The sequence below is a fragment of the Aneurinibacillus sp. REN35 genome (genome assembly GCF_041379945.2).
Lineage (GTDB): Bacteria > Bacillota > Bacilli > Aneurinibacillales > Aneurinibacillaceae > Aneurinibacillus.
In genome coordinates, this window is record NZ_JBFTXJ020000005.1 from 57,672 (window position 1) to 171,316 (window position 113,645).

The following is a 113,645-nucleotide window of genomic DNA, read 5'->3' on the forward strand; positions in this document are numbered from 1 at the left end:
ACGTCCGCCCTGCGGCTTGGCCGCCGGCTTTTTCTCCGCGCTTCGTTCATCTGCCTGCCGCTCCTGTTCCGTAACCTCAGCAGCAGTTTCGACTCTCCGGCGCACTTTGCGTTCCTCGCGTTTTTTACCGCCTAAGAACTTCTGCTCAACACCGCCGCTAATGGAGCGGGAAAAGCGATCGAACCACTGCTTCTGACGCGGAGAGATGAGCGAGATGGCTTCCCCCTCTTGTCCTGCACGTCCTGTTCGACCTACACGATGAATATAGCTTTCTACATCTGAAGGCATGTCATAGTTGAATACGTGGGTAATCCCCTCTACATCCAATCCCCGGGCAGCAATATCCGTTGCCACAAGATATTGAAATTTCGCCTCACGAAAAAGATCCATTACCTGTTCACGCTTTTTCTGGCTAAGATCACCGTGCAGCGCTTCGGCTTCGATACCGTTCTCCTGTAGACGGCGAACCAGCTCATTAACCCGCTGCTTCGTATTGGCAAAGATGACTGCCAGATAAGGCCTAGCCTCTCCTACAAGCTTCATCAGCACGTCCAGTTTCTCGCTCTGATTGACTACATAATAGGATTCTTTCGTATTCTCTGCTGTCATCTGCTTTTTCTCAACGCGCACAATTTGCGGCTCCCGCATAAAACGATGCGCCAGACGGCGAACACCATCCGGAACAGTTGCCGAGAATAGAAGGACCTGCTTCTGGTGGGTGGTCTGGATAAAGATTTCTTCTACCTCTTCTACAAAGCCCATCTCCAACATCTTATCGGCTTCGTCAAGGACCAGCGTATGAATCCGTCCAAAATGAAGCGTCTCTCGGCGCAGATGGTCAAGAATCCGACCTGGGGTTCCTACAACAATGTCCACATGCTTGGAGAGCTTGCTGATCTGGCGCATAATATCCTGTCCACCGTGCAGCGACAATACGCTAATTCCCATATGCTTGCCTAAATCAGCAATGTCTTCGGCAATTTGAATAGCCAGCTCGCGCGTTGGTGTCATCACAAGCGCCTGTACATCTTTTTTATCTGGGTCAAGCTTCTGAAGCATAGGGATAACGAATGCAGCCGTCTTCCCTGTACCTGTCTGCGCTTGTCCGAGAACATCTTTGCCTTCAAGGGCCAGCGGAATCGCCTGTGCTTGAATTGGAGTTGGCTCTTTATAATATAAATCTGCAATACCTTGCAGAATCTCCGGCTTCAGCTGAAAAGCTATGAATGAATTCATGATTTCCTTCCTTTCTCTGCAAAAACAAACTATTTCTTATTCTACCCGAAGTCTCTCTATAATTTCTACCCAAAAAAGGAAAACAGGCACAAACGGTCATTCCGTTTTGTGCCTGCGCTTTGTTACATGAATTTGCTCATGAATACTTCATCTACATGCTTATCATCTAGGATAAACTGGGCCTTGCGGCGACCTTCAATAACAAAGCCGTACTTCTTGTACATCTCAATGGCTCGTTCGTTATCCGCAAATACATCAAGGCACACCTTCTCTAGCTTCTGATGCTCGGCCCATTGCAGTGCATAATCCATCAGCTTCGACCCGATGCCATAGCCCTGAAATTCCGGTCCAAGCCAAATACGAAATGTACCTATATGGCGATTCATCTCTAAAGTGCCGCGCTTAATTTGTGCCACACCAGCAATGACTTCTCCAAATTCAGCCACAGCGTACAGACTCCCCTCCTGCTTCATGCGGCCAATTAAAGCGGCCTCCTCTTCTGCGCTGTTCATCGTCTCTTTTTCTTCTTCTAGGTAGATACCGTCATCAAGCACACGATGCAGACGATGAATAATATGTCGCGCATCTTCTTCCATCGCCTGTCTGAGTATCATGGTTTTATTATTTTTTAAACGATATAGCCAGATTTTCCGAAACGTATCCTGTTGTTTTCTTTTGATCTTCATGCTAATCTCCTCCGCTCCTGAGTGAATAACCTAGCAAACAAGTTAGTAGTATATTACCTCAGGAAGAGAAGGGTTATTACATCGAAGCAAACTTGTTGCGGCCATTTTATAAAAGCACACACATCATATGTACAGAAGTTTTTTAAAATTTTCTTCTCCATTCTTATTCAGATTTGTTATAATGAAAAAAATTCAATAGCAAAGAAAGTACTACTAGGGGAACCCGATGAGCCGGGCTGAGAATGAAACGCGATGAAGTTTCTAAACTCTTGGGACCTGATCTGGTTTGTACCAGCGTAGGAAAGTAGGCGGCAGACAAGCATTTTATACAATGCAGGCAAGCCGGGTCCCATATAGGGTCCCGGCTTTTTTATTTTACGCTTGGAGGTACAAAAATGCGGCATGCTTTTCACGTACTCAGCAGCGGCACGCAGCCGCTTACAGTCGTCTGCCGAATTGCGGCACAAATTCATCCGTATGTTGATCTTTTTCACCTGCGTGAGAAAGAGAAGACAGCCAAAGAACTGTGGGAATGGGTGCAACAAATAACAGCGTCTGGTATCCCCTCCGCTAAGCTCGCAATTAATGACCGTGCAGATATCGCACAAGCAAGCGGAGCGGCAGCCATCCAGGCCACCTACCATAGCATGCCAGCCGCCGTACTTCGCCAACTGGCTCCTACTCAATTACTTGGTGTATCTGTTCATAGTCTATCTGAAGCAAAAGCTGCTGAGGCGGCAGGGGCCGATTATGTACTATACGGACATATTTTCCCCTCCGCTTCAAAGCTTGGCCAGCCGGGTCGTGGACTTGAACTACTTCAAGAGATGGCCGAAAGCATCGACTTGCCTGTCATTGCGCTTGGAGGTATTACACCAGATCGTGCGGCGGATGTGCTTGCAACTGGATGTACGGGTATTGCAGCATTATCCGCCGTTATGCAGTCGATCGATCCGGTACTTTCTGTGAAGGAATTTCATCAGGCTATCCAGGATGCGCGCGTACCCCCCAGGTATGCGTGGCCTCCTAACAGGGAGGAAAAAAGAAAATGAATACGTATGATGTGATTATTGTCGGGGGCGGAGTCATCGGCGTCTCTATCGCCTATCAGCTCTCTAAGCGTGGAAAAAAGGTCGCTGTCTTGGAACGGGACACGATCGGTGCGCACGCTTCAAGTGCGGCAGGAGGCATGCTCGGTGCTCAAGTAGAATTTACCGAACCAGGACCGCTCGTTGATCTGTCGCTCAGAAGCCGGGCGATGTTCAAGGAATTGGCAGAAGAGCTTAGGGCGGCGTCCGATATTGATATCGGCTTAAATGAATCCGGGATGCTTCGTATTGCTTGGACCACCGAGGAGGCCGCAGCTCTTAAGCAGCGCGGTTGCTGGCAGCAAACACACGGCCTTCGTGCTGACTGGCTGGACCAGCCGGATGTGATTAAGATGGAACCTAAAGTAAGCCGTGAGATTGCCGGAGCTCTGTATCTGCCAGATGATACCCAGGTTTCTGCACCTGATTTAACGAGAGCCTTTGCAGTTGCCGCCGCCCGCCATGGAGCGGAGCTTGTGGAACATTGTGAAGTGCTTCATATCGAACAGGAGGGCGAGCATGTTACTGGCATCGTGACTTCGCGCGGTAAATGGACGGCAAAACAATATGTTCTAGCCGCCGGAGCCTGGAGCGGACGCATCGCACATATGCTTGGTCTGACTCTTGCCGTCTTTCCGATTAAAGGCGAGGCTTTCTCTGTCCTATCAATGCGGCAGCCCGTACAAAAAACAATGTATGCCGACGGCTGCTATATCGTACCCAAAGATGGCAATCGTCTACTGATTGGAGCCTCGTCTGCTGATTGCGGATTTGACAGCCGTCTGACTATCGATGGGCTGCAGGCGCTCATGGCAAAAGCCATTCGACTCCTGCCTGAACTTAAGAACTGCCCGTTAGAAAAAGCATGGGCCAGTCTACGTCCACAAACAGAGGACGGTATGCCATATTGCGGCCCGATCGCTTCCTATGCGAATGTATTGGCCGCTACCGGACATTATCGCAATGGAATTCTTCTCAGTCCGCTTACCGGAAAGATCATCGCTGATATGGTAACAGGAGATGCACACGCAACCTTATAAAGTTAGGAGGCATCACTCTCATGACACTCACGATTAATGGCGAAGTGCAAAATGTACCAAGCACCATAGTAAATGTCCAACAACTGCTTGAATACCTGCATCTAGCCGATCGTATCGTCGTGGTGGAAATCAACCGCGACATCCTGCAAAAACAACAGCACACAAGTACAGCACTTACAGACGGTGACATAATTGAGCTTGTACATTTCGTTGGTGGAGGTTGATCGATAATGCTCACAATTGGACCTTATACTTTCTCATCCCGACTCCTGCTTGGCACAGGCAAATTTGCGGATTTTGATATCCAGCGCCGTGCCGTGGATGTCTCGGAAACAGAGATTCTTACTTTCGCGGTACGCCGGATGAATATTTATGACCCGGCACAACCGAATTTTTTAGAACAGCTTGATCTGAAGAAATACAAGCTCCTGCCTAATACAGCCGGAGCAAGCACTGCGGAAGAAGCGGTACGCATTGCACGTCTTGCTCGTGCTTCAGGCTTGTGCGATATGATTAAAGTCGAAGTCATCGCAGATATGAAAACCCTCCTGCCTGATCCGCTTGCAACTTTAGAGGCAACAAAAGTTCTTGTCGAAGATGGATTTATCGTTCTTCCCTATACGAATGATGATCCTGTGCTAGCGCGTCATCTACAGGAAGCAGGCGCTCATGCAGTCATGCCTGGCGCCTCCCCGATCGGCAGCGGCCAAGGTATTCTCAATCCGCTTCATTTAAGCATCATCATTGAGGAAGCACGCGTTCCGATTATTATCGATGCAGGGATTGGAACTCCATCCGATGTAGCGATTGCCATGGAGCTTGGGGCTGATGGCGTTCTGCTTAATACAGCCGTAGCCGGTGCCGCCGATCCAGTTAAAATGGCAGAAGCGATGATGCTTGCGGCCAAAGCAGGGCGGCTAGGCTATGAAGGAGGGCGAATTCCAAGAAAACGGTATGCGCAGGCAAGCAGTCCAATGGAAGGCATGAGCATGTAATGAGCATACCCGCTCAGCTTCTTAGAAAACTTGCAGCATATGAGGTAACGATTGAGGAACCTGTAAGCGGAGGAGATATATGTGAAGCGGCAGCCGTACGCATCAATGGAGAGCGCTGCTTTCTCAAGTGGAGATTGAATGCTCCGCCAGGCTTTTTTGCCTGGGAGAGCCGTGGACTGGCGTTATTGCGCAATGCACATGAGAAACACCGTACCGGTGTATATGTACCGGTTGTTAGAGAAGCGGACGACGATTTCCTGCTGCTCGAATGGATCGAGCCTGGTCATAAATCAGGCAGCGCAGCTAAGGCGCTTGGACACGGGCTTGCTTGGCAGCATCGCTGTACGGGCGAAAGTTATGGACAGGAGCAGGGTGGCTTTATCGGTCGTCTGCCACAGCCGAAGGGACAGAGCGATAATTGGGCGAAGCTGTATGCTGAGAAGCGGTTGGGCATGTTCTTACATCTCGGAAAACAGGATTGGCCAAGCAAGCGGCTTCATAGGCTTGAGACTCTCTGTGCACAAATCAATCGCTGGCTTAACCACAATCCTCTTCCCTCCCTTCTGCACGGCGACCTATGGAGCGGCAACTGGATGAGCACAGAGGATGAGACCGGCTCTACGCCTGTATTGATCGATCCCGCGTCTTCCTATGGAGATCGCGAACAGGACATGGCAATGACCGAACTATTTGGAGGCTTTCCATCCGCATTTTATGATGCATATAATGAAGTGAATCCGCTTGACCATGCTGGCTACAAAGAGCGGAAGCCGTTCTATCAGCTCTATTATCTACTCGTTCATCTTATGCTTTTTGGCGAATCCTATGGTGCTTCTGTCGATCGTATTCTACAGCGTTATACCAAATAGTAAATCTCGCCATAATAAAGGCGGAGCCCCATCTATGCAGTGGCTCCGCCTTTCATTATTTTAATGATTCAAAATTCCGTATCTCTCTGTCTCATCAAGCCGGATGTCGGCCGCTTCTTCGAGACGTCCCATCAGCGCATAACGCATACTATCGAGCAGCGCTTCCCAGCTTGCTTCAATCACATTGGCCGAGACACCTACTGTGCTCCAACTACTCTCGCCTTCTTTGGTCGATTCTATTAATACCCGCACTTTGGAAGCTGTTGCATCCTGTTCGCTCAATACCCGTACTTTGTAATCAGTCAGGTACATTTCATTAATATCAGGGAAGAACGATTCGACAGCTTTGCGCAATGCGTTGTCAAGCGCATTGACCGGACCGTTCCCTTCCGCTACCATATGGACAATTTTGTCATTCACCTTAACCTTTACAGTAGCTTCCGTGACGGCATCCTGTTCGCCAACCTTTTCCATTAATACTTTGAACGACTCAACAGTAAACACTTCTTCATACTCACCAAGTCCCTTGCGCACGAGCAGCTCAAACGACGCTTCCGCTCCTTCATACTGATATCCTTGGTGCTCAAGTTCCTTTACCCGCTGAATAATTGCACGGCCCTCGGGTGTGTTTTTATCCAAATCGATATTAAGCTCCTGCGCCTTGAACAATAGGTTGCTCTGACCAGCCAGCTCTGATACGAGTACGCGTCTTGTATTGCCTACAACTTCAGGTTTAATATGCTCATACGTCTCAGCCGCCTTCAAAATTGCGCTTACGTGCATACCGCCTTTATGTGCAAATGCACTCTGACCTACAAATGGCTGCGTATTCGGCGGCATGATATTGGCGATCTCATATACGTAACGCGACGTATTGGTCAACTGTTTCAATTGAGCTTCCGGCACGCAGCAATAGCCAAGCTTTACCTGCAAGTTCGGGATAATGGAGATAAGGTTGGCGTTGCCACAGCGCTCACCAAAGCCGTTAATCGTACCTTGTACCTGTGTAGCACCGGCTGCAACAGCCGCAAGCGAATTCGCAACGGCTAGCTCGCCATCATTATGACAGTGGATGCCTACCGGTGTATTGATCGTCTTGCGTACGCATGCGACAATCTCACTGATCTCATGAGGCAGCGATCCTCCGTTCGTATCGCATAGGGTTAGCCAATCTGCTCCGGCATCCGCCGCTCGCTGTATTGTTGCGAGTGCATAATCTTGATTTTGCTTATAGCCATCAAAGAAATGCTCCGCATCATAAATAACTTCGAGCCCCTTTTCTTTTAAAAACCGAACCGATTCATAGATCATATTCAGGTTTTCTTCAAGCGTCGTCCCTAATGCTTCTGTAACATGGAAGTCCCAGCTTTTGCCGAATATTGCGACAGCTTCGACTCCGCTCTCGATAATCATATTTAAATTCGCATCCGCCTCTGCCGCCACACCAAATCGTCGCGTGCTGCCAAATGCGGTAATTTTTGCGTGTGTTAGCCGTAGCTCTTTTGCTTTATGAAAAAATTCCATATCCTTTGGATTGCTGCCGGGCCAGCCGCCTTCAATATAATGCACGCCAAGCTGGTCCAGCTTTTTGGCGATCTTCAGCTTATCATCCACCGAAAGACTTACACCTTCGCCCTGAGTGCCATCCCGTAAAGTTGTATCATAAATAAAAACCTGCGTGTTCAACCTTCCGTCATCCTCCCCTGTTTCAATCTCTCCATGTTCCATTTAATTATTCTGAATTCATTATTTTTTTCTGTAAAGTATATCATATCATACACAGGGTAGCTATACATTACTTTTTTCGCTATGATAAAGAAGCCAACAAGGAAAACGAAAAGCAGGGGGATAGTATGCGCAGCCGCTATTATGGAACACCGGAATCTCTACCCTTTACCGAAGCGCTTGCTGTGTACGAATATATCGTGCCGCGTCTGGGTAAATCAATTCACCGTCACGGACAATACTTGATCGATCGGGATGCATTGCTTACGCCAGCTAATCTGGACTGCTTTCACTGCCATCTTGTGCACGGACATAACTGCTGTGAGAGTGGACAGCCATATTCCATGCATGGTGAGAACCTGACTTTATTCAATGAACATGCATTTGTTATCCTGGATATGTACGCACATGACGGGCGAGCTGAAGCAGTTAGAAAAACCGGGATATATGAGCAGAACGCGCAGACGAATCATTATCCATCCATCCGCAAGCATAAAGGCGATTGCCTCTATCTTATTGAAGAGGATGGCAAGCGTCTGTGCGCCATTCATCGGTATGCGCTTGCAAAAGGCATGGACCCAGCTAAGCTGAAACCTTTTAGCTGCTCCCTTTTCCCACTTGAAATCATTGAATCGGATATGGGCCTTCTCATCACCTCTCTTACACCTGAGACGGAAACGTTCAGCCGTTGGGGTGATTATTATCGCCGCCGGTATTCGTGCGTAAATCCAAAGCGTCGCCCTAACGATGTACCAAACGAATATTTTGGAAGTACCGGCTATATTCCAGCCTGGGAATGGGCCAAGGATTTGCTTATTTCCTACTGGGGGGAAAGTACCGTGCAAGAAATCGAACAATTTCTCACATAAAATAAGTAAAGCCCGTGATCTCGTTCTTCTATTTTTTTACTGTGAAAGGTATAATAATATTAAAGATAGTACATATCCAGAAAGGATGTTCAGACAAAATGAAATGGCAAGATGAATCAGCGCAACTTCTTGATGAACTTATGAAGCCGCTGCCGGTATTTGTTCGACCGATGGCGAAGAAATCCATTAAAAGTAAGGTAGAACAGGTAGCACAAGAGGCGGGGGCTGAAGAAGTCAGCACAGACCATGTTGTGCGTGGATATATTATTGCAGCCCCGGATAAAGATCGTGCGGTAACTGCACTTGAGACGAATCATATTAACCTTGATCCCTATCAGGATCTATTGAAATAGCGAGATAAGAGCCCTATGAATTCGTTCGTGGCGGCTCTTTTTTATATCCAAATCCTGAGTGAAATGGATCGAGAGTGGGTAAGAAAAGTTTTGTTGAGTGATTGTACTGAATATTCATATCACTCTGCCATCTATTTAGGAAACGGGAGGTTTTTATATGAAAGCCGCGATTGTCAATGACTTCAAAGAAAGTCTAGAGGTTAAAGATGTATCCAAACCCGTCCCAGGTCCCGGTCAAGTTCTTGTCCATATTCAGGCATGCGGCGTATGCCACACCGATCTGCATGCCGCTCATGGAGATTGGCCAGTAAAACCAAAACTTCCTCTTATCCCTGGTCATGAAGGCGTCGGCGTCGTTGAAGAGATCGGTGCGAATGTTACACATCTTCAGATTGGCGATCGCGTAGGAATTCCATGGCTTCATTCTGCATGTGGACACTGCGACTACTGCCTTACCGGAAGAGAAACGTTATGCCTGCAACAGCAGAATACAGGCTATTCCGTAGACGGGGGATATGCGGAATATTGTTTGGCCGCTGCCGATTATGTTGTCAAAATCCCTGATAATCTAGGCTTTATCGAAGCCGCACCACTTTTCTGTGCCGGTGTAACGACATACAAAGCGTTAAAAGTATCGGAAGCAAAGCCCGGTGATTGGGTCGCCATCTTCGGTATCGGTGGATTAGGACATCTTGCCGTACAATATGCCAAAGCTATGGGATTACATGTTGTTGCCGTAGATACATTCCCTGAAAAATTAGAGCTTGCCAAGGAACTTGGAGCAGACATGACCATCAATGCGGCTGCAGAAAACGCCGCAGAACGCATGATGGATGAAATCGGCGGCGTACATGCTTGTGTCTGCACAGCCGTATCAAAAAAAGCATTTGATCAAGCCTATCACTGTGTTCGAAGAGGTGGAGCGTGCGTCATCGTAGGGCTTCCTCCTGAAACGATGGAGATACCGATTTTTGACACTGTGCTAAACGGCATCAAGGTCATCGGATCAATTGTCGGCACACGCAAAGATCTACAGGAAACACTGCAATTTGCGGCTGAAGGAAAAATAACATGCATTATCGAGACACGTAAACTCGATCAGATTAATGATATATTTACGGAGATGGAAGATGGAAAAATCAACGGGCGAATCGTGCTTGATATGCAGAAATAAAACAAAAAGAGCGGGGGACTTATCCTCCGCTCTTTTTTCGTATCACTATTATAATCTAGAATGCAGCAGGTGGGAGAGCAGTGCGCGCGGTGTTTGCGCGCGGTGCAGCGTATACTTTACCCATAGCGTATTCAGTAAAAATAATGTAGCGGCCATAAAGAATAAACCATGCAGACCAATCATTCCGCTCAACGCACCGCCTACAATCGGACCGAGCAGATTGCCCAGATTCATCGCACTCGTGCTGTACGCGAAAGTCTGACTCTCCATTCCTTCGGGCGCATGTGTGCGAATTAAGTTATTGACGGAAGGAATCAAACCGCCAATGCACATGCCAAGCAGAAAACGCAGGATAATCAACGGCCATACCGACTGCACAAGCCCCTGCGGAACGAAGAAGACGACCGTACCTATCAAACAAATTAATAATACGTACTGCGAACCGACTTTATCGCCCCATTTGCCAAGCAGCGGCGCAAACAATATCGATGTTATCCCCGAAGCGGAAATGACGACACCGACCATCAGTGACATGAACGCGCCACCTGACCATAGTTCTTGTACATAAGAGGACATGAACGGATTGGTACTCATCATCGCAAACTGAATAAGAAATCCTGTCAGAAACAGCCCCGGCAGCGGGGAGGTATGCAGAAGCTTGCGAAGCCCTGTCTCTTCTTGCGGCAGGATCTCTACCTGTGGTTTTGGCTGCGGCTTGTTAATCTCACGGACGAGAATAAGTACAAGCATCGCCGCTATAAACAGCATCAAGCCGGTAACACGGAATATATTCCGAAACGAAACCCACTCTGCCAAAAGCCCGCCAAGAAGCGGTCCAAGAATCGTTCCAGCGACAGCACCCGATTGCAAAAGCCCAAGCGCATAGCCGGTCTTCTCTTTCGGCGTATTAGTCGATACAAGCGCCACCGCTGCCGGTACAAATCCGGAGATTAAGCCGTTTAATAGACGAAGGCCTAATAATTGCAGCGGCGAAGATACAAATCCCATACATAACGTAACGATGGACATACCGATTCCTGAACGAAGCAGCATGACTTTGCGTCCTGTTTTGTCAGCAAGTTTTCCCCACAGCGGTGCAACAAGAAATGCTGTCAAAAAGTTCGCGGCAAAAATCCAGCCGGTCCAGCGCTGAGCCATGACTGGGTCGGTTATACCCAGATCATGCTGCAAAAACAGCGGCAAAAAGGGAATGACTAAATTCATTGCCGCTAATACCATAAACTGTGCAAACCATAATATATATAAGTTTCGCTTCCATATTTCCATGGGCGCTCAACTTCCTTTCTTTAACTTTCACAGACACAAAAGAAAAAACCCCAACACAACCGAATGCGCAAGGGACCTTTAAAAAGCTGGATACAACGACTTTTTTCTATATAACCGTTCATTATATTGCAATAACCACATTATACGCTTCCTACTATAAAAAGTAAAGGGACTAGAAAAAAGAAAAAGCGTTCTAAAAAGTTCGTAAACGGGTAAAAGTATAGAGGAAACGTGGACTCTATTACATATAAGGAGGGATTTGTCATGCCAAAGATTACGGTGGAAGGGTTCCAAAGCTTTGAAGCTACAAAAGGACAAAAGCTCGTGCTTGCTCTTGAAGACAATGGCGTTCCCATCATGCACCGCTGCGGTGGTAATGCCCGGTGTACAACGTGCCGGGTGGAAGTGCTCGCAGGTGATGCCGGACCGCTGACGGAAGGAGAGAAGAACATTATCGAAGCGAGAAATTTCGAAGGAAATGTCCGTCTCTCCTGTCAGGTTCGCTGTCACGATGACCTGGCTGTAAAACCAGCTATGCTGTCAACCGAGTCCGATGCGGACGCAGGCCCCCGTCCTAAAGACGATTAATCATCTACAAACCAAAAGAGGATGCAGACGCATCCTCTTTTGTATAAATCGCTTCGTTTATTTTATTTCTTTTAGCGCCGGTTTCTTATCATCGTCGTCATCAGAAGTAAGTTCACGTGTGGAGTTCTTGAATTCTTTTAAGGTTTGTCCCATAGCACGGCCGATCTCAGGAAGCTTCTTCGGTCCAAATACGATAAGCGCAATCACAAGAATCAGAATAAGACCAGGAAATCCGATGTTTGAAAACATAATATGTCTCTCCTTTACAGGAATTCATAAGGTTATTATAAACGAATTCTGGAAAAAAACCACAAAATACTTGATTTAATTGTCACAAATTCTTGAACCGGTTTTTATTATCATGACTTGTTCAACGTTAGGATATACCATTCCGGCACACATAGGAATCGAATCGGCAAAATCGTTGTCCCAATTCCCCGCGACGTATGAACGAGCATTCTCCCGTTTTCCGTATACTGCAGGCCATCTGGATATTTCCGTGCATACGGAGGATATAGAAGTCCACCTATGAATGGAAGACGTACCTGTCCGCCGTGACTATGACCCGATAACTGCAGGGCTACACCATACTGTTCGGCTCTATCGGCCAGATCCGGTTCATGGACCAGTGCGATGGTGCATGCCTCTATATCTATTCCACCGCATGCCGCCTCCCAATCCGGCGCGCGCCAATGATCATCCAGCCCAACTACTGTTAAAACGTCTTCCGATGCCTTATGTTGTATCCGCACGCGCTCATTGACAAGTGGAGTAAAGCCCGCTTCTACATACGCTTTAATGATTCGATCTGTGTCAGCCCTCCCCCTTACATCGTGGTTGCCAAGTACGGCATACTTTCCGTATGGTGCATAAAGACGCTTCAATTGTTGGATGGTCTGCTCCACTTCTTCCATCCCATTATCAAACAAATCTCCAGTAAATGCGATCAAATCCGGACCCGCTTTGTTTATCTCTTTAATAAGAGGTTCCAAATCCGCCGCTACAAAACCGTGTCCGATGTGGGTATCAGAAAAATGTGCAATCCGAAACCCCGCGAACACATCCGGCAAACGGGCAAGCGGAACAGCAATTTCTTTTTTGCGCAGCATATGCCGTTCCACAAAAAAGGCATCAATCCCGGCACATAGCATTACACCTCCAATTCCGGCAGCCAAACGCTTCATAAAGCTGCGGCGATTCATCTTTTTTTCTCCCACACATTCACTTCCTTTTTCGGTCGCATATTTCTGCAAAATACGCTACTATAGGTAAAAGTTCTTTGCAAGAGATAATTAGAAAATAATGGAGGTTTTCCATGGATACCAAACAAATTCGACACCTGCTTAATAAAGCAAGGCATGCCGTATTTCTCGGAGAGCCGCTTCAGACCGAAAGCCAGCCTATGACACAAGAAGAATACTTTGAAGCATACGAAGCAAGAGTAGAGCGCGATCCGCTTGCGGAAACAGCGCTGCTCCGTGAAGCGATCCTCCCTCTTCTCGCAATGTATCAAAGGAAATGGCGTAATGATAACCGGGCCGCTCAGATGATGACGGGTAACTCTCTCGCCGAGCCTCGTGATGAGGATGGATGGCTCATGGAAGTATATGATGAGATTATGAATACAGATACTGACGAAGAATGGGAACAATTCGTCACACGATTTACCAATTAATTCTTTTATAATAAAGAGGAAGCTTTTATACTTCGGAGTTATTTCCATACTAAACGGAGGTCTCATATACTCATGAAGATTCGCACAAAAAAATGGTTTTTCGCTGCCGCTGCCTCGCTTCTGGTGCTAGGAGCAGGGCTTAGCGGATGTTCTTCAAAGGAAGAGGCGGCACATGGCGGAACACAGGCGCATCAGGAGCAGCTCGCAGGCGGTGATATACTTGAAACAACTGCTGGGCGTGACCAGCTTCCATCCTTCCTTAAAAACTTTGATCCGCAGGTCGCTAAAGTATACCAGGCTGTCGGATACAATCATACGGTGATTGAGCATATGGCCTGCTATTGCGGCTGCGGTGACAGTGTAGGACATAAAAGCAACCTTGACTGTTTCATTAATGAAGTCAAGCCGGACGGCAAAATCGTCTGGAATTCACATGGGACTACCTGCGCCAACTGTATGAATATCGCAGCCGAGTCCATCGTAATGAAGCAGGAGGGCAAGAGCCTGCTCGATATTCGTAAGTATATCGACAATAAATATAAAGAAGGCTTTGCAAAGCCAACACCTACTCCGATGCCAACAGCATAAACACAAAGCCTCCGGATATAATGCCGGAGGCTTTTCTTCAAATACACGATTCTTTTTACAGTTGACGAAGTGCTTCTTCAATCGGCGTCTCTCCGCTTAACAGCTCAAATGTACGGCGAGACGTATGATCGGTATCCAAGGCAGCCACTATTGTCCGCGCGACATCTTCACGGGAAATCGTCCGGACAGCGGAGTTCTTAATTTTTTCCTCGGCCTGCACACGGCCGCTACCATGGTCATCAAGCAAGCCGCCAGGCCGTACAATCGTATAATTTAGCGTGCTGCTCTGTAATCGTTCATCAGACTTTTGTTTGGCAACCAAATAGTGATGAATCGCATTCGGACCGCTTTCTGGATCATCTGCAAACATGGAACTGAGCTGAATATAACGTTGGATCGCCTGCTTTTCACCCTCTTCGATCATTTTAATCGCTCCAAGGTGGTCCACAAGCTCGGTCTTATCCGGTCCGGTTTGCGAGCCGGAACCCGCCGCAAAAATAATGGCATCGCAGCCATCTACCGCATAGGAGATGTCCTTTTCAAGATCAGCAAAAACGATCTCTTCTGCGCCCAGCTTCTCAAGCGCGTCAGTCTGCTTCTCCTCTCGGATCATAGCTCGCACCTTATGCTGTTCGCTTTTTGCAAGCAGCTTCACAATATGACGCCCGGTCTTTCCATGTGCGCCTACAACCAATACTTTCACTTTATCAAGCCCCTTTCTCGCAACGTACTCCTCTCTCTTCCCTCTTTTCCTTACAGGTGAAACGTGCTCATCTTCTGCATAAAACAAAAAAGTCCGGCTTGTGCAGACTATGGCAGCAAGCGGACTCCTTTTAATTAATTACGCATATATTTCTTTCCCTGCCACGTATCCCGCCGTTTTAATTCGGCATCAATCGCATTTAACACTTCCCACTTCTTCCTGCTCCACATAGGACCGATCAACAAATCAGGCGGGCCATCACCAGTTAAGCGGTGTACAACCATCTCCGGCGGCAGACTCTCCAATGCGTCTGCGATTAATCGAATGTACTGATCCTGCTCCATAAATTCCAGAAGACCGGCTTCATACTGCTTGACCATCGGCGTCTTGCGCAGCAAATGCAGCAGATGAATCTTGATGCCCTGTACGTCCATTTTAGCTACCGCACGCGCCGTATCCATCATCATCTCTTCTGTTTCACCAGGCAAGCCAAAAATAATATGGGAACATACTCGAATACCATGCTTACGCAGCTTCTCGACCGCTTCGTAATAACAGGCCGTATCATGCGCTCGGTTAATCAATTCCGAGGTCGATTCATGGATCGTCTGCAAGCCAAGTTCTACCCAAAGATACGTTCTCTGATTCAGCTCAGCAAGCAGCTCTATGACGTCATCCGGCAGACAATCCGGCCTTGTGGCGATGGACAGCCCGACGACTCCCTCTTGTTCGAGAATGACTTCATAATAATCCCGCAACACATCCACCGGTGCATACGTATTGCTATAAGCTTGAAAGTAGCCAATGTATTTGGCATTCGGCCACTTTTTGTGCTGACGTTCCTTCACTTCATTGAATTGTGTGATCAGATCATCACGGCGCCAGCCTGCAAAATCGCCGGAACCCCTCGCGCTGCAGAATGTACAGCCTCCTGTTGCGATCGTACCATCCCGATTCGGGCAGGTAAATCCCGCATCAAGCATTACTTTAAATATTTTCTCTCCGAACTGCTGACGCAGATGATAGTTCCATGTATGATATCGTTTATCGCCCCATAATAATGAAGCGCTCGCTTGCTTTACTTGATTCATTACGTGTCAACCTCCATGCGTTCAGTATAGCTTACTTTAGCGCATCCGCAAACAAAGCCAATATACCCGCGGCGATAAGCGGTCCGACCGGTACCCCTCGAAAGAGTGCCACTCCAAGAATCGTGCCGATTAACAACCCCGTAACGATATGAGGCTGTGCCGTAAGCAGTCCTGTGCCGCGACCACCAAGATACGCAACGCCAAGTCCTACAAGAATCGCGGCAATTCCAAGACCGCTCCGCAGCGTATCAAGCAGATTAATAGTTGTAATCTTACCAAGAGCAATCGGAGCCAGCACACCCATAGTCAGGACGGCAATACCGATCTTAAGTCCATACTGATTCGTCCACTGCAGCGGTGCATCCCACGGCAAAAGCTTAAGCAGCATCAAGCCGGCCGCCGCAACCCACACAGCGACATTTTTTGAGATGAGACCCAGTACGATAATGACAGCAAGAATAATAATCGTATCCATATATCTTTACACCCCTCCAAACCAAAAAGGACAGCATCCATCTCTCTTGTGTTAGACGCGCCCTTCACAATTTTTTTCTTTATCCGTGTCAGCTTCACAATTATTTCATTAGTATACTCCTTTTATAAATAAAGGCATAGAAAAAATTATGTTTACTTATGTGAAAACAGTTGAAACCTTTCTGCATCTTCTCCCGTATGCTATGTAGTGAACCCCCCAGGTTATACACTCTAACCTCCTTGCCTTCCGGTTGCGACCGGAAGGTCTTTTTTTTCTATCGATTAACTCTTGCCGAAGACAGGCAAAAAGCATTATGATTGTATCGTTGCGCAGTTTTATAATTCAAAAGGTGCATGATATAATGAACCTTGCACGCAACGCCCCGCAGATACGGGGAATTTGAAAGGAGCTTTTATTCTTTATGAATTTACGCAGCGATTTGCGCAACATTGCGATTATTGCCCACGTTGACCACGGTAAAACAACTCTGGTTGATAAAATGTTGATCCAAGCCGGTACATTCCGCGCCAATGAACAAGTGCAGGAACGGATGATGGATTCAAACGATTTAGAAAGAGAACGCGGTATTACTATTCTCGCGAAAAATACGGCGGTAAACTATAAAGACTTTACCATCAACATCATGGATACGCCTGGACACGCCGACTTTGGCGGTGAAGTGGAGCGTATTATGAAGATGGTCGATGGCGTGCTACTCGTGGTAGACGCTTTTGAAGGTTGTATGCCGCAGACACGTTTCGTTTTGAAAAAAGCGCTTGAACAAAAAGTAACGCCAATTCTTGTCATTAACAAAATCGACCGCGAAAACGCCCGCCCGGCGGAAGTGGTAGACGAAGTATATGATCTGTTCATTGATCTTGATGCGACCGAAGAACAGCTCGAATTCCCCGTGATTTACGCTTCCGGTATCAATGGTACAGCAAGCACCGAACCGGACAAGCAGGATAATGACCTCCAAGCCCTATTCGATACCATTATTGAACACATCCCAGGACCGGGTGGCGATTTCGAAGCGCCGCTACAGCTTCAAGTAACCATGCTTGATTATAATGAATACATGGGCCGTATCGGTATCGGCCGCATTCACAGAGGTACACTGCGCCGTGGTGATACGGTTGCACAAATCAAGCGCGATGGCTCAATCAAGCAAGTTCGTATTAATAAACTATTCGGCTTCAGCGGCTTAAAGCGCATTGAAATCGACGAAGCAAAATCTGGCGATATTGTAGCCATTGCAGGTGTAGAAGACATCAATGTCAGCGATACAATCGCCGATACGGAAACACCGGACGCACTTCCGCTTCTTACAATTGATGAGCCGACACTGCAGATGTCCTTCCTGGTCAACAACAGTCCGTTCGCTGGACGTGAAGGTAAGCATATCACTTCCCGCAAATTACGCGATCGTCTAATGGCCGAGCTTGAGACAGATGTCAGCCTGCGCGTTGAAGAAGTAACACCGGAACAATATACGGTATCCGGACGCGGAGAGCTTCATTTATCTATTCTGATTGAAAATATGCGCCGAGAAGGGTATGAACTTCAAGTATCCAAACCAGAGGTTATCGTACGGGAAATTGACGGCGTGAAGTCAGAACCGACTGAACGCTTGATTATCGACATTCCTGAAGAATACACTGGGGCTATCATGGAATCACTCGGCGCACGTAAAGCAGAGATGGTTAACATGGTCAATAACGGGTTCGGCTCTGTCCGCCTTGAATTCTTGATTCCATCACGCGGCCTGATTGGCTACCGTACCGAATTCTTGACGCAGACACGCGGATACGGCATCCTGAACCATTCCTTTGACAGCTACAAACCGGTTGTTCCAGGCTCAGTCGGAGGCCGTCGCGCCGGCGTACTCGTCTCAATGATCGACGGTACCGCTACGATGTATGGCATGCTAAGCGTAGAAGACCGTGGTATTCTCTTTGTTAACACAGGCACAGAGATTTATGAGGGTATGATCGTTGGCGAGCATAACCGTGATAATGATCTGGTCGTTAATATTTGTAAAGAAAAACACGCAACCAACGTACGTTCAGCAACAAAGGATGAAACAGTAAAATTAAAAACACCTCGTATCATGTCGCTTGAAGAGGCCCTTGAGTACCTAGACGACGACGAATATTGCGAGATCACACCGGAATCAATTCGTCTGCGCAAAAAACACCTCAAGAAATCAGATCGTGAACGCGCAGCTAAGCAAGCGAAATTCGGTGCAAATGTATAACACCCTTCTATAATGAACGAAAACACCCCTCTTCCTATATAGGAAAGGGGTGTTCTTATACATATAATAAAGAGTTGTTCCATGAAGACATTATCTCCGCTTGAGCTGGTATGCGAACACATAAAGCACTTCGATGAAAAACAGCGACGAGGCGGCACCCCCATCAATGCCCCCCTGCCGGAATAAAAAGGAGCGGCATAGAAGATCCTGTTCTATGCCGCTCCTTGCTTATACGTGTATTACTTGCTTGTTTCTACCTGCGTATCCGGTGATTTTGGCGCATCCGGCACTTTTGGCGCTGTTGGAGGCGTCGGTGCGGCTGGCTTGCTACCGCTGGAATCTTCCGTAGATACACTCTCACTTACCGATTTATCAGGGTCAAGCAGCTCGTTGTCCTTTTTATCTTTCGTACCGCTATCTGTAGATGGTTTACGTTCTTTGGTCTGAGTTGATTTTTCTTTATCGTTCTGCTCATCAGATTTTTTCTTGCTTGAATGTGTAGACGTTTTTTTCGAAGTGTCTTCATCATCCTGCTCTTCTTTCTTTGATCGCGTACTACTGCTCTTCTCTGACTTGCTTTTCTCCTTCTTATCCTTAACATCAGATGTATCAAGCGTCTTCTCCGAACGACTGCGTCCACCGGAAGGAGAATCATTGTAGCGCGTCACTGTCGTCGGATCAATCCCCATTGATTGCTGCAGAGCCAGACGGTTCTTATCCATCGTCTCCTGTGGAATAATCGTGCGACTTGTTTTTGCATCCCAATAAGCATCGGTGTTATCTAACTTGACTACATTGGCGCCGTCTAGTTTACCGAAAGTAGAAGCCAAGCCTTTCATCTGGTCGATAGATAAGTCCGTTTTTACATTCTCTCCGACCGCATCCATTACTTTAAAGAAATTCGTCAGACCTGAGAATGACTTCATCTTTTCCATAGAGGCCTGAATGACTGCCACTTGCCGATCATTGCGTTCATAGTCCGTAGAGTAGTATTTCAGTCCACGGTCATCGTGGCGATGGCGCACGAAGTCAAGCGCTTGCTTCCCATTCAATACCTGCAGACCCGGTTTAAGGTTAATGCTTGTGCCGTCTGTCGGATCATTGTACACAAGCTTACGGTCTACATTGACCTCGACGCCTCCTAAGGCATCGACGCCTTTACGGAATCCTTCAAAGTCAATCGTCACGTAATTGTCAATGGGAATACCATATATACTCTCTAATGTCTTTTTAACAAGCGAGACCCCTGTTTCTTCCGGTTCCTGCCCTTTTTGTTCGGCTTCCTCACGTATTAATTCACCGCTCTTGTATACGGCATTAATTTTCTGATCGTGGGATTCTCCCGGAATGACAGCCCTGGTATCGCGCGGGATGGATAGCATGGTTACTTTCTTCGTATCCGGATTTAATGTCATGATAATCATAACATCCGTCAGACCTCCGCCATACTCGCCTCTTGTATCCTTACCAAGCAGCACAAGCGATAAGGGCTTCTCGGCCGCATAGGCGGTCTCCGCTTTGGCTACACCGGAATCTTTGCGCGGCTCTGCTTCTTCTTGAATACTACTTAAGAAGCTTTGCGTCTTTAAATAGGCGGCTGTTGCTGAACCGCCAATAATAAACAACATAACTGCAAGAATAATGATCCACTTTCGCTTCTTATTCGCTTTGCGAGCTTTTTTACGGGCACGGCTCGCTTGGCGAGATAACTCCTCTGACATATAGGAATCTCGCACCTCCAGATTTTCCTAAACTAGCAATCTCTTATTTGACGTTGAAGAACGTAAAAAGTTCCCCTATTTTTTGCCTATAACTAAAACAACGATAATCGAGTTTTCTGGTTTATGCAAGTGTTTTCTTTGTAACTTTATTCATCGAATTTGACCGTTTGCATCCATTGCAAAAGGGTGTTTATTACCTCGTTCTTCTCCGGTTCGTTGAAAATCTCATGATAGCAATCCGGCCATTCTACATACCGTTTACAAGAAATTGGAAGCGAATCCATCCATAATTTTGTTGTCGTAGGACTTACAATGCGATCGGCTCCAGCCTGCATAACAAGCGTAGGCACATCTGGATAATCCTCTATCTCTTCCTTTGCCAAACGCATCGCTTTCTGTAATTCTTTATACCAACGCACGCTGACTTTGGTTGTAATGTGCGGATCTTCTGTATAACGAAGCGTAACAGTCTGATCCCGACTTACATCCCCTGCCTTAATGCCAGCAGAGAGACGAAAGGCGGGGGTGATCCTATTTAATATGGAGGCGATCCCTTCTAATGCCGGTGAGATGTTTCGAGAAAGGCCAAAACACGGGGAAGAAAGAATAATTCCATCTACATCAGGATGTACAGCTTCCGCATAACGGGCCACAATCAATCCGCCCATGCTGTGTCCCAACAGAAAAAGCGGACGCTTGCGCTTGCTTGCCCGCTCTATCCATGTATCAACCGCAGCATAATACGCTTCAAAGCGCTCAATATGCCCTTTGCGGCCTTTTGTGCGACCCAAGCCAGGAAGGTCTCCGCCAAATACAGAATATCCCGCTTCATTCAACTGCTGCACCAACCAATGATAGCGGACAAAATACTCGCCAGCACCATGCACAATTACTATGCTCCCTCTCTCTTCATCTACTGGCCATATTTCATGATATATTTCCATTGTCAGTCCCTCCGAAATCGACAATAAAAAAACCTCTCCACCTAGGAGAGGTTTCCCTTCATTATACATAAAAGCTGCTGAGCTGCGAGCTTCACAGATAACCGGCGCGATACGATGTATCTAAGTAATCGGCCACCTCCGCCACTTTACTCTCTGCTGCCCAGGAAATAGAGCGCGGAACAAAGTCATCGGTCCCTCCATTGCGTATAGTAGAAGATGAACTTACAGCAACATACGGTTCTCCAAAACGGGCAAAGCGCCCAGATCCATTTCTTTCTTCTCTAAATGGAATTTCCAACGCATACGTTTGACTGGTGGAAGTATCATGCATGTTCATGCGAAATACCGGCTCTTCTTGGCTGCCTTTACGTTGAAAACCCTGTTGTCCAAAAATCTCTTCTACCAGACTCATCGGTTTCGAAACACCTGACAATTTTTTATTCCTTTGCACTCTTCGTTCCTCCTTCTTGTTATACGCTTACAAGAACTGGGGGCGACAATTTGCAAGTATCCAACTACAAATTCAGGCTACGACTCCTATTAAATTGTAAGACCATCCTATCATAAAAAAAATGGGGAGAAAAATGAAAAACAAGCTCATTTTTTGTAATATTCTATCGAAATTAGATTTTTTCTCCCCTTTTGCCCTTTTATCTTAACATTTCATTGATATAATACTTTTTGGGCATACTATTTCTATTCTCTTCATTATATGCAATACTTAATATGCTTCTTCCACCCATTTGGTTTTGCGCCTTAATTTTAAGGAAATTTGCAAGGAAAGGTTGCAGAACATAGCAAAGCATACTATTATTAAGTCATACTAATCACTGTATAAGTGACATACTAATCTTTCGGTGTGAGGAAAGAACTCAGGAAAGGATAGGGAACATGGAGACACAAACGAACAAAGAATTGAAGGATATTCTCAAAGGAGAGAATGTACACTTTAATTTATCGGTGGCACAACTTGTAGAAATGGCGGTTCTCCGTAAACGCAGCGAGCTGACTTCGACAGGTGCAGTCACAGCAAAAACAGGCAAATACACGGGACGTTCTCCAAAAGATAAATTTATTGTAGATGAACCTTCCGTACACGATAAAGTTGATTGGGGTACGGTAAATCAACCTATTTCTGAAGAAAAATTTGATCGGCTGTACCAAGATGTAATTAACTACCTGGATGAAAAAGAACTGCTTGTATTTGACGGATTTGCTGGTGCTGACACACGCTACCGCCTGCCGATTCGTGTCGTAAATGAATTTGCGTGGCATAACCTGTTTGCTCATCAGCTCTTCATTCGTCCAACGGAAGAAGAATTAAAGACACATGATGCGCAGTTTACCATTATCAGCGCTCCAACATTCGAAGCCAATCCTGAAATTCACGGAACAAATTCTGAGACATTCATCCTTGTGAACTTCGCCAAAAAGGTCGTTCTTATTGGTGGTACTCGCTATGCGGGTGAGATGAAGAAATCCATCTTCTCCGTGATGAACTATTTACTGCCTGAACAGAACGTATTATCAATGCATTGCTCTGCCAATATGGGCAAAGACGGCGATGTCGCTCTCTTCTTCGGTTTATCCGGTACAGGTAAAACTACCCTATCGGCCGACCCGGATCGAAAGCTGATCGGTGACGATGAGCATGGCTGGTCTGATGACGGTGTATTTAATATTGAAGGCGGCTGCTATGCAAAATGTATTAATTTATCCGCTGAAAAAGAACCTGAAATTTTTAATGCCATTAAATTCGGTTCTGTGCTTGAGAACGTAGTGATTGATGAGAAAACGCATGTAGCTGATTATGATGATAACAGCTTAACAGAAAATACACGTGCGGCGTATCCGCTTGATTTCATTCCGAATGCGCTCATTCCAAGCGTAGCCGGTCATCCAAACGTGGTGATTTTCCTGACTGCAGATGCATTCGGTGTACTGCCTCCGATCGCTAAATTAACAAAAGAACAGGCAATGTTTCACTTCCTCTCTGGATATACAAGTAAGCTTGCCGGTACAGAACGCGGTGTAACCGAGCCAGAAGCAACATTCTCTACTTGCTTCGGAGCACCATTCTTGCCACTTGCTCCACGTGTATATGCAGAGATGCTTGGTGAGAAAATTGATAAGCACAATGCGCAAGTGTACCTTGTTAATACAGGATGGTCAGGCGGCCCATACGGCGTCGGTAAGCGTATGAACCTACCATATACTCGTGCTATGATTACAGCTGCCCTAAATCATGAGTTGGATAAAGAAGAATTCACCGCGCATCCTGTCTTCGGTGTTCTCATGCCAAAAAGCTGCCCGGGTGTTCCATCTGATATTCTTGATCCACGCAATACGTGGGCAGACAAGGAAGCATATGATGTACAGGCGAAAAAACTTGCTTCCCTGTTTGTGAAAAACTTTGAGACATTCTCTGATATGCCGGAGAATATTAAAAGCGCAGCACCAAAAGCATAATAGTCTAAAGCTCAGGGATATTCCCCTGAGCTTTTCTTTTATTGCTGTTTATTTTCTTACATGCACATTCAAGTCTAGTACATGAGAATAAATTCGTAACATTGTGGTATAATATAAATATGTTTACTACCTGTCCGGTCATCTCGGACACATAGCGTTACCCGGCAGCATCTGGATACAAGAAGTCCGTTGTTCTAAAGTATGACCAATACTGATTGAACGAGGTGATGTCCGTGGAAACTGTAACATTGGAAGAAATCATTACAACAGTTATGCCCGAAGTACAACTTGCACTAACAGAAGAAGAATTGAATGTATCCATTGTGCTACGGGATGGTTTGCACGCTCTTAACCGGCACGATGTTCTTGAGATTGTCGCTGCCACGATTCACAATAACGGAAAAGGCGCCTTGCTTCACTAAGGCGTCTTTTCTTATTTCTCTCTAACAATTTAAGTATAGATTTATTCTTTTTACGGTGTGTCTATCCTAAAACAGCCGCCTCCTGCATATCTTGTTTTAGGATTGAAGCTTCACGCTAAAAAACCTCTCCAAAAGATCTGGAGAGGAATGAACTTATAAGGGCGTTTCCTTATAACCATAGAAGTGTTCCCATGCTTCATGAATACCTCCGGCACATGCTTTTTGTGCTCGAAAGATCAGCGGATGCTCATCAAGCCTGTACAATTCTTCCTGGGCATTGCCGACAATAACCGAAGGATAGCCAAGCGTAAGCATCTCATGGTCGTTACCGGAATCACCGGCAATCAATATGTTAGCCTCGTGCAGCCCGCGTGATTCAATCACATAACGGAGCGCTTCTCCTTTTCCACAGACAGGTGGCAGTACATCCACATCACGACCGCTGCTTATGATTAGTTTATGCGGGACTTCCCGCTCCTTTAAACGACGTGCCAGCACTTTTGTGGGATCCAGCTCCTCTACAGTATAAGATAGACGGTGGGTTACAGGGAGCTGCTGCGGGATAAGCCCCGGTATCTCGGCTGCGATTTGGACAATTTCTTCAGGTTTCCAATGCGCTTCAACCCGCTTCCGCCATTCTTCATCACGGAGCAAGCCTGCCCCAGCATAGATTTCCGTACCAACATCCGTAATCAACAGATCAGGCTGGGGAAGCCTTTCATCTTCAATGAGCGAAAGTGCCGAATGCAGATGTCGCCCTGTGCTATAAATAAGCATTACATCATATGGCTTCGCCTCGTAATAATGAAGCAGCTCTCTTAACGCCTGCTCATCACCAACCAGCGTCCCGTCCAAGTCGGTAGCCAAAAGATGCGTCACGCTCTGTTGCATTCGCCAATACCTCCTCATACATGCTGTCCACTCGCTCCGAAATTGACTGCCATTGATAATCACGTTTCGCTAACCGTGTCGCCTGCTTCCCAAGACGCTGTGTCAAGAGATCGTTCGTAACAAGTGCTTCCATTGCGAGCGATACATCCTGCGGGCTTTTCGGTTCTACAAGAAGCCCTGTCTCTCCGTCATTCACGACATTTTGCAAGCCGCCCACACGGGAAGCGATAACCGGACTGCCGCATGCCTGTGCTTCAGCGGCAACCATACCGAACGATTCATAGAAAGAAGGAACAATTGTAGCAGTCGCTGCATTAAAAAGGAGCGCCAGTTCTTCCTGTGATTTCGGACCGACAAATTCAACATGCTCTTCAATTCCTCTTACTGCTTGCAACAGCTTTTTATCAAGCGGCAGACGCCTGCTGGCATCAATTGCTTCCTCCTGCCCGCCAGCAAGTACAAGCTTCGTTTCTTTCGGCGTACTATCACGGCTCATCAGCATCCGAAATGCTTCAAGCAAAGTATAGATCCCCTTCGTTTCCTCTAGACGGCCGGCAAAAACAAGCAGCGGCCCTCTATATCCCAACTGTCTGCGCAACTGAGGACGATTGTAGCGGGTTTGGAACGAGGGTGCCACGCCAATCGGAATAACAGAAATGGGTGCGGGCGAAGGAACGAATTCTTGAATTACATTCCGCTCGTTATTGGTTGTGGCGATTACACCGTTCGCAATACTTAGTATCTCCTGTTCGGCTTCTAAGCGAATCTCATCCCGGACTCCGGTTGCCTTCTCTTTGGCAATACCAAGCGAGTGCGAAGTATGGACAAACGGCAGCCCATATTCCTCTTCTAGCTTTTTCCCTAATAGACCCGATAGCCAGTAATGTGTATGAACAATATCGTAGGTATGAAGTGGAAGCAGCTTTTTCATCTCTGTATAAAATGACGGCAGCATATCGTGCATTTCATTTTTAGAGACAAACCCTTTATACCCTGCCGCTATACGAATCACCCGGCAGCGCTCCCCGAATGTTTCTGTACGCGGTGCCTCTGTATCACACCAGTGAGTAACCACATCTACTCTAGACCCCTGCTTCTCTAGAGCTAAAGCCAACTGACGCACATAATTGTTCTGCCCACCAGCCTGCACTCCTCCTAGTTTTGCTAAAGGATCTCCATGATCAGAAATGAATAGGATTTTCTTTTTCATTACTTATTCCTCTCCTTTCCTCGGTGTAGATGGTACGTACGTAAACACACTAATAGTATCTTTACCCTTAGGAAAAAAAAGTTAAACATAATATAGGATCAGCAGTACACCCCTATGTCTTTTTGACCATGCCTGCGCCAAAAAATCCACCGATTGCATGCCTGGAATCAAAAATGGAGACATATGCCTTGGGGTCCACTTCCCCTATACGAGTGAGAATTCGATCCAACCACTTTCGCTTTGCATGGATGTTAATAATCTTCCGTTCTCCATCCCTGCCCTCGCCACGAACAATGGTTACACCAAGCCCTTTTGCTCTTGCTTCTTCAACCAATCGATCTGAATGGTTTTTAGAAATAACTTGGATCAATACATTACCAAATGCCATTTTCCCTTCCAGCCATGCCCCTACATAGTTCCCTGTCGCGAATCCGAGACAGTATGCAAGAATATTGACCGGCGAATCAAGACTCTGCATTACTTTGCTCAACACGATAACAAAGATCAGAACCTCGAAGAAGCCAATAAGTGCTGCAGGAAGTTTTTTTCCTCTTACAAGTAGAATGGTGCGGATCGCCGCCATCGACATATCCAGAACTCGGGAAAAAAAGATGGCGACAACCCAGATCACTTCACCAAACATCCGCATCCCTCCCTTTCATACAGTTCCCGAAAGAGAAGAAACGAAAACAGCAGGCAGATATGCGAATAGATGTCTCAATGCAAATTACTTCTAAGGTCATATCCTTTTATATATATGCTGTGGTGTATCTCGGCAGACTACAATCTTTTTCTGCTGCTCCAAATAATTAAGATGGGCGATCGTTTCACCGATGGCAAATCGCTGTTCATGAACCGTAAGCGCTCGGGAGAACAGCTTTTGAGAGATCGCATAGGCACTCATCTCCCCTTTCATCACATCCAGAATGTGTGTCAATCGTTCCTCATGGTGCTGAAGCAACTCTTCTATACGCTCTTGCGCATCTGTGAAGACAGGTCCATGACCCGGGATGACCAAAGCGATATCAAGCTTCCTTATTTTCTCAAGAGAGGTGAGGTACGTCTGAAGCGGATTAGCGTCTCCATGCCCATGATGGGAAATATTAGGAGATATTTTTTTCAGCAGATGGTCACCAGCCAGCAGAACCTTCTCTTCTTTGTTGTAGAAGCATATGTGTCCTTCCGCATGTCCCGGTGTTTTGATCGCTTCATAAACAAGCTCACCGATACGATATGTATTCGCCTCTTCAATGCGCTTCATATCTCGCGGAAATGGGCGCACCAATCCATAGAACAGATCATCATTGTCTCCAAGCTGTCTCACCACTTGTTCTGGCATGCCTGCCGCTATATAAAATGACTGATTGCGCATAAAGTTCTCTTTGGTCCAGCTAAAAAGCGCACGTTCTTCTGCCTCTTCACTCATATATACATCCGCCGCACTCCACTCTTGCATCCCTCCGGCAAAGCCGAAATGGTCCGGGTGATGATGGGTTAGAATAATGCGCTCAATGCTCTGAGGAGAAATCCCATGCTCCTGAAATGCCGTCTCCCATGCTTGACGCGTTTCCGGTCGGTTGAGTCCGGTATCGATAATACTCCATTTCCCTTCATTATGGGCAGCATAACAATGTACGTGATTTAAGCGAAACGGAAGTGGAATGGTTACTTGATAAAGTCCATATTGGTTCATATAATCTCCCTTTCCCATTGTTTATATTTTCTTTATCTTATCAAATTTACCTGATATAGAGTTCTCTGTAACATGCAAATATCTAAGATGATATATTGCGTAAATTTTTTAATAATTTTTTATATACTGTTTTTATTCCAGGAAATTGAGGTAAAGTTAAATACTACCTCGATGATTGGAGGGAAAAATGATGAATCTCTTTGAAACAAGACGCCGCATGGCAGACTTTTCAACAGATGATGCAATCATTCACGAAGAATTCGGCGAAGGAATCATTCGCTGTATAAACAATAAAGCAATCGAAATTGATTTTCTTGGCGATATAAAGCACTTCAACTTTGAAACCGTCGTGCAATCGGATCTCATTCGACATAAAGAAAACAATGAAGCATAGGGCATAAAGAAAGGCAAGCAGGTATGGATAGTACCTGCTTGTTTTCTTTGAGGACTGTGATAGGGTAATCAAAACATAAAGGCTGTACAGAGCGTGTTTCTGTACAGCCTTAAAATATTTACTGCATGTATCTGCTATTAGTTACACAATTAAGGAGTCATTGTGCCGTCTGGACTTTTATCCTTTTTCATATGCTGATCACGACGGTCTGTAGGAGCTGAATCCGTAGACTTCATGTCTTTCATTTCCGCTGATGCTTGCTGTGCCGCAGAGGTAGCTACATTCTTCATATCACCTACTGCCTCGCTGGCTACATTAACAGCTTCCATCGAATATTCCTTCGCTTCCATCGCCTTGTCCGCAATCTGCTGAATCGAACGGGACGCTTCCTGTGCAATGGAGGAGACAACCTGTGATTTCTCCTGAATTTTATTTACGAATCCCTGCGGATCACTTTTTAAATCACGCGCCATGTCCATCGTCATATCCTTTACTGTGACTGCTCCGCTTGCCACGTTGGATCGGGTTCCTCGGTCCATCAGCATAACGGCTGCCGCTCCGGCCAGTGCACCGGCGAACATACCGAATACAAGCTTTCCATAATCGGATGTAGCAGAGCCATTCTGGTTATACTCGGCTGCATAGCCAGAGTTATAATCAGAGTAAGAAGGCGTTGATGTCGTCGTATTAGGAGTTGTGTAATTCATTTCATTCTGCATATTCCGTCTTCCTTTCTTCCTCATAGTCTTTTACTAAATTTCGATTTATTTAGTACATACCCGGCAGATTTACGGGCCAAACATACACGGAAGAAATAGGAACCTCTATGCAAATTTAATATTTTAATCTGTATACAACCAACCGTGCCCATTCGCTGAGAATGGTCTGCGTACTCTCATGATCCTGCCACCACTGCTCCAGTTCGATCTTTTTGAGTGAACGAGAGCCTACGCTCGTTATCTCTACATCACTTGCTTTAAATACGTGCTTAAATACGAAAACAGCGCGGCGCGTATGCCAGTGATCTGTCACCAGCGTAATCCGTCTCGCCGCAAGCTGCTTCTTCTCTAACAACTCTTTTGTATATCGTGCATTTTCATAGGTGCTGAGCGATTTTGTTTCCAAAATAATATCCCGGTCAGGGACCTGCAATTCCCGGAGAAGTGCCACCATTTCCTTACTTTCTGTTGTGCGCCACGAAATCTGAGCACCCGATGAAACGATGATTTTCGGTGCCACTCCAGCACGGTATAATTCTACAGCTTTACGCGTCCGCTGCCCATCCGTCTCCCCGCCAAGCAGCACAATAAAATCGCTTGACACCTCCCGATCCGGATATACAAGATAATGTGCAAAACTATTCAGCATCGACTTATATAAAAAAATAATCAATAACACGACGCCAAGTGCGACAGCCAATCCGATCCTTATCTTTTTACTCACAAAAACAACCGGCCTCCATAAAACATGATAAGAGCAATCTGAATCGCCAAAATAAGCGGCATTCCCCATACAAATCTCGCATGCCGTGTCTTATGGCGGAACATATACATGCCGATCAAACAGCCCAGCGCCCCTCCAAGCAGCGCAATCAAAAATAATGTTTGTTCTTTGATACGCCACGCCTGACGGCGCGCTCTTCGCTTATCCATCCTCATAAACAGCCAACCGCATAAATTTACGGCAAGCAGGTATCCACCTATCCATTCCACCGCATTCCCTCCGCTTCTGTGCGCAATATCCCAAACAAAAGAGCGGCAGGATAGCCGCTCTTTTATTTCTCTATTTATTATCCTTGTTTCACCTTAACTAGTTCAATGAATTTTTTGTCCCGTTCTTTAATCTTATCGGCAACAGAAACTTCTTCATATGTATAGATGCCTCGGCCCGTCTTTGCACCTAGTTCTCCGGCTGTGACACGTTCATTAATCAGGTCGGAAGCCTGTTTGCTCTGTCCGAGTTCAGGTGCTAGATTATCAATTACACGCTTCCATGTATCCAATCCACCAAAATCCGCTGTCTCAATCGGACCAATAAAAGCCCAACGAAAACCAGGCCCTGCTGTCACTGCCAAGTCAATATCCCGCGCTTCCGCTACGCCTTCCTCAAGCAGATGAAATGCTTCGCGCACCACTGCAGCCTGCAGGCGATTTGCTATGAATCCTGGTACCTCCTTCTTCAATAGTACCGGCTGCTTGCCAATCGCTTGCATTACTTCCATTGTAAATGTTACGACTTCTTCGGCTGTACGCGCATGCCGTACCACTTCAACAAGCGGGATGAGCTGTGCGGGATTAAAAAAGTGAGTAATAATCATGCGCTCCGGCGTACGCATCTTTTCCGCTAACTTTGAGATCGGCAGCGTCGATGTGTTGGATGCAATAACAGCCTCCGGCTTGGCCATGCATTCTAGCTTTTCGTACAATTCCCATTTCAACTCAATCACTTCGGGAATAGCTTCGGTAATCATATCCGCATGCTGAACCGCCTCTTTTAACTCTGTTGTATAGACAATGCGGGCAAGCGCACTTTTGCCTGCCTCTTCGCTAAGCATTTCTTGCTGCATTTGCAGCGTAAGGTTAGCCTCAATCGCTTGCTTGGCTTTGGCGAGATAGGTTTCTTCTAGGTCATATAGCACGACAGGAATATTTGCCTGTGCATAAGCCTGTGCAATTCCATGCCCCATCACACCGGCACCTACTACGGCCGCTTGTTGAATCATTATTTCCACTCCTTGTACGTATAGTATGTTTCTCTACTGCTTCTCCTCTTTTATCAAAATGATATGGACCTTGCCTGGGCCATGTACACCAAAAGCCAAGTCCATTTCGATATCTCCCGTGCGACTCGGCCCGGTAATAAAGTTCACGCACGCCGGAAGCCCGTCTGGCATCCGTTCTTTTATATAGGCAACCCCCTCCGTCATACGCGGAACGATCGCTGTCTCAGATAAAATCGCCACAAATATGGGCGGAAGAAGACTCACCAATCGTCCTCTTCCGCCGCCATTCCATAACAACACCGTCCCTGTCTCCGATAGCCCGATCTCCGCATAGACAATCCCCATCTCCACGCCGGATGCATAATGACGCAATTCCTGCTCATTCGAAGACACATCCCATGCTCGGTGTACAATCCCATGCGTATCCAACAGATTCGCCAATCCTAAAGCATGCAAGCGTTCGTCATCCCAGTAGACAGCAGAACGAACGGGTGATGCTTCTATAATCCGGGCGAATGCTTCGTCTATCTCCTGTGGTAAGACACGCTGCACCTCTGTCCGTAGTGTGCGCAAATTCTCAATAAATTGCTGTATAAGTCCTTCATGATCCAGTCCCTGATGCAGGTGAGCATAAGGCTTCGCATCTCGGACCGGTGATATGACTCCACTGCGACGCGGACGTCCCAACTTATCTGCGATTCGATTCAGGAAGGCTTCTTGTCCGTTATTTGCCATGTGTACTCCCCTCCTGCTTCCACCATTCGCGGAATGATTGTTTAGCCGGCTGTGGTAAATCGCGGACACTTGTCCACCCTGTAAGCGGACCCGGACCTTTTTCAATGATACCGTCTTTAGCCAACCATCCGGTAGCTGTATGACTGGTACGGACAGCCTTATCATATAGAGAAGCATGAGTCGTTATGTAACCGAATCCTTTGAAGGCTAACTTCTCCTTCCATCCGGTATGTCCTTGTTCGACCTCGTCTTTTCGATGCTCAATAAGCAAGTCATGAAGCGGAATTTTGACCGGACACACTTCAGTACATGCCCCGCATAAACTTGAGGCATACGGAAGATCGCTCCATTCTTCATATCCTTGAAGCAGCGGGGTAAGCACAGCTCCTATCGGGCCGCTGTATACTCCGCCATATGCATGTCCACCGATATGCCGATAGACCGGACATACATTCAGACATGCGCCGCAGCGAATACATTTCAACACTTCCTGATAAGCTGTCCCGAGAATATCAGAGCGTCCGTTATCAAGGACAATCAAATGAAATTCCTCTGGACCATCTATATCTCCTAGGTGACGCGGACCGCTCAGCGCAGTCATATAAACACTGATTTTTTGCCCGGTGGCGCTGCGCGTCAGCATAGATACAACAATGTCCAGATCCTCCCACGTCGGAACCAGACGCTCCATTCCCATAATAGCGATATGGACCTTAGGCAGCGTAGTCGTAAGCCGGGCATTGCCCTCGTTGCTAATTAATACGACAGATCCCGACTCCGCAACCGCAAAATTACATCCGGAGATGCCGATGTCCGCCTCTAAAAACTCACGTCGCAATTCTTCACGGGCGAATTGGCATAATTCCTCCGTTTCGTCAGATAACGTACGCCCGGCTACATCAGAAAAAAGCTCTGCTACTTGCGATCGTGTCTTATGAATGGCCGGTGCGATTAAATGGGACGGTGTCTCCCCTGCAAGCTGAATAATATATTCCCCAAGGTCAGATTCGATGACCCGAATATTCTGCGCCTCAAGATGCTTGTTAAGATGAATTTCCTCTGTGACCATTGATTTTGATTTGATAACGGAACATGCACTCTTATCCTGTGCAATCTCCAGGACACGTGCTACAGCATCTTCAGCAGTTGCTGCAAAATGGATATGTCCCCCGTTCCTCTCAACTTGCGCCGCTAATTGCTCAAGATAGCTATCTAGATTCTCAATCGTATGCATTCGGATCTGTGCAGCCAACTCGCGCCATTCCTCTATATTGCCCAATTCATCTGCTGCCTGAAAACGCCCGTCACGCAGCCTGTCCTGAGTGAACGGTACCGCTTTTCGCAGCTGTTGATCCCACAGCGCTTTATCTACCCTTCCAAAAAACTCTAGTGGTTGCACACTCATTTGGCTCCTCCTTTCGCCAATACTTCCGCTACGTGCATGACCTGTATATCCTTTCCTGTACGCCGTAAACGGCCTCCAATATTCATCAGACAGCCCATGTCTGATCCAATCAAAAGTTCAGCTCCTGTTGCTTCAATATTCTTTATTTTCTCATCTACCATCGCTTCAGAAATCGCGCTCATTTTGGCGGCAAAAGTACCGCCAAATCCACAGCAATCCTGGCAATAGGGAAGTTCTGTTATTTCCAACTCTTTTACATTAGAGAGAAGAGATGCCGGCTCGGCATGAATGCCCAGCCCCCGACTCATATGGCAGGAATGATGATACGTAGCACGAGCGCACAGGGCAGCATCGACCGCTTCCACTTCCAGTACTTTTACAAGAAATTCAGAGAATTCATATGTTTTCTTAGCAAGCATCTGCGCCTTCTCTCTCCACTCCTCTTCTTCTTTCATCAGCTCTGGATAGTAATGGCGAATCATCGCCACGCAAGACCCGGAAGGCGCTACGACGTAATCAGATGCCGAGAATACGTTGATCATATGTTTGGCTGTCTCTTTTGCCTCTTTTTGATAACCACTATTGTAAGCGGGTTGTCCGCAGCACGTCTGTGCTTCAGGAAAATGAACGTCAACGCCGTATCTTTGCAGCACTTCCACTGCACTCTTACCAACATCGGGAAAAAATACATCAGATAAACATGTGATGAACAAAGCAACTCTCATGGTTGTTTCCTACTCCCTGTTAAATTATTTGTATTTTTTAATTTTACAGAACAATAAGCGTCCTGCCAATCATCCCACATGCATATCCTGTTATACAGTAATAAAACATTTATATGAAGACCCAGGCATAAAGTAAGAAGAAGAGCAATATAAAATTATCATCCTTAATAAAATCTTTACATAAAATTAACAAAGTGTTACGATAAAGATTACAAAAATAATCCATATAAGGAGGTACATGTCATGAAAATGGTATGGGTACGGACGAATAAGGGATATGATCGAATTCTTCCTCAGCATGGAATGGTGTTAAAGGAAACTGAACATGATGTTTACCTTCTGTTTTCAGATGGACGCTGCAAAATATCCCGTGAAGAGTTCAATGAATTTTATACTGCCGTATAATATAAAAAAACGAGGCTCCCTCTCACACCGAGAGATCGCCTCGTTTTTTATTTATTCTTCCTGCCTGCGCGACGACGTAGAAACGGAAGCTGAATCCCAAAGGTTATGCCTATAATAAATAAAAGCAGCAGGGCAAAAAGCACAACGGCCCCATAGAAGAAAATAGCATTCAACATTTCTTTTTCTTCCTTTCTCTCTATATTATTACTATCTTAACACCCGAAAGCTTCCTGTGGCTGTAGCCAACAGCGTTCCATCTTCACTCTGTACCCGCGCCTCTGTCGTAATGGTACGCTTTGTACGATGTACAATACGGCCGTGAGCATAGATTTTTCCTTCGCTACTAGCGGCAAGAAAATGAATATTCATATTGGTGGTCGCCTGCTTCATCTCCCCCTGTGAACGGGCAGCAAGACCCATCGCATTGTCCATAAGCGTTGCATACATCCCGCCGTGCAGCGTCATGTTTCCATTCATATGTTCATGCGCAATAGTAAGCGAAAGCACTGCCTTTCCATCTTCAATATGCTCGATCACGCAGCCTGTATGCTTCCAGAACGGTACCTTTGCGAAAGTTTCTTCTAGTTCCTGTAAATAGCGTGCATCAGTCATCTATTTTCCTCCGTCATATGTAGTATCCGCCTTTATCTTACCACTAACACAAAAAAATGACGAAGGCGGACCATCCACCGCCTTCGCCAGCTCACTTATTATTCTATTCTTTTTATATGATGGCTGCTGTATAGTAGTGCTTTTCCCCAATTGGTACGGTAGAACGCACGCTCTAACAGCCCAAACAACGATCCGGCAATCCAATATAAACACAGAGCGACAGGAGCCTTCCATAGAATCAGAAGAAAAAATGCACCCATAAAAAGCGTCATACTCACTCGCTTGTAACTTCATCAATTATTTTTTTATATGCTAATGCCTGCTCTTTTGTCCAAACCGGCGTAGCAGCTAATATCTGAATCGGCTCTGGAAGGGGCGGGCGCACTTTCTTACCGTCGCGCTGCCGGGAATATTTTGTACTGAGCCTCGCCTTATCCCATCCAATGATTTCAGCGAACTCTTTTAATCCAACTAATTGAGGTAGCACATTCACTACATCGCCCCCTTCATCATTTCGTTAAAAATTCCCTCTGTGGAATGAAAAAGTTTATCCTAAAAATCTTACTTGTTATTTAATAACTCTTCTATTTTCTTTTCTAATTTCTCAATTCTAAACTCCTGTTTCAGAAAAACGGTAATAAAGATTGACAATATGAACGCAATAAAAGAAATAAGAGCCCAAATATTATTTAGAATAAGATCAGCAAAGAAAAATGTAGCCATATAACAAATTACTAGGCAAACAAAAAATGTACCTAAAAATTCTTTCATTTCGATTCGCCCCTCTTTTAAAATGATAACTTTATTATCTTTAATGCACTCTAAACAGATAACTTTGTAAACACTTCTCACATAAAAAGGCGAAAACCCGACTTATTTTTTTGCAAAGAAAAAGACCAAGCTTTTACACTTGGTTTATAATCCTCAGCAGCACCCACGGGATCGTCATCGCAGCGCCATCGACTTAACCCCATATGTTTCATATAACTCTCTAGCCACCTCTAGTAAATCAATAGGCTTGTTCTGATATTTTGTACGGAGCCGAAAAAGTTCAAACTGCATCTTCATCTGCAGCACTTGTTGACAGGCTAACCGGAATAAAAGGGTAAGCAGCGGAACCAAAAGCATCGTAATTGGTTGCATAATCGTATCCATTCAACGATCTTCTTTCCTGAGTCAGCAAATGTAGCAGCTTCCGCCGGACTATAATACGAGAGAACATTTTATATTTTATCGAAATTGGTAAACACATTCCCAGGCAGGATTTTTTTATCTTCCGCCGAAACACACTATTCATATACCTGAATAAGGAGGAATACAGATGAGCAGCAATCTGAAAAATAAATTCGGTGCAGGAGAGGCACCTAAACAATTTATGGAAGAAATGACGAAGAATAAAGAAGCCTTTCACGATTGGTACCATCGCTTCTCCTGGTCAGAAGAAGAACAGACTTTCTTCGCCTCACTACAACAGCGTGATGACCTGCGCTGCCTTATTCTTGCTGCAGACTGGTGCGGTGATGTTGTACGCAATGTCCCTGTCGTCTTTCGCGCCATGGAAGAAGCTCGCATTCCGACAGAAGTACTCATTATGGAGAAGCATCTCGATGTGATGGATCAGTTTCTTACGATGGGAGGCCGCGCCATTCCTATCGTAATCTTCACCGATTCAGAAGGCAATGTACTTGGTAAGTGGGGACCGCGTCCCGCTCATGTGCAGGCAATTATGAACGCATTCAAAAAGGAACATCCTGACCGCAACGCAGCGGATTATGAGGAGAAAATCAAGGAAGCACGTGCCAAAATGCTGCAGGAATACGGAGAAGATACAAGCTATCAATCCATTATAATTAAAGAGCTGCACGCCATACTCACCGCGCTATAAATCATAAACGGAGCCGATCTGCTATAATGGAGCAAAAGCAAAAGAAAGGTGCACATCTATGAAACCCAATCCTATTTCCTTAGAAACGGCGAAGATGCTGTCCGAAAAGCTGAACGTACCAATTGAGCAAATTATGCATATGCCGCAGCACATTCTGTTGCAGAAGCTTACTGAAGTCACAAAGCAGGAAGATTCAAAGAAAGCCGACGAATAATAAGAAGCATGCATGCAAAAAAGCAACGGAGCGGGTCTATCCCGTCCGTTGCTTTTTTATTGTATTACTTGCCATTCAGCCTTTCTCGCTCCTCTTCTGTAAATACACGGGAGCGAGTTAAAAAACGCATCCCTTCCGGCCCTTCAAGCGAGAACATGCCGCCTCGCCCTTTCACAACATCGATAATAAGCTGTGTATGCTTCCAATATTCATATTGAGGTTTGCTCATATAGAATGGACTTTCACCGATTTCTCCAAGCAGGACATCCTGATCGCCTACCATGAATTCACCTTTTGCATAGCACATCGGTGAACTTCCATCGCAGCAGCCTCCAGATTGGTGAAACATCAACGGCCCATGCCTCTCCTTCAGCTTCTCAATTAAATCGAGCGCCTTCTCTGTCACCAACACCCGCTCGACTTCTGCCATGGTTTTCATCTCCTTCAGGTATGATGATTAAAAGAAGCCCTGTGCATCTGGTGAATAACTAATTAATAGATTCTTTGTCTGCTGATAGTGGTTCAGCATCATTTTGTGTGTCTCGCGTCCAATACCGGACTGTTTGTATCCGCCAAATGCCGCATGAGCCGGATAGGAATGATAGCAGTTCGTCCATACACGCCCCGCTTTAATCCTGCGCCCCATACGATACGCCGTGTTCATATCACGGGTCCATACGCCTGCACCCAGTCCATACAACGTATCATTGGCTAGATGCAACGCTTCCGCTTCATCTGCAAACGTCGTCACAGATACAACCGGGCCGAAGATCTCTTCCTGGAAAATACGCATGTTATTATGCCCTTTAAAAATCGTAGGCTTCACATAATATCCGCCGCTCAAATCCCCTTCTAGCTGATTGCGCTCACCGCCAATCAAGCATTCCGCTCCCTCCTGAAGACCAATATCGATATAGGACATAATCTTCTCCATCTGTTCCGCCGATGCCTGCGCACCAATCATCGTCTCGGTGTCTAGCGGATTGCCCTGTCTGATGCTTTGAACACGTCCAAGCGCCCGCTCCATAAATTCATCATAGATGGACTCATGGATCAGTGCACGGGATGGACAGGTGCACACTTCCCCCTGATTTAGGGCAAACATAACGAATCCCTCAATCGCTTTATCAAAAAATGCATCATCCTTCGCCGCAACATCCGGGAAGAAGATATTCGGTGATTTCCCGCCTAACTCCAACGTAACTGGAATAATATTTTGGGAAGCGTACTGCATGATCAGGCGACCCGTCGTTGTCTCGCCTGTGAAAGCGATTTTTGCGATACGCGGATTTGATGCGAGCGGCTTACCGGCCTCAACACCAAAGCCATTGACCACATTGAGAACTCCTGGCGGCAATAGGTCTTCAATAACCTCAAGCAGCACCATGATTGATGCCGGTGTCTGCTCGGCCGGTTTCAATACGACGCAGTTCCCTGCCGCAAGCGCCGGAGCCAGCTTCCAGCATGCCATCAGAATCGGGAAGTTCCATGGAATAATTTGTCCCACAACTCCAAGCGGTTCATAGAAGTGATAGGCAATTGTATTCTCATCAATCTCACTGATACTTCCCTCTTCTGCACGCAGAATTCCGGCAAAATAGCGGAAATGATCAATCGCAAGCGGAATATCAGCCGCCATCGTCTCACGAATCGGCTTACCGTTGTCCCATGTCTCCACAACAGCCAGTTTTTCTAAGTTCTCTTCCATCCGATCAGCAATTTTATTGAGGATACGCGCACGGTCTGCCGCTGGAGTATGTCCCCAGGAGTCTTTGGCCGCATGAGCCGCATCTAATGCAAGCTCAATATCCTCAGCAGAAGAGCGTGCAACTCGGCAGAATGTTTGTCCTGTGACCGGAGTGATATTCTCAAAATACTCGCCTCTTACCGGCTCTATCCATTTGCCGCCAATGAAATTTTCATACTGCGCCTTAAAGTTTACCTTCGCCTGCTCCTGTCCTGGTTGTGCACTAATCATAATCGTTATCCTCCTTTGATTTTGTATTGGATTTATACGTTGGCTGCCATCTTCTCAAACGCTTTGACCGCGGCTTCTGCTACCTGCACATCCTGCTCCACAGATCCCCCGCTAACACCGACCGCTCCTATAATGCGATCCTCTACATGCAGCGGAATGCCGCCGCCAAAAAGTACAATCCGTCCGCTGTTTGTCGTATTGATCCCATACAATTCAGCGCCAGGTGTTCCCGCTGCTGCTAAATTAGCACTCGGCATCTTCAATGCTACTGATGTCCATGCCTTATTCTGGGCGATGTCTATGCTTACTAGAAGCGCATCATCCATTCTGTGGCAGGCAATAAAGTTACCTCCCTCGTCAACAACGGAGATGACCATCGGAACACCGAGTTGACGCGCCTCATGCTCTGCATGCTCGATCATTTCCTTCGCCATATCTAACGTTAATACACCCATATGTCTGCCTCCCTTTACTTTTTAGCGAACTTCCACTTTTAACGGCATGCCTTTTACAAGTCGAGCGGCGTTATGTCCTACCAAGCGGCTATTAGCAACAGCCCCACTGTAATATGGAGAGCTGCATTCAAGCATTTCATGACAGATTGCACATCTACCACCTGCCGTCACTCCAATACCGACACCAAGTGATGAAAGCGCTGCTGCTTGATAACCAAGCATCGCCGCCTCCTGTCCGCTATCTTCTACTTTTATGCAAGAAAATGGCACCCCCTCTTCTTCAAGACCTGCGCTAATCTCTTGCAGCACAGAAGCATCCACCCCTTCTAGATAGAGAATCGGGAGGTATGTAGGCTGCATTACCTAACCACCTCCTTTTTTACAGCAGACAGAACCAATCCTGTCGCCACTGCATTGCGCGGGCCTTCCGTACCCCGCACATTGGCAAATCCGGCTACAATTCCATACCTGCCAAGCTCCTCTGTCACCATCTGGGGAATCTCAAAATCAAGCGCCGATCCGCCTACCATCACCACAAAGGAGAGATGACGAACGTTACGTGTGGGTATAATCGATCTAAGAGAGCGCAATGCATTCGCAACAAATACTTTCTGCTTCGCGCTTCGTCGGACAGCCCTCACCTTTTCCATAGAGAGCTTTGGAGGGAGCGGGGTAAGAGCCTCCTCCTCCCGAATGACGACACGACCATATACATGCGGCGGAAACGGTGTTTTGGAGAACAGCATCGTCCCATCTTCAAGCTGCATATGAAACAGGCTGATAACTTTACCAAGCGGATGCTTCTTAACCCTCTCCGCCAATTCCCTATCCTTAAGCGCTAGTTCGGCATCGATCAGCATTGTCACCATATCACCCGCTCCGGCAAGATGAATGGAGCGGATCTCTCCATCTTCATTGACCGCTGCGGCATCTGTTGATCCTCCGCCCATATCAAGAATGACAAGCGGCTTCTCTGTTCCCGGTGTAGTCAGCGCGCCTCGGATGGCCATCTCTGCTTCTACCCCGCCCACCTCGACCGGTATGCCTAACTCCGCTTCGAGGGCCTGTGCGACTTTGGCTACAGGCATGCGCTCTGTCTTTACCATAGATGCGATCGCAACTCCGCTCTCCATAGAAAGCTCTCCGGCCATTGCTCCAACAACCGAGACAGGGATAACGGCATCTGTCGCCAACAGATCACGGATCGCAATATCTGTAAACGGCTGCCCTGTGCTATCTGATAGATGCTGGCGTAGCCCGTTGAGCATACCGCCAACATTTGTACCGGTTTTTCCTTTTACATCAAGCAATCCACCTGTCTTCTTTACCCCGGCCATAATTGCTTCTGCCCCATCATTAACCGATACGCGTACCGTACTTTTTTTTCCCTTTAACTCTAATTCTCCTGCCTCAATACGGCGTTCTACAATCTCCCCCTGCGGTGTGCGAATAACCACAGCAGACCGATTCCCGACAAGAGCACGCGCAATCGGAGCGATCTGCTTTGTCTCATCCGGCGTAAGTCCAAATACTGTGGCCAATCCATATGGGTTGCTGAGCGTGCGGATCACATGGCCGGGCAGCGCTACTTCTATCGCCGCCTGCCTGCCTAATGGAACTTTGTCAATATAAGCCACTTCATCGACAATCGGAATCTTTTGCTGCAGCCGATTATAGATCAGTACACCGTCATCCTTTTGCACGATGGCTCCCTTAATTTCAATCCCTCTCTCACATGCTTGATTCATCATATGAGCCGCCCATTCATAATCGGCTTCCTTTGGGATGATGACGATGTACGCCTTTCTATCTTCTGCTCTTCTCTCATTGAGAACAGAGAGATGCACGGTCGTTCCAATTCCCATACCGACGCCGCCCGGCGTGTCTGGGTTATGACCAATCATAGAGGATTCTGTAATTAATGTTTCACTGATGACATCCATCGCCAAATCACCGATAACGGGAACTGCATCATTGACCCGGATCTTTGCGATACAAGAGAGATCAATCCCTGCCTTCTCCGCCGCTTTTCTCAGAGCGAGGCGGATGCCGGAGATATTCTCCACTGTCCCTTTCACACCCGTCGTCTTGACTAGATGCTGGGCAAGAAATTCTGCTTCTCCGCCGCAAATACGCGCGATCGCCACCTCCGTTGAAGAATTGCCAATGTCAATTCCTGCGATCCACTGCGACACTTCCGTTACTCCTCATCTCTGCGCAGCAGGTTTCTTCCTTCATACACATCTGCCGCTTCCCTTATCAACGCGGCATTCTCACGCGCATCATATTGTGACTCCAGCTCGTCGGCGATGGCAAGCAGTTCTTCCTTCGTTGAACGGCGAGGACGCAGTGCATTATAGATTTCAAGAATGCGCGCATCGGCAATGGCAATCAGCTCGGCCGCCCGACGAAAATTCTTCGCCTGCTGTTCCTTACCGAGACTATCACAGACCTGCGCATGCATCTTAAGAGTATCTGGTGCGATGCGCAGATCACCGGCCTCTATCTCACCTTTCAGCGCGGCATCCAGCGTCAACTCATCATATGACTTTCCTGTCGGCGTCCGCAGCAAGTCCGGACGTTTAGATCCAAGCGGGTAGTGTTCCCTGCTAAGCGTCTCCATCACAGCACCTCCTCCTCATGCATCAAAAATTGAACATCCAACTCCACCGACTTTGCATCCGGTATGACTTGCTCGCACTCTTTTAGATGCAGAATCGCAGCAATTGCTTGATATTTTGGGCGAGCCATCTGATCATTGACCACCGGAACTGGGTTCGGACTCTCACCAAGCGCATACATAGCAGCATTACGTCCAATCGCCCGATACGTCTCCAAGGTAATTAACGGCGATTGCGGAAATAGCTCTAGATTGCTCAACGGATCGAGATCACGCTGATGAATAACGGTAGTACCTCTTGATTGGACACCAATACCGATACCGGAGCCGCTCAGTCTGGCGGCCTGATGAGCCATAAAAGCCAGATCTGCCATCGAACGACTGCGAATAACCCTCGGCTTTACTCCCTGTTCCTCTATTCCTGCCAGCATCTCCCGCAGTACGCGGGCATGTTCAAGATGAACAATCGTTTTATTCATCGTCGTACCAAACGCCGGGCCTACGGCAATGACGACCTCATGCGGATCGCTTCCTTTGAGCGCGATATCTTTTTCAGCCAGCTTCATCTCGAAGGTAAATGTTGTAGACGACATACCTCTCCTCCTTTTAATCAAAGTCCTGGGGGCTAATAGCCTGCCGAATGTTCTTGATCTCTTCCCATCGCTCAGGACTGAGACGGTATCCGGTACCCGGCCCTCTGTAATCGTTTTCATCATTTACCGCACTCTGTACCACGTTCTCTTTATTAATGATGGCTGATGTATGCAGATAATCGCCCGCCACCCGCTGCTTAAGCATATTGAATACGCGTTCGGCCACTTCTATATATCCACGCTTCTGCAGAGCGATCGCCACATCAAGCCCTGTAATACCCTCATCTAGAATGCTCTGGGCTGCCTTCAGATCTTCAACAACATTGCGCGGCGGCATATCCTCACTACTGTTGGCATAGGTAGCACTTTCCACTTCTTCATCCGTAATTGCCGGAAAACCCAATTCATCGAATACGGCTTGCAAAGCTTTAGCAGCTTCATAACGAATATGAATTACGCTTTCTTCATCAACAGGACGCAGTCCGCCATCCACCATCATATCTCGCTGCAGCACAAGGTAGTCGTCCATATCGCTCGTATCCATATTCGATCCGGCAAACATATTATCGCTGTTTGGTACTGCACTATAGCCGGAGAAAATAAAATCGGTTCCCGGCAGCATCTGGCAAAGCATCTTGGCGCTGCGGCGAATCGGCGAGTGTGAGAACGTCTGATCATTTCCGGAAGCCACTTCTAGATCAAACATTGTAGTAGTGAGATTCTCCGCAAGCACAGCTCGTAGTCCACTTGGAACCGCTGCAGGTACACCAATACAGCTAATCGAGCCGTTCTGTAACCCCTGTACTCCAGCACCTCTCGCCATCATGACACAGCGAACCTCGAGATAGAGCATGGACTTACCCTCGGCGCCGGCCATTTGCACTTCTGAGCCTGTACCTGATGTGAAACGCATTTTTGCTCCGCGCGAAGCATAAGCCGAGGCAAGAAACGACTTCGACCAAGGCGTGTCATCTCCATCGATAAATACTGACTCGGTTCCATAAATGGAAATCGTCTCAGCATACGACGTCAAGCCAAGCATCGCAAGGCGAAGTTCTGTTGCCTCTTCGAGCGCATCCTGTGTGAGTATGCCGCCTCTTGCTGTCTGCGACCCAACAAGCAGAGCCAGCGCATTGAACGGTGCGTAACGAACAATTCCGACTGTCGTCTCTTGTTCATCAAATCCGCGTAACCCTGCTTCGGCGGCATCGGCAGCCATCAACACCGGATTATCCCGTACATTCGTCACATGACATTGATTAGACGGTGTCTTACGCGCCCGCATCTTCTGCAATGCCATCATCATCTCTACCACGTTCATATGATTCAGCACTTCAACAACTTTGGCAGGTGACATTCCTCTAGCCAGCTTAATAATCTCGGCGCGTGGAACATGGATATCAACCAGTTTACGAGCAATCTCCAGACTGTCTATCGCCATGACACGTTCGGCTATTCCTGCATCCATCGTATAATCGGCAATAAATCGGTCCAGCATATCGAATTGTTCACGCGGCTTCCCGTCCAGTTCTATAATCCTGCCATTCTCTACACTAACAGAGGGGTTGGGGTCATTTGGACTTGCCATGGCAACGAAGCCCATCTCCGGCCATTCTGTAACAAATCCATCCTGATTGATCGGTTGCTGTTCAAGCACTGCGAATCTTCCAGACCGTTTGGTTACTTGTGATGCCTGCATACTTTCACCCTTTCTGTTATTCTCACCTGTCTTCCTTTAATAATTATAATTTTCAATCATTTGTTTGTATCTGTAATCATGTAACTTTCCCTAGCATTCTTTTTACTTTTGTACATTCAGACTAGAAAAGTGAATTCTGGAATTGATAAGCCGGGAGGGTACGTGTGGCTTTCTGCTTCTTGCGGTATTGGGTTGGTGTAATACCTTCTTGTTTACGAAATAAGCGTGAGAAATAGTTTGGATCAAGCCAGCCGCACCGAGCTCCTACCTGCGCAATGGACAGATGCGTGTCTGAGAGCAGGCGCCGTGCTCTCTCTAATCGAACATGAACAATATAATCGGTTAATGTCATGCCCGCTCTTTGCTTAAATAGGCGGCTTACATATTGGGGGTGTAAATGGACAGATTCTGCGAGGGACTCTAACGTTAACTCTTCTTCGATATGGCGTTTAATATATTCTTTTATGCGATCAATCGGATGCATCTCTTGCGCATGGTGATGCGCCGATTCTAGCGGAGCCGGAAAAAACTCATGAAGCATCCGTTCAATATCCTTCGGGTGAACAGGCTTGAGAAGATACGCTTCAGCGGCAAGTTCATACAGCCCCCTATCCGTATAACGTTCTTCTTCATAAGCGGAAAGGAAAACAAGGCGACAATCCGGACGTTCCGTGCGAATGCGCGCAGCAGCAGCCATCCCATCCATAATGGGCATTTTGATATCAAGAATGGCTACGTCAATTGCATGGCGCACAGCCACCTCTACGGCATCTGCGCCATTTTGCGCTTCAAAACAACGTACATCCGTAAATCTTCCCTGCGAGATAATTCTGGCCAATACTTCCCTTTCTAGCGGTTCGTCATCCACAATCAACAGATTCATGCGGCTTCCCTCCCGGTAGTGTAATTGTAATCGCCATTCCTTTTCCCGATGCACTTTTCATATTTGTAATTCCGTATTCCATCCCGAACTGGTATTGCAGTCTGCGATGAATATTATAAAGCCCGATCCCTGTTGTGTGACCCGTTCCGCGTCTACGTACATTCGATAGCATGTCTGCAAGCTTAGAGGCGGGCATACCGCGACCGTTATCTTCAACAGTAAAACAGCATACCTTTCCGTCCGTCTCTCCGCTAAGACGAATGTTGATAGGTTTTCCTTCCGGCTCAAAACCGTGTACAATCGCATTCTCTATTAACGGCTGAAGCGTTAGCAGTGGAATGGAGATATGCTCGGCTTCCGGTGTGATGCGGCTCTCAAAAGCGATTCGATCGCGGTAACGTGTTTGCTGAATAAACAAATAATGCCGAATATAAGCCATCTCTTCTTCGAGCGGGACAAGCTTATCGATCTTTCTCAGATTATAGCGAAGAATGCGTGAGAGACTATATGTAATCTCCTGTGTCTTCTCCGCCCCCTCTAAATAGGCGAGACGCGAAATTGTATTTAGCGTATTAAATAAAAAGTGTGGATTCATCTGCGAATGCAGCATTCTAAGCTCAATATCCTGCAATGTCTTTTCAAGTTCCGTCCGCATGCGCAGCTCTTCCATCAGCTTTTGCGTCTTCTCCGTAAGCTCTTGTTGGGCAATTTGTTCCGCAATCGTTTTAACGATATAGTTCGCTGTCATAAACAAGAGTTCGGCAGCGGCACTGACCTTCTTTTCATCCTGCCTTGAGACTTGCTGCAAATATCCAAACAGCTTATCTTTATCTAATGGAAGCTCACTCACCTTTGATGATACCGCTTCCAATTGTTCGGCTTCATGGTCTGTCATAATTACCTGCCCACATAGCACGGCACCGAGATATTTGTCTTCATAAACCAACGGCGCGGCCAAATCTACCAATCCGGAGTGGCAGCGGTGAATGACCGGCCTCTTCTCCTTCGCCGCAAGAATACCTACCCTCTCATCGGAAAGAATACAGCGGCTGAGCCCTTCTGGACAGGAGCGAATATATGAGCAAAAAGAGGTAAAATTACTAGGTGCGGTAATCGGGCGGCCGGATTCATCGCCAATGATCATAGCAAGTCCGGTTGCATCAGAAAAACGGTCCTGTACTTCCTGCAGCATTCTCACATCGATCATGTTACGAAGTGTTAGCGCAGCCATCGACTTCTCCCTTTCCTATCAAGTTTCGTTCTGTATCCTCTTCTTCACAACGTCGTTAGGCGTCCAACAATCGAACCGGTATACAGGCTCTGTCGCATATCCTAACCTGCTGCACATATACCCCGTTTTTTCTCCCGGCTGCTTGCGAACCCGAAAGTGGCGGCATGTCGCACAGCAATGATAATTCCGCTTCATCAGTTGCCTCCGTCCTTTTTTTCCACTCTATCATGCACAAAAAAATGTCACAAGAGCAGGAAGTATCGTATTTTGTATTGATTCTGGAAAAAGACTGAAAAATCTATCAATAATATGCTATTTTGCATCAAAATCGTATAGACGTTTCGTCCGCTTGCCCACGTACAATAAAAGCGGATGCATATCCTAATCATGCACGTTATCAAAAGGAGGACCTTATATGCCGCAAATTTTTGTATCTCCGGGCAAATATGTACAAGGTGCAGGCGTAACAAATGACATCGGCCGCTATATTGCTCCACTCGGTCAAAGAGCGCTGATCCTCGGCGGACAGAGAGGGCTCGATTCTGTGAGTGGCAACATCACCCAAAGTCTCGATATGTACGATGTACTCTATCATATTGAGCGGTTCCAAGGCGAGAGTTCCGACAATGAAATCAGGCGCATGTGTGATGTAGGACGTGCTAAAAATATTGATGTCGCAATTGGTGTAGGCGGGGGAAAAGCAATCGATACAGCAAAGGCGGTTGGATTTGAGCTTACTATTCCGGTCGCCATCATCCCCACTATCGCTTCTACAGATGCGCCCTGCAGTGCCTTGTCTGTGATTTATAACGATGCGGGCGTGTTCGAGAAATATTTGCTCCTCCCAAAAAATCCAGATATCGTGCTGATTGATACCGAGGTTATCGCCCATTCTCCGGTGCGCCAATTGGTAGCAGGTATGGGTGATGCGCTCTCGACGTATTTTGAAGCAGCAGCCTGCGCCCGAGCCCGAGCACAGAATATCGCCGGGGGGACGATGACACAAGCGGCGCTTGCCATTGCTAGGCTGTGTTATGATACGCTGCTGAGCGATGGCTACAAAGCAAAGATCGCCTGCGAACGTAATGTCGTCACCGAGGCATTGACCAATATCGTTGAGGCGAACACACTGCTCAGCGGACTGGGCTTTGAAAGCGCCGGTCTGGCTGCGTGCCATGCAATACACAATGGATTAACCGTACTTGACGAGACACATCCATATAGCCACGGGGAAAAAGTAGCGTTCGGCACGCTTACTCAGCTTGTCTTAGAGAATCGAAGCCTACACGAGATAGAAGAAGTCCTTGGTTTCTGCCACTTGGTCGGTCTGCCGACAACATTTGCCGACATCGGACTTAACGACGCCCACCCAGAACAAATCCGTCAGGCAGCTGAAGCAGCATGCAACGAGGGAGAAACCATCTATAACATGGACATTGAGATTACACCCAAAAAAGTTTATGCGGCCATGGTCACAGCCGATGCACTGGGTCATGCCTATAAACAAAAGGAAGAGAAGACTCTATCCACTCCGTCTCCGCTGCCATTATAATTACGCTCTTCTTTTCATCAAGATAAAAAAAACGGGGAAGCGCTCGCTTCCCCGTTCACATGCTTCTTCATTTCGGCAGCCTATTACTCAAACACTTTCACAGTAACGCTTTTACGTCCCCACTGCAGGGCTTTATCACGGTCAGAGAAAAAGACATCAATCTTATTCCCTTTAATAGCGCCTCCTGTATCACCGGCAATTGCCATACCATACCCTTCTACATATACTTTGGAGCCCATAGGAATTACGGATGGATCGACAGAGATGACTTTGGCGTCAGGATTTTCCTTTAGATTGATGCCCTGAGAGGTAATACCCGAACAGCCTGCACAATTCGCTGTATACGCTGTACTCTCCATCGTCATTACTTTACCGGGTTTCGTATTTTCACCGGCAGCATTCAACGCCTGGAATGTTTTCGGTCCGGCAATTCCGTCAGCCTCTAAGCCCTTGGCCCGCTGAAAGGATTTGACAGCATCCACAGTAATCGTGCCGTAATAGCCGGTTGCCGTACGGAAATCAAAGTGTCCCCGGTTCTTAAGAACCGTTTGCAACTCCTGTACATCCTCACTCTCCATCCCATAGCGCAGTGTCTGATCCCCCATAGAGGCTTCTGCCATAAGCGGAGCACTCACCATCATTCCTGCAGCAGCAGTTGAGACCACCATTTTCTTCAGCGATGTAAGCATATTAATCAATTCCTCCTCTTTTCCTGATCAATAAGCTTCCACCTCTTCTTCCTATTTCGTTCAACAATTAGGGCCATTATATAAGGAAATATCTGCAGTGAAAAGAGCATTCTCCTATTTTGCGAACATATAACCAAATTTCAGTTTTACCTCCTTTCACTACTTTTGTACCGGACAAAAATAGCCAAAAACTCGAATATGTTATCTATTTATCACTCTATCTACAAAGTAACGTATCGAAATAGTGTGAAAATAAGTATAATGTGCATAAAGAGAACAGGAGAGTGAGAGGAACGTATGAAGGATGATACTGTTGTAGTCCTTATGCCGTTGAGCGGAAGTATTCTGTGGGAGATGTACGGAGAGTCATTCGGGTATTTACAAAAGCCCTTATCACTTCAAGTACCAGTGAATGAAGTAGAAGTACGCCGGGAATGGATTGCTGAAATCGAGCGAGGCGTGCTCTATCTGCAGCGTGAATCTATTAAGTAAATAAACAACGAAGCAAAAGGCGGTTTCTCATAGGGAAGCTGCTTTTTGCTTATTGTCAAACATTTTGATTCCTTTATAATTTTTATATCCGACAGGTTGGATCTATTCTTGCAAGGTAAATGAGATGAAGACAGGTAGGAATGGGGATGGAGGAGCCTGCGTGATGTTACGAATTCGTATTGTATTGCTATTTATTCTACTAACTTTATGGCTCGCAGCAGTACAGCTTACCTATGCTTCGCCTGCAGCTTTGCAGCCACAGGCAAAAAAAACATATAAAATTGCAGCTGAATGGGCGCTTCCTCCGTTTTCCTACGTAACAGAAAACGGATCATTTACAGGTGCCAGCATTGCTATTATGGATAAAATTGCAGCGTACCATAATCTTTCTTTCGAATATATTCCTATGGATCTTGAACGCGCGGAGAAAGAGCTGCAGGCCGGTCGGATCGACGCAATTGCCGGACTTACCTACAGCACTGAAAAAAGCGGCCTATTTGATTTTTCGGAGCCGTATTTTACAATGTCAGACGCACTTATTATTCCTAAAGAAAAAAAGCAAACCGTTAAAAGCATCAGCGATGTACGGGGGCTGCACGTTATTCTACAGAATCGAAAACCTGTACTTGACTCACTGTTGAATCTTCGTCATCCAACTCTTACGGTTACCCGAAACCAATTATCAGGCTTGCTTCCCCTTCTAAAAGGGCGCGCTGATGTATTTATCGGTAACAAATGGACTGCTGGCGTATATTTGCAGCATTTCAAGCAGGAGGACAACTTCATTATACTTGATGAGGTAATTGAACCCGCCGATTTTGCTATTGCGGTACGAAAAGGCGATGATGCTTTTCTCAGCATCATCAATAAAGCATTGACAACAATGAAAGCAAAAGGCGAAATTAATCTGCTTATGGATGATTGGCTCCTATCCAATTCCGATGTTCAAATTATCCGGCTGCAGCGGTTTATTCAGCTATTAGCCATTGTGCTTATTGCGACTGCATGTGTATTATTGTTTATTTACCTATGGAATCAGCGCCTCAAAAAAGCGGTACAGGCCCGGACGGAAGAGCTATGGCAGCTTACCCACCATCTACAAAAACAGCGACAGGATATCGCTGACCAGGATGCATTTAAAGAACAAATTTTAAATAACATTCATACCGGAATCGTTACATTCGATACGGACTATACGGTGACCAGCTACAACTTACGTGCAAAGGAGATGCTCGGACTTACGGGAGAATCCATATACAAAGAGGAGTATCCACCGCTAATCGCTCGTATTCTTACGCATTATAAAAACAATGCCAAGCAGCGCGTAGATAATTCAAATGCGCTCATCAAATTGGAGATCGACGAAGCGGATCAATGGAAAGTAATTTATTATCGGCTGCTAATGCTGCATGATGCCCGCAAAAACCAAACAGGTTACCTGTTATCGATGACCGATCGCACAGAAGAAAAAAGGCTTGAGCAAAAGCTGGTCATGCAGGAGAAGTTGCATGCCCTTGGTCAGCTTGTAGCAGGCGTTGCTCATGAAATCCGCAATCCGCTCACATCAATTAAAACATTTGTGGATCTGCTGCCGACCAAATATAATCGGCCTGCCTTTCGGGAAGCTATCGTCGAACATCTGCCTGCCGAGATCAATCGGCTCAATATGATTGTGACCGATTTGCTCGATTACGCCCGCCCGCGTTCGCCCAGCAAAGAAAACTACGCGGCAAGCGCTCTCCTTGCCTCGCTGCTCACGCTCCTGCGAGTAACTGTAGAGAAAAAGCATATTCTATTAGAGCAATCCTGCCCAGATGATATCGCTTTTTATATTGATCCGCAGCAGATGCGGCAGGTGTTCTTAAATCTTCTGCTTAATGCGATCGATGCGGTAGAAGAAACCGCAAATAAAAAAATCACCATCACGGTGGAAAAAAAAGAGGATACACTCGGACAAATTACGATTACCGACACAGGAGTAGGCATTCAACATGAGCAGATTAAGCGAATTTTCGAACCGTTCTACTCAAGTAAACACAATGGCGTAGGGCTGGGCCTTCCCCTCTCGTATAAATTAATCAAAGAGAACGACGGGGATATTCGCATCACCAGTCATCCCGGCCAGGGAACGAGCGTCATTGTTACTTTACCATTGCACAAACCGGAGGAGAAATCTTAATGAAACCGCACGTACTCATTCTTGATGATGAACGCGCCATCTGTACCTCACTCAGCTTCGCGCTTGAGGATCTCTATACCATTGCGACTTCTACCGATCCAGTTGACGGGCTGCGCATGCTAGATAATCAGCCCTTCGATCTTGTGTTGCTTGATTTACGTTTAGGCTCAAGCAGCGGGATTGATATATTGCGCCAAATAAAACAGGCTCATCCGTCCATGACAGTGATCATGATGACAGCGTATGCCTCCATCGAATCTTCTATTGAAGCCATTAAACTTGGTGCGTATTACTACATCGAAAAGCCAATCAACACCGAAGAATTACAGCTATTAATGATGAAGGCACTTGAACATAAACAACTGGCTTCTCAGGTCGAATCCCTGCATGCACAGCTTCAGCAAACAAAGGGAAAAAAAGACTTTATAGGCAAAAGCAAAGCAATAAAACAGGTGTTCTCTATGATTGAACGGGTAAAGGATATTGATTCTAACGTATTAATCACCGGAGAAAGCGGAACCGGTAAGGAATTGGTCGCCTCTGCCATTCACCATACAGGAAGACGGCAGGACGGTCCGCTAGAAACAGTAAATTGTGCTGCGATTCCTGAGACGCTTCTGGAAAGTGAGTTGTTCGGTTATGAAAAAGGGGCTTTTACCGGAGCAACACAGCGCAAGGAAGGAAAATGGGAAGCTGCAAACGGTGGAACGCTTTTTCTTGATGAAATCAGTGAGATGCCATTGTCTCTACAGGCAAAAATTCTGCGCGTGCTTCAAGAACGCGAGGTTACGCCGCTTGGCTCCAATCGAAAAATCCCCCTTGATGTGCGAATCGTCAGCGCTACAAACAAACAACTCGAGCAGATGGTAGCTGAGGGAACGTTTCGTGAAGACTTATATTTTAGGCTAAATGTCATTCCGATCTTGATTCCTCCACTGCGGGAAAGGGAGGAAGATTTAGCGCTATTGCTTGAATATTTCCTGCACAAATACTGTAAGGAAATGGACAAGGAACCTAAATCCTTATCCACTGCCGCGCGTCGTCTTTTGCTCACATATAGTTATCCGGGCAATGTTCGCCAGCTTGGCAATATCGTGGAGTATGCCGTTGCGCTCTCTCCTACCTCTATTATTACAAAGGATGACCTTCCGGAGTATGTACAGCAGCATAGCCCTGTTCACTCCATCACGCCTGCAAATGATGACGAGCTTGTTTCTGATCTCTATATCGATATTCCCATCGGCACCCCTATGAAGGAAATCGAAAAAAGAGTGATTGCTGCTACGCTCCATCACTACAATTGGCATCGACAGGAAACAGCGCGCATTCTGCAAATCTCGGAACGGAGCCTGCGTGATAAAATCAAACTCTATGATATTCAACAAATGTAACACCGGCAACTTTTGCCGAATCGGCACTTTTTGCCGGTTTATCTGGCGAATTTTGCCGATTTTTTTTGTGAGAAAATATAACGGAGCTGAAACCGCTAACATTTAGACTAGTAAGAAAATTGGAACGATATTTGCAATTGTTCTAGTACAGGAAAGGAGGATACACATGAAGCAGCAGTCTCTTTTTGCCATCACAGCCACCTTGCTTCTTCTAGCTACCGTTGGCTGCTCGCTTACGGAAACCAAGCAGGAAATCTCTTCTCCTGTTTCACACTACCCAGCACATTCAACAGATTCTAGGACACCCGTTCTGCAGGATAGGATCATAACTATCGCGACAGGCGATATATCAGGTGTATACTTTCCGCTCGGACAAGCTCTTGCCGGTATTTATGAACGATCCAGCAGCGCCATTACAGGAACACGTATCACAAAGGCATCCATCGAGAACACCCAACTTGTGGCACAAAAAAAAGCGGAGCTAGGTTTCTCTACCACGGATGCTCTTCTCTTGGTTAATCAGCAGAGCAGCGCCGAAGCAAAACAAGAACACTCAAACCTACGGACGATTACTGGCCTTTATTCTAATTATATCCATATTGTGGCTACTCGTCAGAGCGGCATTCGTTCATTCAAGGATCTAAACGGAAAACGGATTGGTGTTGGTCCTATCGGCAGCGGCACAGAATTAACTACAGAGCGCATCCTACAGGCAGCAAACCTAACGCGTTATGATCTAAAAAAGCATTATTTTTCTTTTTCTCAATCTTCTCAGGCACTTCGAGACGGGATCATTGATGCAGCATTCTTCTCCTCAGGTTTACCGAATCCGGATATTACATCACTAGCTAAGGATATACCTCTTATCCTAATTCCCATTCCGGAGTCAGTGATGAAGACGCTTGAGCAGCAGTCTCCTTATTATTCTAGAAAGATCATTCCTGGGAAAACATATGCCGGCCTTACTGACAACATTCAAACCGTAGCAGTAAAAAACGTACTCTTAACTTATAGCGACCTGCCAAAAGAAACAGTATACAATTTAACCCGTGATTTTTACGAGCATCTCCCTGAGATGTATGATGCTCATCCGGCGGCAAGAGAAATCAAAATGGAAGATGCAGAACAAGGTGTCTATCTTCCGCTACATCCGGGCGCAGCCCAATATTTCGATGAACAGAGAAAGAAGAAATAACGTTTCCATAACTAAGGAGGTCAATGACAATGAAACAACTGCAAAAATTCATCAGTCTCTTCGCGGTTCTCCTGCTCGCGGTTCTAGCAGGTTGTGGGGTTCCTACCGCACAAAAAGCCGGGGAGGCTCCTGCCGCAGGCGGTGCGTCCGAACAAGGAGGCACAAAACAATTAACCGTCGCTGGAAACGGCGGCAAGATTGAAAAGGCCATCCGCGATGAAATCGCTCCGAAATTCAAAGAAAAGACTGGAATTCAAATCAACTATATCGCCGGGCTCTCCGGTGAGATTCTCTCAAAAGTAGAATTACAGAAGAATGCACCACAAATTGATATTGCACTTTATGTACCAGTGGACGTGCAGCGCGCTAAGGAAAAAGACCTTACCGACCCGGTTGATGAAACAAACGTTCCAAACCTCAAAAATGTTGACCCGCGCTTTATTGTTGCCGAAAAAGCAGCTGCACCTGCTTTCGGTCTTGTCATTGCACCAGCTTTTAATACGGAATCTTTCGAAAAAAACAAACTTAAACCGATTGAATCCTGGAATGACCTTGCAAAACCGGATTATAAAGGCCGCACCGCATTCGCGGATATCTCCAATGACTGGGGCTTCAATACTCTCTATGCTCTAGCATTAGCAAACGGAGGCAGTATTGATAACATGGAACCCGGCTTGAATAAAGCGAAGGAACTGGCAGGGTATTCTACTACCTTCTATAAAAATTCAACACAAATGATGCCTGCAATGCAGCAGGGTGCCGCTGATGTAACGGTCATGGGAAGCTACTCTATCGGTGATTTGGCAGCAAATTCCGGTGTTCCGCTTAAAATGGTCGTTCCAAAAGAAGGCGTACCTTTACAGGCATTCAGCGCCACGCTGGTCAAGAATACGCCTCACAAAAAAGAAGCGCTTCAATTCATTGACTATCTGGTTAGCGAAGAATCACAAAAAGCTACGGCAGATTCTGGATTCTATCCCGTTGTAAAAGGAATGCAGCTTCCTGAAAAATACCAAGCATCTATCGGCTTAAAAGATACGGACAAAACGTTTACACCTGATTTTGCGAAATTCGCAAAAATAAGAGCGGAGTGGTCGGACCGCTGGTCAAAAGAAGTAACACCTCAACTTGGAAAACTATTGAATAAATAAGCGAGAAAGGGGTTTTACCATGACGAGCGTGGCAACAAGAAACGACGTAGAAATCAAGAATGTTATCAAACGCTTTGGTTCTAATACAGTGCTAAATGATATTAACCTTGAAATCAAGCAGGGCGAGCTTCTTACCCTGCTTGGCCCTTCAGGCTGCGGCAAAACCACAACATTAAATCTCATCGCGGGTTTTCTTGAAGCTGATGAAGGTGCTGTCTATATTAAAGGCAAGAATGTAACACATGTACCGCCTTATAAGCGGGATTTAGGGATGGTCTTTCAGACGTATTCTCTTTTTCCGCACATGACTGTCTATGAAAATCTTGATTTTGGCCTCAAGCTCCGCAAGATCGATAAATCTGAGAAGCATAAACGAATTACCCGTGCGCTTGAACTCGTTAAAATGATCGGGCTTGAGCATCGCTATCCACGTGAATTATCAGGCGGGCAGCGGCAGCGTGTCGCTATCGCTCGCGCACTTGTTGTTGAGCCTGAACTGCTTCTGCTTGATGAGCCTCTCTCTAACCTTGACGCCAAACTGCGGCATGAGCTGCGGACAGAGATTAAAAGGCTCCAAAAAGAAATCGGGGTTACGACCATCTTCGTTACACACGACCAGGAGGAGGCTCTTTCGCTGTCTGATCGGGTTGTTGTCATGAACGGAGGTAAAATCGAACAAATTAGTTCACCGACTACGATCTATAATCATCCGGAGACGGAATTTGTTTTTCAATTTATCGGCAAGTCAAATTGTTTTCACGGCACAATAAAGGATATCAACGACCGAAAAATTGCTGTGCAGCTTGAAGACGGCTGGGTAACACTCGTAGATGCAGATAACATCATGGGCAGCGAACGTACATGCCGTACCGGCGATGAAGTAAAGCTGTATATCCGCCCTGAAAAACTAACTCTCAACACAATCGGGCAATCGGAGCAGCCAGAACAGTTCCATAAAGCAACCATTACCCAGATGAATTATCTCGGAGCTTCCTGGGAAATTGACATGACATTGCTTGGAAAACCTGTACAGATCCTGACACCTATGTATGATGCATCGTGGCAAACAGGAAAAGAGGTGATGATTGGATGGAACCCATCAGACATCATGCTCATCAAGAAGTAGCCTCACAGTCTGTGCAACTGCCGGACCCTGAATACAAAAAACCACGCAGAAAGAAAAAGACGTACCTTGCCGGCCTTCTTCTGCTGCTTCCGATTCTTCTGTTTCTCTTTGGATTTTTCATCGTACCGATGCTCTACATTTTGTATTTAAGTTTTATTTACACAGACAGCCCATCCGCGTCCAATGCAGTGTACAGCCTGGAGAACTATCTGTTATTCTTTACCGATTCCTATTACTTGTCATCACTCTGGCTTACGGTAAAGGTCAGCTTTTATACGGTTCTCGTATCGTTACTATTAGGGTATCCGGTTGCTTTGACTATGGCCAAAAGCTCACCGCGTGTGCGCGGATACATCGCTCTGCTTATCGCTTCTCCTCTGCTTGTCAGCATTGTCGTGCGCAACTTTGGTTGGTACCTCCTGCTGCTGCCAAACGGAACGATTAACAGCATTTTAACATCACTCGGCATCGTAAGCGCGCCGCTCAAGCTGCTTTTCTCAGAGGTCGGAGTCATCATCGGTCTCTCTAATGCCTATCTGCCGTTTATGATTCTCGCGATTGCTACAAGCCTCTATAATATTGATCCGTCACTGGAGCGGGCAGGCGCGATTCTTGGAGCAAGTCCGCTGCGTACATTTTTCTCGGTGACGCTGCCGCTTAGCCTACCGGGCATCGTCTCGGGATGCGTACTGGTATTTAGTATGTCGATGAGCGCGTATGTAACACCTGCGCTTATGGGTGGCGCCAATGTTCCAATGATGCCTGTCGTCGCCTATGATCAGATTAATAATCTGCTGCGCTGGACATTCGGCTCCGCCATATCTTATGTCCTGCTGGCTACGACGATGCTTGTTGTAACCGTCTTTACACGCGGATTTGAAAAAAGCAAATTCAGGGAGGTATTCCGATGATGAAAACACTGGGGAGACTGCGCCTGACTGTAGCTGTCATTACCATTATCTATATTCTCATTCCACTGCTCGTTGTCATTCCGGCCTCCTTTACAAGTGCCAGCTATCCAAGCTTCCCACCGCAAGGATTTTCCTTTCAGTGGTATACGAAGCTGCTAGAGAGACCTGAGTTCATGACAGCGCTTGCCAACAGTGCCAAATTTGCGTTGATAGCTGCGTTCTTTTCCGTTCTGTTCGGCACACTTGGTGCACTAGCAATCGCTAAATATGATATTCCCGGCAAATCATACATTACGTCTTTGTTGACTTCGCCGCTCAGCGTACCGCAGCTTGTATTAGGCGTAGCCCTGCTTATTTATTTCACACCGCTGATGCTGGCCGGTACAGGAACCGGATTTTTAATTGCGCATGTGATTATTTGTATTCCGTATGTTATTCGTCTCGTGCTTACAGGGTTAAGCGGGTTTGATTACAATCTGGAACGGGCCGCTGCCATTCTAGGTGCAAGCCCCTTCACGGTATTCTGGAAAGTAACCTTACCGTTAATTCGACCAGCCATTATTTCAGGAGGACTGTTCGCATTTTTGACTTCATTTGATAATGTGACGGTATCACTTTTTATGGTATCACCTGATATGCGCACATTACCGATTGAAATCTTCTCGCACATGCAGGATGCATATGACCCCTTAGTTGCTTCGGTTTCTAGTGTCGTTATTTTTATCTCAGTGATCCTTATTATTATTCTAGAAAAGCTTCAGGGGGTAGGCCAGATGTTTGGCGGCTCTCATTAAGAAGATTGTATTCAAAAAAACACCGTCTCGGACTTTATCCAGACGGTGTTTTGCTTTATTTACTCACCTAAACGAATGACGCATGTTCCCCATGTGTCATCACCCCAGCGCAATTCAAGCTTATCGCCGTCGGCTACAGGTCCGACACCTGCGGGCGTACCTGTATAAATAACGTCGCCTTCACCCAACCCAAAATTCTCAGCCGTAAACTCGATGATCGTCTGCATGTCAAACAGCATGTCACGTATATTGCCGCGTTGCACCTGCTCTCCGTTTTTAAGAAGCGAGAAATCAATTTCTCTGCATGCGGCTACACCCGGAAATGCGTGAAACGCCGTCAAAACGGCTGCATTCGGAAAACCTTTGGCTCGAAGCCACGGATGGCTTTTTTTCTTCAATTCACTCTGCACGTCACGCAGCGTAAAATCGATACCAAGTGCCATCTGATCTACCACATCTTCAACCTTCATGCCAGATTCATACGAGCGGGCAGCATGAAGCACGACCTCTGCTTCATAATGTACCTCCCCTTTACTTCCTGGAAGTAGGATTGCCTCTCCATTTGCTTCCACCAAGGAATGCGTTGGTTTTGAAAATAGAAACGGAGACGTCGGCACCGCATTTCCTAACTCTTCTGCATGAAGACGATAATTTCTTCCCACACAATAAATATTACGTATCTGTTTCATTAGAATCCTTCTTTCTTCTATCGTTGTAGTCTTTCTTGTTGTTTATACGGAAGTAATCATTCCGCCATCAACCACTAGGGTGCTCCCTGTAATGTATGTACTGGCTCCGGATACGAGGAAGGTTACGACTTTAGCGAACTCCTCCGGCTCTCCATATCGCTTCAATGGGATCGTTTGCCTTGATTTCTCCTCCATCTCCTCTTTCGTAATCCCCTGCTTCGCACCGTTCATCTCGTCGAGGTGTGCCACCCGATCCGTTGCAATACGGCCTGGCGCTACCGTATTTACAAGAATATTATACTGTGCCAATTCCATCGAAAGGGTTTTTGATAGCCCGACTATACCAAGCCGAAATGCATTAGACAAAATCAGCCCTGGGATCGGCTGCTTCACAGAGGAAGAAGCGATATTAATAATACGCCCGTCATTTTTTTGCTTCATATCCGGCAGCACTTCACGGGTCAACCGAATGTAGCTTAACAGATTCAATTCAAATGCCTTCTGCCATTGCTCATCATCAAGCTGCTCAAATCCGCCCCCCGGCGGCCCGCCTGCATTATTAATAAGAATATCAATGCTGCCAAACGCATCCCGTGTCGCCTGGACAAGCGCTTTGATTTGATCATAATCCGTAATATCCGTACGGTGATATGCGACCTTCCCTGTACCAATCTGCGTGAGCTCCTCTTTTACCTGGCGCAGCTTCTCTTCATCACGGCTTGTAATCATGACATGTGCGCCTTCCCTAACAAGCTGCTCCGCAATGGCGCGGCCCAACCCCTGGCTGGAGGCAATGACCAATGCTACCTTTCCATTTAGCTTCATTTCCATATGCTTATCTCCTTCTCCCACAATACATAGATTGCAGGTCTTTTTATAATCTCACAATCGCGCGGCCACGCATTTGACCTTTTAGAATGTGCTGCAGGGTCCCGGATAGTTCATCAAGCGTGATTTCATGTGCAATCGTCTCTTCCAACCGCGCAGGCTTTAAGTCCTCCGCCATGCGCTTCCATAGCGGCAGCCTGACATTCATTGGGCAATAGACGGAATCAATCCCAAGCAGATTTACACCGCGTAGAATGAAGGGAAAGACATTCGTATCAACACCGGTACCGCCGGTAAGACCGCTCACCGCTACAGCTCCCCCGTACTGTGTCGCACTGAGAATATGCGCGAGTGTCCTGCCTCCTACCGGATCTATCGCAGCGGCCCAGCGGGGCTTGCCAAGCGGTCTTATCTTCTCCGGTGATACCTCTTCTCGTGATATGACTTCAGCAGCACCAAGTTCTTTTAAAAAACCATGCTCAGACTCCTTGCCTGTGCTCGCAACGACACGATATCCCTTTTTAGCAAGCATAGCAGTCGCCAGGCTGCCGACACCACCGGTTGCTCCTGTAACAAGTACATCTCCTTTATCCGGTGTAATGCCGCTCTCTTCTAAACGCTGTATCGAGAGTGCGGCTGTAAAGCCCGCCGTACCGTATGCCATCGCTTCCTTCAGCGTCAGCCCTTTCGGCAGCGGCACCACCCATTTCGCCGGTACACGCACATATTCACTGAAGCCGCCATAATGAGAGACACCCAATTCAAATCCGGTAACAACTACCTGATCTCCTTCTTTGAAGCGCTGATCCGACGACTGGACAACTGTCCCGGATACATCAATTCCCGGTACAAAAGGATAGCTTTGTACAATATTCCCATTCGAAATACTCGCCAGCCCATCCTTATAGTTCACGCTGGAATAAGCGGCACGAATCGTTATGTCGCCTGCTGGAAGCTGATGTAACGATAACTCTTGAATACCTAAGGAGACATCACCGGATTCCGTTTTATCAACCACTGCTGCACGAAACTTCTCTTGCATCCATCTCGCTCCTTTCTCTGAATATAAAGAATGGAAATTAGCAGAACGTCGTCTTCATCGCAAGTTCAGTCATTACAATCATAGCCTTATATGCTTCTAGAATATCTTTGGCCTGATATCGTACAATCGGATTTTCAGCTTCGATTTCCGTCCCTGGCATAAGAGCGGCCCACTCCGCCTGACCGTAGTTGGCAAACTCAATGGTCAATACCGGATTTTCCGGTGGTGTAAGCGGTTTGACCCGATTGCGATTCTCAATGGCCTGCTTCGTCTTCTCACGCAGCAGCCATCCGGCTTTCTCCGGTGTTAGGCAGAGTGCGGAGGTGCGGGAGATCTGTCGCTTAACAATCGCAGTTGTAACACCCGGTATAAGCGCCTCCGCCTCAGCTGCCGCTTCGTCATCTCCTGCCACCAATAAGAGCGGCACACCATAATAACCCGCCACATATGCATTCAAGCCAAGCTCTCCTACTGCTTGGTCGTTAATATACATATTTCTTGCGCCAAAAATCATCGTATGACTGAGCACACCCGGTCGACCGGCACGGGAATGATAGCCAAGAAACATCGCTCCTGCATATGTATCATCAAGCCCTTGTACCATAGAGAATGGCTTGACATCTCCAGAAATCAATTGTGCTTCCGGGTGAAGACGCTCAATTAATAAGTTGTTCATTTTGGAGTGGCTATCATTCACAATAATCTCTTTGAACCCTTGCTGGAAAGCCGCTTCGATAACATGATTCGCTTCATCCGTCATCAGCTTCTGTCCACGTGTATAATTACGCTCCCTTGCATCGACGAAAGTCTGGTCTACCAGTCCTGTGATGCCCTCCATATCTACAGAAAGATATAATTTCATCTTTTCACTTCCTTTTGTTTTCCTTCGTATAAATATTCGATATTCTCTTTCGTTTTTCCTCTAGTGAAAAGCTTGGCGATGTTCTAGACCGAATAAACGCAAGAAAATCCACAGACAAAAAAGGAGCGAATGCTTACCGCTCCTTTTCTTTATTCGCTTATACCTCGACCGTTTGCTCTTCAAGAATAAACTTCTGGATTTTACCGCTGGCCGTTTTCGGCAATTCATCCACAAAGCAGTATGCGCGCGGACGCTTATATTTAGCAAGACGGTCACCTGTAAGAAGAAACTCATCAAGATCCTGTTCACTAATCAGACTGCCTTTGCTGCGAACCACATAAGCAAGAACGATCTGCCCCCATTTCGGATCGGGTTTTCCAACCACGGCAGCTTCCCGTACTTCAGGATGCTCAATCAGTTGATCCTCCACTTCACGCGGATAAATATTCTCTGCACCAGATATGATCATATGATCAATCCGATCACGAATCCACACATAGCCGTCTTCATCGTATTCACCCATGTCACCTGTATGATACCAACCATATGCCAATGCTTTTTCCGTTGCTTCCGGACGATTGTAGTAACCGCCCATCATGCACGGACCTTGTACAAGAATTTCTCCGATTTCACCCGGTGGACAGATATCATCCGGATGCGTAGGGGCGCCGTCAGGTTGAACGCGGCAGATTCGCAGTTGATGAGTAAGGCTGGGCTTGCCAGCCGAACCGGCCCTCTCTAGCTGCTCATCCGCATACAACACCGACATGCATGGCCCCATCTCTGTCGTGCCATAGATCTGGATCAAATCTGCGCCGATCTTCTCTTCAAATTCACGAATCAGCACCGGCGCCATCGACGCGCCGCCATATTCTAGCAGACGGAGTGAAGATAGATCATACGAATCGAAATTATCAGCATGAAGCATCATATTTACCATCGTTGGAGCCGCGAACATATGCGTGACCCTCTCCTCCTGAATCGTATGAAGCACTTGCGCTGCATCAAATTGATGCAGGAGCACTTGAGTCGCGCCTACCTGGACGCGCGGCAAAAACGATGTATGCAGCTCAGCCGTATGATTTAGCGGTGCCGCAGCCAGCCCCACATCCTCTTTTGTTAGTCCCATACACTGCATCATCATAAAATTATGATGCAGCTTGCTTCGATGTGTATGCAATACTCCCTTGGGACGTCCGGTCGTACCGCTCGTATACATCATAATGCAGTAGTCATCTTCTGACACAGCCACCCCAGGATGAGTAGATGCCTCAGTATCAAGCAGAGAGTAGAAGTCAAGCGACTCTTCCGGCACCGCTTCGTCTACATAGATATAATGCTTCACCGGATTTCCCAGTTCTCGTGCCTTCTCAACCACATCGGCCCCCTGCTTTTCGTATAACAGCACTTTCGCCCGGCTATCGGTAAGAATATATTGCAGCTCGTGGGCAGCTAACCGATAGTTCACCGGATTAAAAATCGCCCCAATCTTCGCCGTAGCGAACAAAGAAATGACAAATTCACTCGTATTATATAGAAAGGAAGAAACAACATCACCTTTTTGCACCCCCAGACGCAGCAGCGCCTGGGCAAATTGGTTTACCTTTTGGTTCAGTTCCGTATAGCTATAATGATGTCGTTTGTTTTCATATTCATAGACTAAGGCTTTTTTATGCGGAAAATTTCTGGCTGACCATTCTAGCGTATCTCCAATCGTTGTGCTCATCTGCTTCTTCTCCTTTCCTTTGTCCAGTTATTTTATATAATCCGGTTTTACAAAACCTTGGAACTGTTTATCAATCACATCTTTAAATTCAGCAGATTTATACGCCTCAACTAAATCTTTTGTAAATGAAGCATCTTTATCGGCTGTTTTAATTGCGACTAGATTCATATATTGATCAGGAATATCCTCAAGTGTAAGTGCTTCTGTTAGTTTCAAACCAGAAGCGATGGCAAAGTTTCCATTAACAAAAGCATAGTCTGCATCTGCAAGAGAGCGCGGTAACTGTGCAGCTTCTAGCGGAAGCAATTTGATATTTTTCTTGTTCTCTGCTACATCCTTTTCTGATACGCGCAGCAGATCCACATTATCTTTCAATGTAATCCAGCCAAATTTCTGCATCATGACCAATGCGCGCGCTTGATTCGTCGGATCATTTGGCAGTGATACGGTTGCACCTGATTGTATTTCTTCTAATGACTTATGTTTGTTGGAATAAATACCGATCGGCGCTGTCGGCACCTGAATCACATCTTCGATTGGCAGGTTATGCTCTTTGGCAAAGTTTTTCAAGTACACAACATGCTGAAATACGTTAGCATCCAGCGAACCTTCCGCAAGCGCTTGATTTGGCTGTACATAATCATTAAACTCAACAATCTTAACGGTATAGCCTTTTTTCTCTAGAATAGGTTGAATCCCTTGTTTAACTTGATCGCTGTATGGGCCAGCCGTCGCTCCGATGATAATTTCTTTCTTCCCTTCCTGCGCTTTGCCCCCTGTCGTCTGTTCATCATTTTTTCCACCGCATGCAGCTAAAAAGGCAGTTAATAATATAATTAATCCAATGAGAATAAACGGTTTTGTTTTCATGTATGTTCCCCCCAATTAATTTGATTAGCGTTTATCCAAGTAATGTGCAAGGCGATTGCCTGTAAACTGAATCAGTTGTACGATAGTAACTAGCAAAAGCACGGTTACGACCATGACATCTGTCTGGAATCGATAATAGCCGAAACGAATAGCCAAATCCCCAATACCTCCTCCGCCAACAACACCAGCCATCGCGGAGTATGAGAGAAAGCTAACCACAAGTACCGTCAATCCAAGCATCAGACCAGAGCGCGCTTCTACAATCAGTACTTTCCAGATAATTTGATACGTGGAAGCACCCATAGCTACCGCCGCTTCGATTACGCCTTTGGAGACTTCGCGCAACGACTGTTCCACCAACCTAGCAAAGTATGGAATCGCCGCGATGGAGAGCGGAACAGCGGCTGCCACCGGTCCGATGGTTGTGCCGATTAATGTCCGTGTTAGCGGAATTAATGCGACCAAAAGAATTAAAAACGGAAAGGAACGGACCACATTGACGACAGAGCTAAGAACTCGAAAAATGATCGGTCTCTCAAGCAGTTGATTCTTCCCGGTTAGAAAAAGGAGAATACCAAGCGGTGTACCGACGATAAGCGCGGCACCAATCGCAATCCCGACCATCACGAACGTCTGAACGATAGAGATTCCAATCTCTGGCAGCAGCAAAATGACATTATCAAACATGTGCAATCCCTCTTTTCTCGCTGAAATCTTCCTGAAATAACAGCTTAGCAATCTCTGTCTTCGGCTTAATCTCATTTTCAGAGAGAGACAGCTTCTCTACTACGTGTCCGTTCTCCATGACCGCCACTTTGTTGCAAATCTCTTTGACAACATTCATCTCATGCGTAACAAGAAGGATCGTAACACCTAACTGCTGATTGATCTCTTTTAAAAACGCGAGAATCGTTCGTGTCGTCTGTGGGTCGAGCGCTGAGGTAGGTTCATCGCACAGCAGTACTTTGGGTCGGCTGGCAAGCGCTCTAGCGATAGCAACCCTCTGTTTTTGTCCGCCGCTTAACTTCGATGGGTAACTTTCTGCTTTCTCTGTTAATCCAACAATCTCAAGGCATTCTTCTACCCTTTTTGTTTTTTCGTCTTTTGAAATCCCAGCTACTTCAAGAGGAAAAGCTACGTTTTCTTCAACCGTTCGATTATTCAATAAATTAAAATGTTGAAAAATCATACCAATCGACTGACGCGCTTTACGCAGTTCTTTTTTCGATAAGTTCGTAAGCTCCTGGCCGTCTACATACACAATCCCCTCATCCGGGTTCTCAAGCAGATTAACGAGCCTGAGCAGCGTTGATTTTCCGGCCCCGCTAAATCCGATGATGCCATATACGTCACCCTCTTCCACATGAAGCGAGGTTGGTGCTACTGCCTGAAAAATGCCAGTAGCAGTTTTATAATTCTTAGCAACATTCTGCAATTTTATCATATTCTCCGCTCCTTCTTTCTTTTGTATCCTTTATGAAAACAAAAACGACCTCTTGCTTAGGCAAGAGGTCGACGAATACTAATAAGAGAATCCGTCGGACCTCTTATCTGTCAGCGTCATTGCGCTGCTGGAATTGGCACCGTTCGAATTCACACGTCGAATTCAATGGTTGCCGAGGTTTCATAGGGCCAGCCCCTCCACCTCTCTGGATAAGAGTCCGTATTGCTTTCGTATTGGTTTGTTGACTTTATTGTAACAGGTTATTCCCTAAAGTCAACTAGGAATTATGGTTTTTATACAATTATTCATGTTATCTGACACTTTATTTGTTTTCTTTCCACTCCGTAAGGTATACAATATACAAAAAGGTGATAAGGAGGTACAATACATGGACACAGCTTCTTGCACATGGGCCATTGTCGGTATTGGTAGGCTTGGCCAAGCTCTGTTAACCCGCTTTCAGGAAACGAACTTTTCACTTGGTATTTATCACCCCGATATACAAAAAAGTGAAGCATGCGCACAGGCTTATTCTCATCATAACATTCTTTCTAAAGGACAGCTTGTCCGTACGGATATCATTATTCTGGCCCTTCCTGCCCAACAGATCGAGCCGTTCATCGATGAACTCCTGCCTCATCTTACGGAGACGCCTTCTCCTCTATTTATTAATATGGCTACTACCGCTTCAACCGCTCACTTAAGGCAGCATTATCCCAGCCTTGCATGGGCAAGTATGAAGTTTATGGGGCAGGCCGATGTCCTGCGCGAAAATGGGAATGGGCTCTTTGTTACCGAAGAAATCACACCCTCAGATGATATACGCAACATTACGGTTCTTCATACCTTCTCATTGATTGGCCATGTCACATCAGATCAGGAAAGCACCGTCGAAGAAGTAAACCGTATGGCCACATATTACGCGATTAAAGCAGCCAAAGAATTAGAGATTGCTATGCGGGAACGCGGATTTGCTGAACTGTATCAAAAGCGCGCTCTTACCTCGCTTATTCCCGGCGTCATTCGCTCGTATGCGGAAAACACGCTTGGCCATTTCGGAAAAAGCGTTGCACGTCAATTCGATAATTCCCAATCAAAAAACTAAGAAACGGCTGCCGCATTTCTGCTTAAAAGAAGGTGTATGTTAAAATAAAACCTATATGCACCGTGTCTCTATTACACGAGATTTCAAGCAGAAAGGGGAAAAGCGGCAGTTTCTTGCAGGCGTGCCGCGCAGCATATGAATTCAACACCCAAATCCATTCAAACAAAAATCGAAGAGGCAATCCAGCTTTTAGAAGTGCGTTTTTTTGAACGTGAAGAGCTGATTCGCCTTTTATTTTTAAGTATGATGAGCGGTGAAAATGCGCTGCTCATCGGTCCACCAGGAACGGCTAAATCACAATTGGCCAGAAGCATCTCCCAGCTCTTCGGCAGTGAACAGTGGTTTGACTATCTTCTCACGCGTTTTACTACACCGGATGAGATCTTTGGTCCTGTCTCGCTTCAAGAGTTAAAGCAGGATCGCTACATTCGACAGACCGATGGGTATCTGCCGGCTTCCCAATTTGCTTTTTTAGATGAAATATTTAAAGCCAACAGTGCTATTCTCAATGCTCTGCTATCCATTCTAAATGAAAGATTATTTTTTAACGGACGCGAGAAACAGGACGTACCACTGATGTTCTTAATGGCAGCCTCCAATGAATTGCCTGAAGACAACGAGCAGCTCGAAGCGCTGTATGATCGTTTTCTTGTCCGCTATGAAGTCGCCTACTTAAAAAACATTGCCAGTTATGAGCTCATGTTCGAGCTGCCGGAGGAACCACTTCCCCATATCCTTACGCTTGCTGATGTTACACTCATACGAAAAAACGCCAAGCAGATCGTCCTGCCTGCATCGCTTGTCTACTTCTTATACCAACTCAAACAGGCCATGGAAGAAAAGGAATTCATGCTATCTGATCGTCGCTGGAGCAAAATCGGCCATGTTTGGAAGACGTCTGCCGCATTAAATGGACGCGATCAAGTTTCCATCTGGGATACGGTGTATACGCCGCATATGCTATGGGATGTACCGGAGGATTTACCTGTCCTACAGGATTTATTCGATAAGCATTTTCAGGAGGCATTAAAGCAGGAGATAGAAGAAGAGCTGCCACTGCATCACTACAACCAAATAGCCGAGAAATGGCTAGACAAAGAAGAGGAGCTCAACGGCTACCAATTTAAGCGTGAGGTGGGAGAAAAACTTGGCAAGGATGCGGTCGTACGTGCACAGTCACTACTTGAGACATGTCGTGTAGAAATTGAGAAAACAGCACGCGAGCTTAGAGATAAGCTGCTTATGTGGCAGGAAAAAGAAAAAGATATGGCGGCGTATTTACGCGGTCGTAACTTTTTATTGCTACAGCCGGACCGTTATGCGGTAAAATACACACGCCTGCGCATACAAGGCGAACGCATTCTTCAATCATTACAGGGCATATACAGAACGCTTTTTGATAAAGAAGTTCCCGGTACAGCATATGATTATACCTTATAGAACAGGGGAGAATGCCGATGATCATTCGTTGCACACGCGTTGACCGTTACGTATTCGAAGGATTCATCCGCTCCTCCCGCACGGCACAGGAGTGGATACAGGAAGCGAAGCAGCAGGCGGACTGGTTCACGGTTGAGTTGTTTGCTGACTTTTTTCTTTGTTTTTACTTGACTCGACCAGAGATGAACCCGGATAAAGAAGAATCCTCTTTCCACCGCTGGCTTGTTGATACGTTGCGAGGCCAATATTTCTATCGAACGCTCCATCCTCACACAGCCTCTCATGTCAGCGCATCATTCAAAACAGCACTCAAGGCGCTTATGTGGCTCACTCATACGTACGCCAAAGAAGTGAAAGAGAGAAAACAGGAGGAGCAAAAACTTGCAAAGCTTGGCACAGAACGAGAAGAAGGGCAGCAGGGTGAAGAAGCTGCGCAGCTTAGTGAACAGTTATCTGATAAACAAATAGAGAAGCTAAAGCTTATCGGCTATACGCTTCAACAGGGCAAGAAAATTGCTGAAGAAAAACAGGAAGCACGTGATACGCGCCCGCTCGTAGAAGCAGAAATAAAAGCTCTGCGACAAAGAATCATATCACTGCAGGAAGAAATGCAAACAGATTTCAAAAAGCGAAATAAATTGAAACAAAAGCTAAAAAAAATCGAGGAAGAGCTTGCACAGCGGGAGAAGCAGCACCAACGACTTACGCGGCAAACCGAAGAAGCTCTCTCACAGCTTGAAGAAGAATTAGGAGAATGGTTAAATACATCACTTACACAGACACTTGCCAGTGAAGAAGAAGAAAATCGCTTTCTATACGATCTAGTAGAAGCAAGCCAACGATTTGCGAACCGCCGCTGGGGCAATGAATTGGGAAAACTGCGCAGACAAACGTTTGAACAGTACCTTAAATGGGCCGCCAAGCTTAAAAAGCAGCCCGATCTACTTGCTTTTTTACAGGAAGTAGGGCGCAACATTCAATACTATCGCGCACAAAAACGTAAAATACGTACCACACGCATTCCGGAAGCATATGATGACCTGCGTCAGTCCAATGATATGGCACACATGCTTCCGAGCGAGGCTGTACTGCTGGCCGATGAAGACTATGAGCCGTATTTCATGGTGAAGTGGCTTGAACAAAAACTGATGACATATCATACAACCGGCTTTATCGAGGAACCCCAGAAAGGCCCAGTCATCTGCATGCTTGATACGTCACACTCAATGCGGGGCGGCAAACTCAGGCTTGCTCAGATTTTTACCATGACATTCGCCGCGCTCACCCTATTAGAAGGACGCGATTTCCTACTTCTCCTCTTCGGTGCCAAAGGCGAAGTAAAGGAGCAGCCGCTTTACCATCGTAAACCCAACTGGCCTGCTTTCTATGCCTTGTCACAGATGACATTTGGCGGGGGTACGCATTTTGATTCCCCTATTGCGCGCGGCATTGAATTTGTCCAGCAAAGCTCTGCCTTCCGCAATGCTGATTTCGTAATGGTGACAGACGGCGTCGGCCATATCTCTCCCCCTATACAAAACCAGCTAAGAGAACTCGGAGCACAGCGGCATGTGCGGCTTCACTCGCTCATCATCGGCTCTGCTCGCCAGCATCTAGCGCAGAAATACGACATTCTAGGCGTCTCACACCGCGTTCGCTTCGCTACAAACTGGGAGATGGGCGACGAGACTTCTACAGGGTTATTGCTCGATGTATTTGAACCTGCCGATCCACAGACAGCGCTTAGAAAATAAAAAACACGCAAAGAAGCAGGCTTTCCACCTGCTGCCCTTTGCGTGTTTTTTTATGTATACCACATAGATTACATACGTTTCCCCGGTTCGACCAATTGCAATAATTCGCGGTCGGGTCCATAGAATAGAATCATCCGTCCACCTTCAAGAGTGGGCTTCGGTTCCTCTGTATTAAACACGATTCCTTTATTCCGGTAATACGAAATCGCTTCTTCTATATTATCAACAGTAAAAGCAATATGATTTACAATCCCACTATCGCTATAGCTGCCCTGCGGAGCAAGATCACGAATCAGCTCAATCTCCATACCTGCCTGTGCATTATGATAGAGAAACGTCATCTCCCGCACCTCATTTTCCCCGCGCAGCCGAACCTGATAGTCGAACATTTCTTTATAAAAATCGATTGAACGATCCATATCTGATACGATTACAGCCACATGCTCCATTTTCTTAATCATATTCTTTCCCTCTTTCTATTGTCGTTGTTTTTCGTGCTTTTTTATATTCTACACTTCCGCACACATACAACAAAGAGACGAAAAGAAAATATACACATAATCTTGCAGTTTTGTTCAAAAAAGATGGTGTAAGTCTTTTGAACTATGATAAAATAATCACGGAGCGTTGAAGGATCTTTTGTATGTGGGCACTTGAGAGATCTGGAGCAGATAGTGCAACCGGCCAAATCTGGTCGGTTTTTTTATTTTATTACAAAGGGGAATGGTAAGCATGTCGGCTTATCGCTTAATTTCACCACAAACACTGAAAACAAAGCTTTTCTTTTCAATGGGAGTATTGTTTCTGCTTATTGGGATTCTCAGCGTTGTTCCTATAACTCTTACATTAAATTATGAACGAAAAGAAGAAATTCTTTTAAACTTATCTGAAACAATTCGCTTAGAACAGAAGTTTGTCGACACTTGGTTCGAAAAGCGGGTGCAAACCATACAGTATTTCGCTTCTCTTCCTTCAGCTAAGCAACATAACATCGAGGCTTTGCAAAAAAACATGCAAATTTTTTCCGAAAGCCAAAATGAATTCACTGCGCTTGTATTTGTAGATAAAAACGGAATAACAAGAATTGACACGAATGCAAGCACAGGGGTCGACCTTTCTGATCGTGAATATTTCAAGCAGGCACAGCAAGGGCATTCTTATATTACAGATGTGTTCATTGGAAGGGTATCGGGCAAGCCTATTATCATCGTCTCTTCGCCAGTTATGAATGAGAGGCATGAATTTCTGGGCGTTATATTCGGCTCAGTAGAACTGACTACCGTTAATAATTTGATGAAGCAACTACACTTTGGCAAAACAGGAGAAACCTATCTGATTGATAAACATGGACTTATGCTTACTGAATCCAGACATTCTCCCCCACACACAGTAAAGGAAACAGGCTTTGAAAGCAACATCATTATAGATCGTACCTCTGTTTTTAAGCATGTCATGGCGAATGCCCCACTTACCGAAAGCTATAAGAATTATCGGGGGGTTGAGGTATTTGGAACGTATCGCTGGGTAAAAAACCATGAATGGGCGATTATCGGAGAGATCGAACAACGTGAAGTTTTCGGCCCTTTCTATCATCTGCTGTTTATTATGGGGATTATTGTTTTCCTTGTTATTTGTGTTTCGTTGTTTTTTATTCGTTCCATTATAAAGCAAATCGAATATCCGATTCATTATTTGCTGCGAGGAGCCAAAATTATCGAAAGCGGGCATTATTCCTATACGATCGATAGCAGCGTGATCCAAAAAACACCGCTAGAAATGCGCCAGCTATGCGAGACGTATAATCGCATGTCTAGAGCACTGCAGCATCATCTACAACTGCTTGCAGAAAGCGAAGAACGGTATCGTTCCTTATTTGACCTCTCACCGCAAACCATCGGCGTACATAGTGAAGGGGTCATCGTCTGCATCAACCAGGCAGGTGTGCGCATGCTGAAGGAAGATTGTATGGAAAAAGTAATTGGGACATCCATCTATGATATTGTGCATCCTGACTTTCACGGTGCTGTGACGGAACGATCCGAAAAAATCACAAATAATGAGCCTTATGAACGTCTAGTCGAACAGAAAATCATTTGCAAAGATGGAACATTCATTGATGTCGAAATTACAGCAGCGCCCATTGTGTATAATGGGAAGAATGCCATTCAATTTGTTGTCCATGATGTAACAGCACAAACTAAAATGAAAGAGAAGCTGAAGAAAGCAAACGAAACTCTGCTCCAACTTTCCATTATAGACGGTCTTACAGGGATTTATAACCGCAGATATTTTGATCAAAAGCTGAAGGAAGAATGGGAACAGGCAGCACAAGCTTCCTCTCCTTTTTCTCTCGTTATGTTTGATATTGATCAGTTTAAATTATATAACGATACATACGGGCATCAGGGAGGGGATGAATGCCTTAAGAGGATTGCACGCGCCGTTGAGGAAGAAGTTCGGCAAGCGGGCAGCCTGATCGCCCGATACGGCGGGGAAGAATTTGCGTGTATTCTGCCCAACACTGACACAGAAGGCGCACTGCTTGTGGCAGAGAAAATTAGAGCGTGTGTTGAAAACCTGCAGCTCCCCCACTCCGCCTCCAAGATCGCACCGTTCGTTACTGTTAGTGTTGGTGCAGGAACAATGATCCCTTCTTCTCCACAGAAGCCGGAGGCCTTACTCTCATGTGCAGATAAAGCACTGTATCATGCAAAAGAGCACGGTAGAAACCAAACATGCCACTATCATCAGCAAAAAGTCGGCTAACCCTTTTCCTTTTCATGAACAAAACACTGCCGCCCCTATCTTAGAAGAGGCGGCAGTGAATTATCTATACGTATTTAAGCTTCATCCTGTACCATGCGCACGAGCATATGTGCGAGGTGGTGACGTTGATCCTGGTCGCCGACTTTCCATAATTCCTGAAGCAAGCGCTCTTCACGATTGCGCGGTTCTTCGTTAGCAGCTAAATAATCTCCTACCTTCTCCGCAGTTTTTGCCAGTGCTTCTTCGCCCATTCCTAACTTTTCGCCGAGGTGAATCTTATCTCCAAGGTAATTTTTGAATGAATCGAAGTTGCCCATAATGTCCTCTTTTTGATCTTCACCCATGCGGCTTGCTACTTCGCCGATTCGACCGGTGTCTACATTGCCACTCTTATCAACCATATGATTCATTTCATTGTTTTCCATTCTTCTTCCTCCTCGTTGTTTAAGAATGTGTTACTGGCTACAGATAGAACTTTCCACCCTTTTCCTGCACTCAAACAAATATAAGACAAATATTATACAACTATTGTTCAATATGTTATTTTCTCGTATCTGTTGAATCGAAACGGACCGTTCTTATACACTGTGTAGAGAATATAAAGAAGCTCAGTGCCAGCAATCGTATTTTCTTTTCCCATTTGGTTATGCAAGAAAACAGAAAGAAAAGAGGAGACTATGCTATGAAGCTTTTTGAGGAACCGGATTTATTAGGTATTTATTGCGAACGACGGGATAGCGGCCATCCTGAAGACTATGCGTTTGAAATTACACAAAAATATATGTTTAACTTCTTTATCAGCAATATGAATCGGCTCTTTGCCATTAATAAGACAGAATTATCCCCTGCCATGCCAGAGGATGAAAAGGCACGACTGCATTACTTGCAGAATGCGTCAGACACAGAAAAGCTGCATCTGATTGAACGGTGGTACGAGGACTATAAAGACAGCATCTACTCTTCACCGGGCTCGTTCGAGCGGGCATACCAGCATCGAAATGCACTCATCCAAAATCACAAGAAAGAATAATAAAAAACCCGCCGCCTACTCGGATGTTCTCCGAGCGGGCATAACGGGCCTTTTTTCACTCTGATATAACGGCTGTTATTGCTTGACCAACTCAAGCTTAACCGGTACATCTTTCTCTACCTTTTCACCGGCAGCAACCTTTTTCGCTACTTCGATTGCTTGTTTACCTATCAACTCGGGCTTCTGTGCAATCGTTGCGCTCATGCGTCCGTCTTTGACTGCGGCTACCGCATCATCTGTTGCATCAAAGCCTACGACTACGACATCTTTTAGACCTGCTGATTGGATCGCTTTGATTGCACCTAATGCCATCTCGTCATTATGGGCAAATACGGCTTTAATATCTTTGTTGCCTTGGAGAATATTCTCCATAACGCTCATGCCTTTTGCACGGTCAAAATCGGCTGGCTGTTTGGCAATAATTTTGACACCTGTTTCTTTATCCATAACCTCATGAAAGCCTTTACCGCGTTCACGAGCAGCAGAAGAACCAGGAATCCCTTCAAGCTCCACAACATTCCCTTGTTTCCCGATTTTCTCAAGCAGATATTCTGCCGCCATTTTACCACCGGCCACATTATCCGATGCTACATGGGAGGCTACCTCGCCACCTTCCGCACTCCGGTCCACCGTAATAACCGGGATGTTCGCACGATTTGCAGACTTAATCGCAGAAGATACCGCCGCCGAGTCAGTCGGATTTACCAGCAGCACGTCTACCTGACGCTGAATCAAGTCCTCAATGCCAGAGATTTGCTTTGCCGGATCATCCTGCGCATCAACAGCAATAAGTTTCATGTTGTTTTCTTTTGCCGCTTTTTCCGCGCCCTCTTTCAGGGTCACGAAGAACGGGTTACTCTGTGTGGAGACAGCAAGACCTACGGTGATTTCTTCCTTCTTGCCTCCTTCTGATTTTTCAGATGTGCCAGGTGCCTGTGTGGTACAGCCAACCATGAGCGAGAGCCCGAGCATACCTACTGCGAGACCGTTAAACAGCTTTTTCATTATTGTAATCCCCTTTACGCTAATAGTCTGTATACTATGCTGCCTTCTTACGATCAAGCAAGACGGCAAGCAGAATCACTGAACCTTTTACAACCTGTTGATAGAACGAGGATACGCCTAGCAAGTTCAATCCGTTATTTAGAACACCAATAATCATCGCACCAATCAATGTACCAAAAATCCAGCCGCGTCCACCAGATAGACTGGTACCCCCAAGCACTACCGCAGCGATTGCATCCAGTTCATACCCCATACCTGCATTGGCTTGTGCTGAATTTAGACGCGAAGTAAGAATAATACCCGCTAATGCGGATAAAAATCCGGTCAATGAATAAATATAAATTTTTACTCGGTCCACTTTAATTCCCGATAGAATTGATGCTTCTTCATTGCCGCCAATAGCATACGTACGGCGGCCAAATGCCGTCTTCTTCAGAATAAAGTACAGCACCGCAAAGCTGCCGAGCATCCATAATACTGGAACAGGAATGACAAAGAAATAACCGCCCCCAAGCATGGTAAACATTTCACTGTCAAAATCGGTAATCGGACGCCCTTCCGTATAGACGAGCGTAAGTCCGCGGAATATCGTCATCGTAGCCAGCGTAGCAATAAAAGGAGCTACTTTTCCCTTTGTTACGAGAAGACCATTTACCGCTCCCATAACCAATCCGGCAAGAAGTCCAAGAAGAACCGCAAGGATTGGGTCCATACCGCCTGTCATCATTCCGGCGGTCAATGCACCAGCCAGTGCCAGCATTGCGCCAACCGACAGGTCAATTCCCCCGGTTAAGATAACAAACGTCATACCAAATGCAATCAGTGCATTAATCGATACTTGACGCAGCACATTAAAGATATTGTTTTGCGTTAAAAAGTCTGGACTCATTACCGCGAGAATAGCGATAATAACAAACAATCCAATAACGGGTCCGAGCTTTTGAAGATTAAGTGAAAAAGATTTTTTGTCTGCCATATTACTTTCCTCCGGTGGCCGCGTGCATGATCTTCTCCTGCGTGGCCTGAGTTTTATCCATCACTGCCGCCAGCTTCCCTTCATGCATCACAAGAATCCGATCGCTCATGCCGAGAATCTCCGGCAACTCCGACGATATCATAAGAATGGTGACTCCTTCAGCGGTAAGCTGATTCATGATGTGATAGATTTCTTTTTTGGCTCCAATATCCACACCGCGCGTCGGTTCATCAAGAATCAATACTTTAGGTTTGATTCCGAGCCATTTACCGAAAACGACCTTCTGCTGGTTGCCTCCACTTAATGATTTCACCATTTGTTCGCCGCTGCTTGCTTTGATATTCAGCCGCTTCATCATGTCATCGACAAGCTGTGCCTCTTTCGAAATAGACACAATTCCATTTTTCGCTAATGTCTCTAGATTCGTAAGTGCAATATTCTCGCGTATAGAAAGCCCAAGAACTAAGCCTTGACCCTTGCGATCTTCTGTTACGAAAGCAATTCCCTGTGCGATCGCATCATCCGGCTTGCGAATGTGGATTTCCTCCCCATCGAGAAAAATCTTACCCTCCGGCTTACCGCCTACGCCAAACAACGCACGGGCCACTTCCGTCCGTCCAGCCCCCATAAGGCCCGCAATGCCAAGCACCTCACCACGTCGAGCTGAAAAACTAATGCCGGAAATCGTCGCTTCGTCACTTACATTCTCAACACGCAAGCGTTCTTCTCCTAATGCAACCTCACGTTCCGGAAAGCGGTCGCCGAGCTGTCGGCCCACCATCATACGCACGATGGTTTCCAAGTCGGTTTCCTTTATTGTTTCCGTACCAACAAACGTACCGTCCCGTAGGACAGAGATACGATCACATATTGCAAAAATCTCTTCCATTCGATGCGAAACATACACAATTCCTACACCTTGAGCACGCAATTCTCTCATTACCTTAAATAAGGCTTCGATTTCTCGCTCCGTTAACGCCGCTGTCGGCTCATCCATGATGAGTACTTCTGCATTCAACGAAAGAGCGCGGGCAATCTCGATCATTTGCTGCTGTCCAATAGAGAGCTTGCCGGCTTCCATGTCCGGATGCAAATGAACGCCAAGCCTCTCTAGATAGATGCGTGTCTGCTTTTTCATCTCATTGGTGCGAAGAATACCGGTTCTGCCGTAGCATAAGTCACGGCCAAGAAACATGTTCTCCATAACACTAAGCTGTGGAATGATATTGAGTTCTTGGTGAATAACAGCAATGCCTAACTGCTCCGCTTCCTTCGGGCTGCCTATGCTCATCTCTTGCCCGCGCACACGAATAGCCCCCGCATCCTTCTGATAAATTCCGGTAAGAATTTTCATTAAGGTAGATTTCCCCGCTCCATTCTCACCCATCAGCGCGTGAATTTCACCTTTTTTTAGCGAAAACGATACGTCTTTAAGTACATGTACTTTTCCAAATGATTTAGTAATGCCTGTCATTTCAATTAGCGTGTTCATTCTGCAACACCCTTTTGTTTAAAAGATCACGCCGGATGTCAAAATAATATTTGCATATGGCGTAGCTTCCCCTGTCCGGATAACAGCTTTCGCATGCCCGGTCAGCTTTTTGAATTCCTCATGTGATACATAGGAGAGCGAAGCGTGAGGTAATTTGTTCCCTATCTGCTGTGCAATCCCCTGATTATATGTTGTAATCTCACTGGCAAGCACGGCCGATTCCACCTGCATCTCCTCAAGCACAACCTCAAGCGTCTCGATAAACGACGGTAAACCCGGCTTCAGTGCCAGATCAATACGGTGCACTCCATCCGGAATCGGCAGACCGCAATCACCAATCACAATCGTATCGGTATGTCCAAGCTTGGCGATGACCGCTGCGATTTCACTGTTTAATGTACCTGTCTTTTTCATTGCTTAACTCCTCTTATGTCTCTACATCTCCGATTGATGAAGGAAGGCTTCCACCTGGGCATGAGATGGCATTCCTCCCTGCGCGCCGAATCTGGTAACTGATAATGCACTAGCAGCTACCGCATAGCGCACCGCTTCTTCCATCGAACGTCCTTGCCCAATCATGACTGCCAACGCTGCATTGAATGTATCCCCTGCCCCCGTCGTATCCACCACAGCAACGCTAAAGCCCGGTTGATGATGCACGCCACGATCCGGTGTGCTGTAGTATGCCCCGTCACTTCCCTTTGTCATGACCAGACATCCCGGATATGAAGCCATTCGTTCACGAAAATCTGCCGTATCTCCCGCCTGCTCTCCAAGCAGGATGGCCAGCTCATATTCATTCGGTGTTAGCACGGTAATACTTTGCATAATGTCATGCGGAAGCTGTGCAGCCGGCGCTGGATTAACAATCACAGGCACATGATGTGCATTGGCGATGCGTACCGTCTCCACAACTGCATCCAGCGGTATCTCAAGCTGAAGTAATACAGCGTCAGCTTCCTGAATAGCTATCTCGGATCTGCGCACCGTCTCCGGCGTTACCGTATGATTAGCGCCTGGCACAACAATAATCGAATTATCTCCGTTCTCCACTACGATAGAGGCAATTCCCGTCGCACATTGTGTAATCGGTTCCACATCGTCCACACGTACACCTTCACGGCGCAAATTCTCTACAAGCTCTACACCGAAGCTATCATCACCAACACAGCCAACCATACGAACATCCGCACCAAGCCTCGCACAAGCAACCGCCTGATTAGCTCCCTTGCCTCCGGGCAGTGTGGAGAACCGGCTGCCAAGCACCGTTTCTCCTATCGCAGGCACACGCGGCGTCTCGGTTACTAGATCCATATTGATACTGCCCACCACCACCACTTTCGGTTGTCTCATCTCTTACACCTCCTTCGTCGTTCCTCGCTTAATCAGTTGTACATCAAGTTCATAATACCGTTTATCAAGCGGCTGCTTCTCAATCATCTTAATAAGCATACGCGCCGCTAACGCTCCCATATCGTAGATGGGCTGTGCCATCGTGGTTAGTTCCGGATAAACAACCTCACCCATCGCAATCCCATCATAGCCAACAATCGATAGCTCCGCCGGAATGCGGACCCCAAGCATTTGGGCCGCCCGCAGCGCACCGATCGCCATCGTATCGTTTCCAGCAAAAATCCCATCAACATCCGGATACTCTTTAAGCAATGCCAAAGTCACTTTTGTTGCCTGTCTCATATCATAATTCCCAAGCCCAATCAGTCCGGTATGAAACCAATCCATTTCTCCTACTGCATCTAGATATCCCTGACATCGTTCATTCGCATTAACAAGCTGCACGGGACCTCGCAGGTGAGCAATCTTCCGGCAGCCCTGGCTTAACAAGAACTCTGTCGCTTCTCTAGACCCTGCACGATTTTTAGATGTCACCATCGGAATCGTGTCCGATGCAATCGTACGATCAAGCACGACTACCGGTACATCTAAAGCATGCAGTTCTTCTGCAGTAAGCGCTGTGGAAGCGAGCAGGAAACCATCGATATAGCGCTGATTCAATGCATGAATGTATTGTTTCTCTTTTTGTGGATTGTCATCTGAATTGCCAAGAATCGTCGTATATCCATACAACTGCATGACGTCTTCAACTGCACGGGCCAACTCGGGAAAGAATGGATTTGTAATATCTGGCACCATTAATCCTATCGTGCTCGTTTTTTTGTTAGATAAACTGCGGGCCACGAAATTCGGCGTATAATTTAACTCTTTAATTGCCCGCAATACTTTGCGCTCTGTCTCCTCATGTACATATCCACTGCGATTTAATACGCGGGATACAGTAGCGACGGATACACCCGCAAGCCTCGATACATCTTTAATGGTAGCCATCTATGCCTTCCTTCCCAACAACTTATCGTAATGTGTAATCGGTTACACATCATATTCAAACATACTATAAAACGATATGATACAATTTGTCAATCACAATTACCGAATTGTGTTTTACTTTTTTCACTCCACTTGGCAACAAAGGCTGCCTGATTTGCAAAAGCTTCTCGTTCATACTCTTGTATTGCAGCAATAATACGCCTTGCCTCTCCTGTCATATACCGGAGCGCATACAAAAGGTCACGTCGTGCCGTGCACCGCCCCTCCTCTCCTAACAACAGGTAAGGAAGAAGAATGCCTGCTGCATCTTCCATGATCAAATGAATGATTCGCTGTTTTACTGCCGTTGGGGTGATTAAGGCATAAGGGAGAAGTAGGTCAAGACGAATAAGCAAGTAACGGCATTCATCATACAAATCATGATCAAGCATACATTCCGTATGCGCCTGTCGTACTTTTTCTTTCATTTGATGAAGTGTATGTACTAATTCTCGCTCATCCGGCCACGCAGCACTTTCTGCCTTCCCCTCGCATGCTACATGCCTTTGGCGAAATAAACGCGTCCACCATACCGCCTTCATAAGTTTTGCTCCTTTCATTGTCTCTTTGTTCCAATATAGTATGGGACGAATTTCCATTATTCATCCCTATTGCACTTTGATCGGTTCTGGATTTTGCAGGATATTAGTCCGTACCTATGGGAGTAGTCGCATACTTCTCCTTCTTTTTGCATATGAAACATGTACTTTTTTTGTATAATCGAGATTTCAGAGCCAAAATACGGTTGCCAAATTCAGTAAGATAGAAAATAATAATAACCATGTACTTAGCATGACTACATGAAAAACTAAAAAGAGGCGGTTTTTTATGAAGTTTGATCATACGTTATCCTGCAGAATTGAAGAATTAAAAACACTCCTTGCCTTAACAGCGGCTCAACATAACTTTAACTTTCAGCATCCCAGCGTATTGTATATTAGTCAGAAATTAGACCAGCTTATCATAAAAGCCATGCGCCCACAGGAAGAGTTGGTTCCTGCACTGTAACTATTGCTTTTTTCCAAAAAGAAACGCTTTGAATTTATTTCAAAGCGCCTCTGTTTACCTTCTTTGAGAGCCAAACAGTTTTTTTTAACGGTTTGGCCTTTGGTTTTCTCTCTTTGCTTTTTCGTTTATTCGGCTTGGTGCTCTTCGCTGGTGTACGCACCTTTTTCTTACTCGGTGCCGGAACATCAAGTATTAGGGTACCAGGCGGTATATATTCTGCCGCTCCCCCCGTCCCTTTATTACTCGCCGTTTCGGATGTGCGATTCGTATCCGCAGGAACTTTAGGTGTTTCTGTTTTTGCAGCCGGAAAAAGAATGGAGCTTTTGCTTGGTGTATTCGCTTTCCAGGTTGAGCTTGCGGCTTCACTTTCTATATTTACATTGAAAAACTTCGTGTTCCCTTGTTCGTCTTCATCATCATCCTCTTCATCTTCAAATAACCGATCCGCTTCTTTGTCCCAGGCTATAACCCGCGCATCGGATATGTCGTTTCCATTTTCTACATATACTTCCGCTTTTCCCACTCGTCCCTCATGGTAATCCACCTGCCGCTCCCTCCCGCTCTCTATCTCTCGCTCCTTCACCTCCGCACTTGCTGCTACTTCTTCATGCTGATCTGCTTCTATCTCCATCCGAGCTATCTCATGCCCCCTACCTATTGCTGCATCTGTATCAGAAACTGTATGTGCAGAGACGTTAGGGTTTGAGGCTTCCTCTTTATTTTTTACGGTCATGCTCTGTATCTGATCGATCCTGTAATATACTTCCCTGTCTTCTTTTTTCAAAATAAGATAATCATCCTTTATGTCTAAAAGGCAGCCATATGCAGCATCTTTACCAAATTTGTTGATCCATATCATATGATCAATCCAATACGTAAGCGGATGTTCCGTTTCTTTCTCACTCATGTCCATCCCTCCGATTACGTTGCTTTTCTTCTCCTTAACCACCAGCGGAAATTCTCATACGGCCATTCCCAACGACCTAGCCATATGCTGTCTTTGACTGCATCTTTTTGCGGTATCTGTTCTTCCTTCTTCTCGATAACCCTTATGCTGTGAAGGTGCGCTTTAAAAAAGATCGTCAGTTCATCGTCATTTGCAAGGACGATCCGATTTGGAAAGACTTCCGTAAGAATGCCTTCCACTCCTGCATGGCCCTCATGATTGATGGAAACATGATAAGATTGCATTGTCTCAAACAATGCATCCATCGAAGATACATCTATATACGCTGGCAGCATTTCCTCCTGCTGCCCCTCTGGCTGAGAAATATTTGAAGCGGTCGCACTAATGCTTGTGACCCTTTCTCTTTTGTAATAGACGATGCCTTCCGACTCTTCATGAAGCACGAGGTGATCAGGCTTTACCGCAAGCAACAGACCCGCTCGCAACGCTATTCCATTCTCATACAAGCACACATGTTTGCCTATCAACGACGTAACATTGTGACCTTCCTCCACCCGACTTCCTCCCTTATCGTTCAATTACTCTTTATTGATACATGTATACGTATACCCACACAGCAAGATATGGGGTAATCACCCAATTTCCATGAATTCCGCATATGCCTATTAAATCGTATCAAGCAAAAAAGCGCTCTTGACGGAGCGCTTTTTTGTCTGAAGTACATTATTCGCCTTTGCTAAGCCGCATATCTCCTGCATTCTCCATTTCCGAAGCGTTGCGCGCTTCGCCAGACGGTGACGGTTTGGCAGGCTCATTCGCTTTACCAAGATACGGCGTATCTTCTACGTGCCGGTGTCCCTCTGGGTTCTGGTGACGATATTGGCGAAACTTATTTTCTCCCATGTTATTCCCTCCTCTGCTGCATATTTCATACCAATATATTTTTCGCCGTCATGCTCTGAGCTATACGGTATTGATTTCTTACTGTAATTCACTGCTCACTTTTGTTTGGAACGCCTTATCTTGCAGCAGCAGAAGTTCAAACTCATTTAGCGAACCCGTGAGTTTTTCAACTTCTTCTGGCTGCAAATGATGAAAGAATACAGCAAGCTCTGTCCGGGTGCCTTCTTTTGTAGTTGCATACATTGCATCGGTCAAGATATAGGCGGTTGATCCACCCTTCTTGCCTGCATGCTGAAGCCATTGCTTATTTGCTGGATTTTCCATTATCCCCTCAAGAAGCGGATGAAGGTACGTCTGTACCTCCTTTGAAAAATAAGTGCGGCTATTGATTTTTTGCATCAGCTCAGCATACTCTTTAGCGGTCGCACTAGGAAAACGCTCAGAGTTCATCTTATCTATATCTCCGTCATACCAGCGCTCAATTCCCGATCCGTTTTTGTATGTTCCGTCTGCATCGTTAGCAAGCTTCTCATGAATTCGCCACGCATATGCGGCCCACTCTTCATCACTCATTGCTGCCATCTTCTTTTTCGCTCTTGCCAATGCCTCCTTCTCCGACCCTCCCGATGTGTCCGCTGCCATTAACTCATACGGTAATAATAATGAAGAGACGAACGGATAGATAGCTTCATGACGGGACAGTCCCAGATCAACAAGCGTTTGATCTATATTCTTTTTTCCAAGCCTTTGCATCAAATATTCCGTGTTCGCATTCGAGCTATATTGGATCATTCCCTTTGCCACTTCCTCTAGGGAAACCATACCATTCTTTACAGCCCCTTTTTGTTCAAGCGACGTACGCCATGCCGAATGCGCACCACCGTCAAGATTGGGCAAATAATACCTCTCGAGTTCATCAAGCGGCACCATATTCTTGGGTTGAAGTTTTCCTTGTGCTGACTGTTTCGCATATTCGATGGCAATCACCGTTTTTACGGTGCTAGCAAGCGGCATCATTTTCTCAGAATGAAAAGCGACCTTCACTTCTCCATCTTGAATATAATGCAGAGAAGCTCGCTGTGGATTCTCTTTTATAAATGAAAGCATATCAGCAGCAGTAGGCGATTTTTTCTGATAAATATATCCCAAAATTCCGGCGCCTATAGCCAGAAGTGCACTAACGCCCAGCAGTAAACGTTTCACCATAGGTTCTCCTTTGTTTTTATAGGCAATACGGAGGGATAGACGATCCGTTTCATTTTTTCACCGTATCAGGTATAAGGAACTACAGGATTTTTTTCTTTGCTACCGAATTTACCTTGTAAGACAATCTATACGAAGGAGGCGCATTCATGAAGCATGTCATTGCTCCATTGCTCATCTGTCCATTTCTTCTTAGCTATCATGCGCCTGTAGACATAGCTATCGCAGAAGCCAAAACCCCACATTATATTACTAAGAAACAGACGAATGTGATTTCTACCTCTCCGTCTATCATGATTACAGGAGATAAAACATTTACAACACGCACAAAGGATGCTCTTACCTTGCTGAAGACAAAAGCACCCGCAGACTATGCGCTCGTCATCGCCTCTATCGGCAAGATACAGCAGCATACTTTTAGCGGCATGGCAGCATATGAAACACCGCCGACCTACAAAGTCGGTGCTGCCACTTCGTCAGCTTCTCTCACCTGGTATGCAAGCACTATCGTACATGATGCATATCATTCGAGGCTGTATCATGACTACCTTACTACACACAAAAGAGCTGTTCCTAATGATGTGTGGACAGGAATGACAGCTGAAATGAAATGCCTTGAGATACAAATTGAAACCTTAAAACGCATCGGAGCACCCGATGCGGAGGTTGCCTATGCACAATCCTTACGCGGTGCTAACTGGTGGGATCTAAATGGAGATGGTACGTATGACACAGAGGATGAAAAGCTGCGAGATTGGTAGAAGGTTTTGTGCTACAATATAATGGCACTTTATACTTGATGTAGAAAGGATATAGATACGTGATCGGCTCTTTTTTAAAGACAATTCTTACCCTGCTGCCGCAGAATGCGATTTCTCGTCTAGTAGGACAAGCTGGACGCTCTCGGGCAAGCAGGCGCTTTATTAAGCCATACATTTCTTTTTTCCGTATTAATACGGAAGAGATCGAACGGCCGCTGGCGGATTATCCACATTTGACCGCATTTTTTACGCGTAAACTTAAGCAAGGGGCCCGTCCGATCAACACACGCCCTGACGCAGTAATCAGTCCGGTGGATGGAAAAGTAGCACAGGTGGGAACGATTCATCAAGGGGCGCTCATCCAAGCTAAACATATTAACTATACGGTAGAGCAATTGCTTGGATGTTCACAGGAGAAGGCGAAGCGTTTTGAAGGCGGGACGTTTCTGACAATCTATCTGAGCCCGCGTGATTACCACCGGATTCACATGCCAATTGACGGTGAGCTAACACACTTGACGTATGTGCCTGGGCGTCTTTTTCCTGTTAACAGCATCGGCGTGCACCATGTGCAGGGACTGTTCACTAAGAACGAGCGGATTATTACGTACGCCGATACACCTGCTGGAGAGATGGCTCTAATAAAAGTAGGTGCATTCATCGTTGGCAGCGTGAAGGTTGGGTACGGGGAGCATACGACCAATATAAAGGGCGGACGAATGTATTCACGTGATCTTCCTGATAAGCCGTTATACCAAAAAGGGGAAGAGGTCGGCCTATTCGAGTTCGGGTCTACGGTGATTCTTCTGTTTGAAAAAGATCGCATCGTTCTCGACAAGAAAATCGTAGAAGGCACAGATGTAAAATTCGGGGAGCAGATTGGTACGATCGACTCTTCGAACAACTAAGCATAAAAAAACGGATGAGAACAGAGCAGGCGCTTCTTCCCCATCCGTTTTTGTTTGCCGTCATCTATCATACATGCGAAGAGAGCGGCCATACTGATGCATAACCCAAAGATGAATCAGCGCCTGGGTAGCATTGTAGATAAGCCAGGGAAGCCTGGGGACGAATTCGTGAATCGCTACGATTACATAGGTACCGGAGAGAACTTCTCTGAATTCAAGGCGACCACAGCTTCGCATAGGGTCAATACGTGCCAGCATTCCTCCAGTAATATAATAGAGCACCCGATCAGGCGTACTGCGTTCTTCTGAATACGTTAGTTCTAAAAGCGGCTTCTTCATCCCCCACAGCAAAAAATGCATCCGCCCCTCTACCTGTTCTACACGAATAAACGGCTTACAAGTGCGTGACAACCACCGTGCATAGTCGCCTCCCATCCAAGCTGCATTCCTGCCTGTAGGCAACAAAAGTCGCTGTACCGACCGAACAGTATTGCCAAACCTTTTCTTCCTTATCCTCTTCCTCTCTTTATCCAATGCCGCCACGGGTATAGGCGAATCACCATTATCCATTCCAATGCAAGCAGCAAGCAGTTTCACAGCATCAACTCGTCTACTAGCAATATCGGTACGAAGTACGGTCACCGGCACACCATGCGCGGACAATGTTTCCTCTATTTCCAATTGGCTGCGCAAATGACTTGTGAGTGCCTGCTCATCCTCTGGAATTAGTTCACCTAGATAAATAATTTGCTTCACTCCGGCTTTTTTTGCCGCACGTGCAAAGTTATCCGCTAAAATCAGATGCATATCCTGCGCCTTTCCCTGCGTCAGACGTGCCGAGGACGCTACGGAATGAATCAGATAAAAAGCATAGTCGGCATCTTCTAGCCCCTTCTCAATCGCTGCCAAAGAAAATAAGTCCGCCTTCCGCCACTCCATCTGCGGCCAACCATCATTTTGCAATTCTACATTTGTTCTTTCCTTGCATGTCAATCCGATAACATGAGCGTCAGCCGCAAGATGAAGCGATAATGCTTTACCAATAAACCTACTTGCTCCTGCTATAGCTATCGTAGGTTTTTTCTCCATTCCACTATCCCCCATTATACTTCCTCCTTTCTCTTAACTTTTTTATCCTATCACCTCACTAAGTAGCTACACATGCATTATTTCCTACCATAAAATGGACGAGGGACTAATGTACTCATTCAATATTTTATGTTTTGTATAAAACAGAATCGGGAAACTCATAACTGTACCGGTTGAACAAACCAAACTTAACTACAAAGGAGAGATGTTTAACATGGCACGCAATAACAAGAACAATATGAGCATGGAAGAAAGAGGACGCAAAGGCGGAGAGGCAACTGCTCGTTCCCACAATAAAGATTTCTATGAAGAAATCGGACGCAAAGGCGGAGAAGCAACCGCTCGTTCTCATGATAAAGATTTCTACGAAAACATCGGGCGCAAAGGTGGAGAGGCAACCTCACGCTCCCACGATGAAGATTTCTATGAAAACATCGGGCGCAAAGGTGGAGAAGCAACCTCACGCTCCCACGATAAAGACTTCTATGAAAACATTGGCCGCAAAGGCGGGGAAGCTCGACAAAATGACAATAATAAATAAAAAGGAAGGGCAAGATAAACATCCTGCCACTTCCCGTCCGTAAAAAAACCTTACGAGAGTCCGTCGCAGCGGACTCTCTTTTATTTTATAAAGAAACAAATCAGGACACAATAGAGAATTTCATAAAAAAATTACCTTCGTCGCTTCAAAAACAGGCAGGAATATGCGAAGATGGTAAAAGAAATATTGAAAGGAAAGAAAGGGAGCATCAGCAGATGAACAGATGGTTGCAATCGCGCATGCGAATCAAGCGCGTCTATTTTCTAGTCGGTGGAGGCCTTTTTGTGCTGCTTGTTGCCTTTGCGCTTACTGCTTTATTGTCAAAATCAGGCGGTACCCCTTCCGATACAGTTACACAAACCCCAACAACCGAAACGGAAAATGTCTCGACATCAGCACAAGCGAATGGAAGCCAAAGTGTAATAAGGGTTCCACTCAATAAGACGCTAGATGAGGCTAAGGCGGAAGGAATTTATTCCGACACGAGGACAGCTCAATCTTCTTCCTCGAAGCAGACAAATCAGAACAATACGGAACGCAGCGGGTCATCTTCTTCAACGTCCTCATCAGGACAGACCTCAGGAACAAAAGAAAAGGAACAAGCTGTAACATCCGGCCAAGGTCTTGATTCCAACACCGTTAATCAATTACGCAGTCACGGTATTCGCGAAGGAGATCTTGTTAAGATTGACCGAATGGTCGCTGAAGGACTTGATCCGAAGGAAATCGCTCAATCGCTGCGCAAAAATGGAAATCCAAACCTGGCAAGTGTGATGGATCAAGTACCGCGTAAGCCAAAGCCGGAGAAATCCTCGGCACAGGAAGAGAAGGGAGCTGCAAAGCAGGATACATCTGCTTCACATAAAAACAGCGGGCAAAAAGATGATGACAATGAAAATCAACAAGAAGGACATGATGATTAAGACAGTTTATTTAGGAGCTGTCCGGAAAGTGATATCTTAGCCGAAATCTTGATAAAAGGAAAACCCAAGAATGCTGTTATATCAACATTCTTGGGTTTTTGTTTTGTGTGCATTTTACTTTTAAAGGGACTGACCCATCCTCATATACTATACATCCTATGGGATAATAAAACCGTCTGGCTTATAATTAATCGCTTTAACATAACCGGACGCATAGCCATCCTGGTCAATAACCTTAATATAGTAGTGACCCCCCGATTTAAGATCAACCGTGGTCTGGTATCCGCCATATTCAGCATCAACAACTTCGGTCTGCGCAATTTTTTTATCCGGAAAGTACGGAATGCGCTTCCACAATTCCCCTTTTAATGAACCTGAGCCAGAGCTTTTCCATACTGCGATCGTCGCCACTCCGGAATCAAAATATTCATACGTCGATGTTTTATCTCCCTGTGTCGTTCCGACTTCAAGTCTCCCACTGGCAGCTCCTGTCCCTGGAGTTAGCACAGCACATAGAATGATAGGAACCAACCAGCGCTTTTTTATCACTTGATCCTTCCCTCCTCCTAGTAGGTTGTGTTTTATGCTATCGTACTGTAGCCAAGATTGCTAGACGCTCATTGTACCTGTGCAATAAGTCGCAAATAACAATATTATCCATTTCTTTATCCCTATTCCCTTTTTTTCTTCTTTTTCTCTCCTTATTTGAATAAATTTAAATTATCGCTCTACATTTCTTCCTGAATTTCTTATACTACATATATACTTCCTTTTTTTCTATTTTTATAATATTCAAATTCGATTTACTCATAGAAACAAATTAGTATACTCCACTCTATCATTGTATCTATTTTATAAGGAGCTATTCATTTTAATGGACGTACTAGTAGAAACATACGAATTATCATTTGTTATCTTATCACTAGCGATTTCTATCCTATCTTCGTATGTTTTTTTCGATACAGCCGGAAGAATCGCCACCAAACGCGGAATCAGCTATATTGTATGGCTAACCTGTGGAGCAACAGCGGTTGGAATCGGTATCTGGTCGACGTACTTGATTGGCATGCTAGCTTTTCATGTACCTGTATCTTTTTCCCTTGAGCCATTTCTTTTTATTGTATTCTTGTTTGCAGCGCTGGCAGGCGCTTATGCCGTATTAATCACTCTTACTCTTAACTTTACGAGTCGTCTTATTCTGCTCATAAGCAGCGTATGCATAGGCACCGCTATTACGTTTATGCATCAACTTGGTATGTATGTCATGAATAGACACAGTATAATCGACTCGACTTATGCAGTTCTTGCCATCTCTTTTACTATTACTATACTTGCCTCATTCATGTCGCTCTGGACTATTTTTTTCAAACATCCTTATATAGAACAGAGCGGGACTATACGTAAGATTCTAGGTGCAATCATCCTTGGATTGGCAATTTTCGGCCTGCATTATATTATGCTGGTCACCGAGGCATCTAAAGCGGCAGAGACTGTACTGAAGCCTTCGCCTATTTTTTTTGACATACATTACCCGCAGCTTGCTTCATTTATTGTGGTTATGTGTCTCACTATTCTGCTATTTATTATTACGGCTGCTTTCGTCGATCGACACTATGCTATTAAGATTCACAAGAAAAACGCTGCTGCACCTGCTGTAGCCCAGACCAGTTTGCGGAATACGTTACACAACCAGCAGGGGATGACATTTACATTTTATGAAAAAGACGGGCAATTCATTTTTACATTTTGTGATGGAGAAATGCTTAAGCGCTGCGGATTTACACCTGAGCAAGTGATTGGTAAGACATTATTTGACCTAACTCCATACCCAGATGCAATTTTCCATACGAACTTCTACCGTCAGGCTTGGAAGGGAGAGGAAACGGTTATGTTTGAATATACATTCCGTTCTATCTCTTATCTAGCTGCCCTCAAACCTGTCAAACAGAATGGTCAAGTAATCGAGGTGATCGGCACTTGTGTTGAAATTACCGAACGAAAACAAATGGAGCGACAATTACAGCGCATCTTCTCAACGCTTGATATATCCGTATGGACAAATGACTTGCAAAATCAACAAATCCTCAATACTTCTCAAGGTACAGAAAAAATTTACGGTGTTCCTGCGGAATTATTTGAGTCAAATACGGATCTTTGGCGTCAGATGATCTATCCAGATGACCAGGATTTTGTTTATGAGATGGAGAAGCTGCTCGAAGGCGGGGAAGCCATTACACGTGAATATAGGATTATTGATAGCAATGGCAACATTAAATGGCTGCATGAACGTATCGTTCCTACTGTCGACTCAGAAAGCAACGTACTTTATTTGGATGGACTTGCTATCGACATCACAGAACAAAAATGCATGGAAGAAGCACTGCGGGAAGAGAGAAACTTCACCAAAACCATTCTAGAGACAACCGAATCGTTAACCATTGTTATAAATACACACGGGCATATTATTATATTCAATCGCGCATGTGAGACGCTAACTGGATATTCCGCTGAACAGATTCTTCATCGTCCGTTCTGGGAAACCGATTTATTCGATAGCGATGAGGCCTCTAGAGCAATACAAGTGTATAATAACATACTCAACAACCATTCGATTCATCACACGGAAAAGTACTGGCGTACAAAGGACAAAGGAGCACGCTTAATCTCCTGGACGCTTTCTACGATAAAAAATGAAAATGCGACCGTAAAATACATTGTAGGAGCCGGTATTGACATTACCGATTGGCGCTTAGCTGAAGAGCGGCTTCGCCAATCAGAAAAGCTCTCCATTGTAGGACAATTGGCGGCTGGGATTGCCCATGAAATTCGCAATCCACTCACCAGTCTTAAAGGCTTTCTTCAGCTTCTTTGTGAGTCCACAGACGATAAGCTCTATTTCGATATCATGTTGAATGATCTGCACCGTATCGAGAGCATTACGAGCGAATTTCTACTTTTGGCCAAACCTCAATCCATTGATTTTCAGCCAAAGAACATCATTGAAATTATAGAAGAAGCTATTTCTTCTACTGCTGAACAAGCAATAATGAATCAGATTGTTATTGTCACAGAATACACTTCCGATATCGGAACAATTTATTGTGATGAAAATGAAGTAAAGCAATTATTTGTCAACCTGCTGCAAAATGCAATTGATGCAATGGGAGAAGGCGGGGAAATCTTCATCCATACAAGCATACACAATAAGCGGCATGTTCTCGTCAGCATAAAGGATTGCGGGTGCGGTATCAGTCCAGAACGCCTAACAAAACTTGGGGAACCATTCTATACAACGAAAGAAAAAGGGGTCGGTCTTGGTCTCATGGTAAGTTATAAAATTATTGACAGACATCAGGGAAATATTACGATCGACAGTACTGTAGGAGAAGGAACTACCGTACATATCTGCCTGCCGATCTATCCCTTTACATAACAATAACTCATCATATGGAGACGCGCGCCTCGTTGTATCATTACAGCGAGGCATACATACGCCCGCAAATATTTGTATATTCAGAATTAAGCATTTATAATTAAAGGAAAAATAAGGGGAGAGCAAGCATGGAAAGTATATATGAAGATATTCGCATTCTGCAAGAATATGTAACCTTAGATGGGGTAACTCTCTCGATCCACGTATATGAATGGGACGGGATGCTGATTGACACAGGCTCTAAATCTATTGCTGCACAAGTCCAATCATTTTTTGAACGCCATGCTCCTGAGCAAGCGCTCATCACCCATTTTCATGAAGATCACTGTGGGATGGCTGGTTGGCTGCAGAAAAAGGGACTACCGATTTACATTCATCCCATGTCCGTGGAAACTGCCGCAATCTCACCTGTTCTTCCTCCCTATCGTACATCATTCTGGGGAGTACCTGATCCTTTTCAACCGCATCCACTACGTGCTGTTCATAACACAAATCGCTATCAGCTTCAGGTGATTGAGACACCTGGACATGCCGAAGACCATGTTGTTCTCTATGATGCAGAAAGAGGTCGATTATTCAGCGGCGATCTTTTTCTCGGCTCCAAAGTCAAAATATGCATCCGAACAGAAAATATGCCTAAGCTACGGAACTCGCTTCGTCATGTGCTTACTCTGGATTTTGATACCATTTGCTGTGCACATGCAGGTATTATTACAGATGGGAAGCAAAGACTCCGAGAAAAATTAACACACCTTGAAGAAATCGAAGAAAGAATACGGACCCGCTATGAGCAGGGCTGGAGCCTGCGTGAGATTACCCGCGAATTGTTTCCAAAACGTCCGCTCATTTATCATTTATCTCATGGTGAATGGTCACCCATCCATATTGTGCATTCATTCTTCAAGGAATGCAGACAACGGGATGCTGCTTATGATTGATTTGTATCTTAAGATCTACAATTTGCGTTTTTTTCACGATTTTTATAACATATTCACTTCCACTACACCTTTTTACCTGTTTCATTTCGCTTTTAATAGGGTATTTATACATATACAATTGAGGTGACACCCTGTTATGAGAGCGAAAATTACTCCAATATCAAATAAAAAGATTAAAGTAGAAGCACCGCGTCTTGTTGATCAGCGCATTTCCGACTTACTTGTTGAGTCATTACAATGCAGCAAAATGACTTATCGTAAAGATGAGGACGAATTCCTGCTGCCTGACTCATTAACATTTGAAGATGTCAGCAGTTTTTTAAGTGAATATTTCGGCGACTGTTCCATGCTAGCCGATGATCAGATTGTTCTTGCTTATGACTAATCAGGTTGCTCATCTCCCTTGCAAAAAAAACAGCCCTTCTCTTTGAAGGGCTAAACAAGGGATAAGAGAACCTTACTGAATAGTGGCAAGGGGTTCAACACACTTCTTATTATAGACCGCAAACGTAAACATTCTATTTGGCTACCGTTATATTTATGTTAAGTTTACATCTTCATTTTTATTCAGTACATACGATATAGAAAACAAGAAAAATTGAAATGGAAGTACGTCTAAAGGATGTAATGCTGTAGTTTTTTATTAGTATTTTTGGTATTTTCAGGTTTTCATCTTTGCATTTGTGGTAAGATGAATGTGTCTAGTTGAATCCCTTTTTACTCGCCTTCCCACTATGATGGGAGGGTCTTTTTTTTGTTGTAACACAAAAAAAGGAAGTGGACAGTGTCCACTTCCTCCCCTCTACTATATGTCTGCGCCCTGTCCGTTATTTTCGAACGAGAATGGCATGATCAACTTTGATACATTGGTCCATAACCACGGTGATACCTGCTTCTTGTGCCTTCTTAGCCGCTTCCTCATTATAGATCCCCTGCTGCATCCAGATTACCTTTGGCTTGATCTGAATCGCTTCATCAACAACGGGACCCACATCTTCACTGCGGCGGAATATATTAACAATATCAACTGGCTCACTAAGTTCAGTTAATGTATCTGCAGCCGTCTCACCAAGCGCTGCTTCTATTCTGGGATTTACCGGAATAATCTTGTATCCTTTATTCTGCATTGCTTGTGATACCATATAGCTTGTCCGATCAGGCTTATCTGACAAACCGACGACAGCGATGGTTTTAGCCTCTTCAAGAATTTGACGACGTTCTTCATTTGTTGGGTTAGTAAAAGCCATGTGCACAGCCTCCTTTATTTGTTTGCTCTTTACTTATCTTTCGCCATCTATAGGTCTAACTCCTTTTTGACAAACACTTCCGTCTGTCGGCGGATTTGTTTGGTTAAAAAGTATGTTACTGTTATAATTATTGAATAGACCGTATCTGTATGAGGAGGACCTTATGGGCAAACTTCTTTTTCTTTATAAATTTTTGACATCGCCGCGCAACGTAGGCAGCATTACGCCAAGCTCTACTTTTCTTGCCCGAGCGATGGTCAAACCAATCGACTTCAATAAAGCGAAAGCGATCGCAGAGTTGGGCGCTGGGACCGGCGTTTTTACCCGATCTCTCTATAAATACAAAGCCGCACATTGTAAAGTAGTTGTATTTGAGAGAGATGACAATATGCGTCAGCAGCTTGCGTCTGCCTATCCTGAGCTGCATTTTTACCATAATGCCGCTGATATATATCAAGCCACGGAAGATCTTGGTATTGATGGGTTCGATTATATTCTCTCAGGGCTTCCCTTTGCCAACTTTCCACAGGAATTACGCAATAGCATTATGGATAATGTAGAGAAGGCACTAAAACCCGGTGGGCTGTTCATTGCCTTCCAATATTCGCATCAAATGAAGAAACAGCTCAGTGAACGGTTTGAGCAGATTGACATCAATTTCGTTCCGCTTAACATTCCCCCTGCTTTTGTCTATCGCTGTAAAAAACGGGCCGTCTCTTCTGCAACACGGGAGATGCAGGCCTAAGCGTTAAAAGCAAATCCGATCTGACGTATGAACTCCTGCAGCGTATTCGCTGATGCCTGCAGCTTCTCTCTCTCTTCATTCGATAACGGCAACGGGACCACTTCTTCAATCCCGTTCTTGCCGACAACGGATGGAACACCAAGACAAACACCAGAGATTCCATGATAATCCTCTACATAGGAGGAGACTGGCAGGACAGAGCGCTGGTCTCTTAGAATCGATTCGCATATTCGTACGAGGGACAGCGCGATTGCATAATAGGTCGCGCCTTTCTTTTCAATGATCCGATAAGCAGCACCACGTGTCTCTTCATAGATCTCTTCCTTCTCGTCATCTGTAAGATGCCACCGACTCGCCGTTGGCTCTGCCTCCAACTGTACACCACCCACACTAAGGGAACTCCAGAGAGGAACTTCTGAATCACCATGCTCACCCACGATCATACCATGCACACTGCGAGGGTCCACTCCCAGCTTATCAGCCACTAAATACCGGAACCTTGAACTGTCAAGCAGTGTCCCAGAGCCAATCACCCGATGTTTTGGGAATCCTGATAGCTTCAATGCCACTTGTGTGAGAATGTCAACCGGATTTGTCGCAATTAATAAGATCGCCTCTGTATTATATTGTGTCACTTGTTTAATGATTGAATCAAAAATTAATACATTTCGCTGCATTAAATCAAGACGAGTCTCACCAGGGTTCTGAGCAGCACCTGCCGTAATCACGATAATGGAAGCATCTGCGCAATCTGCATACGTTCCAGCAGAAATTCGCATTGGTTGGGCAAGCATTAACCCATGGTTTAAATCCAACACATCCCCCATTACTTTGTCCTGGTTACTGTCGATAATGACCAGTTCATTGACCAGTCCCCTAAGAAGCACCGTGTAGGCGAACGTGGAGCCGACTGCACCATTTCCGATTAATACCATCTTCGAAGTTGCCCTCATCTGTCATCCTCCTCGTCATGATTTTTTCCAAATTACTCCTTCATTGTAACATACCCATTCCCCACGCCCCTGTGGTCAAATCACTTCAACAAAAAAAACCGACCCTTGACGAGTCGGCTTTTCTTCGATGCTTACGCATTCAGTTTTTCTTTTGCAGCGTTTGCCAATTGTGCAAATGCTTCTTTATCGTTTACAGCCATATCAGCCAGCATCTTGCGGTTTACTTCAAGACCTGCTGCTTTTAAGCCGTACATGAAACGGCTGTAAGAAAGACCGTTCATGCGTGCTGCCGCGTTGATACGAGTGATCCACAGCTTGCGGAAGTCGCGTTTTACCTGACGACGGTCACGGTATGCGTACAGCAGGGATTTCATTACTTGCGCATTTGCGGATTTAAATAAACGGTGTTTAGAACCGAAATAACCTTTAGCAAGCTTTAATACTTTTTTACGGCGATTGCGCGCCACATTTCCACCTTTAACTCTTGGCATCGATGTTCTCCTCCTAAATCTTCAAATCGAAAAATCGAAATTACTTCACGTATGTCAGCATGGATGCAATGCGTTTTTGGTCGCCGTTCGATACGATCGCGCCTTTGCGCAGGTTACGTTTGCGCTTCGGAGATTTTTTCTCCAGGATATGGCTTGTGTAAGCATGAGAACGCTTCAGCTTGCCGCTTCCAGTCTTTTTGAAACGCTTTGCAGCTCCGCGGTGGGTTTTCATTTTTGGCATCGTACAAATCCTCCAATCAAAAATTACTTGTCGCTTTTTGGGGCGAGAATCATAATCATGCTGCGCCCTTCCATTTTCGGCTTGCGTTCAACAGTAGAGATTTCTTCTACTTCTTTTGCAAGCTTCTCCATCACTTGTTGGCCGATTTCAGCATGAGTAATCGCACGTCCGCGGAAGCGAATCGTCAGTTTGACTTTATTTCCGTTTTCAAGAAACTTCACTGTATTGCGCAGTTTCGTCTGGAAATCATGTTCTTCAATCGTGGGTGAAAGACGAACTTCTTTAATTTCCACGACCTTTTGGTTCTTACGTGCTTCTTTCTCTTTCTTTTGCTGTTCGTATCTGAACTTACCGTAGTCCATGATACGGCACACCGGCGGTTTAGCAGTCGGCGCGATGTTCACCAGATCCAGCTCTTTCTCTTGAGCCATGCGAAGTGCTTCACGCAGCGGCACAATGCCAAGCTGCTCGCCCTCCTGATCAATCAAACGAACCTCACGAGCACGAATATCTTCATTGATTAAATGATCCTTGCTAATAGCCTGCCACCTCCAAAAGATTTTGGACCAAAGCAAAAAATGCGGACGCACCGCGCCCGCACTCTATTCCATAAAAATTAATTGATCCCATTATGGATATTGAATAGATACCTGTGGACAACAAACCATGCGTCATACAGGTGAGAAGCGGGAGCTTCTGCTTTGGATTCCGTTATATGTTTGACACTTTTACCATTGTAACGGATATGAATAGGCCCGTCAAGCTTCTTCTATGTTTTTTTAAAAAGATTACATGACTGAAATAAGCTCAAGTCGATCGTCTACCTCTGTATTCGTGCGGCGCAGCGTATATGCCGGGAGTTCAATCACGCTTTTTGCCGCTTTATTGGCGCGTGCAATCCGGAACGGCACTACATTCTCATATTGCTTAATTACACACCCATGCTCATCAATAAATACCACATCAATAGCAAATTTCATAAAAAACGTATGAACAGATGTGCACTCCGGAATAAGGAGCCCATGACCGGCGGGCAGCGTGCTGTGACGCAGAAGCCCTATTGTCTTCTCTCTTTTAGATATTGCTTCCTGCACCCTATCAGCTAGCACCGTATTCTTTGTACGATTTAAAATTTGCAGCATTGTATTCTCCGTACACGCACTAATTGCGTTGAATCTGCATGGTTTTTACAATCGATTCAGCAAAAGCCGGCATCTCTGTGTCGCTTTCTTCCCCCACCGCATCCAAACGAATAATATGGGTAGGTGTATAAATCGTATTGACACTGATCCAATGCCCTTTCATCTGTTCAATGTTTTGCTCTGACATGTCAATGAATTTCCCCTGTTCAGGGTGCTTATACGGGTTAATGTTAGCTTGCAGCCCTTGGAAATCTTTTACCTGGATCATTTTTGTATCAGGAACCTGCTTTTTCACTGCCGCAACGATCTTGCCTATCTCTTCCTGTGTTGCCTGCGGAACGATGAAAAGACCAAAGAGACGTTTTTCTTTTTCACTTGTAAACTTAATTCCAATATCCCCCTCAACGTTGGAGTTTACCGGAACAAATCCGTCCGGAAGCTTAAATGTCACGGTATAATCCTGAAAGCGTGTCGTAACCATCTCGGTTTCCTTATTGTACGTAGCAGGCACCTTGTTAATCGTTTTTGTTCCCTCCCAGCCTTTTACCGGCTCCGATGAACATCCCGCCAGCATCATTATAGCTAAAGCCAAAACAATTACTGTATATTTTTTCATAGATATACCCCTTTAATTTTTTAACACTTGTAAATAACGCTCTTTCAATTGTGACCAGAAGAACTCCTCAGGCTTCTGTCTAAAAACATAGCGTGTCACACCATCTACGATTTCCTTTTTCATTTGGCTTTTATTTTGTGGATCGTTTGCTTTTTGTGTTTTTAGCCGTATTTGGATTAAACGAGCTGCTTGCCTTTGCGCTTTATCAAGCGATCGAAGGACCTCTTTGTTCTCTACAAATGTGAGCAGGCGTGCTCTTTCCAATTCAATTGCCATTGCATTTTCAATTCTCTCTCCTTCCCACTCTCCCTTTTGCATTTCATTTCTAAGCAAACGGTTCATCAACTCGCCGTCGATGCAGCCGGATTTTTCAACTTCAGTATATTTCTCCAAAAACTCGCGGTCGATCTCTAAAATTTTATGATCGAGCAGTATATCCCTTCGTGTAACCTCCATAAAAGCACGGTACGCTTTTTCTGTCGGCTCATCAAATAGAGGATGCGGCTTAAATAGCGGATACAGCATGTCAAACGCTTCCAATAATTCACTAAACAAATTGCGCTTATTTCCGATTCTTACTATCTCTTTTACATTAGCAATCCGCTCTCTTTGCAGCATACTTACGTAACTAAAAATAATGGAAAGAATGTGTTCCGCCATTTTTCTATCTGTCATAGATCCATCTTCATTAAGCACAAGATAAGCAGTCGGCTGTGCAAAAAAGAGAAACTCTCTCTTACCAAGCTCCATCGCATAGTAATAGGAATCATCCCACTTCACCTTATACGATCGCAATACTTTCTCACCTGATGCTGTATATGATTCGGCTGTACGCACTGCTTCCTGTGGAACCTTTGTCTTCATGTATGTTCCTCCTTTCGCTCTTCACCTCTACGATCACAAAAAAATAGAAAGGGAGCAAATCAGTCGCTCCCCCTCTTCCTATCCCCAGCCTAGACGCTTGAGGAAGCCGCCAGCACGCTTGCGTAATCCGCTTGCTTTTTTGGAAATAGATGATTTTACGTTGTTGTAGGCAGATTTAGCTTTTGACTTGACGGTGCTGACTGCTGATTTTACTTTTGATTTTGCATAGTTGTACGCAGCCTTTGCCGTCTTCTTGACTTTGGTATAGCCTGCCTTCACTTTCGACTTCGCATAGTTATATGCAGCTTTTGCCGTCTTCTTAACTTTGGTATAGCCTGCCTTCACTTTCGACTTCGCATAGTTGTATGCAGCCTTTGCCGTCTTCTTAACTTTGGCGTAGCCCGCCTTCACTTTCGACTTCGCATAGTTATATGCAGCTTTTGCCGTCTTCTTAACTTTGGCGTAGCCCGCCTTCACTTTCGACTTCGCATAGTTGTACGCAGCCTTTGCCGTCTTCTTGACTTTAGCATAGCCTGCTTTAACCTTCGACTTCGCATAGTTGTACGCAGCCTTTGCCTTTGTTTTTACTTTTCCAGCAAACGCCTTCACTTTTGTCTTCGCCTTGCTGTACAAAGCCTTCGCCTTTGCTTTTGCTTTGCCGGCGAAGGCTTTTACCTTCGTTTTGGCTTTACTGTACGCTGCTTTCGCGGCACCGTATACTGCTTTCGCACCGTCTTTGACCGCATTATACGCAGCAACCGCTTTGTCCTTCACCCAACCGATAGCCTTCTTTCCGAACTCACTCTTGAGAAAAGCTGCTCCCAGTGCTCCAACGACCGCGACGCCGCCAAGCACGAGCGCAACAGGGCCTGTGAAAAACAGAGCTGCTGCCCCGGCGATTCCACCAACGATCCCTAAGCCACCGGCGAATTTGGTATACCCATCGTCGCCGTTTACAATGTCATTAATTCCACCGCCAACAGCAAGTATACCGCCAAGAATGCCAGATCCCTTCGCTAATGTCCCTAAATATTTAAGATTAGAGGCTGGTCCAAATGTCTGGAAGAAAGAATTTTTACTTGACCAACCAAAGTACTTGGCCGCTTCTGAATAAAGATTAAACCCTCTATCAGCAGCAACCATAAAGTTACCCACTGTACTCGCGGCGGAAGGACCCATGAAATATCCTGTAGACCCCAACAAAAGTTCTGACAAACCTGCCACATAATTCCCCTGCATCATGCTTATAATGGAATTATAGTGGGCATGAACCCCTTGACCAAGACTGATTCCTGTACCAATTTGCTGCCCAGCATCAGACCCGCTCTCATCTTGCTGTACATGATTTGACTGTTGATTGCTTTGCGTGTCTGACGTATTATTTTTTAGAGGGACAGCTTCCGAAGATGATCCATTCATATCGGTAGAAGAATTTGAACCGGATGTTCCTTGCTGTAGGTTTCCGGTGCCATTTTTCTCTTCTACCTGTGTTTTCTGCGGCTTCGGTTTTTCAACCGGTTTGCTTTCTTCGACTGGCTGTACGGTCTGCGCCGGATTATCTATCGAAACCGGTGCGACCGTCCCTCCTTCTACAGGAACCGCTGCATACGTCTGTGGTTGTATCACGAAAACTCCAAGGAGTAAAACATAAAACGCCAGCAGCAACTTTGCGAAAACGCCCGTCTTCTCCGTTTTCCTCGGTATGCGCTTCATTTGTTCTCACCTCCTTTCAAGCTTCCGTTCTTTCCTATGTTTCAGGCACCTCTTCTCCCCCTTCCGGCACTGTATCTTCCTGTTCCGGAATGGAAAGTGATGAAGATGTCTGAGCCTCTAACACTTGACTAGGCATATTGAAGATGCTCATGAAATGCAGCGGAACCGTAACTTGGCCGGCGACGGACACCTTGATTGCAGATTCTGTCCGCTCTTCAATTCTCGCATCCGTTAATTGAGCATCCTGCATATTAGCAAGCAAATATTGTGCGGCTGCCAAAGAAACGGTCGTGTCATCTAGCTCCACTACCTGCTCAGCGTTCCACTTTTCTTTGTTATAGCTGTTAACCGCAGCCAATGAAGCAGCATCGACGGCTGCACTTAGCTTAACTTTCTTATAAATCAGCATGCCTCCATCAATAACCAGGCCGGCGATCAAAATAAACACGGGAAGAGCGGCGGCAAAAATAACTACGGCAATTCCACGCTCTTCATGCAGAAGCCTTCCGATTTGTTTTCTCATCATGCCGGGTTTCCCCTCATTCGATTTTATAGATAGCCGTATATTCTACCGGCACATTATCACCGATAAACTCCCCAACAAACGGAAGAGCAAATGAAAAGTGATGGCGAATGGTTACTGCAATGTCTCTATCAGCTGCCGGCGTACTTCCGTCAGGCGAAGCAGCGGGAGGAGGATCTGCCTGGATATTAATCTCGCTACTTCCGCTCAACCCTTGTAAATAAGCATCCGCCGTGCTTTTGATGCGCTCATCCGGATTTCCTGCTTCCTCCGCCTGCTCGCTGTATAATGTGGCACCAAGCCGTGCACTTTGCGATGCGGCCAATGTGACGACAATCTTCGAATATAAGAGCATGCCAAATGTCAGCATACCGAACAGGATCAGGAGAATGATCGGGAGTACGAGCGCTGTTTCCAAAACAGCCTGGCCGTCTTCATTTTTTTTATATTTCGCAAATAATGTTCGCATTCCCATACTCCCTTCCTTTATGTCGATTTGGCTGTCGTCCGTCCCATCTTGGAAAAAGCAGCCGGTTGATACGCCTCTTTTCGTAAGCGGCAATCATAATAAGCAATCGTTAGAATAGCCGCTTCCACTGGCAGCAGCAAGACATACAGCAAGCATTGCACACCCAAGGCGATCAATATGTTTGTACTAAAAGACGCAAGCGCAATATCTACAAGCAGCAGACTGGTCGCATATTCCAGAACAAAGCAGAAAATGAGAAAGAAAAAAACTTTTATAGCCGATCCAGTAACCAGTTCTTTGCTTCGAACGAGTGATTCAACAATGCCTGTCTTCTCTTTTATAAGCACCTGAGGATAGAAGGCAAACCAAACCAACATAACAAGCCCTGGAACAATGAGTAGTATCAAGCCGAATACGATAAATAAGCAGGTGAGCACTGCTGTAAAGAAGACAGGCCAGCCGTATCGAAAAAGGGCGCCGAGTGACTCTGTAAAAGATGGATGATTCCCTTCCTTCTCCTGAATCATTTCATATAGCAGCGGAATACGGATCATCGTGCTGCCTACAAGTGCGAATACCAACGTATTCAATCCGGCATAGATTCTGACAATTGGATTAGATACATCCACAGGTACGGCAAACAAAAGAAATAGCAGATAAATTGGAAGACCGACCGTTATCGAAAGCGCAAAAAAACGCAAAAAATGGCGGCGATATACTAGAAGCCCTGTCTTGATAACTTGCAGCACACCAAGCGGACGTGATTTCTCGTTCATTTCGTTCCTCCCCTCATCCATTGTTATAAAAGTAGAATCCGGCGATTCCACAGCCTATTACAATCGCAATACCGTACGGAAACGCGCCCGCTTTTCCCGGATTCATCTCCGTACGAAAAAGCGGGTGAGTTCCCGCCATACCCGCAAACATCCATATTAGCCGCCTACACGTCATAAGCAACGTCCTGTCTTTAAGCATAAAGAACAATGCCAGCACGCCTCCCGCCAATCCCATAAATACAGCAGTCACCAGCACGAAACGCACACCAAAAAACGCACCAATACACGCAAGAAGCTTCACATCTCCTGCACCCATCCCACCGAGCGCGAATGGAATAAAAAGGAGCGCCGTCCCTGTCAGGAATCCACCAAGGGCGGACACAAAAGGGTCCCAGCCCTGCACTGCGTTAAGAAGCAGCCCTACGGCGATTCCTGGCAGGGTGACGAGATTAGGAATGCGTCTATAGCGTATATCCATATACATGGCTGCCGCCAAAAGGACAATCAGCAGCATTATTTTTATCTCCACGATCATGCGCTAAAACCCCTTATCATTCACCGCTACCGCCTTTGGTCTGTAGTTTATCGGCAATATCTTTAAAAATACCCTCTAACTTCCCGCCGATTGTCGTCAGACCCACTACCGCCGCTACAGCTACTAGAGCGAGAATTAGACCGTATTCACTCAGCGCCTGTCCCTCTTCATCACGGTATAATTTTTTGAGCATGTCCATCATGATGTCACCCCCTTTCAAGGCTTGCATACAAATTGCTAACCATACTATTCAGTAAACAGCATTCGAATAATAGAAATGAGCGCCGGACCGAGCAGAAAAATCAGCATCGCCGGAAACACAAAGAGAAGCATGGGAAAGAATAATTTCAGCGACGCCTTCTCACCCAGCGTCACAGCCGCCTGCTTGCGTCGTGTCCAAATCTCCTGCGCTTGCTCCCGAATGATGCGAGTCAGCCCCGAAGAACCTTTCTCAAGTCCTTGCACAAGCGCTGAGAGGAATACGCTTAGATCCGGAACATCACAGCGTTCCGACATGCGCTGAAATGCCTCGACCTGCGAAATGCCTAGACGAATCTCTTCGAGTGTCTGCCGGAATTCGGCGGCCAAGATTCCTTCCTGCTGAAGAGTCTGCTGCTCCAGCGCCGATGTAAGATTCAATCCGGAGTCTGTCATTACGGCAAGTGTATTTAAAAACATGGGCATCTCTTTCTCCATTTTCTCTTTTCTGCGCCGTACGGCAATCTTTATAAAAGAATCTGGAAGATAGTAGAACCCAATCGGCATTGCAACCGCAAAGTAGTAGAACAAAGCACTGCCTTTACTGAGTGCAATCAAGCTGAAATAGAGAAGAGCTACAAAGGCGGAAACAAGCTTGATAGCAAAGAAATCTTCCTGTGTATACCGCTTTAAAAAACCTGAGCGCGCCAGCATATCCAGTACCTGCCGATGACGCGGCGCCTGCACGTTAATAGTAGAGCGGCTGAGCAGCCATAGACCAAACGGACGAACTGCATTCCACAGCGTCCAAAGCGGTCTTCCCTTCTCTCCTGCCGGAAGATTCATCTTCAATGTTTTCAAGGAAATATTGGAGCGGAAGGATTCTCCACGCGCCAGTTTTGGAAGCGGCAGCGCTACCAATAGTATCAGGCAAAAAACAAGAACCGAGATAAGAAATGGCAACGCCTCGTCCTCCTTAAATTTTGATGTCCATAATTTTTTTGCTAATAATGAAGTTCATGACCAGAAATAAGACCCCAAGCACAAGCATCCCCTGTCCAAGAGCAGTATCATACATCGGCTTCATATACTCAGGTGAGAGAAACATAAGCACAAGCAGAATCACAAAGGGAGTAACCGAAAGAATTGAAGCCTCTGAACGCTTGCTGGCAGTGGCAACAAGAATTTCGTTCTGAATGGTAATCTTATCCCCGATGATCTTTGCTACACTCGCCATAACTTCAGCTAAGTTTCCACCACTTGTCTTAGCGTGTAAGCTGGCATTTACAAAATCCTGTACGTCCTCCCCTTTCATACGTAGCTTAAAGCGATGGAGGGCTTCCTCAAGCGAAGCGCCCATCTTTATGTCATACACGATAATCTCTAGCTCCTGAATGATTGGTTTTTCTTTCTGCTTCCCATATAGTCGCTTCATGTCCTCAAGCGCCCTCTCCAACGCACTTACAAATGATAAACCTGACTTTAAGGAGTTAGAGATCGAATATAGCGCCTCCTTGAACTGTAAATTGAATGTCTCCTGTCGCTTCTTCACTTTGGTGCTGATATAGTATTTGGGATAGTAAAGAGCAAAGAATACCGCAAAGCACAAGGCAAGAAATATATTCTGAAAAAGAATAAATCCGAAGAAGAATGTTCCTATACCGACCGCTATCATAAGGAGGTTATAGGTTTTACGAGGCATGATACCCCCGATCTTATCCTCCGTTTGAAATAATGCCTGTCCTTGTTCGCCGCCTTGACTTATCTGCTCATCGCCTCGCAGCTCCCGCAAATAGCTTGATAAGAACTGCTCCTCTGCCCCTTTGGGCTGAAATATATTCTTCATCATGCCGATGAATTCATAGACAAAGAAGAAGATATAGATTGCGATAATGATCGCAAAGGCAGGTGATTCCGGTGGAACATATTCATAAGCGAAGAAGCCAAGCACAAGAAAAAACACCGGTATAATTAGATGCATGGTCTTCACCTACCTTTCCGTTAGTACCTTCCACTCGCTAGAATCCATTAGGTTCGGGTCGATGGACACTCCACTTGTTACCAACTTCTCTAACGCTTTGACTTTATTACCGGTTGGCACCAATTCTCCGCGCAGCTTTCCATTCTCATCTACTCCATACACTTGAAAAGAAAAAATATCCCGTATTCTAATCTCGTTGCCATCGGAGTCAAGAATCTCAGTAATCTGTACGACCCTTCTTGTACCATCCCGGAATTTGCTTAGATGTACAATGAAGTCAATCGAAGAGGCGATTTGGTGGCGAATAGCCGAAACGGGGAATTCGACACCTGCCATCAACACCATGGTTTCTAAGCGCGTGAGCATGTCGCGCGCCGAGTTGGAGTGTCCCGTTGTAATAGAGCCATCATGACCTGTATTCATCGCCTGCAGCATATCAAGGGCTTCACCGCCGCGCACCTCCCCGACTACGATACGATCGGGACGCATACGCAGAGCGGTAATAATCAAATTCCGAATGGGAATAGCCCCTTTGCCTTCAATATTAGACGGACGCGCTTCGAGCCGAATTAGGTTTTTAACCTGAGATAGTTTTAACTCGGCAGCGTCCTCGATCGTAATGACCCTCTCGCGCTCCTCGATGTACATGCTAAGAGCATTAAGGAAGGTGGTCTTTCCTGAACCGGTCCCGCCAGAGACGATAATGTTATAACGGGCCTTGACTAATTGCCGTAAGAAATTGGCTGCTTGCTCGTTGATGGCACCAAATGCGCTCAACTGCTCCATCGTATATGGATTTTCCGGAAATTTCCTAATGGTTACAGCTGCCCCATCAAGCGAAATCGGATTGATAACAACATTGACACGCGACCCGTCAGGAAGACGCGCATCCACAATCGGATCACTTTCATCTACTTTTCGATTGACTTTGGAAACAATTTTTTCGATCAGATGCATAAGCTCTGCAGCGTTGCTGAATTTCAGCGGATTGCCCTGCGAGTCAAGCACCCGCTGAATCTCCCCCTTCTTCTCGATGAAGATAGTCTCCGGGCCATTAATCATAATTTCTGTAATCTCTGGATCATGTAAATAAGGTTCAATAATGCCGTAACCGAACATGTTGCGCAGAAGCTTATGCAGTACTTCGTTCTTCTCATAGGAGCTAAGCATAAGCCAGGAGTATGCGCCTTCTGTTTCTTCTTCAAGAAAACGCCAGGCAATCTCACGGATCGCCCCCTCATCCTGTCGGCTTTCCAATTCTTTGACCGTATTATCCTGTGTCAGCTTCTCCCTCAGGTGGCGAATTAACTGCTCAATCCCCTGCTCTGCACTCTTCTTATCAGCAGTTGCTCCACCTATCACTTTGTCTGCATGCTGAAAGTTTTTTAGTAAATGCTCTATGCTCATCTCTTCGCCTCCTACTCAATGAAGAAGCTGCGTATGGCAGACGGTTTCTTCAGTTCTTTCGGCGTAAATACCGGGTAAAGCAGATGTGCTAATTTCTTCAGATCATAGTTAACGGATAGCCATTCTTTATATGCGACAGGCAACCCCTTGTTCATATATCCTTGAATTTGACGGTAATTGTCTGGAATTTCGGCGATAACAGGATAATCTAGCAGTGCAGCTAATTCGTGATTGTTAAACTCTACATATTTAGACGATTTATTAAAAATGAGATTCACCTTTTCTTTTGGCAGCATCAGCTTATGAAAGAAATCCTTTATCTGCAGCAAATTCCATCCTGCAATAATATCTGGTGTAGCAATAAGAAGAATTTTGGTCGCTTCAGTAAAAGCTGCGATATTGCGCTCTGATAGCTCACTTGATGTATCAATAATAACCACATCGTAATGAACGCGAACCTGCCGTAGGATAGCCGCCATATCTTCAAGGCTGAGCTTTTCCATTTTGACCGGTGAAGCGGCAGGTAGAATATGCAGCTCCTCTTCCTTCTCCTGAGTAACAATGACAATATTATCGAGAATCGCACTAAGCAGCTTATCATTTTGCTGAAGCGTACGATCTAACTCTAATGCAGTAATTACGCTTGAGAGCCCTTGTCCTTTGACCGGAACCTTAAGCATAGGAGCCACACTTCCGAACATCGATAGGTCAATGAGTAATGTTTTTATCCCTTTTTGTGCATAATACAGAGCCATATTGGCAGCGATCGTAGTTTTACCGGTACCGCCCTTTGGCGAATACACCGTATAGATAACACCCTTCTCTCTCATCTGTTCCGTATCTACTTCAACTTGCGCCAGATCTTTTCGATACTGCTTTGGAAGGGAATGAATGGCAGTGATAAATTGAATTGGCGATGCATGCTTATACAGCAGATCAATCTGTTTCGCTGCGAATAATTCCATACGAGAATCATTAAGCGAATCGAAAAGAAGAATAATCTTTCTGCAATCACCCGCGAGCAGCTCATCAAGAGAGACTTCTGGATTTTCCATCGCATCAACACCAATCAGAACAGCATCAACGCCAAGTTCGATTAGTATATCCTGCCCGTCAGAGGTCAAAAGTTCTGCGCTATGTACAATTTCAATCCCGACCTCCGGATGCTCACGAAAGTATTCAATTGTGTCTGCTATATAAGCAGAATCCCGATCAAATAGTGCGATGCGGATTGTTTTGTCTCGTTTGCCCATCAAAAAAGAGTTATTCATCATATTTCACCATCTTTATTGTTTTGGCGTAGCAGCAGGAGCTTGCTGTGCCGGAGGCTGAGGCTGCTGTCCACTTGCCGGTGGTTGTGCTGGCTTCTGCTGTGGTGCTGTCTGAGCAGGCGGCTGTGCTGGCTTCTGCTGCGGTGCAGCTTGTGATTGAACTGGTGGCGTCGCTGGTTTTGGCTGTTGTGCTGGCGGTTTAGCTGCTGGTTCTTTTGGCTTTTGAATGAATTTCAATGGACTGCTTGGCGGAATCCATTCTGTATCAGCATTCAGCGGGTTAAGTACCAGATCAATAATGCCTTTTCGTTTTGCTAAGGTTAAGTCCACAGCCTCCTGCGGCGTAACAAGCAAAGTAATGTTTTGCTTGCCTGCCTGTTTTGTCATACCGCCGTCCCCGTTTTTATCAATACCGATGATTTCAAGATGCTGAAGTATATTCGAAGAGTATACGCCACCTGTCGAATTATCGATCGAAGTAAAAATAACATCAACGAAATCACCATTTTTCAGCGTATTATTTAATGCTCCTTCGGCATCTACACTAATCGTTATCGCACGCTTGGTAGTTGGAATAAAAGAAGCCCGATTTACCGAACCATCCGCTTTCAAATATTGGTATGCTTCTTCGCCAAAGGCTATCTCTTGCGGATTTTTGGTAAGCACTGTCCCTTTGGCAATATCACGCTTGGCTACCGCCTTTTGTAATTCATCCATCGTTTGAAATGAATGCGGGAACACTTTGTTCTTCGTATCCTGATCAATTTCAGTAAATTCAATCATCTCGTTCGTTAGTACTGTCTGAGCTTTAATATCTTGTGTTGTTACAATAACAGGAACATTCCGCTTTAAAGATGCCAAGTAGGCATACGTCATATATGCGATCGCTAAAGCAAAAAGAAAGGTAAGAATGGTTTTGGCATTAATCAGTTTCCTGAGCATCGTTCACCCTCGACTTTACATTGTAAATATATTTGCAATAAATACTACCAATCTAGTAACAATGTAGCCTAGTATTCCTTAGTTTGACAATATTAGAAAACAAATCTATGGGAAAATTAGTTATTAGGAATTAACGTTGTAGTTAAATAGGCTTTTTATTTTTTTTGTAAAATATTTTATTGAGTATATTTTTCTTATTTATTCAAGTCCTTTCTCCCACTCATAAAAAATGCGTATGGATTCTTCCATACGCAAAAGCAAAGTAAAAGCTTATGATCAATTCAAAATAATGGTAGGCACCTCTGTTTCTTTATGCCCTGAATACAGAAAAATGTTAGTAAAAACAATTCAATACAACACAAGTTCATTATATACCTTTGTATGATATTCCACATCATCGACATAAGAAATGCCTGCAATCTTCTTAGATTCTTTTTTCACACGAGCTGCCTGCTCCGCTACCTGCCCGGCTGTCTTATATGCACCGGGTGCGCACCGCACACCAGCAAGCGAGATTGACAAAATAGGACAGGTCGCCGATCTCCCTTCTTTTTCAATGTCTTGAAAATAGCTGTAGAAATACTGCTGAATATGCGAAATGATCGCCTGTACATACTCATGAGCAGCAATAATAATAAAGTCATCTCCACCAATATGACCAAGAAAGCTTTTTTTCCCGCCACTCATCCGAATCGCATCCCAAAGCATCTGCGATGTTCGACGAATAATCTCATCGCCCATCTCAAATCCAAACTGATCATTAAACCATTTGAATCTATCAAGATCGCAGTATACAACCGTAAAGTCCTCACATCTCCCCAAACGTCTCGCAATCTCCTGATCAATTCTCACGTTTCCCGGCAGGCCCGTCAATGGATTCGATACTGCAGCGATTTCAAGCTTGGCCTTGGCCAGCATATCAAGCAGACTTTGTACCGATACAATCCCAGTATATTTTCCGTTTTCTGTAACGATGATTACATCATAAAGGTGAAACGATTGACGCTCCATTGCCATTTTTGCCACCTGCTCAATATTTTCCCGCCGATCGACAATAAGCGGACTGTGATTCATCAATTGTGCGACGGGGCGTTCATAGTATAGTGCGACCCCATACTGTCCCCCAAGAATTTTGTAGAGTTGAAATCGCATAATAAGCCCCTTAGGTACCTTATCATCCAACACCACAATACTGTCAATTCTTCCGTTCCGTTCAAAAATATGATGGATTTCTCGAACTAATGTGTCCTGGCTTACGCATATAGCACTTCGAATAATATCACCAATTTTGCCGCATGGCTCCTCTATGACAATAGAAGATTGCTCCTCTTGAAGCTGCTTAAGCTTAGCGACAGCCCGTTCTGTTATGTGTGTCTTCTCACGAGCCGGGTGTCCTAATAAGTATCCCTGTCCATAATCTATTCCAAGCTTCACGAGCGTTTCAAGCTCACTCTCCGTTTCAATTCCTTCACCAATTATGCGGCATTTCACTTTATCAGCGAATTGTACAAATGTTTCAACCAGCGCTTGCTTCACAGGATCGGTATCAATATGGCGGATAAGCGCCATATCAAGCTTGATATAATCCGGATAAATCTCCGCAATCGCTTCCAAGCTGGAATAGCCGGCACCCGCATCATCCACCGCAAGCAAGTATCCCTTTTTCCGATATTCTTGAATCACCGCACGAAAAGAATCAAAATTCTTAATGGCATGCCGCTCAGTAATTTCAAATACGATATTATGCGGATTCAACCGATACTCTTCCATTAGCTTAAATACCTGTCCACGCAGCAGGAATGGATCATCAATGCTGCGTGCATCAAGATTAATAAACAGCTTTTCAGAGGGCTGAAGCTGAGGTATGCGCGACATCGCATGTCGACGGCATAGCGACTCTAACTGAAAGCTTGTGCCTGTCTTCTGCGCAAAAGAAAACAGACGGCCCGGCGAGTAAAAATTACTGTTTTCCGGACCGCGCACAAGCGTCTCCCAGCCTAACGGTATACCTGTTTTTAGCGATACAATCGGCTGAATCACCGTATGAATATCTTCCTGCTCAATAATACGGCGGAACTCCTGCATCTCCTTAAACTCTTGCGACATAAATCCGCACTTCGCCATTTGACTGGCTACTTTGACAGAAGAATACATCTCTTTAACCAAATCCTGGCCTTCAATTTTGGCATATCCGATATGTACCTCGATATCACTGATATGAGAGTGAGTGATTTTATGGTTTAGTATCTGCTCTACCTCACGTTTTAGCGCCATACAGATCTGGTGCAGCAGTACATCTGTATATGGTGTGCTAAATGATAAATAGACCGCATAATCATCGGCCCACAGCTTTTGGACAGCAACGATGTTGGCTGGCGGCCTGATCGTATGCTGACAGGCGATAAGCAGCGCCTGATCCATATGCTGTAGAATGCGCCCAGCAGTCAAATATCCAAATTTCAATTCAATATCGGAGAGTTTTATAATATCCAGATATACTAGTACTACATCACGATATGCCGTCAATTCAGCTTCTACCTGATTTTTTAGCTGTATACGTTGATCTGTATATACGAATGGAGTTGTTTTCTTGCGGAATCGATTCAAAAATGAAAACATGGCGATTTATCCTCCCTTTTTCCTCCTTTCATTATGCCAAGTAAACATTAATCATTTGTAAATAGCATGTAAAAAGACCCGAAAATATTTCACAAGAGTGTATCTTAAGACATAAAAAATAGAGAGAAGGTGATGCCCTCTCTCTACGTTATATTCTATTGTTGCTTAATATTTTTTTGTATTGATTTCATCCATAATCATATCAATTACTTCATCTACTGGCTTAGCGCCTAAATCGCCTTCGCCGCGACGACGCACGGAGAGCGCTCCCTCTTCCATTTCCTTATCGCCAATGACAAGCATGAACGGAATTTTGTTCATCTGTGCCTCGCGGATTTTGTAACCAATCTTCTCATTACGGCTATCCACTTCCACACGAATACCTCGCGCAAGCATCTTCTCTTTCACTTCTTCCGCATAACCGGCATGCGGCTCAGCAATCGTAATGAGCTTCGCCTGTACCGGTGCAAGCCAGGTTGGGAACGCACCAGCAAAGTGCTCGGTCAAGATACCGATGAAGCGGTCGATAGAACCATAAATCGCACGGTGAATAACAACTGGACGATGTTTTTGGTTGTCCTCGCCGATATATGTCAGATCGAATTTCTCCGGGAACTGGAAGTCAAGCTGAATGGTTGCACATTGGTGACTGCGCTTGATTGCATCCCGGATATGGAAATCGATTTTCGGACCGTAGAATGCCCCATCGCCTTCATTGATATGGTAAGGTACACCCAATCCGTCAAGTACATTTTGCAGAGATTTTTCCGCTGTTTCCCACAGTTCGTCACTTCCCATAGAATCTTCCGGACGAGTTGAGAGTTCGATCGTATAGTCGAATCCAAAGACACCGTAGATTTTATCAACCAGATCAATGATATTTTTGATCTCGGATTCGATTTGATCCGGGCGGACAAATAAATGTGCATCATCTTGGCAGAATGTACGCACACGAATCATCCCATTCAGCGCACCCGAATATTCGTGACGGTGTACCTGTCCGAATTCAGACATGCGAATTGGCAGATCGCGGTACGAATGAATTTTATTTTTATAGACCAGCATATGGCCCGGGCAGTTCATCGGCTTCAACGCGAACTTCGTATTGTCTACTTCTGTAAAATACATATTCTCATGATAGTGATCCCAGTGGCCGGATTGCTCCCACAGACGCTGATTCATCATGAACGGCGTGCGTACTTCCTCATAGCCACGCTGTACATGCAGACTGCGCTCGTACGATTCAAGCTCATTGCGGATAACCATGCCATGCGGCAGATAGAACGGCATGCCCGGCGCTTCTTCTGAGAACATGAAGAGCTCAAGCTCTTTGCCTAATTTACGGTGGTCGCGTTTTCTCGCTTCTTCAAGGAAGTGTAGATACTCATCCAGATCCGATTTTTTCGCCCAGCATGTTCCATAAATGCGCTGAAGCATCTGGCGATCGGAGTCACCACGCCAGTAGGCACCGGCTACGCTCATGAGCTTAAATGCTTTAATTTTGCCTGTAGACGGTACGTGCGGTCCACGGCACAAGTCGAAGAATTCGCCTTGATGATACATGCTGATCTCTTCACCTTCCGGCAGCTCCGAGATGATTTCTGTTTTTAGGTGATCGTTCAGCTTTTCATACGTTTCCAGCGCTTCTTCACGGGAGACAACTTTACGTTCGATAGCGAGGTTTTCTTTAATAATTTTTTGCATTTCTTTTTCAATCTTCTCAAGCATTTCCGGTGTGATGGTTACATCTGTATCAATATCATAGTAGAAGCCATCCTGGATGACCGGACCGATGCCAAGGCGAACATTTTCATCACCGAGAATGCGCTTGATCGCTTGTGCCATCAAGTGTGCACAGCTATGGCGCATTACTTCAAGTGCACCTTCACTTTCCTCTGTAAGAATTTCAATGGCTGCATCATGAGGAATTACTGCTTTCAGGTCAACGATCTTACCGTCTACTTTACCTGCGATGGCCTTCTTCTTCAGGCTCGGGCTAATGGAAGCCGCTACATCTTCAATGGTTACACCGGACTCATATTCGCGCTTTGAACCATCCGGCAGTGTAATTTGCAGAGCTGACATAATAATTGTTTCCTCCTTCAGAAAATAAAAAAAACACGTTCAATCCCCAAAGGGACGAGCGTGCTGTTCTCGTGGTACCACCCTACTTCAACACAGCATCTCCATGCATACGCCAGAGAGAGGCCATGTCCTCTTCGATCGATAACGGAATCTGAATTCCGGCCTTCCATACTGACGCGAATGCGCGTTCCGGTTGGCAGCTCAAGGCGGTAGTCTTCAACCTCGTGTTGGAAAGCTTACAGCCACAGGCTCTCCTCTCTGGAAACCGTCTGGTTGAGACCATATCCTTATCATTGCTATTGAATGTAGTCTTATTGCTTAAATTATAGTAAGCTGCTACCTGAAAGTCAAGTATCCACTCCAACGTGTGCAGGGAATGAAAAATCAGTATAAACATCCATACGATCAGCGAATATCCGTGTCAGCATTTGGATGAATTCATGATTTGGCTGGCGTGTATACATTATAACACGTTCAGGTGCAAATCCAGCAAGCGCACCAATGATTTTGACTTCTTCCGCTATATACGTTGATTCAGCTTCCATTGGAAAGTGCATTGTTTTCGGCGGTGAAAGCCGCTCCCACCCTTCGTCATAATAACGAAACGAGAAGATCGACGTATGTACGACTCTCAATACTCCGCTGCGTCGAGGAAAAGCAAGCAGGAAGGTCCGCAAACGCCGGATAAGCAGCTCCTGTTCTTCTTCTGCCATATAC

At 45.7% G+C, this 113,645-nt stretch carries 124 protein-coding genes, 3 riboswitches and 1 other annotated feature (2 of these 128 cut by a window edge); of the genes, 41 read left to right on the forward strand and 83 right to left on the reverse strand.

Going from position 1 to position 113,645, the window contains the following annotated elements:
- Both AB3351_RS11155 and AB3351_RS11160 read right to left on the reverse strand, forming a co-directional pair.
- Window positions 1–1,236 carry the 5' portion of a DEAD/DEAH box helicase gene (locus AB3351_RS11155; RefSeq protein ID WP_371147225.1) on the reverse strand. It extends 129 nt beyond the left edge of the window, so the window shows 1,236 of its 1,365 coding nt (coding positions 1–1,236); the start codon lies at window positions 1,234–1,236; the stop codon falls past the left edge of the window.
- 122 nt (window positions 1,237–1,358) lie between these two features.
- On the reverse strand, window positions 1,359–1,922 hold the full coding sequence (locus tag AB3351_RS11160) for a GNAT family N-acetyltransferase (protein WP_371147226.1): 564 nt from the start codon (window positions 1,920–1,922) through the stop codon (window positions 1,359–1,361).
- 205 nt (window positions 1,923–2,127) lie between these two features.
- Window positions 2,128–2,242: riboswitch (TPP riboswitch) on the forward strand.
- A 75-nt stretch (window positions 2,243–2,317) separates the two neighbouring features.
- On the opposite strand from AB3351_RS11160, the gene AB3351_RS11165 reads away from it, so the two are divergent.
- The 5 genes from AB3351_RS11165 to AB3351_RS11185 are packed head-to-tail and all read left to right on the forward strand — an operon-like array spanning window position 2,318 to window position 5,914.
- Window positions 2,318–2,974 carry a thiamine phosphate synthase gene (locus tag AB3351_RS11165; RefSeq protein ID WP_371147227.1) on the forward strand — a complete coding sequence of 219 codons (657 nt, stop codon included), beginning with the start codon at window positions 2,318–2,320 and terminating at the stop codon, window positions 2,972–2,974.
- Window positions 2,971–4,050, forward strand: coding sequence for a glycine oxidase ThiO (gene thiO, locus AB3351_RS11170; protein ID WP_371147228.1), 1,080 nt, complete (start codon window positions 2,971–2,973; stop codon window positions 4,048–4,050). The genes AB3351_RS11165 and thiO overlap by 4 nt, the downstream gene beginning before the upstream one ends.
- Window positions 4,051–4,070: 20 nt before the next feature.
- Window positions 4,071–4,274, forward strand: coding sequence for a sulfur carrier protein ThiS (gene thiS / locus AB3351_RS11175; RefSeq protein ID WP_371147229.1), 204 nt, complete (start codon window positions 4,071–4,073; stop codon window positions 4,272–4,274).
- A gap of 6 nt (window positions 4,275–4,280) precedes the next feature.
- Entirely contained in the window at window positions 4,281–5,045 is a 765-nt protein-coding gene (locus tag AB3351_RS11180) for a thiazole synthase (RefSeq protein ID WP_371147230.1), read from the forward strand.
- Window positions 5,045–5,914 (forward strand): fructosamine kinase family protein, encoded by an 870-nt coding sequence (locus AB3351_RS11185; protein ID WP_371147231.1) that lies wholly within the window; start codon window positions 5,045–5,047, stop codon window positions 5,912–5,914. Before AB3351_RS11180 ends, AB3351_RS11185 begins: the two co-directional genes overlap by 1 nt.
- Before the next feature lie 60 nt (window positions 5,915–5,974).
- Here the strand turns inward: AB3351_RS11185 and cimA are convergent, their stop codons facing one another.
- Window positions 5,975–7,600, reverse strand: coding sequence for a citramalate synthase (gene cimA / locus AB3351_RS11190; protein ID WP_371147232.1), 1,626 nt, complete (start codon window positions 7,598–7,600; stop codon window positions 5,975–5,977).
- Between the two features lie 167 nt (window positions 7,601–7,767).
- Here cimA and AB3351_RS11195 point away from each other — a divergent pair, with 167 nt between their 5' ends.
- From AB3351_RS11195 to adhP, 3 genes are all read left to right on the forward strand, one after another.
- Window positions 7,768–8,508: a DUF3109 family protein gene (locus AB3351_RS11195; protein ID WP_371147233.1), complete on the forward strand. Its 741-nt coding sequence runs from the start codon at window positions 7,768–7,770 to the stop codon at window positions 8,506–8,508.
- Window positions 8,509–8,606: 98 nt separating this feature from the next.
- Window positions 8,607–8,861, forward strand: coding sequence for a DUF2621 family protein (locus tag AB3351_RS11200; RefSeq protein ID WP_371147234.1), 255 nt, complete (start codon window positions 8,607–8,609; stop codon window positions 8,859–8,861).
- Window positions 8,862–9,018: 157 nt separating this feature from the next.
- Window positions 9,019–10,035 (forward strand): alcohol dehydrogenase AdhP, encoded by a 1,017-nt coding sequence (gene adhP / locus AB3351_RS11205; protein ID WP_371147235.1) that lies wholly within the window; start codon window positions 9,019–9,021, stop codon window positions 10,033–10,035.
- A 48-nt stretch (window positions 10,036–10,083) separates the two neighbouring features.
- Here the strand turns inward: adhP and AB3351_RS11210 are convergent, their stop codons facing one another.
- Window positions 10,084–11,322: an MFS transporter gene (locus AB3351_RS11210; RefSeq protein WP_371147236.1), complete on the reverse strand. Its 1,239-nt coding sequence runs from the start codon at window positions 11,320–11,322 to the stop codon at window positions 10,084–10,086.
- 264 nt (window positions 11,323–11,586) lie between these two features.
- Here AB3351_RS11210 and AB3351_RS11215 point away from each other — a divergent pair, with 264 nt between their 5' ends.
- Complete coding sequence (locus AB3351_RS11215; protein ID WP_371147237.1) at window positions 11,587–11,910, forward strand: 2Fe-2S iron-sulfur cluster-binding protein; 324 nt, start codon at window positions 11,587–11,589, stop codon at window positions 11,908–11,910.
- Window positions 11,911–11,967: 57 nt separating this feature from the next.
- On the opposite strand, the gene AB3351_RS11220 is transcribed toward AB3351_RS11215, so the two are convergent.
- Window positions 11,968–12,159 (reverse strand): twin-arginine translocase TatA/TatE family subunit, encoded by a 192-nt coding sequence (locus tag AB3351_RS11220; RefSeq protein WP_206249540.1) that lies wholly within the window; start codon window positions 12,157–12,159, stop codon window positions 11,968–11,970.
- A 110-nt stretch (window positions 12,160–12,269) separates the two neighbouring features.
- The gene (locus AB3351_RS11225; RefSeq protein ID WP_371147238.1) at window positions 12,270–13,127 is read right to left on the reverse strand and encodes a metallophosphoesterase; all 858 of its coding nucleotides are present in this window, start codon (window positions 13,125–13,127) and stop codon (window positions 12,270–12,272) included.
- A 98-nt stretch (window positions 13,128–13,225) separates the two neighbouring features.
- Between AB3351_RS11225 and AB3351_RS11230 the strand changes: the two genes are divergently transcribed.
- On the forward strand, window positions 13,226–13,585 hold the full coding sequence (locus AB3351_RS11230) for a hypothetical protein (protein WP_371147239.1): 360 nt from the start codon (window positions 13,226–13,228) through the stop codon (window positions 13,583–13,585).
- Window positions 13,586–13,657: 72 nt separating this feature from the next.
- A complete protein-coding gene (locus AB3351_RS11235) occupies window positions 13,658–14,173 on the forward strand; it encodes a PCYCGC motif-containing (lipo)protein (protein WP_371147240.1) in 516 nt (171 codons plus the stop codon).
- A 55-nt stretch (window positions 14,174–14,228) separates the two neighbouring features.
- Here the strand turns inward: AB3351_RS11235 and AB3351_RS11240 are convergent, their stop codons facing one another.
- The 3 genes from AB3351_RS11240 to AB3351_RS11250 all read right to left on the reverse strand — a co-directional run bounded on the left by AB3351_RS11240 (window position 14,229) and on the right by AB3351_RS11250 (window position 16,442).
- Window positions 14,229–14,876: an SDR family oxidoreductase gene (locus AB3351_RS11240; protein WP_371147241.1), complete on the reverse strand. Its 648-nt coding sequence runs from the start codon at window positions 14,874–14,876 to the stop codon at window positions 14,229–14,231.
- A 134-nt stretch (window positions 14,877–15,010) separates the two neighbouring features.
- Complete coding sequence (locus AB3351_RS11245) at window positions 15,011–15,967, reverse strand: TIGR01212 family radical SAM protein (RefSeq protein ID WP_371147242.1); 957 nt, start codon at window positions 15,965–15,967, stop codon at window positions 15,011–15,013.
- 31 nt (window positions 15,968–15,998) lie between these two features.
- A complete protein-coding gene (locus AB3351_RS11250; RefSeq protein WP_371147243.1) occupies window positions 15,999–16,442 on the reverse strand; it encodes a DUF441 domain-containing protein in 444 nt (147 codons plus the stop codon).
- A gap of 421 nt (window positions 16,443–16,863) precedes the next feature.
- Here AB3351_RS11250 and typA point away from each other — a divergent pair, with 421 nt between their 5' ends.
- Window positions 16,864–18,699 carry a translational GTPase TypA gene (typA, locus tag AB3351_RS11255; RefSeq protein WP_371147244.1) on the forward strand — a complete coding sequence of 612 codons (1,836 nt, stop codon included), beginning with the start codon at window positions 16,864–16,866 and terminating at the stop codon, window positions 18,697–18,699.
- 239 nt (window positions 18,700–18,938) lie between these two features.
- Here the strand turns inward: typA and AB3351_RS11260 are convergent, their stop codons facing one another.
- The 3 genes from AB3351_RS11260 to AB3351_RS11270 all read right to left on the reverse strand — a co-directional run bounded on the left by AB3351_RS11260 (window position 18,939) and on the right by AB3351_RS11270 (window position 21,815).
- On the reverse strand, window positions 18,939–20,420 hold the full coding sequence (locus tag AB3351_RS11260; protein ID WP_371147245.1) for an LCP family protein: 1,482 nt from the start codon (window positions 20,418–20,420) through the stop codon (window positions 18,939–18,941).
- Window positions 20,421–20,566: 146 nt separating this feature from the next.
- Window positions 20,567–21,364, reverse strand: a complete 798-nt coding sequence (locus AB3351_RS11265; protein WP_371147246.1) for an alpha/beta hydrolase — start codon at window positions 21,362–21,364, stop codon at window positions 20,567–20,569.
- 91 nt (window positions 21,365–21,455) lie between these two features.
- Window positions 21,456–21,815, reverse strand: coding sequence for a hypothetical protein (locus tag AB3351_RS11270; RefSeq protein ID WP_371147247.1), 360 nt, complete (start codon window positions 21,813–21,815; stop codon window positions 21,456–21,458).
- A gap of 440 nt (window positions 21,816–22,255) precedes the next feature.
- On the opposite strand from AB3351_RS11270, the gene pckA reads away from it, so the two are divergent.
- Together pckA and AB3351_RS11280 are read left to right on the forward strand one after the other, a co-directional pair.
- Window positions 22,256–23,833 (forward strand): phosphoenolpyruvate carboxykinase (ATP), encoded by a 1,578-nt coding sequence (gene pckA / locus AB3351_RS11275; protein ID WP_371147248.1) that lies wholly within the window; start codon window positions 22,256–22,258, stop codon window positions 23,831–23,833.
- Between the two features lie 233 nt (window positions 23,834–24,066).
- Window positions 24,067–24,255 (forward strand): hypothetical protein, encoded by a 189-nt coding sequence (locus tag AB3351_RS11280; RefSeq protein ID WP_371147249.1) that lies wholly within the window; start codon window positions 24,067–24,069, stop codon window positions 24,253–24,255.
- A 153-nt stretch (window positions 24,256–24,408) separates the two neighbouring features.
- Here the strand turns inward: AB3351_RS11280 and AB3351_RS11285 are convergent, their stop codons facing one another.
- The 4 genes from AB3351_RS11285 to AB3351_RS11300 form a co-directional block, all read right to left on the reverse strand.
- Complete coding sequence (locus AB3351_RS11285; RefSeq protein WP_371147250.1) at window positions 24,409–25,146, reverse strand: HAD-IIB family hydrolase; 738 nt, start codon at window positions 25,144–25,146, stop codon at window positions 24,409–24,411.
- Window positions 25,088–26,356: a glycosyltransferase gene (locus AB3351_RS11290; RefSeq protein ID WP_371147251.1), complete on the reverse strand. Its 1,269-nt coding sequence runs from the start codon at window positions 26,354–26,356 to the stop codon at window positions 25,088–25,090. Before AB3351_RS11290 ends, AB3351_RS11285 begins: the two co-directional genes overlap by 59 nt.
- A gap of 112 nt (window positions 26,357–26,468) precedes the next feature.
- Window positions 26,469–26,999 (reverse strand): DUF2179 domain-containing protein, encoded by a 531-nt coding sequence (locus AB3351_RS11295; RefSeq protein WP_371147252.1) that lies wholly within the window; start codon window positions 26,997–26,999, stop codon window positions 26,469–26,471.
- A 96-nt stretch (window positions 27,000–27,095) separates the two neighbouring features.
- On the reverse strand, window positions 27,096–28,049 hold the full coding sequence (locus AB3351_RS11300; RefSeq protein WP_371147253.1) for an MBL fold metallo-hydrolase: 954 nt from the start codon (window positions 28,047–28,049) through the stop codon (window positions 27,096–27,098).
- Between the two features lie 187 nt (window positions 28,050–28,236).
- On the opposite strand from AB3351_RS11300, the gene AB3351_RS11305 reads away from it, so the two are divergent.
- The gene (locus AB3351_RS11305) at window positions 28,237–28,443 is read left to right on the forward strand and encodes a hypothetical protein (RefSeq protein ID WP_371147254.1); all 207 of its coding nucleotides are present in this window, start codon (window positions 28,237–28,239) and stop codon (window positions 28,441–28,443) included.
- Between the two features lie 149 nt (window positions 28,444–28,592).
- Here AB3351_RS11305 and AB3351_RS11310 read toward each other — a convergent pair whose 3' ends face one another.
- From AB3351_RS11310 to AB3351_RS11340, 7 genes are all read right to left on the reverse strand, one after another.
- Window positions 28,593–29,162: a hypothetical protein gene (locus tag AB3351_RS11310; protein ID WP_371147255.1), complete on the reverse strand. Its 570-nt coding sequence runs from the start codon at window positions 29,160–29,162 to the stop codon at window positions 28,593–28,595.
- Between the two features lie 115 nt (window positions 29,163–29,277).
- Window positions 29,278–29,886 carry a YdcF family protein gene (locus AB3351_RS11315; RefSeq protein WP_371147256.1) on the reverse strand — a complete coding sequence of 203 codons (609 nt, stop codon included), beginning with the start codon at window positions 29,884–29,886 and terminating at the stop codon, window positions 29,278–29,280.
- Window positions 29,883–30,155, reverse strand: a complete 273-nt coding sequence (locus AB3351_RS11320; protein WP_371147257.1) for a DUF1294 domain-containing protein — start codon at window positions 30,153–30,155, stop codon at window positions 29,883–29,885. Before AB3351_RS11320 ends, AB3351_RS11315 begins: the two co-directional genes overlap by 4 nt.
- Before the next feature lie 77 nt (window positions 30,156–30,232).
- On the reverse strand, window positions 30,233–31,165 hold the full coding sequence (locus AB3351_RS11325) for a 3-hydroxyacyl-CoA dehydrogenase family protein (RefSeq protein ID WP_371147258.1): 933 nt from the start codon (window positions 31,163–31,165) through the stop codon (window positions 30,233–30,235).
- Between the two features lie 33 nt (window positions 31,166–31,198).
- Window positions 31,199–31,900, reverse strand: a complete 702-nt coding sequence (locus AB3351_RS11330; RefSeq protein WP_371147259.1) for a LutC/YkgG family protein — start codon at window positions 31,898–31,900, stop codon at window positions 31,199–31,201.
- The gene (locus tag AB3351_RS11335) at window positions 31,890–33,305 is read right to left on the reverse strand and encodes a LutB/LldF family L-lactate oxidation iron-sulfur protein (protein WP_371147260.1); all 1,416 of its coding nucleotides are present in this window, start codon (window positions 33,303–33,305) and stop codon (window positions 31,890–31,892) included. Before AB3351_RS11335 ends, AB3351_RS11330 begins: the two co-directional genes overlap by 11 nt.
- Entirely contained in the window at window positions 33,302–34,030 is a 729-nt protein-coding gene (locus tag AB3351_RS11340; RefSeq protein ID WP_371147261.1) for a (Fe-S)-binding protein, read from the reverse strand. Before AB3351_RS11340 ends, AB3351_RS11335 begins: the two co-directional genes overlap by 4 nt.
- 243 nt (window positions 34,031–34,273) lie before the next feature.
- Here AB3351_RS11340 and AB3351_RS11345 point away from each other — a divergent pair, with 243 nt between their 5' ends.
- Window positions 34,274–34,435 (forward strand): hypothetical protein, encoded by a 162-nt coding sequence (locus tag AB3351_RS11345; protein WP_371147262.1) that lies wholly within the window; start codon window positions 34,274–34,276, stop codon window positions 34,433–34,435.
- Window positions 34,436–34,482: 47 nt separating this feature from the next.
- Here the strand turns inward: AB3351_RS11345 and AB3351_RS11350 are convergent, their stop codons facing one another.
- The 4 genes from AB3351_RS11350 to AB3351_RS11365 all read right to left on the reverse strand — a co-directional run bounded on the left by AB3351_RS11350 (window position 34,483) and on the right by AB3351_RS11365 (window position 36,202).
- On the reverse strand, window positions 34,483–34,611 hold the full coding sequence (locus tag AB3351_RS11350; protein WP_371147263.1) for a hypothetical protein: 129 nt from the start codon (window positions 34,609–34,611) through the stop codon (window positions 34,483–34,485).
- Between the two features lie 31 nt (window positions 34,612–34,642).
- Entirely contained in the window at window positions 34,643–35,047 is a 405-nt protein-coding gene (locus AB3351_RS11355) for a PaaI family thioesterase (RefSeq protein ID WP_371147264.1), read from the reverse strand.
- Between the two features lie 274 nt (window positions 35,048–35,321).
- The gene (locus AB3351_RS11360) at window positions 35,322–35,540 is read right to left on the reverse strand and encodes a hypothetical protein (RefSeq protein ID WP_371147265.1); all 219 of its coding nucleotides are present in this window, start codon (window positions 35,538–35,540) and stop codon (window positions 35,322–35,324) included.
- Between the two features lie 452 nt (window positions 35,541–35,992).
- A complete protein-coding gene (locus AB3351_RS11365) occupies window positions 35,993–36,202 on the reverse strand; it encodes a hypothetical protein (protein ID WP_371147266.1) in 210 nt (69 codons plus the stop codon).
- A 166-nt stretch (window positions 36,203–36,368) separates the two neighbouring features.
- Between AB3351_RS11365 and AB3351_RS11370 the strand changes: the two genes are divergently transcribed.
- Together AB3351_RS11370 and AB3351_RS11375 are read left to right on the forward strand one after the other, a co-directional pair.
- A complete protein-coding gene (locus AB3351_RS11370; RefSeq protein WP_371147267.1) occupies window positions 36,369–36,932 on the forward strand; it encodes a thioredoxin family protein in 564 nt (187 codons plus the stop codon).
- 58 nt (window positions 36,933–36,990) lie between these two features.
- A complete protein-coding gene (locus tag AB3351_RS11375) occupies window positions 36,991–37,146 on the forward strand; it encodes a YycC family protein (RefSeq protein WP_371147268.1) in 156 nt (51 codons plus the stop codon).
- A 64-nt stretch (window positions 37,147–37,210) separates the two neighbouring features.
- Here AB3351_RS11375 and AB3351_RS11380 read toward each other — a convergent pair whose 3' ends face one another.
- From AB3351_RS11380 to AB3351_RS11425, 10 genes are all read right to left on the reverse strand, one after another.
- Window positions 37,211–37,576 (reverse strand): DUF779 domain-containing protein, encoded by a 366-nt coding sequence (locus AB3351_RS11380; RefSeq protein WP_371147269.1) that lies wholly within the window; start codon window positions 37,574–37,576, stop codon window positions 37,211–37,213.
- A gap of 27 nt (window positions 37,577–37,603) precedes the next feature.
- Window positions 37,604–39,124, reverse strand: coding sequence for an aldehyde dehydrogenase (adh, locus tag AB3351_RS11385; RefSeq protein ID WP_371147270.1), 1,521 nt, complete (start codon window positions 39,122–39,124; stop codon window positions 37,604–37,606).
- A gap of 32 nt (window positions 39,125–39,156) precedes the next feature.
- Window positions 39,157–39,579: a GlcG/HbpS family heme-binding protein gene (locus AB3351_RS11390; RefSeq protein WP_371147271.1), complete on the reverse strand. Its 423-nt coding sequence runs from the start codon at window positions 39,577–39,579 to the stop codon at window positions 39,157–39,159.
- A gap of 21 nt (window positions 39,580–39,600) precedes the next feature.
- A complete protein-coding gene (locus tag AB3351_RS11395; protein ID WP_371147272.1) occupies window positions 39,601–39,939 on the reverse strand; it encodes a glycerol dehydratase reactivase beta/small subunit family protein in 339 nt (112 codons plus the stop codon).
- Window positions 39,939–41,774: a diol dehydratase reactivase subunit alpha gene (locus tag AB3351_RS11400; protein WP_371147273.1), complete on the reverse strand. Its 1,836-nt coding sequence runs from the start codon at window positions 41,772–41,774 to the stop codon at window positions 39,939–39,941. Before AB3351_RS11400 ends, AB3351_RS11395 begins: the two co-directional genes overlap by 1 nt.
- A gap of 5 nt (window positions 41,775–41,779) precedes the next feature.
- Window positions 41,780–42,202, reverse strand: coding sequence for a diol dehydratase small subunit (locus AB3351_RS11405; protein WP_371147467.1), 423 nt, complete (start codon window positions 42,200–42,202; stop codon window positions 41,780–41,782).
- On the reverse strand, window positions 42,202–42,792 hold the full coding sequence (locus tag AB3351_RS11410) for a propanediol/glycerol family dehydratase medium subunit (protein WP_371147274.1): 591 nt from the start codon (window positions 42,790–42,792) through the stop codon (window positions 42,202–42,204). Before AB3351_RS11410 ends, AB3351_RS11405 begins: the two co-directional genes overlap by 1 nt.
- 13 nt (window positions 42,793–42,805) lie before the next feature.
- Window positions 42,806–44,491: a propanediol/glycerol family dehydratase large subunit gene (locus AB3351_RS11415; protein ID WP_371147275.1), complete on the reverse strand. Its 1,686-nt coding sequence runs from the start codon at window positions 44,489–44,491 to the stop codon at window positions 42,806–42,808.
- A 121-nt stretch (window positions 44,492–44,612) separates the two neighbouring features.
- Window positions 44,613–45,374 carry a response regulator transcription factor gene (locus AB3351_RS11420; RefSeq protein WP_371147276.1) on the reverse strand — a complete coding sequence of 254 codons (762 nt, stop codon included), beginning with the start codon at window positions 45,372–45,374 and terminating at the stop codon, window positions 44,613–44,615.
- Complete coding sequence (locus AB3351_RS11425) at window positions 45,352–46,605, reverse strand: sensor histidine kinase (protein WP_371147277.1); 1,254 nt, start codon at window positions 46,603–46,605, stop codon at window positions 45,352–45,354. The genes AB3351_RS11420 and AB3351_RS11425 overlap by 23 nt, the downstream gene beginning before the upstream one ends.
- Before the next feature lie 415 nt (window positions 46,606–47,020).
- On the opposite strand from AB3351_RS11425, the gene AB3351_RS11430 reads away from it, so the two are divergent.
- Window positions 47,021–48,157, forward strand: coding sequence for a glycerol dehydrogenase (locus AB3351_RS11430; protein ID WP_371147278.1), 1,137 nt, complete (start codon window positions 47,021–47,023; stop codon window positions 48,155–48,157).
- A gap of 83 nt (window positions 48,158–48,240) precedes the next feature.
- Here the strand turns inward: AB3351_RS11430 and AB3351_RS11435 are convergent, their stop codons facing one another.
- Window positions 48,241–48,846 (reverse strand): 3D domain-containing protein, encoded by a 606-nt coding sequence (locus AB3351_RS11435; protein WP_371147279.1) that lies wholly within the window; start codon window positions 48,844–48,846, stop codon window positions 48,241–48,243.
- Between the two features lie 297 nt (window positions 48,847–49,143).
- On the opposite strand from AB3351_RS11435, the gene AB3351_RS11440 reads away from it, so the two are divergent.
- From AB3351_RS11440 to AB3351_RS11475, 8 genes are all read left to right on the forward strand, one after another.
- Window positions 49,144–49,338: a hypothetical protein gene (locus tag AB3351_RS11440; protein ID WP_371147280.1), complete on the forward strand. Its 195-nt coding sequence runs from the start codon at window positions 49,144–49,146 to the stop codon at window positions 49,336–49,338.
- Between the two features lie 163 nt (window positions 49,339–49,501).
- Complete coding sequence (locus AB3351_RS11445; protein WP_371147468.1) at window positions 49,502–51,517, forward strand: transporter substrate-binding domain-containing protein; 2,016 nt, start codon at window positions 49,502–49,504, stop codon at window positions 51,515–51,517.
- Window positions 51,517–52,908, forward strand: coding sequence for a sigma-54-dependent transcriptional regulator (locus AB3351_RS11450; protein WP_371147281.1), 1,392 nt, complete (start codon window positions 51,517–51,519; stop codon window positions 52,906–52,908). Before AB3351_RS11445 ends, AB3351_RS11450 begins: the two co-directional genes overlap by 1 nt.
- A gap of 166 nt (window positions 52,909–53,074) precedes the next feature.
- Window positions 53,075–54,103, forward strand: a complete 1,029-nt coding sequence (locus AB3351_RS11455) for a TAXI family TRAP transporter solute-binding subunit (protein ID WP_371147282.1) — start codon at window positions 53,075–53,077, stop codon at window positions 54,101–54,103.
- A 29-nt stretch (window positions 54,104–54,132) separates the two neighbouring features.
- On the forward strand, window positions 54,133–55,254 hold the full coding sequence (locus AB3351_RS11460) for an ABC transporter substrate-binding protein (protein ID WP_371147283.1): 1,122 nt from the start codon (window positions 54,133–54,135) through the stop codon (window positions 55,252–55,254).
- A 19-nt stretch (window positions 55,255–55,273) separates the two neighbouring features.
- Window positions 55,274–56,380, forward strand: coding sequence for an ABC transporter ATP-binding protein (locus AB3351_RS11465; protein ID WP_371147284.1), 1,107 nt, complete (start codon window positions 55,274–55,276; stop codon window positions 56,378–56,380).
- On the forward strand, window positions 56,344–57,291 hold the full coding sequence (locus AB3351_RS11470) for an ABC transporter permease (RefSeq protein ID WP_371147285.1): 948 nt from the start codon (window positions 56,344–56,346) through the stop codon (window positions 57,289–57,291). Before AB3351_RS11465 ends, AB3351_RS11470 begins: the two co-directional genes overlap by 37 nt.
- Window positions 57,291–58,085, forward strand: a complete 795-nt coding sequence (locus AB3351_RS11475) for an ABC transporter permease (RefSeq protein ID WP_371147469.1) — start codon at window positions 57,291–57,293, stop codon at window positions 58,083–58,085. The genes AB3351_RS11470 and AB3351_RS11475 overlap by 1 nt, the downstream gene beginning before the upstream one ends.
- A 59-nt stretch (window positions 58,086–58,144) precedes the next feature.
- Here the strand turns inward: AB3351_RS11475 and AB3351_RS11480 are convergent, their stop codons facing one another.
- The 8 genes from AB3351_RS11480 to AB3351_RS11515 all read right to left on the reverse strand — a co-directional run bounded on the left by AB3351_RS11480 (window position 58,145) and on the right by AB3351_RS11515 (window position 65,546).
- Window positions 58,145–58,774 carry a fumarylacetoacetate hydrolase family protein gene (locus AB3351_RS11480; RefSeq protein ID WP_371147286.1) on the reverse strand — a complete coding sequence of 210 codons (630 nt, stop codon included), beginning with the start codon at window positions 58,772–58,774 and terminating at the stop codon, window positions 58,145–58,147.
- A gap of 42 nt (window positions 58,775–58,816) precedes the next feature.
- A complete protein-coding gene (locus AB3351_RS11485; protein WP_371147287.1) occupies window positions 58,817–59,605 on the reverse strand; it encodes an SDR family oxidoreductase in 789 nt (262 codons plus the stop codon).
- A gap of 43 nt (window positions 59,606–59,648) precedes the next feature.
- Window positions 59,649–60,644, reverse strand: coding sequence for an NADPH:quinone oxidoreductase family protein (locus AB3351_RS11490; RefSeq protein ID WP_371147288.1), 996 nt, complete (start codon window positions 60,642–60,644; stop codon window positions 59,649–59,651).
- Window positions 60,645–60,681: 37 nt separating this feature from the next.
- Complete coding sequence (locus AB3351_RS11495; RefSeq protein ID WP_371147289.1) at window positions 60,682–61,506, reverse strand: M55 family metallopeptidase; 825 nt, start codon at window positions 61,504–61,506, stop codon at window positions 60,682–60,684.
- 157 nt (window positions 61,507–61,663) lie between these two features.
- Entirely contained in the window at window positions 61,664–63,232 is a 1,569-nt protein-coding gene (locus tag AB3351_RS11500; RefSeq protein ID WP_371147290.1) for a fatty acid--CoA ligase, read from the reverse strand.
- Window positions 63,233–63,259: 27 nt separating this feature from the next.
- Window positions 63,260–64,102: a MetQ/NlpA family ABC transporter substrate-binding protein gene (locus AB3351_RS11505; RefSeq protein WP_371147291.1), complete on the reverse strand. Its 843-nt coding sequence runs from the start codon at window positions 64,100–64,102 to the stop codon at window positions 63,260–63,262.
- Between the two features lie 24 nt (window positions 64,103–64,126).
- The gene (locus AB3351_RS11510; RefSeq protein WP_371147292.1) at window positions 64,127–64,789 is read right to left on the reverse strand and encodes a methionine ABC transporter permease; all 663 of its coding nucleotides are present in this window, start codon (window positions 64,787–64,789) and stop codon (window positions 64,127–64,129) included.
- Window positions 64,782–65,546 (reverse strand): methionine ABC transporter ATP-binding protein, encoded by a 765-nt coding sequence (locus tag AB3351_RS11515; protein ID WP_371147293.1) that lies wholly within the window; start codon window positions 65,544–65,546, stop codon window positions 64,782–64,784. Before AB3351_RS11515 ends, AB3351_RS11510 begins: the two co-directional genes overlap by 8 nt.
- Window positions 65,547–65,646: 100 nt before the next feature.
- Window positions 65,647–65,762, reverse strand: a riboswitch (SAM riboswitch).
- A gap of 172 nt (window positions 65,763–65,934) precedes the next feature.
- On the opposite strand from AB3351_RS11515, the gene AB3351_RS11520 reads away from it, so the two are divergent.
- The 3 genes from AB3351_RS11520 (at window position 65,935) to AB3351_RS11530 (ending at window position 69,845) form a co-directional block, all read left to right on the forward strand.
- Window positions 65,935–66,651 carry an NAD(P)-binding domain-containing protein gene (locus tag AB3351_RS11520; RefSeq protein WP_371147294.1) on the forward strand — a complete coding sequence of 239 codons (717 nt, stop codon included), beginning with the start codon at window positions 65,935–65,937 and terminating at the stop codon, window positions 66,649–66,651.
- A 135-nt stretch (window positions 66,652–66,786) separates the two neighbouring features.
- Window positions 66,787–68,091 (forward strand): AAA family ATPase, encoded by a 1,305-nt coding sequence (locus AB3351_RS11525; protein ID WP_371147295.1) that lies wholly within the window; start codon window positions 66,787–66,789, stop codon window positions 68,089–68,091.
- Between the two features lie 17 nt (window positions 68,092–68,108).
- Entirely contained in the window at window positions 68,109–69,845 is a 1,737-nt protein-coding gene (locus AB3351_RS11530; RefSeq protein ID WP_371147296.1) for a hypothetical protein, read from the forward strand.
- A 68-nt stretch (window positions 69,846–69,913) separates the two neighbouring features.
- On the opposite strand, the gene AB3351_RS11535 is transcribed toward AB3351_RS11530, so the two are convergent.
- Window positions 69,914–70,306 (reverse strand): VOC family protein, encoded by a 393-nt coding sequence (locus AB3351_RS11535; RefSeq protein ID WP_371147297.1) that lies wholly within the window; start codon window positions 70,304–70,306, stop codon window positions 69,914–69,916.
- A gap of 151 nt (window positions 70,307–70,457) precedes the next feature.
- Window positions 70,458–70,540, forward strand: a riboswitch (cyclic di-GMP riboswitch).
- A gap of 37 nt (window positions 70,541–70,577) precedes the next feature.
- Here AB3351_RS11535 and AB3351_RS11540 point away from each other — a divergent pair.
- Complete coding sequence (locus tag AB3351_RS11540; RefSeq protein ID WP_371147298.1) at window positions 70,578–72,611, forward strand: sensor domain-containing diguanylate cyclase; 2,034 nt, start codon at window positions 70,578–70,580, stop codon at window positions 72,609–72,611.
- 74 nt (window positions 72,612–72,685) lie between these two features.
- Here the strand turns inward: AB3351_RS11540 and AB3351_RS11545 are convergent, their stop codons facing one another.
- Window positions 72,686–73,036, reverse strand: coding sequence for a DUF3243 domain-containing protein (locus AB3351_RS11545; RefSeq protein WP_371147299.1), 351 nt, complete (start codon window positions 73,034–73,036; stop codon window positions 72,686–72,688).
- A gap of 257 nt (window positions 73,037–73,293) precedes the next feature.
- Between AB3351_RS11545 and AB3351_RS11550 the strand changes: the two genes are divergently transcribed.
- Window positions 73,294–73,641: a hypothetical protein gene (locus AB3351_RS11550; protein WP_371147300.1), complete on the forward strand. Its 348-nt coding sequence runs from the start codon at window positions 73,294–73,296 to the stop codon at window positions 73,639–73,641.
- 75 nt (window positions 73,642–73,716) lie between these two features.
- Here the strand turns inward: AB3351_RS11550 and rbsB are convergent, their stop codons facing one another.
- The 7 genes from rbsB to AB3351_RS11585 form a co-directional block, all read right to left on the reverse strand.
- Complete coding sequence (rbsB, locus tag AB3351_RS11555; RefSeq protein WP_371147301.1) at window positions 73,717–74,646, reverse strand: ribose ABC transporter substrate-binding protein RbsB; 930 nt, start codon at window positions 74,644–74,646, stop codon at window positions 73,717–73,719.
- Window positions 74,647–74,680: 34 nt separating this feature from the next.
- Window positions 74,681–75,622, reverse strand: a complete 942-nt coding sequence (locus AB3351_RS11560; protein WP_371147302.1) for an ABC transporter permease subunit — start codon at window positions 75,620–75,622, stop codon at window positions 74,681–74,683.
- A 1-nt stretch (window position 75,623) separates the two neighbouring features.
- Window positions 75,624–77,114 carry a sugar ABC transporter ATP-binding protein gene (locus tag AB3351_RS11565; protein ID WP_371147303.1) on the reverse strand — a complete coding sequence of 497 codons (1,491 nt, stop codon included), beginning with the start codon at window positions 77,112–77,114 and terminating at the stop codon, window positions 75,624–75,626.
- An 18-nt stretch (window positions 77,115–77,132) separates the two neighbouring features.
- A complete protein-coding gene (gene rbsD / locus AB3351_RS11570) occupies window positions 77,133–77,528 on the reverse strand; it encodes a D-ribose pyranase (protein WP_371147304.1) in 396 nt (131 codons plus the stop codon).
- 21 nt (window positions 77,529–77,549) lie between these two features.
- Window positions 77,550–78,467: a ribokinase gene (gene rbsK / locus AB3351_RS11575; RefSeq protein WP_371147305.1), complete on the reverse strand. Its 918-nt coding sequence runs from the start codon at window positions 78,465–78,467 to the stop codon at window positions 77,550–77,552.
- 3 nt (window positions 78,468–78,470) lie between these two features.
- Window positions 78,471–79,457 (reverse strand): LacI family DNA-binding transcriptional regulator, encoded by a 987-nt coding sequence (locus AB3351_RS11580; protein ID WP_371147306.1) that lies wholly within the window; start codon window positions 79,455–79,457, stop codon window positions 78,471–78,473.
- A gap of 89 nt (window positions 79,458–79,546) precedes the next feature.
- Window positions 79,547–80,038: a hypothetical protein gene (locus AB3351_RS11585; RefSeq protein WP_371147307.1), complete on the reverse strand. Its 492-nt coding sequence runs from the start codon at window positions 80,036–80,038 to the stop codon at window positions 79,547–79,549.
- A 286-nt stretch (window positions 80,039–80,324) separates the two neighbouring features.
- On the opposite strand from AB3351_RS11585, the gene AB3351_RS11590 reads away from it, so the two are divergent.
- On the forward strand, window positions 80,325–80,504 hold the full coding sequence (locus tag AB3351_RS11590; protein WP_371147308.1) for a Spo0E family sporulation regulatory protein-aspartic acid phosphatase: 180 nt from the start codon (window positions 80,325–80,327) through the stop codon (window positions 80,502–80,504).
- A 34-nt stretch (window positions 80,505–80,538) separates the two neighbouring features.
- Here the strand turns inward: AB3351_RS11590 and AB3351_RS11595 are convergent, their stop codons facing one another.
- The 4 genes from AB3351_RS11595 to AB3351_RS11610 form a co-directional block, all read right to left on the reverse strand.
- Entirely contained in the window at window positions 80,539–81,411 is an 873-nt protein-coding gene (locus AB3351_RS11595) for a hypothetical protein (protein WP_371147309.1), read from the reverse strand.
- 14 nt (window positions 81,412–81,425) lie between these two features.
- Window positions 81,426–81,965 carry a hypothetical protein gene (locus tag AB3351_RS11600; RefSeq protein WP_371147310.1) on the reverse strand — a complete coding sequence of 180 codons (540 nt, stop codon included), beginning with the start codon at window positions 81,963–81,965 and terminating at the stop codon, window positions 81,426–81,428.
- Window positions 81,966–82,134: 169 nt separating this feature from the next.
- Entirely contained in the window at window positions 82,135–82,314 is a 180-nt protein-coding gene (locus AB3351_RS11605; RefSeq protein ID WP_371147311.1) for a hypothetical protein, read from the reverse strand.
- Between the two features lie 78 nt (window positions 82,315–82,392).
- Window positions 82,393–83,520 (reverse strand): serine hydrolase, encoded by a 1,128-nt coding sequence (locus AB3351_RS11610; RefSeq protein ID WP_371147312.1) that lies wholly within the window; start codon window positions 83,518–83,520, stop codon window positions 82,393–82,395.
- Window positions 83,521–83,666: 146 nt separating this feature from the next.
- Here AB3351_RS11610 and AB3351_RS11615 point away from each other — a divergent pair, with 146 nt between their 5' ends.
- Together AB3351_RS11615 and asd are read left to right on the forward strand one after the other, a co-directional pair.
- A complete protein-coding gene (locus tag AB3351_RS11615) occupies window positions 83,667–84,278 on the forward strand; it encodes a hypothetical protein (RefSeq protein WP_371147313.1) in 612 nt (203 codons plus the stop codon).
- Between the two features lie 59 nt (window positions 84,279–84,337).
- Window positions 84,338–85,186, forward strand: coding sequence for an archaetidylserine decarboxylase (gene asd, locus AB3351_RS11620; protein WP_371147314.1), 849 nt, complete (start codon window positions 84,338–84,340; stop codon window positions 85,184–85,186).
- A 60-nt stretch (window positions 85,187–85,246) separates the two neighbouring features.
- Here the strand turns inward: asd and AB3351_RS11625 are convergent, their stop codons facing one another.
- Window positions 85,247–86,290, reverse strand: a complete 1,044-nt coding sequence (locus tag AB3351_RS11625; protein WP_371147315.1) for an NmrA family NAD(P)-binding protein — start codon at window positions 86,288–86,290, stop codon at window positions 85,247–85,249.
- 190 nt (window positions 86,291–86,480) lie between these two features.
- Between AB3351_RS11625 and AB3351_RS11630 the strand changes: the two genes are divergently transcribed.
- Window positions 86,481–86,816 (forward strand): KGG domain-containing protein, encoded by a 336-nt coding sequence (locus AB3351_RS11630; protein ID WP_371147316.1) that lies wholly within the window; start codon window positions 86,481–86,483, stop codon window positions 86,814–86,816.
- Window positions 86,817–87,031: 215 nt separating this feature from the next.
- On the forward strand, window positions 87,032–87,739 hold the full coding sequence (locus tag AB3351_RS11635) for a hypothetical protein (protein WP_371147317.1): 708 nt from the start codon (window positions 87,032–87,034) through the stop codon (window positions 87,737–87,739).
- A 156-nt stretch (window positions 87,740–87,895) separates the two neighbouring features.
- Here the strand turns inward: AB3351_RS11635 and AB3351_RS11640 are convergent, their stop codons facing one another.
- Complete coding sequence (locus AB3351_RS11640) at window positions 87,896–88,288, reverse strand: hypothetical protein (protein WP_371147318.1); 393 nt, start codon at window positions 88,286–88,288, stop codon at window positions 87,896–87,898.
- 325 nt (window positions 88,289–88,613) lie between these two features.
- Between AB3351_RS11640 and AB3351_RS11645 the strand changes: the two genes are divergently transcribed.
- The 3 genes from AB3351_RS11645 to AB3351_RS11655 all read left to right on the forward strand — a co-directional run bounded on the left by AB3351_RS11645 (window position 88,614) and on the right by AB3351_RS11655 (window position 92,495).
- The gene (locus AB3351_RS11645) at window positions 88,614–91,172 is read left to right on the forward strand and encodes a PAS domain S-box protein (RefSeq protein ID WP_371147319.1); all 2,559 of its coding nucleotides are present in this window, start codon (window positions 88,614–88,616) and stop codon (window positions 91,170–91,172) included.
- 128 nt (window positions 91,173–91,300) lie between these two features.
- On the forward strand, window positions 91,301–92,110 hold the full coding sequence (locus AB3351_RS11650) for an MBL fold metallo-hydrolase (protein WP_371147320.1): 810 nt from the start codon (window positions 91,301–91,303) through the stop codon (window positions 92,108–92,110).
- Between the two features lie 136 nt (window positions 92,111–92,246).
- Window positions 92,247–92,495 (forward strand): hypothetical protein, encoded by a 249-nt coding sequence (locus AB3351_RS11655; RefSeq protein ID WP_371147321.1) that lies wholly within the window; start codon window positions 92,247–92,249, stop codon window positions 92,493–92,495.
- Window positions 92,496–92,937: 442 nt separating this feature from the next.
- Here AB3351_RS11655 and AB3351_RS11660 read toward each other — a convergent pair whose 3' ends face one another.
- On the reverse strand, window positions 92,938–93,357 hold the full coding sequence (locus tag AB3351_RS11660; RefSeq protein WP_371147322.1) for a CoA-binding protein: 420 nt from the start codon (window positions 93,355–93,357) through the stop codon (window positions 92,938–92,940).
- Window positions 93,358–93,520: 163 nt separating this feature from the next.
- Between AB3351_RS11660 and AB3351_RS11665 the strand changes: the two genes are divergently transcribed.
- Window positions 93,521–94,102 (forward strand): class I SAM-dependent methyltransferase, encoded by a 582-nt coding sequence (locus AB3351_RS11665; RefSeq protein WP_371147323.1) that lies wholly within the window; start codon window positions 93,521–93,523, stop codon window positions 94,100–94,102.
- Here the strand turns inward: AB3351_RS11665 and AB3351_RS11670 are convergent.
- From AB3351_RS11670 to ytxC, 21 genes are all read right to left on the reverse strand, one after another.
- Entirely contained in the window at window positions 94,099–95,055 is a 957-nt protein-coding gene (locus tag AB3351_RS11670; protein ID WP_371147324.1) for an L-lactate dehydrogenase, read from the reverse strand. The two genes, AB3351_RS11665 and AB3351_RS11670, sit on opposite strands and share 4 nt — an antisense overlap.
- A 131-nt stretch (window positions 95,056–95,186) precedes the next feature.
- Complete coding sequence (gene rplT, locus AB3351_RS11675) at window positions 95,187–95,546, reverse strand: 50S ribosomal protein L20 (RefSeq protein ID WP_206249470.1); 360 nt, start codon at window positions 95,544–95,546, stop codon at window positions 95,187–95,189.
- Window positions 95,547–95,586: 40 nt separating this feature from the next.
- Entirely contained in the window at window positions 95,587–95,787 is a 201-nt protein-coding gene (gene rpmI / locus AB3351_RS11680; protein WP_206249469.1) for a 50S ribosomal protein L35, read from the reverse strand.
- A 23-nt stretch (window positions 95,788–95,810) separates the two neighbouring features.
- The gene (gene infC / locus AB3351_RS11685) at window positions 95,811–96,362 is read right to left on the reverse strand and encodes a translation initiation factor IF-3 (RefSeq protein WP_371147325.1); all 552 of its coding nucleotides are present in this window, start codon (window positions 96,360–96,362) and stop codon (window positions 95,811–95,813) included.
- Window positions 96,354–96,495: a sequence feature (ribosomal protein L20 leader region), on the reverse strand. (Overlaps the previous gene by 9 nt.)
- Before the next feature lie 80 nt (window positions 96,496–96,575).
- Window positions 96,576–96,929, reverse strand: a complete 354-nt coding sequence (locus tag AB3351_RS11690) for a DUF192 domain-containing protein (RefSeq protein WP_371147326.1) — start codon at window positions 96,927–96,929, stop codon at window positions 96,576–96,578.
- Between the two features lie 19 nt (window positions 96,930–96,948).
- Window positions 96,949–97,545 (reverse strand): hypothetical protein, encoded by a 597-nt coding sequence (locus AB3351_RS11695; RefSeq protein ID WP_371147327.1) that lies wholly within the window; start codon window positions 97,543–97,545, stop codon window positions 96,949–96,951.
- A 12-nt stretch (window positions 97,546–97,557) separates the two neighbouring features.
- Entirely contained in the window at window positions 97,558–98,409 is an 852-nt protein-coding gene (locus AB3351_RS11700; RefSeq protein WP_371147328.1) for a hypothetical protein, read from the reverse strand.
- Window positions 98,410–98,487: 78 nt separating this feature from the next.
- On the reverse strand, window positions 98,488–100,122 hold the full coding sequence (locus tag AB3351_RS11705; protein ID WP_371147329.1) for a hypothetical protein: 1,635 nt from the start codon (window positions 100,120–100,122) through the stop codon (window positions 98,488–98,490).
- Window positions 100,123–100,156: 34 nt separating this feature from the next.
- A complete protein-coding gene (locus AB3351_RS11710) occupies window positions 100,157–100,648 on the reverse strand; it encodes a TadE/TadG family type IV pilus assembly protein (RefSeq protein WP_371147330.1) in 492 nt (163 codons plus the stop codon).
- Between the two features lie 13 nt (window positions 100,649–100,661).
- A complete protein-coding gene (locus AB3351_RS11715) occupies window positions 100,662–101,114 on the reverse strand; it encodes a TadE/TadG family type IV pilus assembly protein (protein WP_371147331.1) in 453 nt (150 codons plus the stop codon).
- 17 nt (window positions 101,115–101,131) lie between these two features.
- Window positions 101,132–101,890 (reverse strand): hypothetical protein, encoded by a 759-nt coding sequence (locus tag AB3351_RS11720; protein ID WP_371147332.1) that lies wholly within the window; start codon window positions 101,888–101,890, stop codon window positions 101,132–101,134.
- 13 nt (window positions 101,891–101,903) lie between these two features.
- Window positions 101,904–102,425, reverse strand: coding sequence for an A24 family peptidase (locus AB3351_RS11725; protein WP_371147333.1), 522 nt, complete (start codon window positions 102,423–102,425; stop codon window positions 101,904–101,906).
- 16 nt (window positions 102,426–102,441) lie between these two features.
- Complete coding sequence (locus AB3351_RS11730) at window positions 102,442–102,627, reverse strand: Flp family type IVb pilin (protein ID WP_371147334.1); 186 nt, start codon at window positions 102,625–102,627, stop codon at window positions 102,442–102,444.
- A 44-nt stretch (window positions 102,628–102,671) separates the two neighbouring features.
- The gene (locus AB3351_RS11735) at window positions 102,672–103,586 is read right to left on the reverse strand and encodes a type II secretion system F family protein (RefSeq protein WP_371147335.1); all 915 of its coding nucleotides are present in this window, start codon (window positions 103,584–103,586) and stop codon (window positions 102,672–102,674) included.
- 13 nt (window positions 103,587–103,599) lie between these two features.
- Window positions 103,600–104,604: a type II secretion system F family protein gene (locus tag AB3351_RS11740; RefSeq protein WP_371147336.1), complete on the reverse strand. Its 1,005-nt coding sequence runs from the start codon at window positions 104,602–104,604 to the stop codon at window positions 103,600–103,602.
- A 9-nt stretch (window positions 104,605–104,613) separates the two neighbouring features.
- Entirely contained in the window at window positions 104,614–106,011 is a 1,398-nt protein-coding gene (locus tag AB3351_RS11745; RefSeq protein ID WP_371147337.1) for a CpaF family protein, read from the reverse strand.
- A gap of 11 nt (window positions 106,012–106,022) precedes the next feature.
- On the reverse strand, window positions 106,023–107,285 hold the full coding sequence (locus AB3351_RS11750) for an AAA family ATPase (RefSeq protein WP_371147338.1): 1,263 nt from the start codon (window positions 107,283–107,285) through the stop codon (window positions 106,023–106,025).
- Window positions 107,286–107,297: 12 nt separating this feature from the next.
- Window positions 107,298–108,224, reverse strand: a complete 927-nt coding sequence (gene cpaB / locus AB3351_RS11755) for a Flp pilus assembly protein CpaB (protein WP_371147339.1) — start codon at window positions 108,222–108,224, stop codon at window positions 107,298–107,300.
- Between the two features lie 348 nt (window positions 108,225–108,572).
- Window positions 108,573–110,843 (reverse strand): GGDEF domain-containing protein, encoded by a 2,271-nt coding sequence (locus AB3351_RS11760; RefSeq protein ID WP_371147340.1) that lies wholly within the window; start codon window positions 110,841–110,843, stop codon window positions 108,573–108,575.
- A 165-nt stretch (window positions 110,844–111,008) separates the two neighbouring features.
- The gene (gene thrS / locus AB3351_RS11765; RefSeq protein ID WP_371147341.1) at window positions 111,009–112,928 is read right to left on the reverse strand and encodes a threonine--tRNA ligase; all 1,920 of its coding nucleotides are present in this window, start codon (window positions 112,926–112,928) and stop codon (window positions 111,009–111,011) included.
- 347 nt (window positions 112,929–113,275) lie between these two features.
- Window positions 113,276–113,645, reverse strand: the end of a protein-coding gene (gene ytxC, locus AB3351_RS11770) for a sporulation protein YtxC (RefSeq protein ID WP_371147342.1). It continues 518 nt past the right edge of the window; the window shows 370 of its 888 coding nt (coding positions 519–888); the start codon falls outside the window, past its right edge; its stop codon occupies window positions 113,276–113,278.

Excerpts from the sequence above, each read along its gene's own strand:
- AB3351_RS11420 (WP_371147276.1), bottom strand. The coding sequence starts at position 45,374 with ATGAATCTGTTGATTGTGGATGACGAACCGCTAGAAAGGGAAGTATTG.
- typA (WP_371147244.1), top strand. The coding sequence starts at position 16,864 with ATGAATTTACGCAGCGATTTGCGCAACATTGCGATTATTGCCCACGTT.
- AB3351_RS11610 (WP_371147312.1), bottom strand. The coding sequence starts at position 83,520 with ATGGTGAAACGTTTACTGCTGGGCGTTAGTGCACTTCTGGCTATAGGC.
- AB3351_RS11370 (WP_371147267.1), top strand. The coding sequence starts at position 36,369 with ATGAGCAGCAATCTGAAAAATAAATTCGGTGCAGGAGAGGCACCTAAA.
- AB3351_RS11740 (WP_371147336.1), bottom strand. The coding sequence starts at position 104,604 with ATGCATCTAATTATACCGGTGTTTTTTCTTGTGCTTGGCTTCTTCGCT.
- AB3351_RS11750 (WP_371147338.1), bottom strand. The coding sequence starts at position 107,285 with ATGATGAATAACTCTTTTTTGATGGGCAAACGAGACAAAACAATCCGC.
- AB3351_RS11210 (WP_371147236.1), bottom strand. The coding sequence starts at position 11,322 with ATGGAAATATGGAAGCGAAACTTATATATATTATGGTTTGCACAGTTT.
- AB3351_RS11500 (WP_371147290.1), bottom strand. The coding sequence starts at position 63,232 with ATGAGCACAACGATTGGAGATACGCTAGAATGGTCAGCCAGAAATTTT.
- AB3351_RS11560 (WP_371147302.1), bottom strand. The coding sequence starts at position 75,622 with ATGGCAGACAAAAAATCTTTTTCACTTAATCTTCAAAAGCTCGGACCC.
- thrS (WP_371147341.1), bottom strand. The coding sequence starts at position 112,928 with ATGTCAGCTCTGCAAATTACACTGCCGGATGGTTCAAAGCGCGAATAT.
- AB3351_RS11745 (WP_371147337.1), bottom strand. The coding sequence starts at position 106,011 with ATGAGCATAGAGCATTTACTAAAAAACTTTCAGCATGCAGACAAAGTG.
- AB3351_RS11490 (WP_371147288.1), bottom strand. The coding sequence starts at position 60,644 with ATGCAAGAGAAGTTTCGTGCAGCAGTGGTTGATAAAACGGAATCCGGT.
- AB3351_RS11340 (WP_371147261.1), bottom strand. The coding sequence starts at position 34,030 with ATGAGAGTTGCTTTGTTCATCACATGTTTATCTGATGTATTTTTTCCC.
- AB3351_RS11160 (WP_371147226.1), bottom strand. The coding sequence starts at position 1,922 with ATGAAGATCAAAAGAAAACAACAGGATACGTTTCGGAAAATCTGGCTA.
- AB3351_RS11695 (WP_371147327.1), bottom strand. The coding sequence starts at position 97,545 with ATGAAAAAATATACAGTAATTGTTTTGGCTTTAGCTATAATGATGCTG.
- AB3351_RS11545 (WP_371147299.1), bottom strand. The coding sequence starts at position 73,036 with ATGGAAAACAATGAAATGAATCATATGGTTGATAAGAGTGGCAATGTA.
- AB3351_RS11200 (WP_371147234.1), top strand. The coding sequence starts at position 8,607 with ATGAAATGGCAAGATGAATCAGCGCAACTTCTTGATGAACTTATGAAG.
- AB3351_RS11195 (WP_371147233.1), top strand. The coding sequence starts at position 7,768 with ATGCGCAGCCGCTATTATGGAACACCGGAATCTCTACCCTTTACCGAA.
- pckA (WP_371147248.1), top strand. The coding sequence starts at position 22,256 with ATGGAGACACAAACGAACAAAGAATTGAAGGATATTCTCAAAGGAGAG.
- AB3351_RS11615 (WP_371147313.1), top strand. The coding sequence starts at position 83,667 with ATGAAGCATGTCATTGCTCCATTGCTCATCTGTCCATTTCTTCTTAGC.
- AB3351_RS11405 (WP_371147467.1), bottom strand. The coding sequence starts at position 42,202 with ATGGAGACGCTTAGCAGGGAACACTACCCGCTTGGATCTAAACGTCCG.
- AB3351_RS11625 (WP_371147315.1), bottom strand. The coding sequence starts at position 86,290 with ATGGGGGATAGTGGAATGGAGAAAAAACCTACGATAGCTATAGCAGGA.
- AB3351_RS11260 (WP_371147245.1), bottom strand. The coding sequence starts at position 20,420 with ATGTCAGAGGAGTTATCTCGCCAAGCGAGCCGTGCCCGTAAAAAAGCT.
- AB3351_RS11605 (WP_371147311.1), bottom strand. The coding sequence starts at position 82,314 with ATGGGAGAAAATAAGTTTCGCCAATATCGTCACCAGAACCCAGAGGGA.
- AB3351_RS11650 (WP_371147320.1), top strand. The coding sequence starts at position 91,301 with ATGGAAAGTATATATGAAGATATTCGCATTCTGCAAGAATATGTAACC.
- AB3351_RS11295 (WP_371147252.1), bottom strand. The coding sequence starts at position 26,999 with ATGTTTGGTGAAGTGATCTGGGTTGTCGCCATCTTTTTTTCCCGAGTT.
- AB3351_RS11645 (WP_371147319.1), top strand. The coding sequence starts at position 88,614 with ATGGACGTACTAGTAGAAACATACGAATTATCATTTGTTATCTTATCA.
- AB3351_RS11350 (WP_371147263.1), bottom strand. The coding sequence starts at position 34,611 with ATGTTGAATGCTATTTTCTTCTATGGGGCCGTTGTGCTTTTTGCCCTG.
- AB3351_RS11365 (WP_371147266.1), bottom strand. The coding sequence starts at position 36,202 with ATGGATACGATTATGCAACCAATTACGATGCTTTTGGTTCCGCTGCTT.
- AB3351_RS11440 (WP_371147280.1), top strand. The coding sequence starts at position 49,144 with ATGAAGGATGATACTGTTGTAGTCCTTATGCCGTTGAGCGGAAGTATT.
- AB3351_RS11310 (WP_371147255.1), bottom strand. The coding sequence starts at position 29,162 with ATGCAGAATGAAATGAATTACACAACTCCTAATACGACGACATCAACG.
- AB3351_RS11670 (WP_371147324.1), bottom strand. The coding sequence starts at position 95,055 with ATGAGGGCAACTTCGAAGATGGTATTAATCGGAAATGGTGCAGTCGGC.
- AB3351_RS11530 (WP_371147296.1), top strand. The coding sequence starts at position 68,109 with ATGATCATTCGTTGCACACGCGTTGACCGTTACGTATTCGAAGGATTC.
- AB3351_RS11525 (WP_371147295.1), top strand. The coding sequence starts at position 66,787 with ATGAATTCAACACCCAAATCCATTCAAACAAAAATCGAAGAGGCAATC.
- AB3351_RS11480 (WP_371147286.1), bottom strand. The coding sequence starts at position 58,774 with ATGAAACAGATACGTAATATTTATTGTGTGGGAAGAAATTATCGTCTT.
- AB3351_RS11380 (WP_371147269.1), bottom strand. The coding sequence starts at position 37,576 with ATGGCAGAAGTCGAGCGGGTGTTGGTGACAGAGAAGGCGCTCGATTTA.
- AB3351_RS11565 (WP_371147303.1), bottom strand. The coding sequence starts at position 77,114 with ATGAACACGCTAATTGAAATGACAGGCATTACTAAATCATTTGGAAAA.
- AB3351_RS11425 (WP_371147277.1), bottom strand. The coding sequence starts at position 46,605 with ATGGCTGCGCTAACACTTCGTAACATGATCGATGTGAGAATGCTGCAG.
- adh (WP_371147270.1), bottom strand. The coding sequence starts at position 39,124 with ATGATTAGTGCACAACCAGGACAGGAGCAGGCGAAGGTAAACTTTAAG.
- AB3351_RS11230 (WP_371147239.1), top strand. The coding sequence starts at position 13,226 with ATGGATACCAAACAAATTCGACACCTGCTTAATAAAGCAAGGCATGCC.
- adhP (WP_371147235.1), top strand. The coding sequence starts at position 9,019 with ATGAAAGCCGCGATTGTCAATGACTTCAAAGAAAGTCTAGAGGTTAAA.
- AB3351_RS11515 (WP_371147293.1), bottom strand. The coding sequence starts at position 65,546 with ATGATAAAATTGCAGAATGTTGCTAAGAATTATAAAACTGCTACTGGC.
- AB3351_RS11730 (WP_371147334.1), bottom strand. The coding sequence starts at position 102,627 with ATGATGGACATGCTCAAAAAATTATACCGTGATGAAGAGGGACAGGCG.
- rbsK (WP_371147305.1), bottom strand. The coding sequence starts at position 78,467 with ATGAGACAACCGAAAGTGGTGGTGGTGGGCAGTATCAATATGGATCTA.
- AB3351_RS11215 (WP_371147237.1), top strand. The coding sequence starts at position 11,587 with ATGCCAAAGATTACGGTGGAAGGGTTCCAAAGCTTTGAAGCTACAAAA.
- AB3351_RS11725 (WP_371147333.1), bottom strand. The coding sequence starts at position 102,425 with ATGATCGTGGAGATAAAAATAATGCTGCTGATTGTCCTTTTGGCGGCA.
- thiO (WP_371147228.1), top strand. The coding sequence starts at position 2,971 with ATGAATACGTATGATGTGATTATTGTCGGGGGCGGAGTCATCGGCGTC.
- AB3351_RS11465 (WP_371147284.1), top strand. The coding sequence starts at position 55,274 with ATGACGAGCGTGGCAACAAGAAACGACGTAGAAATCAAGAATGTTATC.
- AB3351_RS11300 (WP_371147253.1), bottom strand. The coding sequence starts at position 28,049 with ATGAACCAATATGGACTTTATCAAGTAACCATTCCACTTCCGTTTCGC.
- AB3351_RS11455 (WP_371147282.1), top strand. The coding sequence starts at position 53,075 with ATGAAGCAGCAGTCTCTTTTTGCCATCACAGCCACCTTGCTTCTTCTA.
- AB3351_RS11430 (WP_371147278.1), top strand. The coding sequence starts at position 47,021 with ATGCCGCAAATTTTTGTATCTCCGGGCAAATATGTACAAGGTGCAGGC.
- AB3351_RS11475 (WP_371147469.1), top strand. The coding sequence starts at position 57,291 with ATGAAAACACTGGGGAGACTGCGCCTGACTGTAGCTGTCATTACCATT.
- AB3351_RS11535 (WP_371147297.1), bottom strand. The coding sequence starts at position 70,306 with ATGATTAAGAAAATGGAGCATGTGGCTGTAATCGTATCAGATATGGAT.
- AB3351_RS11460 (WP_371147283.1), top strand. The coding sequence starts at position 54,133 with ATGAAACAACTGCAAAAATTCATCAGTCTCTTCGCGGTTCTCCTGCTC.
- AB3351_RS11485 (WP_371147287.1), bottom strand. The coding sequence starts at position 59,605 with ATGGAAATGAAGCTAAATGGAAAGGTAGCATTGGTCATTGCCTCCAGC.
- AB3351_RS11305 (WP_371147254.1), top strand. The coding sequence starts at position 28,237 with ATGATGAATCTCTTTGAAACAAGACGCCGCATGGCAGACTTTTCAACA.
- AB3351_RS11630 (WP_371147316.1), top strand. The coding sequence starts at position 86,481 with ATGTTTAACATGGCACGCAATAACAAGAACAATATGAGCATGGAAGAA.
- AB3351_RS11590 (WP_371147308.1), top strand. The coding sequence starts at position 80,325 with ATGAAGTTTGATCATACGTTATCCTGCAGAATTGAAGAATTAAAAACA.
- rplT (WP_206249470.1), bottom strand. The coding sequence starts at position 95,546 with ATGCCAAGAGTTAAAGGTGGAAATGTGGCGCGCAATCGCCGTAAAAAA.
- AB3351_RS11705 (WP_371147329.1), bottom strand. The coding sequence starts at position 100,122 with ATGAAGCGCATACCGAGGAAAACGGAGAAGACGGGCGTTTTCGCAAAG.
- AB3351_RS11470 (WP_371147285.1), top strand. The coding sequence starts at position 56,344 with ATGGAACCCATCAGACATCATGCTCATCAAGAAGTAGCCTCACAGTCT.
- AB3351_RS11635 (WP_371147317.1), top strand. The coding sequence starts at position 87,032 with ATGAACAGATGGTTGCAATCGCGCATGCGAATCAAGCGCGTCTATTTT.
- AB3351_RS11245 (WP_371147242.1), bottom strand. The coding sequence starts at position 15,967 with ATGAATCAAGTAAAGCAAGCGAGCGCTTCATTATTATGGGGCGATAAA.
- AB3351_RS11415 (WP_371147275.1), bottom strand. The coding sequence starts at position 44,491 with ATGCAGGCATCACAAGTAACCAAACGGTCTGGAAGATTCGCAGTGCTT.
- AB3351_RS11495 (WP_371147289.1), bottom strand. The coding sequence starts at position 61,506 with ATGAAATTATATCTTTCTGTAGATATGGAGGGCATCACAGGACTGGTA.
- AB3351_RS11550 (WP_371147300.1), top strand. The coding sequence starts at position 73,294 with ATGAAGCTTTTTGAGGAACCGGATTTATTAGGTATTTATTGCGAACGA.
- AB3351_RS11510 (WP_371147292.1), bottom strand. The coding sequence starts at position 64,789 with ATGTTTGATAATGTCATTTTGCTGCTGCCAGAGATTGGAATCTCTATC.
- AB3351_RS11375 (WP_371147268.1), top strand. The coding sequence starts at position 36,991 with ATGAAACCCAATCCTATTTCCTTAGAAACGGCGAAGATGCTGTCCGAA.
- AB3351_RS11390 (WP_371147271.1), bottom strand. The coding sequence starts at position 39,579 with ATGGGTGTATTAACGTTAGATATGGCGAAGGAAATGATCGAGCATGCA.
- AB3351_RS11285 (WP_371147250.1), bottom strand. The coding sequence starts at position 25,146 with ATGCAACAGAGCGTGACGCATCTTTTGGCTACCGACTTGGACGGGACG.
- AB3351_RS11180 (WP_371147230.1), top strand. The coding sequence starts at position 4,281 with ATGCTCACAATTGGACCTTATACTTTCTCATCCCGACTCCTGCTTGGC.
- AB3351_RS11715 (WP_371147331.1), bottom strand. The coding sequence starts at position 101,114 with ATGCGAACATTATTTGCGAAATATAAAAAAAATGAAGACGGCCAGGCT.
- AB3351_RS11290 (WP_371147251.1), bottom strand. The coding sequence starts at position 26,356 with ATGAAAAAGAAAATCCTATTCATTTCTGATCATGGAGATCCTTTAGCA.
- AB3351_RS11185 (WP_371147231.1), top strand. The coding sequence starts at position 5,045 with ATGAGCATACCCGCTCAGCTTCTTAGAAAACTTGCAGCATATGAGGTA.
- rbsD (WP_371147304.1), bottom strand. The coding sequence starts at position 77,528 with ATGAAAAAGACAGGTACATTAAACAGTGAAATCGCAGCGGTCATCGCC.
- AB3351_RS11720 (WP_371147332.1), bottom strand. The coding sequence starts at position 101,890 with ATGAACGAGAAATCACGTCCGCTTGGTGTGCTGCAAGTTATCAAGACA.
- AB3351_RS11580 (WP_371147306.1), bottom strand. The coding sequence starts at position 79,457 with ATGGCTACCATTAAAGATGTATCGAGGCTTGCGGGTGTATCCGTCGCT.
- AB3351_RS11540 (WP_371147298.1), top strand. The coding sequence starts at position 70,578 with ATGTCGGCTTATCGCTTAATTTCACCACAAACACTGAAAACAAAGCTT.
- AB3351_RS11345 (WP_371147262.1), top strand. The coding sequence starts at position 34,274 with ATGAAAATGGTATGGGTACGGACGAATAAGGGATATGATCGAATTCTT.
- thiS (WP_371147229.1), top strand. The coding sequence starts at position 4,071 with ATGACACTCACGATTAATGGCGAAGTGCAAAATGTACCAAGCACCATA.
- AB3351_RS11665 (WP_371147323.1), top strand. The coding sequence starts at position 93,521 with ATGGGCAAACTTCTTTTTCTTTATAAATTTTTGACATCGCCGCGCAAC.
- AB3351_RS11235 (WP_371147240.1), top strand. The coding sequence starts at position 13,658 with ATGAAGATTCGCACAAAAAAATGGTTTTTCGCTGCCGCTGCCTCGCTT.
- AB3351_RS11330 (WP_371147259.1), bottom strand. The coding sequence starts at position 31,900 with ATGGCAAATAACGGACAAGAAGCCTTCCTGAATCGAATCGCAGATAAG.
- AB3351_RS11435 (WP_371147279.1), bottom strand. The coding sequence starts at position 48,846 with ATGCTTACATCGCTGAAGAAAATGGTGGTCTCAACTGCTGCTGCAGGA.
- AB3351_RS11220 (WP_206249540.1), bottom strand. The coding sequence starts at position 12,159 with ATGTTTTCAAACATCGGATTTCCTGGTCTTATTCTGATTCTTGTGATT.
- AB3351_RS11265 (WP_371147246.1), bottom strand. The coding sequence starts at position 21,364 with ATGGAAATATATCATGAAATATGGCCAGTAGATGAAGAGAGAGGGAGC.
- AB3351_RS11250 (WP_371147243.1), bottom strand. The coding sequence starts at position 16,442 with ATGGATACGATTATTATTCTTGCTGTCATTATCGTACTGGGTCTCATC.
- AB3351_RS11690 (WP_371147326.1), bottom strand. The coding sequence starts at position 96,929 with ATGCTGCAAATTTTAAATCGTACAAAGAATACGGTGCTAGCTGATAGG.
- AB3351_RS11445 (WP_371147468.1), top strand. The coding sequence starts at position 49,502 with ATGTTACGAATTCGTATTGTATTGCTATTTATTCTACTAACTTTATGG.
- AB3351_RS11520 (WP_371147294.1), top strand. The coding sequence starts at position 65,935 with ATGGACACAGCTTCTTGCACATGGGCCATTGTCGGTATTGGTAGGCTT.
- AB3351_RS11700 (WP_371147328.1), bottom strand. The coding sequence starts at position 98,409 with ATGAAGACAAAGGTTCCACAGGAAGCAGTGCGTACAGCCGAATCATAT.
- AB3351_RS11655 (WP_371147321.1), top strand. The coding sequence starts at position 92,247 with ATGAGAGCGAAAATTACTCCAATATCAAATAAAAAGATTAAAGTAGAA.
- AB3351_RS11760 (WP_371147340.1), bottom strand. The coding sequence starts at position 110,843 with ATGTTTTCATTTTTGAATCGATTCCGCAAGAAAACAACTCCATTCGTA.
- AB3351_RS11585 (WP_371147307.1), bottom strand. The coding sequence starts at position 80,038 with ATGAAGGCGGTATGGTGGACGCGTTTATTTCGCCAAAGGCATGTAGCA.
- AB3351_RS11165 (WP_371147227.1), top strand. The coding sequence starts at position 2,318 with ATGCGGCATGCTTTTCACGTACTCAGCAGCGGCACGCAGCCGCTTACA.
- AB3351_RS11395 (WP_371147272.1), bottom strand. The coding sequence starts at position 39,939 with ATGCAGCCTACATACCTCCCGATTCTCTATCTAGAAGGGGTGGATGCT.
- AB3351_RS11450 (WP_371147281.1), top strand. The coding sequence starts at position 51,517 with ATGAAACCGCACGTACTCATTCTTGATGATGAACGCGCCATCTGTACC.
- AB3351_RS11410 (WP_371147274.1), bottom strand. The coding sequence starts at position 42,792 with ATGTCGTCTACAACATTTACCTTCGAGATGAAGCTGGCTGAAAAAGAT.
- AB3351_RS11355 (WP_371147264.1), bottom strand. The coding sequence starts at position 35,047 with ATGACTGATGCACGCTATTTACAGGAACTAGAAGAAACTTTCGCAAAG.
- AB3351_RS11710 (WP_371147330.1), bottom strand. The coding sequence starts at position 100,648 with ATGATGAGAAAACAAATCGGAAGGCTTCTGCATGAAGAGCGTGGAATT.
- rpmI (WP_206249469.1), bottom strand. The coding sequence starts at position 95,787 with ATGCCAAAAATGAAAACCCACCGCGGAGCTGCAAAGCGTTTCAAAAAG.
- AB3351_RS11660 (WP_371147322.1), bottom strand. The coding sequence starts at position 93,357 with ATGGCTTTTACTAACCCAACAAATGAAGAACGTCGTCAAATTCTTGAA.
- AB3351_RS11505 (WP_371147291.1), bottom strand. The coding sequence starts at position 64,102 with ATGAAAACAAAACCGTTTATTCTCATTGGATTAATTATATTATTAACT.
- AB3351_RS11325 (WP_371147258.1), bottom strand. The coding sequence starts at position 31,165 with ATGATTCAACAAGCGGCCGTAGTAGGTGCCGGTGTGATGGGGCATGGA.
- rbsB (WP_371147301.1), bottom strand. The coding sequence starts at position 74,646 with ATGAAAAAGCTGTTTAACGGTCTCGCAGTAGGTATGCTCGGGCTCTCG.
- AB3351_RS11335 (WP_371147260.1), bottom strand. The coding sequence starts at position 33,305 with ATGAGTGTGCAACCACTAGAGTTTTTTGGAAGGGTAGATAAAGCGCTG.
- cpaB (WP_371147339.1), bottom strand. The coding sequence starts at position 108,224 with ATGCTCAGGAAACTGATTAATGCCAAAACCATTCTTACCTTTCTTTTT.
- AB3351_RS11595 (WP_371147309.1), bottom strand. The coding sequence starts at position 81,411 with ATGAGTGAGAAAGAAACGGAACATCCGCTTACGTATTGGATTGATCAT.